Genomic DNA, 82,627 nt, shown 5'->3' with positions numbered 1-82,627 from the left:
CGTTATAAAAATTATATCACTAATGCCATTGAATTGCCTTATTCTAACGCTAAATTAGAAGCCACTAACAAACTCATCAAAGACATCAAACGCAATGCCTTTGGCTATCGGAACTTTGACAACTTTAAAAAACGGATTTATCTCGCTTTAAACCTAACAAAAAAGAAGACCAAGCCGGTCCTCTCTCGTTGTTCATGATAAGTCACCCACTACAGTTGACAAAGAGCCTTTATAATTCAACTTTTTGGGGCCGCACATTATTTTCTGGTGGGGAACCAAAGTAATTTAGTTCCGTTTTCACATTTTACAACACTTAGAAATGCTGTTAGACCAACCATTTCACTTCACTTTAATTTAGTCACCTATTCCCACTCCACAGTTGCAGGTGGTTTGCTGGTGATATCATAGACGATGCGGTTGACGTGATCGACTTCGTTGACGATGCGCCTTGAGATTTTTTGCAAGACCTCCCAAGGCAGTTGGGCGAAGTCTGCTGTCATGCCATCGATAGAAGTAATAGCGCGGATGGCAATTGTGTAATCGTAGGTGCGGCCGTCTCCCATAACGCCAACCGAGCGCACACCAGTATTGACAGTGAAATACTGCCAAACATCGCGTTCCAAGCCGGCTTGGGCAATTTCTTCACGTAGGATGGCATCGGATTCACGGACGGTTTCGAGCTTCTCAGGGGTAATATCTCCCATGATGCGGATAGCCAGACCTGGACCAGGAAATGGCTGGCGCCAGACGATTTCATCGGGCATTCCTAGGGCCGTCCCCAGAGCTCGGACCTCATCCTTGAAAAGGGTATTGAGAGGCTCAATTAGTTCAAACTGTAGATCTTCAGGCAGGCCGCCAACATTGTGGTGTGACTTGATAGTTTGGGCTGTCTCAGTACCAGATTCGATAATATCGGTATAGAGTGTCCCCTGGGCTAAAAAGTCTACCCCTTTGAGTTTGCTGGCTTCGTCATCAAAGACATAGACAAACTCGTTGCCGATGATTTTGCGTTTCCTTTCAGGGTCATCAACACCGGCCAGCAAGTCTAAGAAGCGCTTGGAGGCGTCCACACGGATGATGTTAAGTCCGAATTTGCCGCCCAGCATGTTCATGACCTGATCGCCTTCTCCCTTACGCAGAAGACCGTGATCGACAAAGATGCAGGTTAGTTGGTCGCCAATTGCCTTTTGCAGCAGCACGCCGACGACTGATGAATCAACTCCGCCCGAGAGTCCCAGTAAAACCTTGCGCTCGCCAACGGTCTCACGGATCTTAGCAATTTCCATTTCAATAAAGTTATTCATTGACCAATCTGCCTTAGCACCACAGATAGTCACAGCAAAATTACGCAGGATATCATTGCCGTAGACTGAGTGCCGAACTTCTGGGTGGAACTGGATACCGTAAATCTTGCGCTCTGGATTTTCGATGGCAGCATAAGGACAGTCGGCAGATTCTCCGATAAGCTGGAAGTCAGCCGGGATTTCAGTCACAGCATCGCCATGACTCATCAGGACGACCTGTTCCTTTGGCGTGTCGGCAAATAGGGCTGATTGTTGCTGCAGCTGGAGTGTCGACTGGCCATACTCGCTGTTGCCGGTCTGGTCAGCAGGGACAACCTTGCCGCCCAAACGGTCGGTCAGAAGCTGCATGCCATAACAAATACCTAGAATCGGAATACCAAGCTCAAAGATCTCTTCATCTATACCAAAGGAATCATCGGCATAAACCGAGTTAGGTCCGCCGGATAGGACGATTCCGATAGGATTGAGCTCCTTGATTTCGGCTGCAGTAATCTTATGGCTTTTAAGTTCTGAAAAGACCCCGAATTCGCGGATACGGCGGGCGATCAGCTGGTTATACTGGCTGCCGTAATCCAAGACGATGATCTTTTCAAGGTTGGTAAATTCAGTCATCTTAACCCTTTCTAGTTTGTCAGTCTGCCTGACAGAATGATTACGTCTATTGTAGCACACTTTATGCCCGAGCGCAGTAGAAATTTCGGGTAAATCCCCCCTATTCTCGCTAGGCAAACTATGTTATAATAAACTCTATGCGAGAAAAAATTCCCCCTACTCATAAAGAAAGAGAAAGTCATACCAGTCCCTTACTGAGGGAAAATAGACAAAGACAGCGAGGCAAAGGCCTGTTTCGCGTGCAGGAACTGATTGTGCTAGGAGTATTGGTCGTTGCCGCTATCATTCTTTTGGCGGTCACCGACAGTTTTAAGGTCCTCAAGAAGGATGTTCTTAATGTTACCAGCAATATCCAGATTGGCTCGGAGAATTTAAAACCTAAATACGCTGAAAATAATACTGTGCAGATTACTGCTGAAGCACAAACTTCCATCGGTGGTAAAAATTTAGAAAGGTACCGCCAGTGGATCGGCAAGATTGATTCTGAGAATCAAGTTGATACCAAGGACGGGGATTCCGTCATGACTTACACGATCAAGTTTGAGAATGGTGATAAGGTCAGAGGTGTCACTGAAACAGATATTACGGAAGCGCCTGATGCTAAATTCGGCAAGGATGCTACGATTCAGATTAGTCATACCGCTGAGACTGATTTAGATGGTTACGATTTAAGCAGCTATCAAGGAGATGCAGCAGAAGTGACTAATATCAGTTATAATTATTCATCTGGTGGCGGTTATAAGTACGATGTTAAACTGGATGACGGTACAGATATTTCTAATATCGCCGAAGCCAGTGTCAACGATATTTACCATGTTCCTTTAAAGCAAGAGAATTCTGCTGCAGACAATAATCAGGTCTTAAAAGATGCCTTTAATTATGCCAAGGATAATCCTGGGACCATTCTAGGCCTTCCCAGCGGAGATTTCACTATTGGGACACAGACCCCGGAAACAGACTATATTACCCTAGCTTCGGATACGCAGATTCGCGGCGATCGCACCAAACTCATTGTCGATGGTGCCCAGTATTGGTTTGGATTTGCGACAGGAACTGGTGCAACAGATGGTGTACAAAATTTCACCATGAGAGATATCACTGTCGAAGCTAAGGATTTAGAAAAAGGAAACCAGTTCATGATTATGGTTAATCATGGCAGCAACTGGACTATCGAAAACAATACTTTTACTATGGTTCATAAAATGGGAAGTCACGTCTTTGACCTTGGTGGTTTGCAAAATTCAAGTTTTGACGGCAATACCTTTGAAGGTTACGCACCTGAGCTGACTGATAAAACTGATTTATCGGAAGTCAGCAAAGACCATGATATTTACGCCGAAGCTATCCAGTTCGATACATCGGACAATCGGGGGGAATGGGATGGCAATTTCTTAAAAAATATCGACTCTAACTATGGCAATTACAACCAAACAAAAGCTATGACCAGTAATATCAGTGTGACCAATAATTCGTTCATTCCTTATAAGGATAAGTCGGGCAAAATTATTGCCTACGGTGCTAGTATTGGTCAGCACTCTGGAGATGTCAGCAATATTACGGTATCTGGCAATACGCTTACCGATACTTTGACCAGCCGTTTCCATCAAGATAACAACTGGATGTTTAAACCCATTCATTTTACACCGAGTTCATCGATGTCTGTCTATGGCAACACAACTGACTAACTAGAAGTTGTCTTATGTGTGCTAAAGACAATAAATGTTTCAGCAGAAGCGCTTCACGCTATTTTTCTCAAATTGCGAAAAAAGCCAGTAGCCTTCTGCTTTTTTGTGCTACAATACTGGTATAGACTAATCAGGAGGATGCCATGCTACCAGCTTATATTCGGATTCATGATGCCATTAAAAACGAGATTGATCGAGGTGTTTGGAAAATCGGCAGCCGCCTGCCCAGCGAGCGCGACCTATCTGATCAATTTGAGGTCAGCCGTATGACCTTGCGGCAGGCGATTACACTTTTGGTAGATGAAGGAATATTGGAGCGCCGAGTTGGTAGCGGTACCTATGTCGCTAGTCAGCGAGTTCAGGAAAAAATGCGGGGAACAACCAGCTTTACTGAAATTATTAAATCTCAAGGAAAAGACCCCTCCAGCAAACTGATTTCATATGAGCGTACCTATCCAAATGAGCAGGAGATCCGTCATCTTTCGGTTAGGCCAAAATCCTATATTATACGCATGGAGCGGGTTCGCTATGCAGATAATCTTCCAGTCGCTTATGAAGTAACCAGTATTCCCGAGCGATTGATTCGCCATTTTAAACAGGAAGAGGTCACTAATCACTTTTTCCAGACGCTGACAGATCACGGTTATATTATCGGTAAAAGTCAGCAGATTATCTCTGCTGATGTTGCTAATGGAGACAAAGCAGATGCTCTGGAGGTTAAGCGAGGGCATGCTCTATTGACTCGGAAACAAACCTCCTACCTAGATGATGGAACCCCTTTTGAATTTGTTCGCAGTCAGTATGTAGCTGGAAGATTTGAGTTTTATTTGGAAAGTAGTAATTAACCCATTAAAAAGGTAAAATGAGGTTGAGACAAAAGTTCTCAACCTTATTTATTTATTCAATTTTATTTGCTAGGCGCAGTGGTTGGGAGAAAAAACTGGTTGGCTCTGCCAAGAAGTCTTTCCCCAGCACAGTTCATTAGGTGCTTTAGCATCAATGAACTGTGCTGGGTGGATATCCAATTCTATGAATGTTAGTTTATCTTATTTCCAACCTCCAAAGGTCCGGGGGACCTTTGGAGCTGTGCGGAGGTGGGATAGAAATTATCCAGTGGAGTTTGGCAGTCTGGGGATAGACTGCCAAAGCCTGCCACCTAAAAACAGGAAAGTGGCAGAGGGCTGGGCCTTAAAATAGGAGAGCGAGGAAAATCAAATTCTCCGAATTATTGATTTCTGTCCCAGTTTCATCATTTTAATTTCTGGCATTATCTTTTCTAGGAGCGCCAGAGAAAATCCATGAAAAGTGCCACCTGTTTGGCCCAATCAGCTTCGCTATGCCGCCCACCTTCTTGACAAAAGATATAGGTTTTTGCTCCATGCTTTTGAAATGCTGCCTCAATAGTCAGATTAGCTCTAGCTGCAGGACTGTCCCAGATGGTGTACCTATCCTGCCAGCCTGAGCTTTCTTGGCTTCCCCAAGATAGATAAGCGCGTGTGTCTTCATCAATCTGACTAGCCTTGATATCAGCCTCTATATCTCCCACGATTGCCGAAGATAGGCAGGCTGCTTTGGAGAAAATAGAGTTATACTTAGCCAGAGCATAGATAGACATTAAACCTCCCATTGAGGAACCGGCAATAGCTGTGGCTTCGCGAAAACTATAGGTGCGATAAGTCGCGTCAATATAGGGTTTAACCTCTTGAACAATCCAGTCCATGGTCAGCTGTCCCAGCCCCTTGATAGGGCCGCCAAAAAAATCTGAGTTGATATCGTAGGGACTGTATTCTGACAGGCGCTCATTACCCTCGTGGCCACATTCTAAGCCGACCACAATCATTTTCTTAGACCAGTTTTGTAAAAAATCATAGAGTCCCCATGATGTACCATAGGTCGCTTGATCGTTAAAAAATAGATTTTGACCATCAAAAAAGTAGGTGACAGGGTAGCGCTCATCGCTATCCTTATAATCATCGGGTAAATAAATATGGAGCCGTCTAAACTTGTTAACGGCTGAAAAAAGCATATCGTGATAGATAATCATTGCAGAGCCTCCCGGATATTAGTTTTGATATTCGTTGAAAAATTTGCATTAGCTGCGTTTGTTTGACCTCTATTATAAAGTAAATCAATTTCCCAAGCAAGTCGTTAGACAAGGCGGAATCTTGCGCATTTCGGCTATAAATTAGATAATTTTTTTGGTATAATAAAGCTTATGGAAATTGAAAAAACCAATCGCATGAATGCGCTTTTTGAGTTCTATGCCCCCTTATTAACGGATAAGCAGATGAACTATATTGAGCTCTATTATGCGGATGACTATAGTCTGGCTGAAATTGCTGATGAATTTGGTGTCAGCCGTCAGGCGGTTTACGATAATATCAAGCGGACCGAGAAAATTTTAGAAGACTATGAGATGAAACTTCATATGTATTCTGACTACATTGTCCGCAGTGAGATTTTTGATGCTATTATGGAGAAGTATCCTGATGATGCGTATCTGCAGGAAAATATTTCTCTCTTAACTAGTATCGATAATCGTGAATAGTTAAAAAGAAGAAAGGAAAAAGGCAGCTGCTTCTGATAGGCTAGAAAAATACTCTTCTGCTGGTAAACTCTGTTTGATGGTAAGTCGGATCGGGTAGTCCAAAATGACAAATACCGGTGTTTGAGGGCAGTTGCTTCTGATATGTATTAATTATGGCTTTTGAAAGTTTAACAGAACGCTTACAAGGCGTTTTCAAAAATATTCGCGGAAAGAAGAAGCTTTCTGAAAAAGATGTCCAAGAGGTCACTAAGGAAATTCGTTTAGCCTTGTTGGAGGCTGACGTCGCGTTACCAGTTGTTAAAGATTTTATCAAGCGTGTGCGTGAGCGTGCTGTTGGTCATGAAATCATTGATACGCTGGATCCTACCCAACAGATTATCAAGATCGTTAATGAAGAACTAACGGAGATTTTGGGGTCGGAGACAGCTGAGATTGAGAGAGCCCCCAAAATCCCAACTATTATCATGATGATCGGTCTTCAGGGGGCTGGTAAAACAACCTTTGCCGGCAAGTTGGCTAATAAATTAGTCAAAGAAGACAATGCTCGTCCTTTGATGATCGCAGCTGATATTTACCGTCCAGCGGCTATCGACCAGCTCAAGACCTTGGGGCAGCAAATCAACGTGCCAGTTTTTGATATGGGAACCGATGTTCCTGCGACTGAAATCGTAAAAAATGGTCTAGCTCAGGCTCGTGAAAATCATAACGACTATGTCTTGATCGATACAGCTGGTCGTCTGCAGATTGATGAGACTCTGATGCAGGAACTGCGGGATGTTAAAGACTTGGCCCAGCCAAATGAAATTCTCTTGGTCGTTGATTCTATGATTGGTCAAGAGGCAGCCAATGTTGCCCGTGAGTTCAACCAGAAACTGGATATCACAGGTGTCGTCCTCACCAAGATTGATGGGGATACACGCGGCGGTGCAGCCTTGTCTGTCCGCCAAATTACTGGTCGTCCGATTAAATTTACCGGTACTGGTGAAAAGATTACCGATATCGAAACCTTCCACCCAGATCGAATGTCTAGTCGTATTTTAGGCATGGGAGACCTACTGACACTGATCGAAAAGGCCAGTCAGGAATACGATGAACAACGTTCAGCAGAGATTGCTGAAAAAATGCGTGAAAACACCTTTGATTTCAATGATTTCATCGAGCAGCTAGATCAAGTACAAAGCATGGGACCAATGGAAGATCTTCTTAAAATGCTTCCAGGTATGGCTGGAAATCCTGCTCTTAGCAATCTAAAGGTTGATGAGCGTGATATTGCTCGCAAGCGTGCTATTGTTTCATCTATGACACCAGAAGAACGTGAGAATCCCGACTTACTCAATCCTAGTCGCCGTCGCCGAATCGCAGCAGGATCTGGAAATAGTTTTGTTGATGTCAATAAATTTATCAAGGACTTTAATCAGGCCAAGTCTATGATGCAGGGGGTCATGAGCGGTGATATGAACAAGGCCATGAAACAGATGGGCTTAGATCCTAATCAATTGCCGAAAAATGGCTCTGGTATGGATATGTCAGCCCTCGAGGGAATGATGGGACAAGGTGGTATGCCCGATATGTCTGCCTTAGCCGGTGCTAATGGTATGCCTGATATGAGCCAAATGCTCGGTGGCGGCTTGAAGGGGAAAATCGGTCAATTCGCTGTTAATCAAGCCATGAAACGTCAGGCCAATAAACTTAAGAAAGCCAAGAAAAAGCGCGGCAAGAAGAAGTAGTAGCTGGAAATAAGTTTACGCACTACGTCTTGCTAAAAAAACTACAAAAAATAAAAGAGGCTGGGACTATTGTCTCAGCCTCATAACAGGAAAACAATGACGAGTAATATAATACAACAACCCCAGCCAAATAATCACAGCCCTAGTCCAAGACAAGGGGATAAGGCTTTAGATATCCTGAGAAAATTATGGCTTATTTTAAAAGGGATCTGTCGGAAGTCAATCAAGTATCTTAAATACTGGGCTCCTAATCCGCTAAAGGTGCTTTTAGCAGCGCTATTAGTCAGTTTGATTTATATCATTCCCCTGATGATGAGCAACGGTGCCTTGTACGGTGACGATCTGCACTTTCATCTTAATCGGGTTCTCAGCCTAGCCAGTATCCATGAAAGTCCGGTTAATTTCAAGTCTTTTTACAAGATTGGACAAGGGGTTAATTTTTTCTACCCTTATCTAACCTATTATCCCTATTATTTACTTTATAAATTGACCGGTAGTCTCTATAACGGTTGGATTCTGTATAGTTATGCCTTGACAGTAGTGACCTATTTGATTGCCTATTATTCAAGTAAAGGAATCACTCATAATCGTTTTAACTCACACCTTTTTGCGATATTTTATGTGTTTTCAGCCTATCGCCTTGGCAATATCGTGATTCGCTTTGCGACTGGTGAGGTCATCGCGATGAGTTTTCTGCCTTTAGTTTTTTATGGGCTTTATAATATCCTTAGAGGTAATTATCATAGATGGTATCCTCTGACTTTTGGTATGGCGCTGCTGATTTACAGTCATATTTTAACAGCTTTTATGGCCTCAGTCGTCGTTGGTCTGATTTTTATTACAGCAATTGCTTTTCAGCAAGATAGGCTTCAGCGCTGTTGGAATTTCTTTATTGCCGTGATGGCTAGTCTAGCTTTGAGTGCTTTTCAGTTTTTTACCATGCTGGAGCAGTTTCGATACAGTCGTATTGACAATCCTGGTGGGATATCACTGAACAATTCTACCAGAACACTCAGTGATATTTTTCGCTTTAGCCTCAATAATGCCATAAAGGAGCTAGTGCCTGGAATTCTTGTCATTGTCTGTCTCGCTTTGATTTTATTTCAATTTCGAAAATTAAGAATTGAAGACTACTACCTTATCGGCTGGATTGTCCTATTTATCTTTCTGGAGAGCAAGGCAGTAAAATGGCCTGATAGCCCTAATAGCAGTGTCAGCGTTATTCAGTTTGCTTGGCGGGTTAATAGTTTTCTCACACTATTTGCTACCTTCTTAGCCTCTAAGTTTTTTCTTTTTAAAAAGCCACCAATGGGCAGGCGACGATTTTTCTATTCTGCGATTGTGATTATAGCGGTCTTAGTTACCTTATCTGCTGTCAACATCAGCAGCTCGACAGCGATATTCAAAACCCTGTCCAGTCATAAGCCGGTCATTTTTAGCGAATTATCTCATCGCAACAGTCAAAAGAAAGTTCTCAATTCTATAGCTCTCAGGGATTATGCAAATAGGTCGACCAAAGAAAAAAATGAAACAGCAGATACTGGTAAAAAGCTGGGGCATCAGGTTATAGTTAAAGACAGTGATATCCTTTTAGAATCTCAATTTCGTTTCAGAGATAGCTATGCGACAGGGGAGATTACGAACAATACGGGCAGTGAACAGCGGATCGAACTCCCTTTTTATCGCTATAAGGGGCAGATCGTCACTGTTGATGGTCAAGAAGTACCGACGACCCTCAGTAAAGCCGGTGCTACGACCATTCATTTTCCTGAGGGAACTCATAAAGTCAAGATAACTTACCACTATACTCAGTTGGCTCGTGTTTCCTGGGCTGCTTCATTAATCAGTTGCCTGTCCATCCTTCTCTATGCTCTTGTCTACGGACTAGCTAATAGAGGAGTTCTTATCTTCCGTAAAGACGGCTTGGTCATTTACCACCCTAGGTGGGACTCAGCTGCGACTGAGTGATAAAGGAAATTAGGAAAAAATAAAAATGTCTATTTTTATGGACATTTTTATTTTTGTCTGTTATAATGGACAAAAATAAAAGGAGAAGACCATGACCTACCTTGCTCTTATTGGCGATATTATCAATTCTAAAGGACTCAAAGACCGCGCTCGGGTGCAGGAGGAGCTGCTGAATTTGATGCAGGTCATTAATAAGGACTATGCTTCTGTAATCGTCTCACCCTTTACAGTGACAACGGGTGATGAATTTCAGGCTTTATTACAACCTAGTGATAATATTTTCCAGATTATTGATAGCATACAGATGGAGCTGTTTCCTATTCAGGTTCGTTTTGGATTAGGATTAGGAGAGATGTTGACTCCGATTAATGAGAAACAAAGTATCGGTTCGGACGGTCCAGCCTTTTGGCGGGCTCGTGAAGCTATCAACCATGTTCACGATAAGACTGATTATGGGGTTGCCCGTATCGCTCTGTCCTGTGATGACCAGTTGCTTCAAGAAAGCGTCAATAGTCTGCTATCCTCTGGAGATTTTATCAAATCGAAGTGGACAGCAAACCAGCAAGCGATCTTAAGAGCCTTGTTGAAACAGCGGATTTATCAAGAACAATTTGAGCATCAAATCATTGCTGATGCTTTAGGGATCAAGCCCAGCGGCTTTAGTAAACGCCTGAAAGCGAGCGGACTAAAACATTATTTACGAAATCGCAAAACCGCAGCACATTTGATCATTGCAGAAAGCAAAAGCGATCATCAACAACAGAGTCGCAAGGAGGAGAACCATGCTTGAATCTTTGACTTTCTCGGATTACCTCATAAAGAATCCTTTGCTAACCTTGACCTTATTGGCTCATTTCCTAGCAGATTTTCAGTGGCAAAGTCAGAGGATAGCCGATCAGAAATCTTACAGCATCCAAGCCTTAGCGCAGCATCTTATTATTGTCGCCATGCCTCTCTTGCTCTGTTTTATTTTGGATCCACAAGCAGGAGACTATTTTTTGCTGGTATGGCTGAGCCATGTTATCATTGATAGTGCTAAATTTTATTTCCTACCGAACATGCGCAAACCATCTTGGCAGCAAGCTGTTTTTGTCGGTGATCAGATCTTGCACTATCTGGCTATCTTTTTGATCTACCTCTGGCTCAAGCCAGAGGCAACCTTACTCATCAGTCAAAACAGTGAACTGATTCGTTTAGGACTATTTTTAACCTTGATTACTAAGCCGATCAACATCGTGTTTAAACTCTTTTTCAGCAAGTACCAAGTTCCTGAAAGAGCGGATGAACAAACCGTAGCTGGAGCTGGCGCTCTTATTGGGTTATTGGAGCGCCTAATTATGGGGATTTTCTTATTGTTTGGACAATTTGCAGCCGTAGGGCTGGTATTTACGGCTAAGTCTATTGCTCGCTACGATAAAATCTCTAAAAGCCAAGCTTTTGCAGAATATTATCTGATTGGGTCCCTATTCAGCATCATCAGTGTTTTGTTAGTCTATGGTATCTTATTAGTGTGATAGTTTAGTTAATGCATTTCAATTCCATATAAAAAGACCTAGCGCATCTTTATTTCAATTGGTATCTCTAAAAACAGTTCACTTCAATGTGAGCTGTTTTTAAATAGGTTCATCTACAAATAGTACTTTTACGATGATATCAGCCATATCAGCTGTACTTTTGTCGGCTCCTTGATTGATCCAATAGGTAATGAGGCTTTCACTACTGGCTAGGTAAACTTCTAAGGCATAGTCTTCCGGAATATCGTAATGCTGGGCGATAGTCTTTTTCCAGTTAGGGTAGCTGATAATAAGCTGAAAAACAAAATCTTTGATGATTTGGGAGAAATTAACATAAGAAGTTTTTGCAATCACAGAGACAAAGTCAAAATCCCTGACAAGATAGTCAAGCACCTCTTTTATCACAGGTCTAGGATCCTCATCTAAATCTTCCTGCAGTAAGATATTAAAGAGCTGAGTCAGCATTTCCTCTTTCATCTGATTGACCATATCATATTTATCCAAGTAATGGAGATAGAAGGTCCCGCGGTTAATCCCCGCTGTCTTGGTCAAATCCGAGATAGTAATCGTTTCAAAATCCTTTTCCGATAGTAGGCGGATTAGAGCCTTCTTGAGATAGTTTTTGGTTTCAGTCTGTCGTTTTTGAGCCATATGCTTTCCTTAAATCAACACTTTGTTTATTTTTGTTCTTGTTAAATCAACAGACTGATTATATAATATTTCCTGTTATAAATCAACAATGTGTCCAATTAAGGAGGAAAGAGATGGCTTATATCGAAGTTAAACATTCTACTAAGCGTTATCATATGGGGGATACCACTATCTCAGCTAATGATGATGTCAATTTCGAGATTGAAAAAGGAGAGTTAGTGATTATTCTGGGATCATCAGGGGCAGGGAAATCAACCCTGCTCAATATTCTGGGAGGAATGGATACCAATGATGAAGGGCAGGTCATTATTGATGGCACAGATATTGCTCAGCTCAATTCGCACCAGCGGACCAATTACCGCCGCGATGATGTGGGCTTTGTTTTTCAATTTTACAATCTGGTAGCCAATCTGACGGCCAAGGAAAATGTCGAATTAGCCTCAGAAATTGTCAAAGATGCTATGGATCCTGTAACGATTCTAAAAGAAGTCGGACTTGAGAAACGGATCAACAATTTTCCAGCGCAATTATCTGGCGGGGAGCAGCAGCGTGTTTCCATTGCACGCGCCGTAGCTAAAAGGCCAAAGATTCTGCTGTGTGATGAACCGACCGGTGCCCTTGATTATCAAACTGGTAAACAGGTGCTGCAAATCCTGCAGGATATGTCTCGTCAGCAAGGCGCAACGGTCATCATCGTAACCCATAATTCAGCTCTAGCACCTATTGCCGATCGTGTGATTCATATGCGGGATGCTACCGTAAAATCTATCAAAACTAATAATCATCCGCAAGATATTGCAGGCCTGGAATACTAGGAGGGAGCTATGTCTAAAAAAATCTATTGGAAAGATATGCGCAAGGCTATTACAGGATCCAAGGGACGCTTTATTTCAATTGTGCTCTTATTGATGCTGGGATCCTTTGCTCTAGTCGGCCTCAAGTCGACCACACCCGATATGCAAACAACTGCCAGTGACTACTTATCCAAGTATCACACGATGGATCTAAGCGTTATGGCCGATTATGGACTGAGTAAGGACGACCAAAAGGAACTGTCTACTATCAAAGAGGCAAAGGTAGAGTACGGCTATCTGGATGATGTCACGATCAAAGATCATTCTGATGCTGTCCGTATTTTCTCCTACGATAATGCCGTTAATGATATCTCTCGCTATGAACTCATATCAGGAAGGTTTCCTAAAAAGGCCAAGGAAATTGCCCTCTCCAAGGCTTACCGTAAGGATTATAAAATTGGTGACCACATTACTTTTAAAAGGGGCAATAAAACTTCATTAAAATATGATACCTACACGATCACGGGCTTTGTCAACTCAACAGAGATCCTCTCTAAAACAAGCTTGGGCAGCTCAACAGCTGGTGACGGCAGTCTATCAGGGTATGCTGTTACTTTACCAAAAGCCTTCGACAGTGATGTCTACAGTATCGCTCGTATTCGCTATAATGATCTGGCTGGACTTAATCCCTTTAAAAACACCTATGAGAAAAGACTAGCCGACCACCAAAAAGACCTGGATGACTTGCTAAAGGATAATGGTGCCAAGCGTTTGGCTGACCTCAAAGCTGATGCTCAGGAAAAAATTGATAAGAAGCAAGTTCAGGTAGATAAGGCCAAGGAACAATTAGCACAAGCAGGTACTCAAGCTCAATTACCACCTCAGCAAGCAGCAGAGATCAGCAAGCAAATAAGTCAGGCGCAAGCAAAGATTGCTGCCGCCCAAAAAGAAAAGAACCGGTTAACAGAACCAACCTACACCAGCTATACACGCTCTACGCTTCCAGGTGGCGATGGCTATACCTCTTTTTCGGCAACAACTGATAGTATCTCAATCGTCGCCGATCTTTTCCCCATTGTTTTGTATCTAGTTGCTGCCATGGTCACCTTTACGACCATGACGCGCTTTGTCGATGAGGAACGACAAAATTCAGGGCTCTTCAAGGCTCTTGGTTACTCCAATCGAGATATCATCCGTAAATTTGTGGTTTATGGCGCTACAGCTGGTATCGTCGGAACAATCCTAGGAGTGATAGCAGGTACCTATTACCTCCCTGTCAATATCGGTAATATCGCTATGAGCGATCTGACCCTAAATAAGATGAAATTGTCTCCTCATGCTTCTTACATTCTCTTAGCATTGGGCCTAGCCATTCTCTCCAGTATTCTACCAGCTTTCTGGGTGGCCTATCGTGAACTGCGCGATAAACCAGCCCAGCTCTTGCTGCCCAAACCGCCAGCAGCAGGTTCTAAAATTTTCTTAGAGCGGTTGACTTTTTTTTGGAATCGTCTCAGCTTCACCCACAAGGTAACCGCACGCAATATCTTTCGTTATAAACAGCGCATGCTGATGACCATCTTTGGGGTGGCTGGCTCAGTTGCTTTATTATTTGCTGGATTGGGCATCCAGTCGTCCATTTCCGGAGTTGCCGACAAGCAGTTTGGACAGATTTTCTCCTATGACATGATTGCCGTTCGCAACAAACAAGCCTCATCGCAGGAGAAAGCAGCTGTCAAAAAAGCCATTGCTTCCAAAGACTTCGGTAAAAACTTAGACATCTACTATGAAAAGAGCGAGCAGAGCATGAAAAATGTTACGGAAGAGCAGACGGTGACAAGCTTAGTAACATCAGGTAAAGATTTTTCTGGCATGATTAATCTATCATCATCCAAAGGCCAAAGGCTCAAACTATCAGATGATGGGGTTATTCTATCTGAAAAACTTGCCCAACTCTATCAGGTAAAGGTTGGTGATCACTTTGATTATATCGATAAGGATGGCCATAAAGTCTCCTTGAAAGTGTCTGGCATTGCTCAGATCTATACAGGCCATTTTATCTTTATGACACAGAATTACTACCAAAAAGCCTTTAAGACTGATCTATCAACCAACGCCTATCTCTTACAGGTTAAAAATAGTTCAGACAGCAAGGTAAAAAAACTGTCGACTGATTTGTTGGATGTTAAAGGAGTAGAAGCTGTTTCACAGAATATTGCCATGGTCAATTCTCTGGAAAAAGTAGTGGACTCTCTCAACAGCGTCATGCTGATTTTGATTATCGTTTCGATTTTACTGGCCCTTGTGATTTTATACAATCTCACCACCATCAATGTTGCCGAACGTATTCGTGAACTCTCAACCATCAAGGTGCTTGGTTTCCACAGTAAAGAGGTCACCATGTATATCTATCGTGAGACCATCGCCCTGTCGCTAATCGGTATTCTGGTAGGGCTTATTGGTGGATTTGGACTCCACAGACTTTTGATCAGCCAGATGGGTGGAAATGATTTCAGCTTTAATGACTCGTTAACTTGGTCTGTCTATCTCATTCCAGTGGTAGCCATTATCGTGATTCTAAGTGCATTAGGCTGGCTGGTCAATCACAGACTAAAGAAGGTTGACATGTTAGAAGCACTCAAAAGCGTTGACTGATAAGATGTGGCTAATATATACCAACCCCCTACAACAAATCAGTAAAAATTTGTCGGTAATGCCAAATCAGAAAGCTATCGAACAGGTTTATAAAAAGCACAGTCGAAAAGAAGTGGACTGTGCTTTTTTGGTATAATTATAATATAGTTGTTTAGCTAACAAATTGGTTCTTAGGCCAGTTATCAAGGTTACATTATTGTGAACTGAATTTTGCTTGGACTGACCCACTCTATTTTGATTCTCGTTCCTGGCTGTACGTTCATTTGCTGAAACCAATCAGAGAAAGCTTTTAGATCTCCAGCTCCAGATAGGTTTTTAGCATAGCGACTTCCAGTGCGACGGCATCCTGATGCCTTAACCTTTCCAGTAAAATAGCCATCTGAAGATACAGCGTTAAAGATATTGTATCCTAATATATCTTCACCATTCGTATAATTTGAATTATATACTCCAATATTACGTGCATCTGAACTTGGTACCGGAATGTAGCACTCTCCAGAGATGGTCGGTCTTGTATTTGTATATCGATGGATTCCCCATCTCACATTTGTTTCTTTTAGGGTAACTGTGTAGCAATCGCCAGCTTTAGCCATAATTTCTCCTTTGTAATATTATCATTAATTAATTTTAACATATTACAATAGGTTATAAACTTAAAAACTTATTTATCATTTATTTTAGTAAGGAAGTGGAACATATGGATAATCATACGCCTGAACAACGCAGAAAAAACATGCAGGCAATAAAAAGCAATGGCTCAAAGATAGAAACTGCTTTAAGAAAAGAACTTTGGTCTCGTGGTTTACGTTACCAAAAAAATGTAAAAACCATTTTTGGAAAGCCAGATATAGTTTTTAAAGGTAAAAAGGTTGCCGTTTTCTGTGACGGAGAATTTTGGCATGGTTTTGACTGGGAGAACCGTAAAAAGCAAATTAAAAGCAGACGAGATTATTGGTTACCTAAAATTGAAAGAAATATAGCTAAGAGATGCGGAAGTTACAGCGAAATTAGAAGATGATGGCTGGACAGTATTACGATTCTGGGAAAAAGACATCAGAACAGATGTTGTTTCCTGTGCGGATTTAATCGAAAGAATTCTTGAAAAGAAAAAGGATATATAATAAAGTGGCTGCAATTTTGCTGATTTAATGTTATACTGTATGGGTTAAACTAATTTTGAAAGAGGTGCTTACATGACAAATTCTGTAAGTTCTGCGAAGGATAGAAAGTATAATATTGCTGCTTTCTTTTCAGGAGTCGGCGGAATTGAGTTGGGTTTTGAACAAACCAACGAGTTCAGAGTGGTGTTTGCAAATGAATTTGATAAATATGCCAGGGTGACTTATGCATTGAATTATCCCGATATCCCTCTGGATTCACGTGATATTCATGCCGTATCCGCTGATGATATCAGAGATGAGGTTGATGTGATTGTAGGGGGATTCCCTTGTCAGGCTTTTTCTATAGCTGGCTATCGCAAAGGCTTTGAAGATGATCGCGGCGACTTATTTTTTGAACTGCTTCGTATGATAGAGGCAAGGAAACCAAAAGCTATTTTTATTGAAAATGTAAAAAATATGGTTGGTCACGATCATGGCAATACTTTTAAAGTTATCAGAGAAGCTTTGACGGATAACAATTACTTTATAAAGTGGAAAGTTCTGAACGGTAAGGATTATGGAAATGTGCCACAAAATCGTGAGCGCATTTATATTGTTGGATTTGACAGCAAAGAAGCATATGATTTATTTGAGTTTCCAGATGAAATGGTATTAACTAGGACGCTCAAAGATATTATTGATTTTTCGAGTAAGAAAGATGATATTTATTATTACCGTGAAGGGCGTCAAAATTTTTATGATCAGCTGAGAAATAGTATAACCAGTCAAGATACAGTTTATCAATGGCGCCGTCAGTATGTTAGAGAGAATAAAACCGGCGTAGTTCCTACGCTGACTGCTAATATGGGAACAGGCGGACACAATGTCCCTTTGATTTTAACGGATAGCGGTGAAATTCGTAAATTAACACCAAAAGAGACTTTTAATGCACAGGGCTATCCTAAAGAGTTTAGAATTCCGGAAGAAGTTTCCAACGGCCAGCTTTACAAGCAGGCTGGAAACAGTGTTGTTGTCCCAGTTATTAAGCGAATTGCGGAAAAGATCGCTTACGCTTTAAATCATTCTGAGGGGGTGTCACAATTTGATAGAACGGGAAAAGTTGGCTTAATTTATACACAAATGAATGGGCCTTTTGACGGTCAGTCTTATCTAGTTAATTATTTTGTAAACGAGGAAGAGGCTGAGAATTATGTTTACAGTTTAGAAGAACAGTTACCGATTCTTACAGCTGAGGATTATTTAACTTTTGTTAAGAAGAAAAAAAATGGTGCTTTTTATAGCTTAATTACGAATAATTAGAAGAAGTAAGTGGAAAACTTGCTTCTTTTTGGTATACTGAGATTAACAAAATAAAGGGGTTAAATCATGTGGCAGGATTTACGTCGGTCAGATAAGGAACGTTATCAAACATTAATTACTAATTTTGCAAGTTTAAGTGAAGCTTTTTCACAAAAAGCTGATAGTGATACTGGCAAAGTTGCGCAGGAATATGTAGCTCCAATTGTCAACTCTAAATTTCAAGAAACGGTTTTTCAGAAAGCATTTAATGCAGTTGCTGAAGACATAGCTAATACATCATACGATGCCTCTTTGATGCTAGATAATAAGCGTAAGTATTTGGTTGGAATTAAATCTTTTGGTATTAATTCTGGCGATCAGAAAGTGGCACAGTTTAAGAAAGACTCTCAAAATTGGACAAACATTTTAAATGCTATCAAGAAATACGCTGATAGTTCTGAAACTAAGCAGGAAGCGGACGAAGTAAATAAGGAGTACTACGAAGCATTAGCTTATGAAATTGCTCGTTTGAGAAATCAGCGTATTGAATCTTCTAAATCTCAGATAAAAGGCTTTCAATCAGATGATGTATCGGTAGAATCTGTTTATCACGTATTAATGCCAACAACGAAAGGACAGCGCCCTAAGATTTTTGTCGGTGAAACATCATATCTTCCGATTAATATTGATACTATTGAGATTTTAGGTTCAACAAATAAAAATAATCCCACTAATTTTAGATTTACTGATGGGAATCATACCTACAAGTATACAGCCGCAGACAGTCAGCTTCATATGACCTTTAACAATAAGAAAATTATTGTTGATACATGGAATGTTTCTTATATAGAAGATCCTTTTTATCTTTTTGAGCATTTACATGAATTATCACAAATTACACCGACAGAGGATAAGATTGAACAAACTGTTTCTTGGATGATTCCAAATGCTAAGAATGAAGTTGAGGAAAGTTCTGGTTATAATGCTTTTGATGGCGGAAGTAAGTTATCTAAGGGTACCCGTCAGAAACGTATTAATAGTTTGAAGGATAAATTCACTGATAGTTTGCCAGAACCCCAATTATCAACAGTAATTTCTTACCTAGAAAAAATTTTATTGGATAAAACCATTGATATGAAATCTGTTAGAAATGAGCTTATGGCTTATCTTGTGGAAAAAATTAAAAATCAGGAGTTAACAAAAGAAGTAGAGCATATGGTTTACCGTCCTGTTAGTGAACTCTATATCCCTATTCCAGATTCAAGAAATTTTCATAAAGAAAATCCAGATTTTTTCGGAAAAGACATCGGTACCTTTATAAAAGGATCTAACAAACTTGCTTTAAATAAAGAAAAACGCAAATTTATCTTGAAATTTTTACCATCTGGCGACGAAGTGGAAGCTTATATCAATCAAGATAACGGCAAAGCAATCCAGTCAACACAAAAGCAAGGTATATTAGGCGAGTGGATTTTAAAGGGAGTTTTTCAGTTAAACGATAGGGAACGTTTAACTTATGAACGATTGGTTGAATTAGAAATCAACGCAGTGCGCTTAACAAAATATAAAAATAATTCAACGATTGGCATTGAATTTATTTGGATCGATGAAGAGAATCCACCAAAAGATGCCATTGGATGGGTTAGCAAAAATAAGCAAAGCTAAAGAAAAACTTTTAGTCAGATGAATCAGATAAAACTACTGAATATAAACTAAAAAAGTACTGCATGAACCATTCCTAAAAAATCTCTGCCTGCGCAGGGATTTTTTATCAGTTACTAGCATTAAATACCTTAGTTGATCGTTCCTATAGGGCTGCAGAACGTATTTTCTTGATAACAGGCTATATTTAGGTTTGACAGATATACAAAGGAATGTTATGCTGTATTTGAGGGATCGACCGGCGGTCGATTGGAGACAAAGGAGGAAGCATGAGAGTTGTCAAAGGGTACGATGAGCGCCGAAGTGAGATTCTCACAGCTGCTACCCAATTATTTCAAGAAAAAGGGTTCGAAAAGGCAAGTGTCAGCGATATTTTAAAGGTCGTTGGGATTGCCAAGGGGACATTTTATTACTATTTTAAATCTAAGGAAGAAGTACTGGAAGCTGTTGTAGATGAAGCGACTGCCGTTCTAAAATCAAGAGTAGCAGCCGTTATCAATAAGCCAAACAAGGATCCAAAGGACAAGCTGGTAGAGGCTTTCCAAAGTATGAATATTACAGATATCTATGGCGGAAGGCTGCTGGAAGATATGCACAAACCCAAAAATGCTCTCCTCCATCAGAAATCCTTACAAGCTATCCTGCACGAAGTGACGCCTCTGCTAACAGGCATTATTGAAGAAGGGGTGCAAGCTGGCCAATTTGACTGTCCCTATCCTAAACAACTGGTGCAAATCGTACTTGCTGCTGTAGCAACACTCTTTGATGACGGAATTTTTCAGCTGGATAAGAAGGAGCAGCAGCAATTGCTTGAGGCTTTTCAATTCTTCCTCTTCAAGCAACTTGGTATTGAGAATTGAGTTATTCACTAAGATAAAATTGCCCTTGCTGCAATTTTATTTTTGACCGCAACCGACCGTTGGTCGACATATAAAGATATTATTTAAAGGAGAGCAAAATTGAAAAAATTTTTAACCCTATGGTTTGGGGAATTGATTTCCAGTATTGGCGGAGGGATGTCTGCCTTTGCTATGACCATTTACGCTTTAAAAGTTACCAACAGTGTGACAGCAGTTTCTCTCATAACCTTACTGGCATTTTTGCCCACCGTTTTATTAGCGCCAGTCGGAGGTTATCTAGCAGATCGTTATGACCGGAGACTCTTGATGATGATTGGCGATAGCTTCTCAGTCCTAGGCTTGCTTTATATCGTGCTGAATTTGAATATCGGCTCAGCCAATTTAAGCCCCATCTATATCGGTGTAACCATTAGTGCTGTCTTTTCATCACTGGTTGAGCCAGCCTATCGTGCAACAGTGAGCGATTTATTGACCAAAGATGAGTATGCCAAGGCAAGCGGCATGATTCAACTGGCAGCTAGTTCACGTTATTTAATTTCTCCTGCCTTAGCTGGATTCTTTCTAGCCTACTTTGATATTCGCTTTATTCTTTGGCTGGATATCCTATCTTTCCTAGTAGCTGTCCTCTTGATTTTCTGTGTTAAAAAAGGAATAAAAATTTCAAAACAAAAAGACAAAGAGAGGATTTCATTTGGAGAAACTTGGAAGCTTAGCCGGAGCTATAAGGGGTTGCAATCCTTAATTGCTATGATGACCTTGGTTTGTTTCTTTATCGGACTAGTTCAAATTTTAGTTGAACCTCTGGTATTGAATATGGCTGATACGCAAACTGTTGGAATCATGGAAGCTCTTTGCACAGTAGGACTCTTAGTCGGCAGTCTCTGGATTGGGATCAAAGGCATTCATCGGCAGCATGCAGTCATTTTAGCACGGACTGGATTATTAGCAGGTCTTTTCATTGGATTATCCGGTTTTGTCATGAATATATGGTGGGTCGGTATCACAATTTTCCTCTTCTTTATGACTTTGGCCTTTGTCAATACCTGTGCCGATGTGCTGGTCAGAGTAACCATTCCTAATGAATTACAGGGCAGAATCTGGGGAATGATTAGTTTTATCACCCAATTCGGTACCATTATTGCCTATCTGTGTGCAGGTTTTCTGGCAGACCATCTATTTGAACCCCTGATGGCCAAACAAGGTGCCTTAGCAGGAACCATTGGACAACTGATTGGAAGCGGAGCAGGCAGGGGAATCGGGCTTATGTTGATTATTTCAGGAATTGGCCTGATCCTTAGTTCACTGTTGATCGGCAGCAATCGCTCAATCAAGCAAATGAAAGTAGAGTAAGGAGGTGTCACATGTTCTACAAACTCCTAAAAAGCGATCTCAAGCAGCATCCTATCAAAAATTTGTTGTTAATTGGTCTGACTAGCCTGTCTCTCTTTATCGTTTGTAGCGTTTTCTTTCTCATAAAACAGACGGTATCCAGCATTTCTGACATGTACCAAGTAGCCCAGCCGCCTCATTTCATCCAAATGCATCGCGGTCAGCTAAACCAAGAAGAGATTGATCAATTTAATCAATCATACTCAGGTGTCAAAGCTTGGCAGACTGTGCAGCTATTAAATGTCGAAGGAAAGCAGCTGACCGTTTATCACCAAAACAAAAAGCGCGATGCCTTAGCGGATTCACAGCTGGATATTAGCTTTGTCAAACAGAATAAAACCTACGATCTGCTCTTAAATGCACAGCATGAAAAAATAGCGTTAAAATCGGGAGAAGTAGCCGTTCCAAAACTTTTGCGGGATCAATTTTCTATGAAAATCGGTGATCGGCTTCGTATTCAAGAAGGCGCATTTAGCAAAAACTTTACTATTACAGAGGTTGCTCACGATGCACAGATGAATTCAACCTTGGCTTCCTCTACACGATTTTTAGTGAGCGATGCTGACTTTGCAGAGTTAACAAAAAATCTTTCTCAAGAAGAAGTCATCATCGAAACTTACTTTAACGATACAGGTCAAGCAGACAGCTATCAATCGGCCTATAAGAAAGCAAGTTTACCACAAAACGGGCCATCCTTGACTTATCGCATACTCTTTTTTCTCAGTGCTTTAACAGATTTGGCCACTGCAGCCATCTACTTTCTAGCGGGAGGTTTGCTGCTTGTTATTACACTGATTTGCCTTCGCTTTATCTTACTGGCAGAGATTGAGGCTGAAAGCGGCGAGATCGGACTTTTAAAGGCTATTGGTTTGCCCAACAAGACTATCAAACAGCTCTATCTACAAAAGATAGTCTTGACGACTGGCTTAGGCAGTTTAATAGGCTATTCTCTGGCTCTTGTTTTTCTACCTGTAACGACGCAAAGAATCAGGGAAACCTTTGGCCAGACAGCTCTCTCATTAGTCGATGGCATGTTAGGCTTTGTGATTGCAATCTTACTTTTCTTTGTCATCACTTTCTATTCCTGGATAATTTTGAATCGTATTAAAAAAGCAAGTGTTGTGGATCTCCTTGTTCAGGAAAATGGGTTTGTCTCGCGTAGGAGAAAAAGAAAATTTCCTCCTGTCCGCCATCTGTCTGCCAACCTCTTAATAACAAAAAGAAAGCTCAAAAACGGTTATGCTTTTCCGTTTTGGCTCTGTCTTTTCATAAGTCTAACTATCCTCCTGCCTTCTCGTCTTATTCATACCATGAATGCGCCAGAATTTATTACCTACATGGGGAGCGCCAAATACGATATTTCTTTGGAAGTAACAGAAGGAGAAGGGGTCGACGCAAGAGCAAAAACTGCGAGACAGACCCTACAAAAGCTCTCGCAGAGCCACTCTGTATCTCTCTCTGAAATCAGGAGAACACAACTGCAAGCCACCTCATCACAAGGAGATACAGTTAGCCTCCCAGTAGATATGGGGCAGGATGCAGGAGAAGAACTGCATTATATCCAAGGACACGTAGCCAGAAATAATCAGGAAATTGCTCTGTCTCTTTTGGCAGCCGAGGAATTAGGGAAGGGTCTAGGAGACAAGCTCACTCTTACAGTGAATGGGCAATCCATTTCTCCAAAAATCGTCGGACTCTATCAGGATATTACGAATGGCGGAAAAACAGCGAAATTGCCCAGTGATTTCGGTCAGGCACATTCGCAAAAATACATTTTCTACCTCCGGCTGACCAACCACCATCAGAAGGAAAAAATACTGCAACTATTGATATCAAAGCTTGGTAAGAAAGGCTACCGCATTAACGATACCAAAGGAATTGTTCAGCAAACCCTAGGCGGAATGATTCAAGAGCTGCAAAAGGCTTCAAATACCACTTTAGGAATAAGTTTGCTGATTTTTAGCAGCCTTCTATTCTTATTCTTAAGTTTACATGTCAAACGCAACCTCAAAGAATTCGTATTTAAGCGCACGTTGGGATTATCCTTTAGCTCTGTCTATTTACAGGAACTTTATCCGCTAGCCATCAGCTCCTTGCTTGGTGCTTTCAGCGGAATCTTATTGGTACAGTATCTAGGAGAACCCTTTATTAGTAGTCTGTTTGGTCTGCTAAATTCTGGTATTCAGCAATTATCATTTGTCGCCATGAGCTGGACCGAACTCGCCGTTTATTTTTGCGTTTTGTTCCTTATTATTGCCATCCTCACTTATATGGCACTCATTCCTGTTAAAAAGCAGTCATTCTTAGCCTATAGAAACGGATAACTCGGTCATCAGAAAGGAAAAAGGTCCATACCATGTTAAGCATTCAGCATTTATCTAAATTTTTCGGAAAGAACCAAGTTTTAACCGATATCAATGTAACCGTTCATAAAGATGATTTTGTGACCATCATGGGACCATCAGGCTGTGGAAAAACAACCTTTCTTTACCAAATCAGCGGTTTAGACAGAATCGAGCACGGAGATGTCTCCCTTAATAATCAGTCACTCAGCCAGTTATCTGACAACCAATTAAGTCAATTGCGTCTAGAAAATATGGGATTTATTTTTCAGAAAAGTCAATTTCTCAGTAACTTGTCGATTATTGACAATATCGTTTTGCCAGCTCTCCAGCTAAAAAAGCAAGCCAAAAAAGAGATTTACCAACGTGCCTATGACTTACTTGAAAAGATGGCAATAGCAGATTTGGCAAATGCGGATATTCGTCAGGTATCGGGCGGTCAGCTCCAGCGTGCCAGTATCTGTCGGGCGCTTATTAATCAGCCTAGCATCATATTTGCGGACGAACCAACAGGAGCCCTCAATTCCCAAATGAGCCAAGAGGTTATGGGCATTTTCCAACAACTAAACCAAGAAGGAAGGACCATCATCCTCATCACCCATGACAGCCATGTAGCCTCCTATGGAAAACGCTGCCTGTTCATGAAAGACGGCCAGATCATTTCTAAAATCATAAAGGAGGAAACAGAAGATTTCCTACTAGATATTGAGCAAGAAGCGAAAAAATTAGGGATATAAGACCAGCCTTTAATAAGACCCAGCTGCCTGAATGTCTTTTATGTGGCTGGGTTTAGTTGTGACTGAAAAACGTAGGTATTAATCGTTTCGGGTATTTGTTATAACTTCTTTCCGAAAAACTGTAATTTTCTTGAAAAACATATACAGGCGTGATATACTACTATCTGGATAAAAACGATTAAAAAACAAAGGAAAATGAACTTATGAAACGTCAACGCTTATTAGAAAAAATCGAGGAATTAAAGGCTCTTATGCCATGGTATGTTCTGGAATACTATCAATCCAAATTAGCTGTTCCTTACAGTCTGACGACTTTATATGAATATCTCAAGGAATACCGTCGTTTTTTCGAATGGCTGATTGATGCTGACATTGTTCAGACTGATAAGCTTGCTGACATTCCGCTAGAGATTCTAGAGAAATTAACTAAAAAAGACATGGAATCCTTTATCCTTTACTTGCGCGAACGTCCGTCACTCAATACCTATTCGACCAAAAACGGGGTGTCACAGACCACTATCAACCGTACTTTATCGGCCCTCTCCAGTCTCTATAAATATCTGACTGAGGAGGTTGAAAATGATCAGGGTGAGCCTTATTTCTACCGCAATGTTATGAAAAAAGTCTCCACTAAAAAGAAAAAAGAAACACTTGCTGCCAGGGCGGAAAATATCAAACAGAAGCTCTTCCTAGGTGATGAAACCATGGAATTTTTGGATTATGTCGACAAAGATTATGAAGGCAAGCTTTCCAATCGGGCCAAATCATCTTTCCGAAAAAATAAGGAACGTGATCTAGCCATTATCGCCCTGCTGCTGGCTTCTGGTGTGCGTTTGTCAGAAGCTGTCAATCTTGATCTGAAAGATATCAACCTCAATATGATGGTTATTGAAGTCACTCGTAAGGGTGGTAAGCGAGATTCCGTCAATGTTGCTGGCTTTGCCAAATCTTATTTAGAGGATTATCTAAGAATCCGAAAAAATCGTTACAAGGCCGAAAAACAAGATGTTGCCCTCTTTCTTTCTGAATATCGTGGGGTTCCTAACCGTATTGATGCCTCCAGTATCGAAAAGATGGTGGCTAAGTATTCCGAAGATTTCAAAGTTCGTGTGACTCCCCACAAGCTCCGTCACACGCTAGCTACTCGTCTCTATGATGCTACCAAATCCCAAGTACTCGTCAGTCACCAACTCGGTCATGCTTCGACTCAGGTTACCGACCTTTATACCCATATCGTCAATGATGAGCAAAAAAATGCTCTAGATAATCTATAAAACTTACGTATTATTAATTATGTAAAAATAATAGAATTTAACCAAGCACCTAATTTACCTCACCTATAATTTACTAAGAGGGTGAGGTTTTTATGTCTTTCTGATTAACTAGAAAACTAAGCATGTTTTCAGTGATAGAAATTCTTTATCGCAGAGATTGAAAATTAGAATAACCGAATCTGTTGAATTTATAAGATAGGCGAACTATAATTTACTCATTCATTGAAAACATCTATGTCATTGTTAAAAGCTGTTTAGCAATGACTTTGCCTATTATTATAAAGGAGGTCACTATGACAGAAAATGCTTTAGCAGGGTTGATCGTGGGGCTTGGTGTCATCGTTTTAGCCGTCTTGGCTTATTTGCATCGTAGAAAGACAGGATTTACAGCACTTGTTTTCACTGCCTTGATTGCCGGAACAATTTTTGGACTACTACTGCAGCTAAGTCTGGGTTCTGATCATCCGGCCCTTTCAACAGCACTCGATTGGTTAGGTATCGTGGGCAATGGTTATGTCAGTCTCTTAAAGATGCTGATTATCCCTTTGGTTTTCATCTCTCTCGTCAGCGCTTTTACCCAATTAGAAATCGCGCAAAATATTAAAAAAATTGCGGGAACAACCTTAACTGTTTTGTTAGGGACGACTGCTGTTGCCTCTTTGATTGGCTACCTTTCGACCATCTCATTTAGGTTACAGGGGGCTAATTTTTCAGGGGTTGCCGATAAAGCGACTTTGGCCAATATTCAGGAACATCAAGATGAACTCACAGGCCTGACACTGCCTCAGCAAATTGTAAATTTCCTACCAAGCAATATCTTTGCTGATTTTTCGGAAACACGTGCAACAAGTACTATTGCTGTTGTTATCTTTGCTATTTTTGTAGGTGTCGCCTATCTAGCTGTCAGAAAATCAGATCCAGAGAGTGCTGGGGTTTTTGCTAAACTCATCAAAAGTCTGCAATTGATTATTAATCGCATCGTTAAGCTTGTCCTTTCGCTAACACCGTATGGTATTTTTGCACTTATTACAAATGCAAGTGCAGTTAATTCTATAAAAACAATTGGACGGCTGGGTATCTTTATTGTTGCAGTCTACGTCGCTTTAGTTGTCGTACTCTTGGTTCATACCATTTTATTGCTAGTCCATGGTATCAACCCTATTGTGTATTACAAAAAAGCTTGGCCTGCTTTAATATTTGCCTTTAGCTCGCGAACCAGTGCAGGTACACTTCCTTTAAATGTTAAAATCCAAACAGAGTCTCTCGGAGTTGACTCGACCATCGCAAACTTCGCTGCTAGTTTCGGATTAACCATCGGTCAAAATGGTTGTGCTGGTGTTTATCCTTCGATGGTGGCGACGATTATCGCACCAGCTATTGGAATTAATGTCTTTTCATGGCAGTTTATCCTGACTCTTATTTTAATCGATGTGATTGCTTCCTTTGGTGTCGCAGGGGTCGGCGGCGGAGCTTTGTTTACAACCTTGATTGTTCTTGGAACCTTAAACTTACCGGTAGCAACTTTAGGGATTTTGATTGCCATTGATCCAATTGTTGATATGGGTCGCACTCTAGTAAATGTCAATGACAGTATCTTGGCAGGTGTCATCACAGCCAAACGTACAGATCAACTGAATGAAACTCTGCTAAGAGACATTAATATTACTGTCTCCAGTGCTTTATAACTTTCGGCCACACAGGAATAAGGTGATTTTTCATTTAATTGACTTGGAAATGAAGCCATTAAATCAATAGCCAGCTAGAGAATCCTTGCTCTAGCTGGCTATTTCTATGTATCTTGGTTATCTATTATCAATCGTTTCTGGATACAGATCGTGATTCATGAGACGGTAATTAGCCATTTCTTCATACTTGGTATCTGGCCGCCCATAGTTAAAATATGGGTCAATGGAAATACCACCGCGCGGGGTGAATTTCCCCCAAACTTCAAGATAACGCGGTTTGAGGAGATTAATCAAGTCTTTACCAATAGTATTGATACAATTTTCATGGAAGTCACCATGGTTGCGATAAGAAAATAGGTAGAGTTTCAGTGATTTAGACTCTACACAGAGTTCATCTGGAATATAAGACAGATAAATAGTTGCAAAATCAGGCTGCCCAGTAATGGGACAAAGTGAAGTGAACTCTGGGCAGTTAAACTTGATAAAGTAGTCATTTTCTTGATGACGATTTTGGAAGGATTCCAGAATACTTGGGTCATAATCAAAAACATAAGGAATCTGCTGATTGCCCAGCAGAGTTAGGTCTTTGGTTTCTTCGGATTTCTTTGTCATGCTGCTGCTTCTTTCTGTTTGATATTTTGTTAATTAATGATGATGGTACCTGGCCGTTCTACTTCTCAGCTATTAGGCTGGTTTGAAAGGCAAACTCCAAGAGCTTCTAAACCCCTCTTTGGTTGTCATAGACTAGGGTGTGGAGTTGGGGCAGAACTCGGACGTTTCCCCAACTATCATCCTTGGCCACCTTGTCCCAAAGAGCGTGCAGGCGATCCAATTGATGGCGGACAATATCTCCCTCGGCCTTGGGTTCAGGATTGCCAACTGATAGATAAAGGACATCAGGCTGGTAGCGGGCTTGGATTTTTTTGGCGAAAGCTAAATCTTCATCGTTAAAGATGGGAATCTTGTAGGTTACTTTTTCAGGATCCAGCCTCCCCACAATAAAGTCCAAGGTTTCCATATTAACGTCCATCTTGCTGGAAGGCGGTTTGGGACTGATAGTAACTTGGTCAATATCTAGGAGCCAATCCTGCCAGCGAGATCCTTGGGTTTCGACAGCTAGAGTAATCCCACGATCTTTGAGCTTAGTAACTAATTCGGCCATATTAGCTGCCTGAAGGCAGGGATTGCCTCCCGAAAGGGTGACATAGTCATAGGTTCCCAGCTTGTCTAGCTCGGCGATGACTTGGTCGCTGGTCATACGGGTAGGCTTCTCTGAACCGTCCCAAGTAAAGGCAGAATCACACCAATCACAATGGTAGTCACAGCCGCCTGTCCGAACAAACATGGTCTTTTGGCCGATAGCCCGTCCTTCTCCTTGGAAGGTTGGACCAAAAATTTCTAAGATGGGGAGCTTGAGATTGCGTTTTTTTCTCATGCTAGGTCCCATTCCTTTCTAAACTCAGCATAAGAGCTAGGGGTTTCATAGAGCCGAACGGATTCTATCTGGAGGCCACGCTGGTCAGGGAGGTGAGTTTCTACTGTCTTATAAATCCAATAGACCATATTTTCTGCCGTCGTATTCATATAAGGCAGACTTTCGTTGAGATAGCGGTGATCCAGTTGAGGTTCTAAATGCTCCTTGTAGATAGCCTTGAGGTCACCGAAATCATAGACCATGCCCCGCTCGTCTAGCGTTCCACTGACAGCGATTTGTAAACGGTAGGTGTGACCGTGGAGGGATTTACACTTGCCTTCATACTGAAAGAGATGGTGGGCAGCATCGAAGGTAAAGGATTTTGAAACTAAAATACGCTTGGGCGCATAAACCAATGACTCACCCGTTTCTTCTTTAATTTCCTTGGGTGCTGAAAACATTACTGCACCTCCTTTTGTGTTTGTACCAAATAGGTATCTAGCCCATGCTGACGGAGCTTGCAGGCTGGGCATTCTCCACAGCCTGCACCGATAATGCCCTGATAGCAAGTCAGCGTTCTTTCTCGAATATAGTCAAAAGCACCTAAGTCATCAGCTAATGCCCAAGTTTCCGCCTTATCTAGCCACATGAGTGGTGTCTGAATAACAAAGTCATAATCCATAGCTAGATTAAGAGTGACATTGAGCGATTTGACAAAGACATCACGGCAGTCCGGATAACCAGAAAAGTCTGTTTCACAAACACCTGTTACAATATCTGTGATTCCTTTTTGCTTAGCTAGAACAGCCGCAAAGGAAAGGAAGAGGTGATTGCGTCCATCCACAAAAGTATTGGGAACTTCGCCTTCTTTTGATTCGATGGTCATATCTGTTGTGAGAGCGTTAGTTGTAATTTGCCCAAGCAGGGACATATCAAGAATATGATGATCGATTCCTTGCTCCTTAGCAATGCCCTTTGCAACCTCTACTTCTTCTTCATGACGTTGACCGTAGGCGAAGGTCACGGCTTCAACATGCTGGTAGTGTTTCATGGCCCAGAACAGACAGGTTGTTGAATCTTGGCCGCCGCTAAAGACAACCAAGGCAGATTGGCGTTTCATATATGAATTCCTCATTTCTCAACTGGTGCACATAAGAAAAAGCCTCTACCCAAGGGTAAAAGCCTGAATTTGCTTGTGTCGTAAAGCAGGTTTTTTTTAATGATGGCTTTTCCCAAACATCAGTTATTTGATTAATGCTTTATTATCTTAGCACGTTGAGAGTGGAAAATCAAGCTTTGAACCATAATAAAAGGAAGGCAACTGACTAGCTTGCTGCTTCCTTTTGTGACTTGACTATTTTTAACGACGATCACGGCGTGAGCGGCGCCCCACTGGCCTTGGAATTTCCAATTCTTCAGTGTCAGCTGAGTAACGCTCAGAGCGGCGACCTTGCCGATAATTTGCTGCTTCCTCTTCTTCTGCTAATAGACTTTCTGCTTCCTCTTCTTCTGCTAATAGACTTTCTGCTTCCTCTGCTTCGCTATCGATAACCGTCTCTCTTGCTTGGGAACTGATTTCTTCACGAGTATTTTCGCTTTCTGAAAAAGCGTCATCCACTTCTTCATTTTCATCCTCATCTTCGTAGGCCTGTCTGCGATGGCGAGGAGTTTCGCGTTCTCGGGACGGAGCATCATCAACGCGTCTAGAGCCAGATACGTCTTCATTTTTTGTCGCCTTAAAGAAATGAATCAAAAGACCGAGGAAAAAGAGTAGCTGCAGGACAATCCAGGCAGATACCCACCAGACGAACTGCTGAACGGAATCGTCCAGCTGGACGAGCTTGCCTTTACTAGCTGTAAAGTGAAAACCAATCCTTGTCGCAACCTGTTGAATGTGCCAAACATTCATGACAATAAAAGCAAATAATACAATAGAAGCTAGTAAGGTCAAGATGACAATAACACGTTGAAAAATATTTTTTGAACTTTGTGACATAATCAATCGTCCAACTTTCTTAAAAATCTGCTATCATTATAGCACGATTAAGCCTATTAAGCTAGGGGTTATAAAGTGTTTTCACCGCTATCAAGGGCTGTTTCAGCTGCCGTTTTAGCGTGAACATTATTTCTAATGAGCTTATAGACCGTTGCTGCAGTCGGGACAGCTAACAGCATCCCCAGAATTCCCCAGAGAGATGCCCCAACAGTAATGGCTAGAAGAACCCACATAGGAGGAAGACCAATGGAGCCACCAACGACACGCGGATAGATTAGATTGCCTTCAAATTGCTGAAGGACAACTAGATAGATAATAAAGAAGAACGCTTGTGGGACAGACTGGGTCATAATTAAAACCGCACCGATTGATAAGCCTATATAGGCACCGACAACTGGAATTAAAGCTGTAAAACCTACCAGTACTCCAATTGTCGCAGCATAAGGGATCTTGAAAACAATCATCCCCAAAGAACAAAGGCTCCCTAGAATAATGGCCTCAATCGTCTGTCCTCTAAAGAAACCATGAAAACTTTCGTGGGCAATTTGACGTACATAGTGAAACTGTTTTTCAATTTTAGGTAAATAAGCATGGACCAGCATATTACCCTGACGGCCTAATTTTTCCTTACCAGCTAAGACATAAATAGAAAAGACAAAACTAACAAAAACAGATATGAGACCGGAGGCAAAGCTTGTCACAGAAGTCAAAAGACCCGTTAGGATTCCGATCAGGGTTGCTGAAATCTGCTTATTGTAATTGGCCAAGAGATTGTTAGTAGTTTTGCTTAGGTCAATGTCAAAATAAGCTAAGAATCTTCTAATAGAAGGACTTTTTTGCACATCATCTAAATATTTTCCAATCCCCTTGATATCAATATTGGAGAGGGACCTTAAACTAGTCAATAAATCTGGCAAGACAATATAGAAAATCAGGAAAATAGCAACCGCAAAAGTCATATAGGACAGAACGAGACTGATAGCGCGTTTGCCTGGAATATCGCGGCCAAAAGCCAAGTACATAAGCTTTTCATAGCCACTCAGGACTATGTTAATGATATAAGCCAATCCTGCCCCTGTTAAAAATGGGAGGCTGGCCCGATAACAAGTCAATAAAATATCCTGCCCTACTGACCAATACGTCACGGTAGCGTAAATAAGAGCGATAACTAAAAAAAGATAACCAAAGTGTCGTTTTGTTAATTTCATAGGCTTATTATAACTCAAAAAACTTGCTGGCTCAACAGCTCTTTCAAATAAGGTATAAATGCATTAAAAACTTTATAAAAAATGAGTTTGGCGTAAAGTCAATATTCCATAAAATAGACAAACTCTTCTTTCTTGCTATTGCTGTTTTGATTTCTAGACAGAAGCAGCACCTGCCCTGATTTGATGAGCTTCGTAGAATCATTAAAAAACAAGCCTACCCTAAGAGGGAACTAAAGCTTGTCTTTTACTTTTCTATAATGTAATTTTTTCGAGATCCGCCAAGGCGCGCTCCGCAATTTTTTCGTAGCGCTCCTTCTTATCACGGATACGCGGACCTTCCAATTCCTTGATAATCCCAAAGTTAACATTCATGGGTTGGAAATGCTTGCTGTCGGTGTGGGTCACATAATGAGGGAGACTTCCGATAGCTGTCGTCTCAGGAAATACGAGGGGGTCTTGCCCTTTAAACAGCCGAGCCGCATTGATACCCGCAACCAGTCCAGAAGCTGCTGACTCAACATAGCCTTCAACCCCAGTCATCTGACCGGCAAAGAAGAGATTAGGATTTTTACGAGACTGGAAAGTCTGTGTCAGTAGATTAGGCGAATCCATGTAAGAATTACGGTGCATAACCCCGTAGCGGACAAACTCAGCATTTTCAAGACCTGGGATCATGCGAAAGACTCGCTTTTGTTCCCCCCACTTGAGATGGGTCTGGAAACCGACCATATTATAGAGACTGCCTGCAGCATTGTCCTGACGGAGCTGAACAACGGCATAAGGGGTCTTGAAGTCTCCATCCCGAGGGCCCTTGTAGTCATCAGGGTATTCTAGTCCAACTGGCTTCATTGGACCATAGAGCATGGTCTTGATACCACGCTTAGCCATGACTTCAATCGGCATACAGCCTTCAAAGTACTTTTCCTTCTCAAACTCATTGAGTGGAGCTTCTTCGGCATTGATGAGAGCGTCATGAAAAGACATGAACTCTTCTTTAGTCATCGGACAATTTAGATAAGCAGCTTCTCCCTTATCATAACGTGATTTGAGATAGACCTTGTTCCTGTCAACAGTGCTGATGTCGACGATTGGAGCCGCCGCATCGTAGAAATAAAAGCCTTCCCCACCATTGAGGGCATGGATTTTCTCAGCAAGTGCATCTGATGTCAAAGGGCCAGTCGCCACGACTGTGATGGCATCCTCTGGAAGTTCAGTGATTTCTCCGCGGATAACCTCAATGAGGGGATGCTTGCTGATTTCATCAGTAACCGCTTGGGCATAGCCCTCGCGGTCCACTGCCATAGCACCACCCGCTGGAACACGGTGATCTTCACCATTACGCATAATAATGGAATCCAAGCGTCGCATTTCTTCTTTGAGCAGACCGACGGCATTGGTCAAGCTATCTCCACGAAAAGAATTCGAACAAACTAACTCCGCAAAGTTAGAGGTTTTATGCTGAGGAGTGGCTTTAACCCCACGCATTTCATAGAGTTTAACCGGAATGCCGCGCTTAGCAATCTGGTAGGCTGCTTCCGAACCTGCCAAGCCCGCTCCGATAACATTGATGTAAGATTGAGACAAAACTAATACCTCTTTGCTAGGAATCCCTAGCTCAAATCTTTCTATACATTTTCGTCAGTAGACTAGGCTATTATAGCATAAAATCATTGAAATAAAGGGAACACGATGTTCTGGCACAAAAATCTAATATTGAAATCCAAAATAAAAAGTTGCAAAATTGCAACTTTAATAGTTAAGACCACAAATATTTCAACACCTTTAACTGAGTTGTCGATAAATTATCCAGTTTTGGAACCATTCGAAACAACACAGCTCTAAAACACAAGACATTCAAACGGCTATCCGTGCCCTGTTTTGGAACCATTCGAAACAACACAGCAAGTTAAAATAAGGCAGTGATTTTTTAATCCAGTCCGTAATCAACTTGAAAAAGTGGCACCCGAATCGGGTGTTTTTATTATACTGTCTGTATCTTAAAATATTTAAAACTGTTTATAAATATGAAAAGACGATTGCTAGAGAGCGTCTTTTCATATTCTTTTGTTCTGATAATTATGGGGCTAAGTATTCTCTTTAAATTTCCAAACCAATATGTATGCGTTTTCACAAAAATATGATATGATTCCACTGTGACAATAAATATTTTTTAAGGAGACTTCATATGAGTCAAGGTAAAATTACTGCCTCAGCGGCCATGCTCAATGTTTTAAAAACATGGGGAGTTGATACCATCTATGGGATTCCTTCGGGAACTCTGAGTTCTTTGATGGACGCCTTAGCTGAGGATAAAGATATAGATTTCTTACAAGTGCGGCACGAAGAAACCGGTGCTTTAGCAGCCGTCATGCAAGCTAAGTTTGGCGGGTCTATCGGTGTTGCTGTTGGATCTGGCGGCCCTGGTGCTACTCACCTTATCAATGGTGTTTACGACGCTGCCATGGATAATACACCATTCTTGGCTATTCTAGGATCTCGTCCTGTTAATGAATTAAACATGGATGCTTTTCAAGAACTCAATCAAAATCCAATGTATAATGGTATTGCCATTTACAACAAACGGGTAGCCTATGCCGAACAATTACCAAAAGTTATCGACGAAGCCTGCCGTGCTGCCGTTTCTAAAAAAGGACCCGCCGTTGTTGAAATTCCTGTTAATTTCGGTTTCCAAGAAATCGATGAAGATTCTTACTACGGTTCCGGGTCTTACGAACGTACCTTCCTAGCGCCTGCTCTGAATGAGACTGAAATCAATAAAGCTGTCGAAATCCTCAATCAAGCAGAGCGCCCAATTATTTATGCTGGCTTCGGCGGTGTTGGGGCAGGAGATGTCATCACTGAATTATCTCGTAAAATCAAAGCCCCAATTATTACGACTGGTAAAAACTTTGAGGCTTTTGAATGGAACTATGAGGGTTTGACAGGTTCAGCCTACCGCGTTGGGTGGAAACCCGCTAACGAAGTTGTTTTCGAAGCTGACACTGTGCTGTTTCTAGGATCTAATTTCCCATTTTCAGAAGTCTACCAAGCCTTCAAAAATACAGAAAAATTCATTCAAGTAGATATCGACCCCTACAAGCTCGGGAAACGTCATGCTCTTGATGCTTCTATCCTAGGCGATGCTGGTCGGGCAGCTCAAGCGCTTTTAGAACGAGTAAAGGCTGTCGAATCAACACCTTGGTGGCGTGCTGCTATCAAGAACAATCAAAACTGGCGTGATTATCTTACTAAACTGGAAACAAAAACTCAAGGAGAACTCCAGCTCTTCCAAGTCTACAATGCTGTTAATAAATACGCTGATGAGGACGCCATCTACTCCATTGATGTTGGAAATACAACGCAAACCTCTATCCGTCACCTGCATATGACCCCCAAAAACATGTGGCGCACTTCTCCGCTCTTTGCCACGATGGGTATTGCTCTTCCTGGAGGTATTGCTGCTAAGAAGGACAATCCAAACCGCCAAGTATGGAACATTATGGGAGATGGGGCCTTTGGGATGAGCTATCCAGATGTCATCACTAATGTTCAGTACAATCTACCTGTCATCAACTTAGTCTTCTCCAACGCTGAGTATGCCTTCATCAAAAATAAGTATGAAGATACTAATAAACATCTCTTTGGGGTTGACTTCACTAATCCAGATTACGTCAAAATTGCCGAGGCTCAAGGAGCTGTTGGTTTGCGAGTTGACCGTATCGAGGATGTTGATACTATTATTAAGGAAGCCGTCGAGCTTAACAAGGCAGGCAAAACGGTTGTCATCGATGCTCGGATCACACAGGATCGTCCCATCCCAGTGGAAGCCCCTCAGCTGGAATTGGATCCAAAAGTTTACTCAGATGAAGCTATCGCGGCCTTCAAAGCTCGCTATGAAGCCGAAGACCTGATTCCATTCCGTCTCTTCCTTGAAGAAGAGGGTCTAGAGTCTCGAAACATTAAATAATTCGATGTTCGAACCTTTGAATTGCTCTGCGAAAACTGCTTAACAAAGACAGTCACAGTCATTTCGAATTTTAGAAAAAGCGAAGGCCAAACTCCACTGGTCTTCGCTTTTAATTTTTGGATATTTGATAAACTAAAATTTTATGTTCACCACAAAAACACTTATCATTTAACTTTAAGACACTTATCCATCAACTTGAACGACAAATTTGCCTGCAGGCGGCTCTTTTTCTAGGGCCGTTAGTGCTAATGGCAAATCCGCAAAGGTAAAGGAGCGAGCAATTGGAACTTGTAATTTTCCTTGGGCAACCAGTGACAGTACTGCTTCTGCCATTTGTCCTAAATCCTGCTTTTGCTGCATATTGCCGCTTTGATGGGCAGCTCCTACAAAAGTTAGATGAACTCCCAAGCCGCGAGAAAACAATTTATTCATAGCACTAGCACTCGGCGGAGCAACAATACAGATTAAATCCCCATTGAATGCTAGCATATCAATATCTTTGTCCGCATAACTTTGCCCCAAGGTATTAATAATCAAGTCTACACCTAACCCAGCAGTTTGTTCTCTGATGACATCGGCAATATTTTCTCTTTCATAGTCAACAGCTACATCAGCCCCCAAACTATAAACGAAATCTTTCCTATTACCGGGGACTGTCGTAAAGACTCTAAGCCCAGCAATTTTAGCCAGCTGAATGGCCATGGAGCCAACACCGCCCGATCCAGCATGAACAAGTATGGATTTTCTGTTTGCTAGGTTTGCCTTACGATGCAGTGCTTGATAGGCAGTAAGCCCTGTAGACAAGAGACCTGCAGCCTCTTCAAAAGAAACATTTTGAGGAATTCTGGCCACTGTATAGGTTGGAGCGGTCGCGAATTCTGCAAAGCAACCTTGTTGGGCTAAATCAATATGAGCAGCTACTCGCTCTCCAATATCGAAGTTTTCAACACCATCGCCAACAGCAACGATTTCTCCTGCCATATCTAAACCTAAAATATGAGGATACTCCCAAGAAGCCACCCCTTGTTGTGCCAGTTTGTAATCAGCGGGATTCAAGCCCACTGTATGAACAGCGATTAAAACTTCTTCTGATTCTGGCTGTGGTTTAGGCACTTCAACCCATTCTAAATTTGGTACACCTAATTCTGTTTGACTAGATAAAACCCAAGCCTTCATAATGTCACCTTTATTCCTTTCTTTTAAGCGCTTTCATTATAACATATTTTTTGTGAAAGACTTAAGAAGTATTTTCTTTCCTGTCTCTTTTCTTACCAGCCTTCGCTAATAATCTAAACGACTAGATTGCGCTGATAGTTATCATAGGTCACTTACTGATTGGATTTTTCATAGCTGATAGTCACTAAAGCCATAATCTCCTTATCAGTCAGTGTATCATCCATGATTATGGCGATCCAATGCTTGTTCTTTTTCTTGTAGGGATGGTAAATCCCTTTTTGATGATATTTTTCTGCATCCTGCTTAAAGTTTAAGTTCAGATATTCGACCTTTTCTTCTGAATCATCTATAAGATTACTCCTTTTCCCCAACATGACAAGGCCGATCCACTTCTTTGTTACAGGGTTGCGAAAGATTCCATTAGTGTCATTGCCATTCTTACTTCTTTCTGGCTCTACTCCGTATTTCTTCTTAATCAAATCAGCAATTCTGTTTGTTTGAGCGAAAAAGAAATCGTCTTTTTTAAAGCACTTGTCCCTGATATCAAGAAGCACCTTTTGGCATTCTCCTTTCAAGGTAGCCAGAAAACTGCCAGTAGCGTCAGTATTTATCAAGATGTATTCTTCACCAAACTCCACTTCTATCAGTCTCGCATCAATTTTCTGATTTTCAACTAGGATGTGAAGGTCAAATTCATTATTGTGAATCAGCTTATTGTAGAAATATGAATTCCCTCTTTTTTGAAATCCATAGGGCAAGAGAGCTTCCTCTATTAACCCATATTTTGTAAATAATTCATCTGTTAGCTTCATACTTCATAGCCTAGCCTTTCTCTCGCATTTCATAGTATATTTGAGCTTTGGCGTTTCAAATACTTCATCAATTCTGAATCCAAGTTTGTCATAAAGTTTCTTGGCATTTTGATTGAAATCAAAAACAGTTAAGGTGATACTTTTTATATTTGCATCCTCAAAAATGAGATCCATAAATCTGCTCAGTGCTTCTTTCCCAAGCCCCATCCCTGTTTTTTGGGGGTCTAATACGAATCTCCCTATGTGTATATTTTTGTTTTTAACCTCTACTTTTTGTATCACACCTATAAATTCATCATCATTGAAGATTGAAAATATATTTGCTAATTCTTTTATCTTGTCATCATTCAATGGATAGGAAATCTGCGGTCCCATCCACTGCTCTTGGAAGTCCTTTCCCTCCTTATTAGACCATTCACATAACAGCAAAGCATGGTCTTTAGTTATCCCTTCTTCAAATCTGATAGCCATCTTACACCCCCACACAAATTCAAATTTGTTTGTTTCTGTTATACCAACTCTGTAGCGCTCTCACACGAACTTTTACAATCTTTTACTCACAGCATCTTCTGTTAAGCTCTGCTTTACCTGCCCTGCAGCTGAAAACATTCACTGTCAAGCATTTATCTGTTAGTCGGATTTTCTCGAACATTTTCGAGAAAAATAAAAGGCCCAAACAGCGGTTAGTTTTACTTATAGGGTACCATAATTGAAGGATAAAAACCTTTCTTTAGTGCGCTCAAAAACAACCTAAACTAAAAAACTATTCCAATTTATGTCGAAAAATCAACACTTTGGAATAGTTTCTTTTACTTTAGCACCTTAGCTGACTGATATTGTAAAATACCGCTACTTTTTGATTCCCCTATCTATAATTGTTCCAAAAACATTACTGATTATTTTCTGGAGGTGTTCCGTTTCCAGGGAAGGCCGGATGATGGCCATTTGGTAAAAGCGGAACAGTATCTTTAGGAATATGACGACGGGTTTCTGGATGAGGGGTTGTTTCTTTGGTTGCCCTTACCTTTGCCGGATGACCATCAGCTGTTGTAATGGTGTAAGTTTTTCCTTCCTTGAGATCTTTACTCGAGTAAACAACATTATCAAAATCAACACCAGCCTTGGTTTCGGCCACCACACGTCCCTTCTCATCTGTAATAGTAATAGTGTCACCAGCTAAGCCTGAGACGATACCGATAATATAGGCTTGCTTGGTTCCTGTTGAAAAGCCTTGAGCAAAGCCCATATGGCCGATTCCCCAGATGGTTCCACCCGAAGCCAGGCCGATACCATCATAATCTAAGGCTGAGCTGTAGTCAGTTTTAGACTGAATTTTGATATTGCCGCCAGTAACAGTCAGATTGCCGTTAGAATCAACACCATCATCATAGCCAATTCCTTCTATATTGGCACCAGAGAGGATGATAGCAACCTCATTTTTTATATCAGATGGACTGTTAGTCAGCTGGGAAAGATCTGCATCGTCCTTGGCAGTCCACTCAGTAGCATTAATCACATCATCGCCAGAATCAATGGTGATATTTCCTTTTTTCAGCTCAATATGACGGCCCTCAATTCCTTCGGAATCAGACTTAATGGTCATGGTCGTAGAGCCTTTAACCGTTACTTCGTCATTAGCTGTGATGCCTTTACTTGCGGCTGTGATGTTCACGGTTGAATCTTTGATTTTGAGATCACCAGCATTAACATCAGTATCATCGCCGACCTGAATACCATCATCACCAGCTGTGATAGTGATATTGGACTCTTTGATACTCACCTCTGTTTGGGCATTAATACCATCTTTAGCAGCTGAATTGAGATTTAGATTAACTTCCTTAGCCTCGAGTCCTTTCGCTTTAATAGCATGTGACTCGGTACTGGTCAATGTCAGAGTACTTTTTTTCTTACCAGTAATGAAGAGTGCTCCACCCGCTTCAATCGTTGCTTCAGACGATGACAGGGAGCTATCCGCTGAAACCTTGATAGCCAAATCTCCTGCAGAAGAAATAGTCGATTCCGTCAAATTGACAGCGTTGAGTTTTAGTTTGACCTTGCCCCTTGTACCGTCAGCGACTGCAATATGGTAGCCATTGGCAGAACCCGTCAAGGTGTATGTACCAGCTGCAGAAATAGTGACATTTTGACCATCAATAGTGACACGTGATGATGACGAGGTCGCACCAGCATCGCTAAAGGTGATAATCGACTTTTTCTCATCATCCTCATCTTCTTCGTCCTCGTTCTCCTCAGGTTCTCGGTTGTCGGCGATATTTTCAGATGATTCGATTTCCGTATCTTCGTCCTCCTCATCTTCCTCTTCGTCCTCATCCTCATCATCGTCTTCTTCATCGTAAGAAGCTGTTTGAATGGATTCAGACGGGACCTCTTGTTCTACAACATCTGCAGGTTGCTCATTAGCTTGAGCAGCCTCGTCAATTTGGTCAGTCTCATTATCCACATTCACCTCAGACGCAGTCTGCTGTTCTTCTGTGCCTGTGCTTTGGTCTGTATCAAGATTGGCTGTCGCTGCAGCTTTGTCTTCAGCCGCAGAAACTTGGTCGGCTGAAACTGTTTGACCAGCTCCTAAAACAAGGAGAGCTCCTGCTAAGACAATTCCTGCCACTAGGCCTTTGGACGATTTACGTTTGCTGTCATGTCCCTTGGCTTTTGCAAAAGCTTGGCGGTTAAATAAATAATTTTTGTTCATAATAACTTTTAATCCTCCTAAATATTGAACTATTATACCAAAATTTATAAACTTGACAAATTTTAAAAGTAATCAATCATCTAAATAGGTCATTTTAAGATTAGTGTCTGGTTATTTTCCCCAACGAATAAGATAATGATTAATGGAATGGCGCACGGACTCAACTATCCAAACAACAAGAAAGCCAGACTAACTAAAAAGAACTTAAATCCCCTGCTATGAGACCTCAATTCTTCTTATAACATCAGTCAACTAGATAATTTCCCTGCAGTTTATAATTCCTATATTTTTCTCCTTGCAAAGTTAAAAATAGGATGAAAGGTCTGTTCCAGTATCGGTACTCATACCCCTTGGCGGTAAGTAAGTTTTAAAAATTTTCTTGCTCTTTCTAAATCTCTATCATAAAGAGCGATATGTCCTCACTTGATCGCAAAACTCTCTCGCTGACCAATCCAATCTAGATCAAAATTCTACAGGATTTCCTAAAATTATAAAAATCAGTAGGCATAATTATTAGCCCTTCAAAAAAGCTTCAATAACTTGAAAAACGCCATTATCATCATGGTGAGGGGCTTCATGCTTAGCTACTGCTTTAACATTGGCAGGGGCGTTGAGCATGGCATAGCTTTCACCACTAATGGCCAGCATTTCCAAATCGTTATCACTATCACCAAAACTCATGACCTGCTCAGGGGTTAGTTTAAAGTGCTCAAGTACACGCTCTAAACCAGTAGCTTTATTGCAGCCGTCAACCACGATATCAACACCTCCGTAGCCACTGGTGACAGCCTTGAGGAGCCCCTTAAAAATCCGATTGAAATCAGTTACAACAGAATAAGCCTCTGCTTCATTAGTGGCCAGATTCATCTTGAAAATAGGGCCTGCTATTTCTCTCCACGAACTTAAATGATGGACATGACTACGCATAGCTTCCAACTGCTCAGGCTCAATCCCATCAAAATCAGGAATTGAGCTACCTCTAAGCATGTAAGTACAGACATCGCTCGTCAAACTCAAACTGTAGTCTCTCTCCTTACCTTCAAAAAACTGCAGAGCCTCCTCTACCAAGCCTTCTGCAATCGTGGTCTTAGATAAGGTCTGTCCCTCGATCATGATATGAGCGCCATTCTCCGCTACAAAATCCATTCGGTCAGTCAGCTCGTCAAATAGCATCTCTAAGCGTTTCATACTATTTCCTGTCGCAACAACAAACTGAATTCCTCTGGTTTCAAGAGCATCCAAAATCTTGATGAACCTCTCCTTATCATAAGAGCCTTTGGAATCCAGAAAAGTTCCATCCATATCTGCCGCAATTAACCGAATACTCATAATATTTTCCTTTCCAAAAAAAGCAGCAGGCCTTATCCTGCCATACTGCTTTTCCTTACTTTAATTAAAGAGCACTTCTCCATTGCTGGCGATAACTTCTTTATACCAGTCAAATGATTTCTTCTTGTAACGTGCTAAACTACCGCTGCCATCGTCGTTGCGGTCCACATAGATAAAGCCATAACGCTTGCTGAGCTGGGCTGTCGATGCTGAAACCAAATCGATTGGTCCCCAAGTCGTGTAGCCAAGAAGTTCGACACCGTCCTTGATGGCTTCGCCAACTTGAACTAAATGCTTTTGCAAATAATCAATGCGGTAGTCATCCTCGACAGTTGGTCCGTTAGGGCCATCCACTAAGACATCCTTAGCCCCTAGACCGTTTTCAACGATGAAGAGCGGCAACTGATAGCGGTCGTAGAAATGATTGAGAACTAGGCGTAAACCAACCGGGTCGATCTGCCAGCCCCATTCGGAAGCTTCCAAGTAAGGGTTAGTGATGCCACCCATAATATTGCCGCGGCCTGAGTTGTAGTTTTCAGGGTCGTGTGCTTGAGCCACACTCATGTAATAAGAGAAGGAAATAAAGTCCACAGTGTTCTTAAGGATATCTTCATCACCTGGTGCAAACTGGATCTCAATATCATTTTCTTCAAAGAAGCGCTTAATATAATTTGGATATTTTCCACGTGCATGAATATCTGAGAAGAGATAATTTTGATTTTCAAAATCACGAACAGCCAACTGATCCAAAGGATTTGACGTCATAGGATAGGCCGGCATAGCCAGTACCATACAGCCAATCTTGAAGTCTGGATTGATTTCATGGCCAACCTTGGTAGCTAAAGCTGACGCTACTAATTCATGGTGGACAGCTTGATAGAGGTCCTGTTTACTGAGCTCTTCGACTGGTGTGGCAATGCCGCCTGACATAAACGGCGCGTGAAGGACTGAATTGACTTCATTGAAAGTCAGCCAGTACTTGACCTTATCTTTGTAACGAGTGAAGACCGTGCGGACGTAGCGCTCATAGAAACCGATCAAATCACGGTTAGCCCAGCCATTGTACTGACGTGCTAAGTGCAAAGGCGTTTCATAGTGAGAGAGGGTTACCAAGGGCTCAATACCGTACTTGGCCAACTCATCAAAAACATCGTCGTAAAACTGCAGACCAGCTTCATTTGGCTCAGTCTCATCGCCATTTGGGAAAATCCGTGACCAAGCGATAGATAAACGAAAGGTTTTAAAACCCATCTCTGCGAAGAGAGCGATATCTTCTTTGTAACGATGGTAAAAGTCGATGCCTTCTAGTTTAAGGTTGTTCTCGGTTGGCTGATCAGTGATCAAAGGATTAAGGTCACCTTCTTTAGCAGGAATCCCACCTTGAGGGGTCACATCTTGGACAGACAAACCCTTGCCATCAACATCATAGGCCCCTTCAAACTGGTTAGCCGCTGTGGCACCACCCCAAAGGAATCCTTCTGGAAATACTGATTTTGTCATAATATTACTCCTTACTACTCTTCTATTAATTTACAAATAATAGTATAGAATTAATTGCACGGTTTTTCCGACATTATCCTTGGTAAAAATGATACTATCCTCTGAAAATATGCTAAACTAGAAGAAAGAATTTACGGGAGAAAATCCATGAAACAAACAGAACTACAGGATCTCAAAGAAGAGATCCAATTCAACCATCATCTCCTCCCCTACAACTACTATCATACTATCATCGAGAACGGCCGACCGGATACTCTCTTTCATTGGCATCCTGAAATGGAGCTTAGCTATATCTATGAGGGACACGCCCAGTATCATATCGACTACGATTATTTTGATACTCAGCCTGGTGACATCGTTCTTATCCGGCCTAATGGCATGCACTCCATTCATCCTATTGGTAATGAGCGCCAAGTTAGCGATACCTTTCAGTTCCATCTGGATATAGTCGGATACTCCATCGTTGACCAAGTCAGCCTGCACTATCTGCAGCCCTTGCAAAATAGTGATTACAAGTTTATTCCCATTATCAAGCCGAACATGGCGGGTTACGAAGAACTGCAGAGCTGCCTTTTTGCCATCTTTAAACTTGTCAAAGAAGAGCACCGCCACTTTGAACTTTTGCTCAAAGCTAAAATCAATGAATTTCTCTATCTGCTCTTTCATTATCGCTACGTCATTCGTAAAGTTACTGACGATGCCTATCGCAAGAATGAAAAAATTCGTGAGCTCGTTGACTATATCAATCAGCACTATGAACAGCCCATGTCTATCGAATTTTTAGCGGATATGATCGGCTACAGCAAGACCCACTTCATGGCCGTTTTCAAGAAGCACACTGGGACATCCTGCACCGAATTTATCATTCAGGTTCGCCTCAGCAAGGCTTGCTACGAGCTGATCAATTCCAGCCAATCTGTTCTTGAAATTGCAACCAAGGTCGGTTTTAACAACCTTTCCAACTTTAACCGCCAGTTCAAACATTACTACCAGATGACCCCCAGCCAATACCGTAAGCAGCAAAAGCACCAACAAAGTGGAGCGGCCATGGTCAATCCTGCAAAAAATAGCTAGCCTCTTTGAAAATCTCATGGCAAATTGTTGGTACTTAGGATGTGAGAATGAGATCAACTTAGATAATTGCTGTGCAATCGTTAGCCTGCCCCTCTCTTTCTGATTTCTCTAACTAGTACAAAATAATAGACTTAAATTGTCAAATTAAGTTGGACAGTTTCACCTGACTCAGAAAAACATGATAAGGGGTTTGATAATTTAGAGATTTTCTAGGAATTCTATTTCTCTTATCAGCTATAGCTGATAAGGTGTTTTGTGAAACACCTTTAAAATCCATTTGCTTAGGTAGTCCATATCTCCTTAAAAGACCGTTAGAATGCTCATTAAGGCCTCGTTGCCCAGGGCAACCAGGATCCGCAAAGAAGATATCAATATCATGTTGATTTGAAATGGATTTCCAGTTAGAAAGTTCTTTTCCACAGTCAAATGTGATGGACTTGAACAGATGTTTGGGAAATCGGGAGAGCCAGCGATTGATTGAGTATTCAATATCACTAGCCTTTCTCCCTGCGGTTTGAAGCGTGATAATAGCTTTGGATTGTTTCTCAACTAGAGTAATCACCGCACTCTTGTGATTCTTACCAACGATGGTATCACCTTCAAGATGACCAAACTCAGTGTCAAAGTCTGGATAAACTGTCGACCTTTCACGGATGTCTCTACGAAAGGCTTGCTTCCCTCGTGTTTCTTTTTTCCCATTGGGTTTGCGTTTTCCCTTCCAAGGGAGCTCTTGTTTGTCAAAGATCCCTCGGTCAGCTAAACGATAGAGAGTCCGCATCGAACAAGCAATAACATCAGCGTAAACGCCCTTGATGACATCTAAGCTCCAATCCCGTTTCAGATGATCATCAATGAGCTTTTTCTCAGGCTTTGATAATTGTGTTTGTCGACGGCCACAGCGCTTTTTATTCGTTTTGTACTGGTCATAGTAATCATAGGCTGAGTGATCTTCTTTTAGAAAGTGGATGACCTTGTAAATGGTTTGCTTAGATCTCCCTAGAGATTTTGCAATATCGCCAACTTTCTTGTTTTCTTGGTAGTAAGCCTCTATCATTACGAGTTCATTTGTGGTAAGATGGGTGTAGGTCATTTATGGTAGTTCCTCTCAGACAAATGTGGTGTTTATCTGAGCCTAACATAAATGGCTTTTTTCTGTCTAGCTTAATTTTACAAATTGGGAGATAAAAAAAGCTTGAGTTCTAGATGTTAATAAGAACTCAAGCTTTTTAGCATGATTATCCAGCTACAACACTTTGCTATTTCATTATTTTTGACCTCAGTCTACGGTAAGAATGATTCTTTTGTAGGCTTTTAGATTATGCTCCCCATCATCCTGTACCTCAGCGATGATATGAAAGGTATCACCTGATTTAGCATTTTTAGGAATGGTAAATGAGACAGTCTTAGTATGATTTCCAGAAAGTTCAATTGGATCAACAACGTCTCCATCATCTAAAGGTCGAACCAAGTCTAATTGTAAACCATCAGCTTCGACCTTTTTGACCTTGCTTTTTCCGCTGGATTCTTGATAGCTATCGGCTTCAAAATATCGCCACCAATTATAAGTTAGTTTATCCTTATCAGGATCTGTACCTTTTGCAGTTAAAGTTACTTTTTCTCCAGCTTTTACATTTTTATCATAGTTCTTGATAGCAATTCTGGGAGCGTGGTTGGCATCTGAATAATTCGAAGCAGTTCCCCAATCGACACGGGCAGCAAAATCATTTTCAATATCATCAATCCAGCGAGTCAGGGTATAGGAAGCTTCAAATTGTTTTGAATAGGGATTATAGTCAAGAACTGTATTTTGGTAAAGCGACTTATTTTTCTTTGAAAATCTACCGCCCCATCCCCCGTATTCTGGATGTGCAACATCTCCTAAGCCGTTATTAAATAAATAGAAGTATGAAGGTGAGTCGCCCTCTGAAATAAAATCATACGGTTTATAATTAGGATTATTCACGAGGTAATCTTTCGAACCGCGCTGTTCTTCAGCCAGTTCACCGTCTATCATTTTGCCATCCCCCATCGAAGCATATAAATCCATTAGCGGACCGTGGTTTTGAAGGAGATTTTCTTTTTGCCAATCACCATGCAAAGTTTTATTCAATTCTTCACTATGGGACTGCCAAGCATAGGCGAAATGCCAAAAATTAGAGCTGTCATTTATGACCATCAATTTTGGCCAATGTTTGGCAATATACTCCTTATAGGTCTCATCTTGATCAAGGATGATATACAAAACTAATTTGTTATAGACTTTTTGCTGAATATTTTTCCAATCCCTTGAATCCTTATAGGTCTCTTCAATGGATTTGAGGGCTCGAGCCGTTGTGTTAGTTCCTCCCCACGTTTGTACATAAATCGGTTTTTTAGAATTATCTAGGAATAGTTTTTCAAGAAAGCGCGAACCTTCAGTCTCCTCCTTCATGTCGCCTTTGTTTTTTATATTGCCAATCTTAGTTATTTTCTTTAATTCAGACGCTTTTGGATAGCCCTTAGCGTGTTTTCTAAGATTTGGCTGTATCTCATCATAAGCATTCAACATGTCATTAATCCAGTCCGTACCTGTCCATCGATATGCTTCAATCCCTTTTTCTTTGTCTCCTGCATAATGGTAAGTTGAACTTGTTAAAACAATTCCAGAAAGGTCTAACTCATTTGAATAATATAAATAACGAATCATTGAGTTCATATCGTCGACCTCACCATCAGTTGTAATGACGGTTCGGTAATTGGAAGCTTTGAGTGGATTAATGGCTTTTATAGCGCTAGAGTTCTTCAATTGACTACAAGCGACTAAGGCTAAACCAATGATCGCAAGCGCAGTAAATTTTAAAAATTTCATACTTATCACCCCAAAAAACAATACGAATTATTTTTATAATACCTATAGCCAATCAGGCTTATTAAAAGCCAATGTGCTAAATGATATATTAATGTTGGCAAGTGTTTATTAAAGTCATTTGAGCTTGGCTTTCCGCTCCGTTGAGCCACTGCCTATTTGTTTTACAAGATATTATTCGCCTATCTTTCGTCAATCGGTTGGCTGAACCAGCGGCCATTGAGGACATTGTGGTTAAGGTAATCTTTTGACTCTTGAGAAATGCTAGTGTCAGCATCCATTTGATTCAGCACATCTTGGGCGGTTTGGGTATCTCTTGTCGCCTTAATATCAGCCTTATCTTTTGTTGCGTCAATCGTGAGAACTTCTCCATCGGAAGTCCATGGTTTCCATGAAACCAGCCCTTTTTGGTTAGGATTTCCATCAGCTAAGAAGGCTTTGAGGTAGGTCTTGAAAGCTTGAGACATATCCCTGCCCCCTTGGGTTTGGAAATAGTCACCGATATAGTCTTGATAATTAGACGGTTTTTGCAGCATGGGCTCAAAGATACCATGGAAGGAACCCAGTGTCTTGGTCAAGTCTGGTGTCACCTCAGCATTATCACCATAATAGATCTGACCGACATAAATATTTGACTGATACTTGCCCTCCATTTGTCGCGTACTATCAATGGTATTAGACATGCGGTAGAGCTGACCGCCGTACTTTTTAGCATAAGTAAATTCGGCTGTCTTTTCAGAATTTTTGAAAAGGTTGCCACTCTTAAAGTCTTCTTGGAAGTAAGGATCACTGGCTGCAAACATCGAGAACTCGTCTGTACCGCTTATCAACATCAATGGCACATCATTGTAAGTTTTAGTAGCAAATCCTTCCTTAGGGATAACAGTACCGTCCTTATAAAGATGGGGGAAAACAGACATCCGAATACCGGCATTTCCCATCAGTTTTGCTAAGCGTTTAGCATCAACTTTGTAGAGGTAATTGCGTACATCATGACTATCAGTCTGAAGCCAACTTTGTGCCTCTTCTTCGCTGGTCTTTACTCCATCTTCAACAACCAATGGTGCAATTGCTTTGGCAAAGGTTACCTGACTAGGGGCCGTATCCGCCAAAGTCATACCGCCACTAAAGGAAATGGCCTTATCATACTTATTTTTAAAGAGAGGGGAGATAAGAGTCGCCATGACATCGCGGCCACCAGCAGAAAAGCCCGCCAGAGTGATGTTATTTTTATCGCCACCAAAGGTTTCAACATTTTCCTTGACCCAATCCAAGGCCGCTGCAATATCAAGTAAGCTATAGTTACCGGAATTTTCCTCAGCCGTGCCTGTTTTCAGAGCCTGCAAGGGATTGAAACCGAGAGCTCCAAGGCGATAATTGACAGAGACATAGACAGCGTCAATATCTTTAACAAAACTATTTCCTTTTATTTCTTGAGCAGAGCCAGTCTGATTATTTCCGCCGTGGATAAAAACAATGACTGGAAGCTTCTTTTTATTATTATCTGGTCGTACGACATCCAAATTTAGGGCATCTTCCGAACCTGTAACTTTACCATTTGAAAATTGGATACTTTGTTTACCAGCTTTAGTAGCATCTCTGGTTCCCTTCCAGTCTTCAACCTTTTGTGGCGCCTTCCATCGAAGTTTTTTAACGGGGGCCTTAGCGTAAGGAATCCCCAGCCATTCGATGGCCTTATTCTTGGCATCTTTATGTCCCTTTAATTTTCCAGAAGCAACAGTCTTTTCAACCTTATTATCAAAATGATTCTTGCTGCTATTGACCGATTGGCAAGCAGCCAATGTCACTAAAGCAAGTCCAATCATAAGATATTTTAAATATTTCTTCATAGTCGTTTCCTCCGCTAGTTTATCAACTAGTTTCTTTTAAAACTTGGATCGTCCACCCTTGTCAGCGCTTACATTTTTCCTTAAAAATATGATGCTAGAGGAACTCCCTAACATCATATCTGTACTTATTTGACCGCTGTCAAGAGGTAGTCTCCTGCATTAACGCGGCTTTCCTGTGTAAGCAAAACATCGTCGAATTCTGCTGAATTTGTGACAATGACAGGTGAAATAACTGGCAGACCAGCATCACGAACAACTGCCAAATCGAATTCAAGAAGTTTTTGACCAGCTTCAACTTTTTGGCCAGCTTCAACTAGGCTCTTGAATCCTTTACCAGCTAGAGAAACGGTGTCCATACCAATATGGATGAGAATCTCCGCACCGTTTTCAGTCTTCATGCCGATAGCATGACCCGTTGGGAAAACGAGGGTGATTTCACCATTAGCAGGGGCAACAACTGTCCCATCAGTAGGATCAATTGCGATACCTTTACCCATAGCTCCTGAGGCAAAGACCTGATCAGGAACATCTTCTAACTTGACCACGTTACCAATCATTGGTGAGGCAACAATTTCTTGTTTAAGTTCCTTTAGTGGTTGGGCTTCTACCTCTGCTTCTGCTTTAGTTTCAGCTGCTGCAGAAGGTCCACCGTAGAGGTAAGGAATTTTAACGAATTGTGTCAATACGAAACCAAGGATGAAACTCATTGCAATGGCAATCAGATAGTAGGTCAAGTTCATTGGACTTTTACCTGAAATGAACGATGGAATAGTAAAGAGTCCAAGACCACCCATAACAAACATTTTGACATTCATCAAACCAAGGAAGGCACCTTGGATAGCACCGGCGATACAAGTCATGATAAATGGCGTGCGCATAGGCAATGTAATACCGTAAATTGCTGGCTCAGTAACTCCAAAGAAGGCTGAAATCATCGCTGGAACAGCTAATTCACGTACTTTTTCTTCCTTGGTTCGTATCATAATGTTGATGAGCGAACCTGCTTGTGAGAAGCAGATAGCTGTCGTTGCTACAAGGATAAAGCCTGATGGGTTAGACTGTAATTCAAGGATAGCCAAAGGAACAAGACCCCAGTGAAGTCCAAACATAACCATAACTTGCCATAAAGCACCAAGGATAAGACCGTAGAGAATTGGGCTAATGCTATAGATATTAGTAAAGATTAGACCAACTAAGTCACTAGCATAATTCATAACAGGACCGATTGCCAAGTAAGCTAACGGTACTGTTATTAAAAGAACAAAGAAGGGAACAAGGAAAACCTTGACGACATCTGGAATAACCTTCTTCAAGAAATGTTCAATTTTGGAGCCCACCCATACTGTCAGAATGATAGGCAAAACTGTTTGCAGATAACTTGACGTTGGGAAAATGACAGGAATCCCTAAAAAGGTGACACCACCTTTTGCAAAGCTTGCTGCAATATCTGGGTAAACTAAAGAAAAACCGAGAGCAATAGCTGTAAATTGATCCATCTTAAAGCGCTTAGCTGCAGTTAGAGCCAAGATCAAGGGCAAGAATTGGAAAAATCCGTCACCTGCTGCATTCAAGACAATATAGAGACCATCAGTTTCCTTAACCCCTACTGCTGCTAGGATAGCAACCAAACCTTTGAGCATACCAGCTGCAGATAGAGCGCCGAGCATAGGTTGGAACAAACCAGAGACCAAGGCGATAAAGCGATCGAACAAGTTTCCTTTAGGGACATCGCCCTCGTCGACATCGATGCCGCCGTCACCGGAGATACCGGCTACTTTAAGAACCGCATCATAAACATCAGGTACGTGGTTGCCGATAACAACTTGGAATTGGCCGCCTGCTTTAACGACAGTAACAACGCCATCACGCTGTTTGAGATAGTCCTCATCTGCCTTGCCTTCGTCTTTGAGGGTAAAACGCAGACGCGTAACACAGTGGACAAGCTTCACAATATTGTCTTTACCACCGACGTGGTCCACAATATCCTGAGCTAATTCAGTATAATCTTTAGCCATACTTTGGCTCCTTTCATAAGATGCTAAGCCGTGAATGACACACAGGAAAATAGGAACCACAACGCAGATGCTTGCACCTAGGAAGTGGTTATCTTTTTCCAAAGAGTCATAGGCGTGCTCAATTAAAATAAGATGCTAAGCCGTGAATGACTCGTTTATCTAAACCACCCCAGCCAGCTAGCATATATTTTCAGAAGTGTCGCTAGTTTGGCAAACAAAAAACCTAAACAAATACTAAACAGCTATCTGCACTTCCAGTGCAAACTATTTCGCATTTATTTAGGTTTTGCCTGCCTACCAGTAACAATCCCCTTCAATAATTATTATATTAGCAAATTTTTCTTATAATTGCAAGGGTTTTCATAAAAAAATTTAAAATATTTACCCAGGCTTTTCAGGGTTCAGGCGAACTAGTTCTCATTTTGACGTTGGATATGAATGGTTAAGTACACTTGCTCATCTTTACTCATCTCAAACTGGTAATGGCTCTGGATGTAATCCTTAATCTTTTGGGTACAAGCAAAGGCTTCTTTATAGTTAATTTGGACTTGCTCAAAAAGGAAGTCGTCATTATTTCCCTGCACGGTTCCACTGACAACCCTTTGCGCAAAATATTGTAAATGGGTCACAAAACGATTGTAGCTAACAGAATCTTCTGCTGCCAGCCGTCCAAAATGCAAGCGAACAATCTCTAAACAATTGACAACAATTTGTGTAATCTGATGATTGGTTTCAACTAAGCTGCCATCCTTTTGAGCATTAATAAAATGCAGAGCGATGGAAGCCGCTTCACTCTCTTCCATACGGAGGTGAATCCTCTCATCAATCAGCTCCAGTGCTTTTTGACCGATTTTATACTCATTGGGATAAAATTTTCGAATTTCCCAGGCCAAAGGATTTTGCAGGCTGATTCCCTCTTTGGTCCGCTGTATAGCATACTGGAGGTGGTCTGCCAAAGCGATATAGAGGGAGATTTCAAAAATCTGCTTCAGGCTTTCTTGTCCATACTCGATAATGGAGAGGACAAGCTGAAGTTCCTCGCTACTTAAGTCCAGATATACACGAGCCAGCTCACTCATCATATCAGAGGCTGGGACATCATCACTCTGCTGCAGGACAAACCGTTTTTCAATTTTTTCTGGATCAATGCTGTCGCCCGATTTTTTCTGGAAGCCCAGTCCTTTGCCCATCAAAATAGCTTCCTGTCCATTTTCATTGACCTGAACAACATTATTATTATAGACGCGCTCTATTTTCATACTACTCTCTTTTTTCTGCCTTTCTACTTTATTTTAACAAAAAAAGTTTAAAATTAGTACCTTAATTGAATACAGCCTAAATTTGGAATAACAGAGGAATAATAAGTATTTTTAGGGATCTTCACTTGTAAAAATAATGGAACCCCCATTATTGCAGCTTTGTCTCCTTAAAATCGTAATCCCAAAGATTACGTATAAAAGGATGAGGGAAAAGCTATTTTTCCTCATCCTTTTACTTAATGACGGTACATTTTAAATTGAAGATAAAGATCATTGTAGATCCCTAACCATTTTTGACCGAGATTGTCGTAGACTTCCAGTCGGCTGATAACTTTATCTGAAGGATAAAAAGCTTTATCGGCTGTAAGCTCCTTTGGCAGAAGCGCTTCTGCTTTTTTATTGGGTGTTGCGTAACCAATATACTCCGCATTCTGGGCGGCGTTTTGTGGTTCAAGCATGAAATTAATAAAACGATAGGCCGCTTTTTTATTTTGAACCGTTTTAGGAATGACAATATTATCAAACCATAAGTTGGAACCTTCACTAGGCAAGACATAATGGAGGTGGGGATTGCTGTCAGTCATTTCGCGGGCTTCACCAGAAAAAGTGACGCCGATGGCAGCATCTCCATTTTTCAGGTATCCCTTCATTTCATCCCCAACAATGGCTTTAATATTGGGAGTAAGACCGTTGAGCTTATCTGCTGCCTGCTGAAGATGCTGTCTATCTTTACTGTTCAGGCTGTACCCCAGCGCATTGAGGCCTAATCCCATGACTTCACGGGCACCGTCGACAAGCATGATACTATCGTGATAATCTGTCCGCCATAAATCTGACCAGTGCTGAGGTGGGGTGGCCACCATAGTATCATTATAGACAATACCAACGGTTCCCCAAAAATAAGGAACAGAGTAGTCATTATGCGGATCAAAACCCTTTCCCAAAAATTCTCCGCCGATGTGGTCGAACCCCTTGATTCTAGATTTATCCAGCTTAACGAGCAATTCTTCTTGTTTCATTTTGTCAATCATATAATCGCTAGGGATAGCAATGTCATAACGGGTTCCCCCCTGCTCTATTTTGGTATACATAGCTTCATTGGAATCAAAGGTTTCGTACTGAATATCGATACCTGTCTCTTTTTCAAATCGACTAAGAAGCTCAGGGTCAATATAGTCACCCCAGTTATAAACAACGAGGCTATCAGCCTTAGAAGTAGAGGAATTCTGCTTTTCTGCTGCTGCCATAGCTAGGGATAACAACAATACTATTATCACCAGACCGCCAAAAAATGAATACAACCTACGCATCCTGTCCCCCTTCTTCTTTGCTGATAAAATAGTAACCGATAACTAAAAGGATACTAAAGAGAAATATGATAGTAGACAGAGCATTGATTTCTAAGGAAATTCCGCGGCGGGCGCGTGAGTATATCTCAACAGCTAGAGTCGAAAAGCCATTACCTGTGACGAAAAATGTAACAGCAAAGTCATCCAAGGAATAAGTGAATGCCATAAAATAACCCGCGATAATACTGGGGGTCAGATAAGGCAACATAACTTCTTTTAACATCTGGAGTCGGTTGGCTCCTAAATCATAAGCAGCATTAATCATATCCTGATTCATCGCCTTGAGTCTGGGCAGGACCATCAGCACGACAATGGGAATAGAGAAGGCAATATGACTAAGCAGAACCGACCACATTCCTAGGTGAAACCCAATAAGCGTAAATAGAATCAAAAAACTTGCTCCTGTCATAACATCAGGTGACACCATGAGAACATTGTTGAGGGCAAGAATGGTATTTTGACTCCTCTGCTTAGATTGATGGATAAAAATCGCCCCAAATGTACCAATAACCGTAGCTAAGAGTGCACTGAGAAAGGCCAGAAAAAAAGTCTGAGTAAGAATCAGCATCAAACGACTGTCAGAAAAAACTTGCCTGTAATGTTCCCAAGTGAAAGCTGTAAAATGGTTCATGTCTCCGCCACGATTAAAAGAATACACAATCAAATAAAAAATTGGCAGGTAGAGCAGGATAAAAATGATCCCTAAATATAGTACTGACAGTTTCCTCATTCCTGCCTCCTTTCTTTGGTCAACTTCATAATCACCAACATGGTTAAAATTAAGATGACGCCGATGGTAGCTCCCATGCCCCAATTCTGGGTGATAAGAAAATGCTCTTCAATCGCTGTTCCCAGTGTAATGACACGATTGCCTCCGATCAATCTCGTTAGCATAAAAAGGCTGAGACTGGGGATAAAGACCGACTGTACACCAGCTCTAACACCGTTGAGTGATAACGGCAGGGTTATTTGAGCAAAGGTCTGCCAATCGTTAGCACCCAAATCCTTACTAGCATAAATAAGATTGCGATCAATATCATCCAAGGCGTTGAAAATAGGAAGAATCATAAAGGGCAGTTCGATATAAGAAGCCACAAAAATAAAGGAAAAATCAGTAAAGAGCCACTGTTTTGGCCCAATACCAAAAAAGGCTAAAAAGGTATTGAGACCACCTTCGTGTCCAAAAATTCCCATGAAGGCGTAAGCCTTGAGTAAAAGATTAATCCAAGTTGGCAGGATCACCAGCATTAGCCAGAGCTGTTTGCGTTTAAGCTGAGTTAGAAAAAGAGCCGTTGGATAACTGAGCAGCAAAGTTACTAGTGTAATCAAACCAGCATAAAAGACCGAATTAAAACCCATTTGTAGATAAGTCCAAGAACTAAAAAAGGTCTGATAATTACCCAAGGTAAGCTGCCCCTGGGAGTTAAAAAAGGACTGATAAACAATCAAGGTCACAGGCATTAAAACAAAAAGCAAAAGCCAGAGCAGATAGGGAAGGGCAAAGAGATTAGCGTTCGTCTTCATGTCGCCCCTCCTCAATAGCATTTAGCAAGCCTTCCTCGTGTTCCTCAATTTCCACATATTCCTCAATTCGTGCGTCAAACTCTGCCTCAGTTTCATTAAGACGCATGATATGAATATCTTCGGGAGTGAAGTTTAAGCCAATCACTTCTCCTTCAATGGCTTTACGGGTGGAATGAATCAGCCACTCGTTTCCTAAGTCATCGTGTGCAATGATTTCGTAGTGAACTCCGCGGAAAAGCTGGGTATCTACCGTGACTCGCAGCTTGCCCTCTTCCGGCAGGGTGAGCTGTAAGTCTTCCGGTCGGATTACTACTTCAACGGGCTCATTAGGCCGCATCCCACCATCAACAGCCTCAAAACGCTTGCCGTTGAACTCAACTAAGTAATCCTCGATCATTGTACCGTTGAGGATATTTGATTCCCCAATAAAGGTCGCAACAAAGTGATTGATCGGTTCATCATAAATATCAACTGGGCTGCCAGACTGAACAATTTCCCCGTTGTTCATAACAAAGATCCAATCAGACATGGCCAAGGCTTCCTCCTGGTCATGAGTGACAAAGACGAAGGTAATTCCTAAGCGCTGCTGGAGCTCGCGCAGCTCATACTGCATTTCAGTGCGCAGTTTCAAGTCTAGAGCTGATAAAGGTTCATCTAGGAGGACAACTTTGGGTTGATTGATGATAGCACGTGCAATAGCAACGCGTTGGCGCTGGCCACCTGAAAGCTTTTGGATGGAGCGCTTTTCATATTCCTCTAATCGCACCAATCTCAAAGTTTCTCTGACCCGCTTCTCCACTTCTTTCTTATCAGTTTTTTTAAGCTTTAGCGGAAAGGCCACATTTTCAAATACGGACATGTGCGGAAAAAGAGCATAGTTCTGAAAAACTGTATGAACATCCCGTTTGTTTATCGGAACGTCATTAATACGCTTACCATCCAGATAAACATCGCCTGTGCTAGCATCCAACAGACCGGCGATAATGTTAAGAATGGTAGATTTTCCAGAACCAGAGGCTCCAAGGAGAGTATAAAATTTTCCTTCTTCTAATTCGAAGTTAATATTTTTAAGGACTTGTGCTCCACTGTCCTCAAACGTTTTTGTCACATTGTTAAAGGCAATAATCGGATTGGTCAAAAGGCATCTATCCTCCTAATCATCTTTGCACTCTTGGAAAATCTCATGCTACGCCGCTGACTTAGGACTTGGCATAAAAAATCCAGCATTAGTGGATTTTCTTAAGTCCTTATCCAGTCTGATGAGTTTTCTTTGGGCATTAAGACCTATAATCTCCAATAATACGAACTTCAGGCTCTAAGCGGATACCTGAGTGCTGCTCTACTTTATTGATAACATCAGCAATCAGATTTTCGTAATCCTCTGCTGTCCCCTGATTGACATTGACCATGAAACCAGCATGCTTCTTACTAACCTCAACTCCGCCAATTCGATGTCCCATTAGGCCAGCTTCCATAATCAGCTGGCCAGCAAAATGATCAACAGGACGCTTGAAAACAGAGCCGCAGGATGGGTATTCTAAAGGTTGCTTGAGTTGACGCAGATGATTGAGCCGCTGCATTTCATTTTTTATCTGATTGTAATCACCCGGCTTGAGGGCGAATTTAGCAGAAATAACGACTTCACCAGTTTCTTGAATGGCTGAGCGACGATAACCAAAAGCCATATCTCGTGCTTCAATCACTCGGACCTCACCGGTCTTGGTTAAAACCTGGACTGAAACCAAAATATGCGAGATTTCTCCGCCATAAGCACCAGCATTCATGAAGACTGCCCCACCAATGCTGCCCGGAATACCAGCTGCAAATTCAAATCCAGTCAGACTATGAAACTGAGCCACTTTCGTTGTTTCAATCAAGTTAGCCCCTGCTTCGGCTTCGATAGTATATCCATTGACAGTTACAGTGCTAAGTTTATCAAACATGATAACAAATCCACGAATACCACCTTCGCGGACAATGAGATTGCTAGCATTTCCCAAAACCATCCAAGGAATGCCATTTCCATTAGCAAATTTTACGATATGAGCTAATTCATACCGATTGCGGGGGAAAGCCAAATAGTCTGCTGGTCCGCCGACTTTGGTATAGGTGTAATGTCTCAAAGGTTCATTGGTACGGATATCAATTCCTTCGAGCGCTGTTTTCATTTTTTCTAACATTATGAGTCCTAAATCCTGTACTATTACTCAAACAAAATCACTCTGAAAGCGACAGCTCCCGGCCGATTAAACGCAGACGAAAAGCGACAAAGAAAGTTGGAGCCACTTGTTCCCTTGTGAATGCAGACATTCTGAAGTGAGGGTGAGATAAACAGCCCATAGCTTTCTATTATCTGCAAAACAAGATATCGTTTTGATTTTCAATGAGTACAAAAAATCGGCACAAGGCCGATAATATTATACCAAAAACTAAAGATTTTTGCGATAGGCTTCAAGAGTTTAATCTGATACCAGAACAATCTAACTCTGTCAGGTAACTGGCGTAGGAAAGGCCAGTCGGAGGTTCAGTCAGCTCTGCTTCGATTTCTAAAAGCGGCACTAGCACAAAGGCTCGCTGGGTCATATAGGGATGAGGTAGCTGGAGCTCAAGATTGTCCATAGTTACTTGACCGTAGAGCAGGATGTCGATGTCCAGTGTCCGCGGCCCCCAATGCTGGTGGCGTACACGCCCCAAATCTCTCTCAATACTCTGACAGAAATGGAGCAAGGCTAAAGGAGGTAGCTGGGTTTCCAGTTTGCAAGCAAGATTGAGAAAATCAGCTTGATTTGTCACCCCCCAAGCCTGACTTTCGTAAATAGACGATAGACTTTTCAATTGCGTTTGAGGCAAGGCCGATAAGCGTGCTAACGCCTGTTTCAAATAAGTCTGGCGATCTCCCATATTGGAACCTAAACTGAGATAGACCTCGGTCATCGGCAGCGCTCCAATTCGATACCCACCCGATTATAGTGTCCCTTAATGGGTGGATTCTCCTTAGTAATTTTAATTTTTATTGTCTGAATGGGCAAAAACTGTTCAAAAATATCTTGGCAGATAGCCCCTGCTAGGCCTTCCAACAGTTGATAAGTCTGGTTTTCAACCTCATGTCTGATGGTTTCAAAAATCAGTCCATAGTGAACAGTATCGGCTAGCTCATCTGTCTGGGAAGCTGAACCTAGGTCAAGACCTAATTCAACGTCAACAATAAAAACTTGACCGAGGGCGTTCTCTTCAGGCATAGCTCCATGATAAGCATAAAAGCGACACCCCTCTAGAATTATTTTATCCATTGCTACCTCACACTAGCTGACTGATGACCTTAACAATATCGCGATTAGCCCCGACATTGTGGACGCGTACAATTTGGCAGCCCTTCTCAATGGCATAGGCTGATAGGGCGGCGGTCCCCATGTCGCGTTCTACCGCTTGGGTATTACCTCCAAGTAAATAATCGACCACGCGCTTGCGGGAAATCCCAAAGAGAACGGGATAGCCCAACCCAGCGATACGATCTAGTCCCTTGAGCAGGTCTAAATTCTGCTGGGCATTTTTAGCGAATCCAAAGCCTGGATCAATCCAGATATTTTCCTTGGGCACTCCGGCTTCGAGGGCAGCTTGAGCACGTTGGGTCAGAAAATCAGCTACGTCCTGTGTAATATCCTTATAAATTTCATCTTTTTGATTATGCATGAGAATGATGGGAATCTGATTTGAGGCTGCCAGTGCAAGCATTTCCCCATCGTACAAACCAGCCCAGACATCGTTTAAAATATCGGCACCAGCTATTAGAGCTGCCTTAGCTGTCCTTGTTTTATAAGTATCAACGCTAACAAGAATATCATAGTTAGCCTTAATAGCCTTAATAATAGGAACAATGCGAGCGATTTCTTCCTCTTGGCTTACAAAATTAGCACCGGGCCGTGTCGATTCTCCCCCTACATCAATAATGGCCACACCTGCTGCAATCATTTCTTCAACCTGCTTAAGGGCTGCGTCAACTGTCAGGTAAGAGCCACCGTCAGAAAAAGAATCGGGGGTGACATTGAGCACTCCCATGATACAGGCCTTTCCTGCTATATCAAACTGTCCAATTTTCATCTTATCATCCTCTGATTAAGTTAAGAATTTCTTGCCGCTCATTAAAATCATCTTTAAATAAGCCGCGAGCAACAGTCGTAACAGTTTTACTACCCGGTTTTTTGATTCCTCGCATGGTCATGCACATATGCTCTGCTTCTACCATGACAAAGACGCCACGAGGGGAGAGGGCCTCCTCCAAGGCGGTCGCTACTTGCTCAGTCAGCCGCTCTTGCAGCTGAGGACGCTTACTGGCTACCTCCACAGCTCGAGCTAACTTGCTAAGACCGGTGACCTTTCCTTGACTTGGAAGATAAGCGACATGAGCAACACCATAAAAAGGTACCAAGTGGTGCTCGCACATGGAATAAAAAGGAATATCCTTGACTAAGACAACCTCGTCATGCTCTTCGGAAAAGACAGCGGTAAATTGTTCCTTGGGATCTTGATGCAAGTCTGAAAACATTTCAGCGTACATTTTTGCAACACGCTTAGGAGTTTCTAGCAATCCTTCGCGCTCAGGGTTCTCTCCCAAGGCTTCCAGCAGTTGGTAGATGGCCTCTTCTGCTTTTTTATGATCTATCATAATTTCCTCTTACTAATCATTAATATGCCTTTTATTATACCCTAATTAAACTGACTTTTCAAAAGCCACTGGCGTACCTGTGCAATAAAGTAAAGAGAGCCTGTAACCACATAGAAGTCCCCTGATTCCCTTTGGTAGATCGTATGAAACCATGCAGAAAAATCCTTAATCTGGGGGTACTGTTTAGGATATTTACTCAAAGGAAGGCTGTTAGGATAAGGAAAGGTTGTGACAGTTACCTGACCGATATCTGCCAATTGCTTTAGCATAGCAGCAATTGGTTTACTATCAATAGCGGCAAACAGGAAGTGCAATTTTCTATCGGCGTAGTCGCTTTGCAGCAACTCTACCAGAGCTGCTATGCTTTCACTATTGTGAGCACCATCAATCATAAGATTATCAGCCATAAGCTCCGTTCGCCCCAGCCATTTAGCGTTAGCCAGTCCCTGTCGAATAGCTCGTTCATTAATCCTAGGATAGCTAGACTTGACTTGCAGGGCTGTCTGAACGGCCAAGGCAGCATTTATCAATTGATGCTGCCCCGGCATAGCAAGGGTCAGGGCAGTTAATGTCTCCCCTGCTGCTCGAAAGGTTAGACCATCCTCCGCTCTTTCAAGGGTAAAATCCTTACCGAATTCAAAGACTGGCGAACTAACTGTTTTAGCACGTTTTAAGAAAGCTTGTCGAGCTTCTTGTTGAGTTAAAGCTATAATAAGCGGCTCCCCACCCTTTAGTACTGCAGCCTTATTGGCTGCGATTTCCGCATGAGTCTGCCCCAAGACAGCCTGATGATCAAGGCCAATAGATGGGCATACAACAGCCAGAGCCTTAAAGAGATTGGTTGAGTCGTCACGCCCTCCCATACCAGCCTCTATCACAGCGATATCAACAGGGTGCAAGCGACCAAAATAGGTGAACATTATTAGGGTAATAACTTCAAACTCAGTAGCTGAGTCGAGTTCTGTTTCCAAATCCAGTCGCTCAACAACAGGTTTGACGACATCGACACAGCTAATGAGATCTTCTTGGGACATCATCTGACCATTGAGTGAAATACGTTCGCGAAAATCCATAATATATGGTGAGGTAAAGCTCCCCACTTCATAGCCTGCTTCGGAAAAGATATGCTGGAGATAATTGACAACAGAGCCCTTGCCGTTGGTACCAACCACATGAATAGCACGCAGCTTCTTTTGCGGATTATCTAATTCATTGAGCATCCAAGCCATGCGTTTCAAGCCAGGCTTAATCCCAAATTTTAATCTATCATGAATCCAATCTAGGGCTTCTTGGTAATTCATAAGTTCCTCTTATTTTTTATTGATCCTATTAGCTCAGAAATTACCTTATTACGAAAAAACCAAGAGCTGTTCACTCAAGGTTTTGATTCCTAGAGAGCAATATCTGACCATCTACAAAGATGATAATGACCGTCTGGAATGTCCACTACAGTCCAATACAAAAGGTGTTATACATGAATTCACACCTGAGCAAAATTCCATCAGATAGCAAAGAAAGTCTGTAGGAGATAGGAGAGACACCTGAGCAAAATTCCATCAGATAGCAAAGAAAGTCTGTAGAAGATAGGAGAGACACCTAAGCAGCAATCCTTTTTGAATTTTAGCTAAGATGAACCCCTCTTTGATCCACACTCAAAACAGCTAGCTCTCCATCTAGGTCAAGTGCAGTAATTTGCTGAACAATTGCTTGACTGCTCTCTTTAGGAGCGATGGTCATAATGGTTGGACCGGCACCGGATAGATAGGTGGCATAAGCTCCGTTTTCTTGGGAAACAGCCTTGATAGGAGAAAATTCCTTGACCAATTGTTGGCGGTAGCGTTCATGGAATTTATCGCTTTGTATGGCATGTCCAGCTGTATCTAACTGCCCCTTCAGCAAGGCCGCAACAGCTATGTTAGCAATTGATGAAGCCGCAACAGCTTCCTTATAAGCGAGAGTTTCTGGCAAAACATCCCGACTGTCGCTCGTTTTTAATTCATAGTTGGGAATAAAGGCAATAAAATCACAATCAGGAAAATCAGCCACAATATGATCCGTACGCCCGTCAACATAGCTAGCGACAACTAAATTACCGAAGATAGCAGGGGCTACATTGTCAGGGTGGCCCTCAATCTCCACGGCTATCTTAAGCTTGTCCTGAGCGGAAAGTTGTAAATCAGCTATTTGATTTGCCAACTCAATACCCGCCACAATAACAGAACTTGATGACCCCAAGCCGCGTGCTAAAGGAATATCAGAAACCATCCTGATGCGCTGAGGCGCAAGGCTTGGCTCAACTTTCAGGGCTGTTTTTACCAGCAGGTTCTCTTCATCCGTTGGAACATTATCGCCTAAATCATGGCTGATTTCCCAACGTTTCGCTGCTCCTAGGACTTCAATCGTCAGATACTTCGAGAGGGCAACGCCGACCGAATCAAAACCTGGGCCGATATTAGCTGATGTAGCTGGAACCGTAATTTTCATATCCGTTTAGTCTCCTAGTACCTTGAAGCTATTAACCAAGGTAAAATCATTCTCAGCCTGCAGTTTAGCCTTAACATTTTCTAACTGGGTTAGGCTAAGAGCGTGGGTGATAATCACGATATGAGCCCTCTCACCATCCCCTCGTTGCTGTAAGACTTGAGAGAAGGAAATATCTTCGCCGTTAAAGATTTGCGCCAGACGCAGAATCTGTCCCTTTTTATCCGGAACAGTCAACGAGAAATAATAACCACTCTTGACATCATCAGAATGAGCCAGCTGAGTCGGACGTTTGAATTCATTAAAGGATTTCCCGACATTGCCATCCGTTACACGGCGGCCGATACGGATGATATCAGCAACAACTGAAGTTGCTGTAGGCTTTTGTCCTGCGCCTGGTCCGTAGTACATGGACTCGCCAATACCGATCGATTCAACAAAGACGGCGTTCATGACACCATTGACACTGGCCAGCGGATGTTCCTTGGGCAAGAAGGTTGGAGATACTTCCGCTGAAATCCCTGATGACGTCTCGCGAACGTCACCGACCAACTTAATAACATAACCCAGCTCTTGCGCGACTGCAACATCGTCAGGTGTAATGGTGGAAATTCCTTGGTGGCTAACCTGATCAAAATCAATCGTCATCCCAAATCCAAATTGACTGAGAATAACCGCTTTATAGGCTGCATCAATCCCTTCAACATCGTTGGTAGGGTCACTTTCGGCATAGCCCAGTTCTTGGGCTGTCTTGAGAGCCTGCTCATAGGTCCAGCCTTCATCGACCATTTTAGTCATCATGAAGTTGGACGTACCATTAAGTACTCCAAGAATGCGCGTCACCTTATCAGAGGTCAAAGAATTGGCCAGAGTACGTAAGATTGGAATACCGCCCGCTACTGCTGCTTCGTAGTAGAAAGCTAGACCCTTGTCTTGTGCCAGTGCAATCAAGTCTTTGCCATGGGTTGCAATCAGGTCTTTGTTAGCTGAAACGACATGTTTACCAGATTCTAAGGCCTTGGTGATAAAGGTCTTGGCAGGTTCAATACGTCCCATCAATTCCACAACAATCTGAATATCAGAATCGTTGACAATATCATCTATAGTCGTCACGAAATTATACTGGTGACCTGCTGCCAGCAAACGATTTTTTTCTTCGTCATCCTTGACCAATACTTTAGCAATTTCAAATTCTGCGCGAGCCGCTGCTGAGATTTTATCGCCATTTTCTTGAAGTAAAAAAGGAATCCCGCTGGCAACCGTTCCAAAACCAAGCAAACCAATTTTTATTGTCATTTTGTTCTCCTCATTTATAAGAAATCTATTCCAGCTCATTATACCAGAAACCTCTTGGAAGTTACAGAAAATATTCATTTATGCTATAATTCTACTTGCAAAATACGAATATTTGAAAGGGATAATATGGTTTCTTGGAGAGGTTTTTCAAAAAAAAGTCCTGCTGAGCGTTGGGAATATCTGAAAGAAAGCCAACTGCTATCTCATTGCGCATTGGATAGCTTGACTCAGGGAGAGCTACTGCCACTAGCTAGAGCCGATCAGATAGCAGAGAATGTCATCGGACGTTTAGCGCTGCCTATGAGCTTGGCTCCTGATTTTCTGATTGATGGCAAGACTTACCATCTCCCTATGGTGACCGAGGAACCTTCTGTTGTTGCTGCAGCCAGTTACGCAGCTAGGTTGATTAGGCGCTCGGGAGGTTTTACCACCAAGGTCCACCAAAGACGGATGATTGGCCAAATCACCTTGACTGATGTTCCAGATCAAGAGGTCGCCGGTCAAACTATCTTAGCCCACACAAAAACCTTGATTTCTCGGGCCAATACAGCCCATCCTTCAATTCTTAAGCGCGGCGGCGGTGCCCGTGAACTTTGGATAGAGCACAAGGATAGTTTTCTTATTGTGTATATAAGTGTCGACACCAAAGAAGCAATGGGAGCTAATATCGTCAATACCATGATGGAAGCCCTATCTCCTACCCTAGAGAAGCTTTCTGAGGGGCGCTGTTTAATGGCAATTTTGTCCAACTATGCGACTGAAAGTTTGGTCACAGCTGAGTGTCGGCTTGATTGGCGCTTCCTCAGCCGCAAAAAAGCAGAGGCCAGAGAACTCGCATATAAGATAGACTTGGCTTCTCGCTTAGCCCAAGTCGACTCCTACCGAGCAGCAACGCATAATAAGGGAATCTTCAACGGTATTGATGCCCTAGTCTTAGCCACTGGGAATGACTGGCGAGCCATCGAGGCCGGCTGTCACGCCTATGCTAGTGCTTCGGGCAGCTACCGTGGTCTCTCTCAATGGACAGTTGATCTAGATGCTAAGCAAATTATTGGACGGATGACCTTACCTATGCCAATCGCAACTAAGGGGGGGTCTATCGGTTTAAACCCTAGTGTTCAGACCGCTTTTGAATTATTGGGAAATCCTGATGCTAAAACCTTGGCAGGCTTGATCGTCTCACTCGGGCTGGCGCAAAACTTCGCAGCCCTTAAGGCTCTTGTCAGCACCGGTATTCAAGCGGGACACATGAAGCTTCAGGCAAAATCCTTGGCCCTGCAGGCAGGAGCGACAGACAAACAGGTTACTCAAGTTGTTGATCAGCTATTGCAAGCTGAGCACATGAATCTGGAAACTGCCCAAGCCATAGTAAAAGAACTGGATTGACAAGATCCAGTTCTTTTTTTTGCAACATCCTTCAAGGTAAGAGCTACTCCTTAGACAGAGTGTCAGCGATTATTTTAGTGTAGGCAATAGCTCCTTGGTCATTAGGATGGGTCATATCTTCAGTTAGAAGTTGACCTTCTTTATCATGGGACAGGCCATACCAATCAATGATATGCAGATTGTCGTATTTTTGATCAGCTTCATTAAGGGCTTGGTTGACATCGTTGGTCCAATAATACTGTGACTTTTCAAGATTGATATTGATCCAATAAACCTGACGATCCCCTGCTGCTGCCATGACCTGATCAATCTGGCTGGTTTGAAGTGTCGCACCATTTTCATCACGATTTATACCAATACCGATGACTAGGGTATCGAGATCCGGATGGTTAGCTACCGCCTCCTGTACAGTTTCTAAGGCATGCTCAGGTTTACGGCCAGTCGCCCCGTCAAAGAAAGCATTGGGGAAAACTTCTAATAGATCATCGTAAGTCATGGCAATCATAGAATCACCCAAAATACCGACTTTCTTCTGATTAACAGCATCGTATTCCTCTTGGCTTATACCATACTTATTGAGGATAGCAGGGTCAGCCGGCGTTCCAGCTGGTTGCGGATTTTGCTGCTGGTGAGTCATTTTCGCTTCGTTTTGTTTTAGCTGATCGGTTATCTTGTTCTGGGCAGCTGTTTTGTCGGGTGCAGTAAAAACAAGGGTAAGTGCAGCAATTACAGCTAGCCCTGTCATCAGCGTTAAAGGCCACTTGAACGGGAAGGGATGACCTTTTCGAGCATAAAATTCACGAATTTGCCGCCAAGTAATCCGCCGCAAAGGGACTTCTACCAATCGATAGGTTATCTCTGTTAAAACAACTACGAGAGCTAAAGCAATCAGAACCGATAAGGGGGATTTGGGATTAGGCAGCTTTAACTCTGCGAAAGTTAGAATAGGAATCTGCCAGAGGTACATGCCGTAAGAACGAGTCCCTAAATAAGCCGTTATAGGGTTGGACAGCCATCTATTAACACGCAATTGGGGATGGACTATGGTAGCGATGAGGATACATGACAAGAAGCTAAAGAGCCACATTCCCCCTCTGTAGGTGAACCACTCTTGGTCAGGCAAAAAGAAAAAACAAATGCCCAGGACAAGCATGCTGGTCAGAGCAATACCGTTGAACACCCGCCGATCCAGTTGAGATAGACGAATATTTGCCGCCTTATCACTAGGATAGACAAAAGCCAGTGCAGCTCCCATTAAAATGCTGAAAAGCCTAGTATCTGTTCCGTAGTATATCCTTGTCGGATCGACATGCATGCGATAGAGAAAAGACATTTCCAAGAAGGATAAAAGTAGGATAACATCCAATACGTTAAAAATCAGGGTACGCCTATTTTTAAAGACCTTCATCAGCAGGATAATAATCAATGGCCAGAACAGATAAAACTGCCCTTCGATTGATAGGCTGTAGTAATGCTGAAAGGGCGCCTCTGCTATCAGCTTGGCAAAATAGGACCCTCCTTTAGCAATCTGCCACCAATTATTGACCGAAAAAATACTGGAGACAAAGACCATGCGTATACCATTCAGGAGATTCCTTTGGAAAAAATACATATAAACGGTACTTAGGAGTATTACTGCTACCATATTGGGATAGAGCCGCTTGAAGCGTCTGAGCAGGAAGGATTTAATATCAATTCCACCAGTCGCCTCATACTCTTTCAATAGGAGGTCTGTGATTAAATAGCCAGATAGCACAAAGAAGAGGGCAACCCCGAGGTAGCCACCCCTAAATATTGACGGATAGATATGATAGAGAATAACAGCTAGAAGACCAATTGTTCTTAAGCCGTCGAATCCTGTAATATAGCGTTTTTTCATGTTTAATTCCTTTTTGCGCCAGAGGCGTTTAATGTTCAAAATATACCATAAAATACCAGGCTTAGCAAGGTGGGGCGCGTAATTTAAGCACCTTACAAAGTGAAAAAAGGAAAATGCTCTAAAGTTTAGCCAAGGATAAAACAGTGCTGGTTTGTACTGACCCCAATTGTTAGATTTTCTGTCTAACTTTTGGGGTGCAGGTTAGTTTTATCTTAACCGTTTTTTCTTGACTTCCGTTTTTTATAAATGTATAATCTAGTTATTGAAACTAGATGAAAGGAGGATAGTAATCTTATGACAACCGCTTATCCCAAATGGGAAGAACTTCCCAATATTGATTTATATTTAGACCAAGTTTTGCTTTATGTCAACCAGCTAGCAGCACCTGCTACCGTTCCTAATGATAAAGGCTTGACCTCTTCGATGATTAATAATTATGTTAAGCATGGTCTGGTTGAAAAACCAGTCAAAAAGAAATACAGTCGCAAACAACTTGCCCGCTTGATCGCTATCACTACTTTCAAACCGGTATTTTCCATTCAGGAATTAGGCCAAGTTTTAGAAGCTTTGACGGCTGATAACCAGTCACAAAGGTATTATGATGCCTTTGTGTCCTGCATGAATGGCGAACAGGATCGAGATATCCCCGAGATTATCGTATCAGCCTGCCAAACATTAAAACTTTATCATCATACGCACAAACTCGCCCTCAACCTTCAAGGAGGTCAAAAATGAATGCAGCACAAACTCTAAAACTTAGCAAGCGCCTTTCTTTTGGTGAAGAGGTTGCAAATAGTGTTACCCATGCTGTCGGTTCGGTAGCGATGCTTGTCTTGCTTCCCATTACAGCGTCTTACAGCCACCAAGTCTACGGAATCAAAGCAGCTGTCGGTATGTCTATTTTTGTTATCAGTTTATTTTTAATGTTCCTCTCCTCTACAATTTATCACGCCATGCAGTATGACTCTCCTCAAAAGTATGTTCTGCGCATTATTGATCACAGCATGATCTATATCGCTATTGCTGGTTCTTACACACCAGTAGCTCTATCCTTGGTTGGTGGCTGGCTTGGTTATCTCATCATCGTTCTACAGTGGGGGACAACTATCTACGGGATTCTTTACAAAATTTTTGCCAAACGAATCAATGAAAAATTTAGCCTGCTTCTTTATCTTTTGATGGGATGGCTGATTATCTTTATTATTCCTGCCGTTATTGCCAAGACAGATCCCACCTTTTGGGTATTGATGCTGGCAGGAGGGTTATCATACACTGTCGGAGCCTTTTTCTACTCCAGAAAACAGCCTTACGACCATATGATCTGGCACCTCTTTATTCTCTTAGCATCAACTTTACAATATATTGCCATTGCGTACTGCATGCTATAAAGTGCTTTCGCGTTCGCGAATAAATGGAAGTTTAAAGCCTTGTTAGAGTCATCAGCTTAGCTGGTGGTTTTCTTTATTTTTCTCAAAGAGAAAAGCTAAAAACTAGGGTATGAAACCATAAAAAAATAAGAGTCTGAAACAAAATTTCAGACTCTTTAGCATTATCTAGATTTACCAGATCGACGCAGTGGTTGATTGGCGGTCCTTATCATGGGGCGCTTCCTTATCTTTAGGCGACCCCTTAAACAATCCAGTAGCTAAAAAGCAACAACAGTTGCTCTCGAGCACTGGCATTTGCATTTCACTACTTTATTTACGCTTCAAAAGGAGCCCAATCAAAATTTACAAATGTCTTAAATAGCTCCCCAAAAGTTCCATGAAAGCCAAGGTCTTTTCCATGATAGGTCAGGCTGGTTACAGGGTAATACTCCGGAACAGTTGAACAGCCCATAAGAGCTCTGATAAAGTCATTAGGGTTCTCAAATTTTTGATGGCGTTCAATTTGATAAGCATCTGTATAAGTCATTTCAATCATAATATTCCCTCTCTTTCTTCTTTAGTTTATGCTCTTAGTTAAGAAAGGTCAATTATTTTGACCGAAAATTAGCGATTGGCCTCACTTAGTTTTCCATAAAGTAAGTAGTCAACCTGCCTTAGTTCACGTAAATTTTGACAGTTGAGAGCACACATAATCAGACGAAGATCCTCTTTCCAACCGTTGATTATCTCAACAACTTTCCCAACAGGATAGCACTCAACCAACTCCAATATCGTACGCGAAAGCCCTACTGCTTTTGCACCGAGAACAAATGCCTTGACCATATCAAGTGGATTTCTAACTCCACCGCTGGCTAAAATTTCAGCTTGGCTCGTTAGAGCCTGCAGATTAAGCAGGGTTTGAACGGTTGACTGCCCCCAGTTATTAAGGTAAGAACGATTCCCCCCGCGCTCATTTTCGATATAGGCAAAACTCGTTCCTCCACGTCCAGAAATATCAAATGTTTGGATACCTGACTCCAACCCATATTCTACTGTTTTTATATCCATACCAAAACCGACTTCTTTTAGGATAAGAGGCACAGAAATTTGGCTGACATAATCAGTTAAATGTGACCGCCAAGTCTTAAAGGTTCGCTCCCCTTCAGGCATAAGAAGTTCCTGCATGAGGTTGAGATGAACCTGTAACAGTAAGGGCCGCATTGCTGCTACAGTCTGCAATCCTAACTCAGCTGGTTTATCCAAGCCAATATTTGTTCCCAAAAGCACTTCAGGTGCAATCTTTCTAACATCATAAGAATCATCGTTAGAATTTTTCAGGGCTGCGCTATAAGAGCCCGTAACAAACAGCAAATCACAGCTTTCGGCAACTTGGGCTAATTTTTGATTAATGCTCCTGGCCCTGCTTGACCCTCCAGTCATGGCATTGATATAAAAGGGAAACTCCCAATCACGTCCAGCGAAGTGTGTGCTGAGATCAATGTCCGACAAGTCATATTGAGGGAGAGATGAATGAATCAGCTCCATATCATCAAAGCTATTATAAGGTGCTTTGTAGTTAAGGGCATACTTAATGTGGTCATCTTTACGGTTGCTCATATATTTCCTCAATTCAAAAAATAGTCTGCCTTTCTGTACCTATCTCACCAGCCAAACAATCCGATAAATCGGCTGCATTTAGTAAATTCACTGTGCGAACTGGCACAAACGCTCTATCTATAATTTTAAAGCGTTGGATCAGCTGGAATTGTGCCAGCTACAGCAATTTTCTACCAGACAAATTATCGGCGGTTCTATTGGCAACAAACTATAAAAAGTAGATCGCCAAGGATTCAAGAAGCTAGGTCACCAACTCACCATTTCTCTTTATGTAGTATTTCAATACCTTTTTCCCGCCACTGTTTTTTCAGAATGCAACTATGAACCTCGTCAAAAGACAGAGCGATACCACAGTCGCCACCACCTGCACCTGAGGATTTAGCAACAGCATCTAAATTTTCTGCAGCTGCCTCTAAATTCAATAGATCCTGAGTATAAATGGCTGGGTGGAGATCTTTCAACAATTGGCTAACCCTTTGTAACTGCTCCTTAATGGCTGCCTTGTTCCCAACTTTTAGACCCTCTGCTGCAGCCATAACAGCTGCCTGCGTCTGCTCTAAAAAACGAGGGGTAATGGCTGCCTTTACTTGATTAATCATGTTCGCAGAAATGGCAGGCTTCTTGGTCCATCCCACCAAAAAATCACAATTGATAGCAGTTTTAATTGGTTCAATACGATAGCCCCAGTCTCTCTTTAAAACATCTCCTAAATCAGCAGTCTCAATCCAGCTGCGTATTTGGGAGCGGTCAAAAGAGGTAAAAAGAATTAAATTCTCGTAGGCAATGCAGGCCAAGTCACCCATAGAACCATTATCTCCTCGCTTGAGCAAGGTATAGGCTGCCAATTTAAAAAGGAGTTCCTCCGACCAATCTTGATGGTATAAAGCTGCCATTGCCTTCAAAACCAGCAGCGTTACACTACCACTAGAGCCTATCCCAATTTTTTTACCCTCCTTCTCCATTTTGCCACTGATAGTAAGAGCAAAGGGGTGAGACCTCAGCCCCTGACTGACTAGGAAGGAATTAGCAACAGTTATCGTTTCCTGGATCAAGGCATAGCTACTGTCTGACGTCATATCGGCAGTGTAGCCGAACATATCTGAGCTCAGCTGGTAGCAAGATGCTGACTCAATCTCTGCACTCATATAAATTGGGATATGCTTGATAAGAGCCACTTGTCCTGGCGTCAAAATAGCATATTCACCTGCGATATAGAGCTTACCGCCAGTCTGTACGCTATATTTAGTCATGAGCAGGATCCTTTGTTTTTGATACTATCGTACGATAGTGTTCCTGAAAAATCGGGACGAGTTGATCTAGGTCCTCCTGACGGCAGAGAACTTTAACGTTTGGCCCTGCATCCATAGTAAAATAGCAACTATACCCCTGCTGGCGTAATGATTTAACAAACTCCATAGCTTTGTAAGATTCCTGCGTTAAGTATGAAAATGGAGGCTGAGCTGCACTCGTTGTTGCATGCATCAGCAAGGCATTGGATTCTGCTAACTGGCCGACCTTATGAAAATCATTTCTAGCTAGGTAGGCCAACATATCCTGATAATCAATTTCAGACTGCCGGACCCATTGTTCAAAATTGCTAGACGTTTCTGTACAGCGTTTCATTCCTTCACGACTAGAAATGGTTTTGGGCTGATCATTTAAAACTAGCATAATCATTGCCAATTCTAAATCGGTTTTCACCTGATAAATCTCACCTGTATCCTTATCCCAAGCTGAAAGTGGTCCAAAGAATGAACGGGCAGATGATCCTGAGGCAAACTTGGCATATTGAGCCAGCTGGGTCTGATTAAGACCAAAATCAAACAGTTGGTTGCAAGCCTTTACCAAGGCTGATAAACCGCTGGAACTGGAGGAAAGTCCTGCTGCAGTTGGCATATTATTAACGGTATCAATACAGACACGATCTTTTCGATCCTTGCGGAAAAAATCAACGATTTTCGTCATCTTGTCATGCTCAGCTTGACTTTGCAAAACTCCATCAATGTAAAATTGGTCTGCTTCAGCAGTTTCTGGTAAGAAAGACAGACTAGTCTCTGTATACATATTTTCCAAAGTTAGCGAAATGCTGCTAGTAGCTGGAATCATCTTTCGTGTGTTAGCCTTCCCCCAGTATTTGACAATAGCAATATTGGCATAGGATTTTACATTTACAGACTTTCTATCCACGTATTGGCCGCTCCTTCTTTTTTTAGCATGTGAGACATATCCTGTGCTTCTTTTTCATTTCGGCAAAGTACAATAATACAGCCACCTAAGCCTCCCCCACTCATTTTTGCACCAATTGCCCCTTTAGCTTGGGCAACTTGGACTAAGTGATTGGCTTCTGGACTCGAAACACCTAAGAGATCCAATTCCTGATGGGCTTGACTCATGGCCTGCCCAATCACAGACAAATCCTTGGCCAATATTCCTACTTCAATAAGATTTGCCAAGTCACCCAGACGGTGTAAATAGGGTAGGGCTTTTTCTTCCAAATTACGTACCTTTTGAACCGCCTCGCGTGTATGCCCATGGATACCTGTATCAGCAATCACTAGGTAAGCCTCCAAATCAATAGGCATCTCTGAAAATCCTAAATTTCGGATAAATTTGATAGCAGTGTCGCTCAAGCATGTCTTTGCATCCAAGCCACTAGGATTTTCATGAGCAATAATTTCTGCCTGATTGGCTAGCATTTCCAGAACGGGACCTGATAAGGACCTGTCGAAATAATCAAACACTGCTCGAATAGCTGCGATAGCTACTGCCGCTGATGACCCCATCCCTCGTTTTTCAGGAACATTAGATTCAATCACAATTGATAGCTTTTCATCTGCCTTCTCTAGGTATTCCAAAGCAGCAAAAACCGCAGTTGACAAAGGATCAGCAATATCAATCTCCATGGGCTTCTGGGCTTCCTGCACACGGCAAACGACTTCAATATTTTTCAAAGGCAGGGCTATGGCTGAATACCCATAAACCACTGAGTGCTCACCAATTAGGATAATTTTGCTGTGGGCACGTCCAAGTCCAATTTTTTGCGTCATTTTCTATTTTCTCTCGTTATATTCCTCATAATATTTTAGCTTAAAAAAGTAAAAAAAGCGACCATAAACACAAAAAAAGCTTTTATCGTCATATTAAACTTTCAGAAATTGAGGGCGCAGAAATATTATAGCTGCTATTATTTTACATAATTAATATTACGTATCATATGCTTGTATTATCCTTACTATAAAAAGGAAAAAGCGCAAAAAGTATGAAAAAGGGAGTGGGGAAAGAACCCAAAAATTGAAAATTTTGGTTCTCACCACTCCCTAATTTCTAGGCGGTGACCTGAAACGGTCTCTGTCTCTCCCCAGACCTTTTAATCGGGAAATAAGATGAACGCTGTTCATCACATTTGTTTAGATTTTCTGCCTTGGCTTTGTGACAAAAAGAAAGCTAGCCAACCACTGGGCCAAAGACTTATACCAAAACAAGAATACTGGACAAGTTTTTGCCCTTCTCTTTACAGACACTCTAAAATAGTATCCCAAGCCTGATCATACCCTTGACGAGTCTGGGAAGAAAAGACAATAAAATAGTCATCCTGCTCAAAATTGAAAGCTTTCTTAATAAGAGATTCCTGCTTATTCCATTTACCCCGAGGAATTTTATCAGCTTTAGTTGCCACCATAATAACAGGAATTTCATAGTATTTAAGAAATTCATACATCTGAATATCATCCGCTGTCGGTGCGTGACGCATATCTACTAAACTAACAACTACACGCAAATTATCGCGTGTCACTAGATACTCTTCAATCATTTTGCCCCATTTAGCTCGCTCAGACTTAGATACTTTGGCATAACCGTATCCCGGAACATCTACGAAACGCAGCTTATCATCAATATTATAAAAATTGAGCAACTGTGTCTTTCCAGGCTTACTGGAGGTACGCGCCAGATTTTTACGCCCCAACAGTGTATTGATGAAACTGGACTTCCCGACATTAGAACGGCCTGCCAAGGCAACTTCCGGCAGGTCATCCTTAGGATAATGAGATTTATTAGCAGCGCTGAGTAAAATTGAAGCGTTATGGGTATTTAAAAATTGCTCGTCCGTCATCGTCTATCTTCTTTTTCTAGGCTGTTTTTAAAATCGGTTTATCAGTGCCGTCGACAGCAGCTTTTGTGACACGCACGCTAGCTACCTCTTCCTGACTCGGAATCTCAAACATGATATCCATCATTGTCTCTTCAATAATAGAGCGCAGTCCACGGGCACCGGTCTTACGATCAATGGCCTTGGCGGCAATAGCTTCCAAAGCTTCCTTGTCAAACTCTAAGTCAACACCATCATAAGAAAGCAAGGTTTTATATTGTTTAACCAGAGCATTTTTAGGCTCAGTCAGAATACGAACAAGGTCTTCCACAGTTAGCTGTTCCAAGGCTGCTAAAACAGGTAAGCGACCAATAAACTCAGGGATCAAACCAAATTTTTGAATATCCTCTGAGATAATCTGCTGCATGTAAGAAGCATCGTCATCTAAGTTTATATTATTTTGACCAAAACCAATGACTTTCTCACCGAGACGCTGTTTAACAATTTCTTCAATACCATCGAAAGCTCCGCCCACAATGAAGAGAATATTTTTAGTATCAATTTGGATCATCTCTTGATTAGGGTGCTTGCGTCCTCCCTGAGGTGGAACACTTGCAACAGTTCCTTCAATGATTTTGAGGAGAGCCTGTTGAACCCCTTCTCCAGATACATCGCGGGTAATCGAAACATTTTCTCCCTTTTTGGCAATCTTATCAATTTCATCCACGTAAATAATGCCGCGCTCAGCTCGTTCAATATTAAAATCCGCAGCTTGAATCAACTTAAGAAGGATATTCTCAACGTCCTCACCGACATAACCAGCTTCAGTAAGTGCTGTTGCATCGGCAATAGCAAAAGGAACATTGAGGCTTCTTGCTAAAGTTTGAGCTAAAAAGGTCTTCCCAGATCCTGTAGGTCCAATCATGAGAATATTTGATTTTTGCAAATCGACATCATTGTCCTGACTGCTTTCTGAAAAACTAATACGCTTGTAATGATTATAAACAGCTACAGCCAGAGCTCGTTTGGCCCGATCTTGGCCAATAACATAGTCGTCTAAAATTTGCAGGAGCTCTTTTGGTTTTGGTACTTCCGCTAAATCAGCCAGAACTTCTTCAGCCAATTCTTCCTTGATGATTTCCTGCGAAAGCGCTACGCATTCATTGCAAATAAAGACACCGTTGCCAGCGATGATCTTCCTCACTTCTGTTTGATTTTTGCCACAAAATGAGCAATAAACCATTGTATCATTCGTTGTTGTGTTGTCTGCCATAATAGTCCAATCTTCCTACTTTAAAAAAGTGTGCCATAAAAGGCATGGATGGTATTGATAAGATTTGTCAAAGCGTTCAGGAGAAACAGTGCTCCTAGGCCATAACGATTTTTACGAAATGCCGGAAGCGCACAAAGCACACAAATAATGGCTAGTAGCGCTGTAAATACTCCAAAGATACTTCTTTGCATGAATTATTAATTCCTTATTCTATTTTAATTTTCTTAATACCGAGACAGTAAAATCAAAAGGATTCTTATCATCCTTTTGATAAACTTCCTCCGAAATCAGCTGGTAATTGTCTTGCTGGATATCAGGAAAATAAGTATCCCCTTTAAACTTAGCTTGGATACTGGTTTTTATTAAAACGTCGAAATATCTCTCAAAGGCCTTATAAACCCCAGCTCCACCTGCAATATAGAGGTCTTTTTCCTGCTGTTCAAACCATGAAAGTACTTCCTCTATACTAGATACAGTTTGAACCCCATCAACTTGATACCCCTTATCATGGGTTAAAATCAACAGTTCACGTCCAGGCAAAGCCCTTCTTCCCATGCCATCAAAAGTTTTGCGCCCCATGAGAACTGCTGCTTCCATGGTCGTTCGCTTAAAATGCGCTAACTCAGCAGGTAAATGCCAGGGCATCGTCTGATTAGCACCGATGAGATGATTTTGATCCTCAGCCCAGATCGCAATAATTTTCTTTTTTAAATGCTCGCTCATATTACGTTTATTCTATCAGAATTCGAGGGAAAATGCATTTGAAAAAATTCAAACAAATTTCTGCTATACCCTTTTTTATCAGTCTTTAACAAGCAGATGATTAAATGGCTAAATCAAATTTCAGTTGGGGTTTTACCGGCTCATAATCGATCAGCTCGAAATCCTCTGGCTTGATGTCGAAAAAATTCGTTCCATCTGGAACATTCAAAACTAGGCAGGGCTGACAGGCAGTTGGCTGACGACGCAGCAGTTCTTTTGCCTGTTCAAACTGATTATCATAGATATGGAGGTTGTTGACAAAATAGAAAAACTTACCTATTTTCCAGCCAAAATGTTTCGCAATCATCATCTGCAGGGCCACATACTGCATAGCATTAATATGATGAGCAACCAACATATCATTGGAACGCTGAGTCAGGGTGGCATCCAAGTAGATTTCACCATCTACCCGCCGAACATCAAACATGGTTTGAAAAGCACAAGGAAGAAGGCCTTCTGATTCCTCGAAAGCTTCATAATCCCAAAGACTGATGACATTGCGGCGGTTCCAAGGGTTTTCTTCGAGCTGCTTGAGAATTTTAGTTATAATATCGTGCTTTTTGACAATAGCACCGTAGCGCTCACCGATAGTACCCGTATCTCCGATTTCCCAATCATTCCAGTATTTAACGTGATACTTATCGTTTAATATGGTAAGGTCATTGCTCTGCTCTTGGTAAATCCAAAAAATTTCTTTGATAGCTGATTTTATTGGAATTGGCCTCAAGGTTGTAATTGGAAATTCTCCCCTAGCTAAATCATATTCAGCAAAGGAGCCCGTAATATATTTTGAATTAGCGGTTCGTCCATCCTTGTATTTGGGACGGGCTTGCTCCGAAAGCACCCCTTGTGTCATAATTTTTTGAATATTGTCCTTAAAAATATCATCTGCTTTTGTCATGGTATATCCTTAAAATAATTATTACTTCATATTCTAGCGAATTTTAAGCAAAAAAGCCAATAGCTGCTACCTAGCTAGTTAAAAACCTATGTTTAGGAGTGATTTGAAGAGGCTTTAAGTTTTTCCTTCAGAGCTTTCATGTCATTTATGTTACAATAGAATCATATTAAACTTGCAAATAGAAGGTAGATGTATGACCATTGGAATTGATAAGATTGGTTTTGCGACAGCCAGATATCAGCTTTCTATGGCTGATTTAGCCTCAGCTCGCAACACCGATCCTAATAAATATTCGATTGGATTAATGCTGGATTGTTTAAGTATTGCTCCTATTACAGAGGATATTGTCACTCTAGGCGCCGCTGCTGCTGAAAAAATCCTGACGGATGAAGACAAGGCAACCATTGATATGGTCATTGTCGCCAGTGAATCCAGTATTGATCAGAGTAAGGCTGCTGCAGTCTTTGTACACGGCTTATTAGGTATTCAGCCCTTTGCCCGAAGCATTGAGATGAAGGAAGCTTGTTATAGTGCGACAGCAGGGCTTAACTATGCTAAGCTGCATGTCTCAGCTAATCCACAGTCTAAGGTGCTCGTTATTGCTAGTGATATTGCCAAGTATGGCATCAAAACATCAGGAGAACCGACCCAAGGCGCCGGTGCCCTTGCTATGCTGGTAACGGCACAACCTAGAATTATCGCTTTCAATGACGATAATATTGCTCAAACTCGCGATGTTATGGACTTTTGGCGTCCCAATTATTCTGTAACCCCCTTTGTTCAAGGCATGTTTTCGACTAAACAATACCTAGACAGTTTAAAGACAGTCTGGACCGAATACCAAAAACGGCAGAATCTCAGTCTAGAGGACTTTGCAGCCTTTTGCTTTCACATTCCATATCCTAAACTGGCTAACAAGGGACTTAATAAATTGATGGACAAAACCCTTGATGATAGGGTACGGGCGCAATTGCAAGAGCATTTTGACAGTTCCATTCATTATAGCAGACAGGTGGGAAATATCTATACTGGCTCGCTCTATCTTAGCTTCCTATCACTATTGGAAAATGCTCAGTCTTTACAAGCTGGTGATCGCATCGGCTTCTTCAGCTACGGTTCCGGTGCGGTTTCAGAGATTTTTAGCGGAAATCTTGTTGATGGTTTTAAAAACATGCTGGGGGACAGCCAGCAAAAAGAGCTTGATCAACGTAAACTTATCAGCGTCCCTGAGTACGAAATGATGTTCTTTGAGGAGGCTGAGCTTGATCAGGATGGCAATGCTTCATTTATAGATTATGATACCCATACCTTTGTTCTTGATAGTATTGTCGAACATCAACGTCGCTATAAGAGGAGATAAGCAAAAAATGACTGCTAAAAATCGTCATAATCACACTAGCCGCAACTTGCTAGCTATTATCTGCCTTGTTTTTATTCTTGGGGCTGTGGCCTTTATGGTAAAGAATCACAGCTCCAAACCCAGTCAGTTGTTAAAAACGGAAAAAACACAGAGTCAGCAAACAGCTAAGACTCCTAAACAGATTAGTGAAGCAAGAAAGTCTAACAGGACCAAGGTCAATTGGGAAAAGCAAGATGAAGCTATCAAAGTTCCTATTTTGATGTACCATGCCATCCATGTTATGGACTCTTCTGAAGCAGGCAGTGCCAATCTCATTGTTGATCCTTCAACCTTCGAAAGTCATATTAAAGCACTATCGGAGGCTGGTTATTACTTTTTGACTCCTGAAGAAGCCTACAAAGCGCTATCAGAAAACGTTTTACCTAATGGCAACAAAAAAATTGTCTGGCTAACTTTTGACGATGGAGATGCGGATTTTGTAAATGCCTACAATATTATGAAACAGTATGGGGCCCACGGCACCGATAATATCATTACCAGTTATATTGATAAGGAAGGTTTTTTAACTACTGACCAGATTAAGGAAATGAAATCAGACGGCATGTCCTTTCAAAGTCACACTGTGAACCATCCCGATTTATCAGCAACGGCCGAGGATACTCAAGACACAGAACTCAGTGAATCCAAAAGATGGCTGGACCAAACTCTAGATCAAGAAACGGTCGCACTCGCCTATCCTTCTGGACGTTACAATGACACTACTCAGTCATTAGCTGAACAAGATGGATATAAAATGGCGGTAACAACCAATGAAGGGTTAGCCAGTGCCGATAACGGTTTTTATACTCTTAATCGCGTTCGTATCCTGCCGACAACAACGGCCGAGGAGCTGTTATCCACAATTTCATGGTAAAGACTTAGGGTACAGGTACTCTTTCCTTTATTATAAACGGAGAAATCATTACTGATTTACTTAACAAAACTAGGATAAACAGATGGACAGTACCGCTATCTTGTTTATCCTAGTTTTTTTCAGCTTGTTGTCCCAACTATTTCTGATAAATCGCGCTTGTTTAAGATCATAAAAAACACTCCAGTGCGAACCACTCTCCAAAGTGGATTGCTAGTCTACTTTGAAAGGGGACAATAGAGCGTTTTTCATCTATATAAAAATGGGCAGGTGCTGCCTCAGGGCTTTATCTAGTCATAAAACAGTAGGCAGCTCGATAAATTATTTAAGATATAAAGAGCCAATTTGCTTGGCGAAAATTCCCGGCAGAGAAGTAGAGTCGAATGACACCGTATGCTTGATATACAAGTACTCCTTTACCCTCAGGTTCAGACGCTTAAGCCAATTTGGTGAAATCGAGAACTTTGCGGCCTTGAATTTTACCAGCTTCCATTTCATCGAAAACGTCAGGTGCTGTATCTACCTCAACTGTTTCAACGACTGGTACCACTAGACCGCGTGCACCAAAATCAAAAGCCTCTTCCAAATCTTTGCGTGTTCCCACGAGTGAACCAACAACACGGATCCCATCAAGAACTGTCTTAACAATAGAAAGTTCCATATATTCTGATGGGAGACCTACAGCAACTACTGTACCGCCCGCACGAACGCTGTCGATAGCTTGATTAAAGGCAACCTTTGAAACAGCTGTTACAACAACACCATGACAGCCGCCAGTTTTTTCTTGAATATAAGCAGCAACATCGCCAACTTCTTTACCATTGACAATAATGTCTGCTCCAGATTCTTTAGCGAGATCGAGCTTATCTTGGTTAATATCCACAGCAACAACCTGTGCATTGAAAACCTTTTTAGCATATTGAACAGCTAGATTACCAAGGCCACCAGCACCAAAGATACAAATCCATTGGCCAGGGGCTGCGCCCGCTTCTTTAATAGCTTTGTAAGTAGTCACACCTGCGCAGGTAATCGATGAAGCTTGAGCAGGATCTAAACCTTCTGGAACTTTGACAGCGTAATCAGCTGTAACAACTGCATATTCACTCATGCCTCCATCAACGCTGTATCCAGCATTTTTAACAGAGCGACAGAGCGTCTCGCGTCCTGTTGTACAATACTCACAGTGACCGCATCCTTCGAAAAACCAAGCGATAGAGACACGATCGCCAACCTTTAACGATTCGACACCTTCTCCAATCTCTTGGACGATACCGATACCTTCATGACCCAGAATACGTCCGGGCACTTGTCCAAAATCTCCGTGAGCGACATGCAAGTCTGTATGGCAAACTCCACAATACTCAACTTTTACCAGTGCTTCACCATGTCCAATTGTTGGTAAAGCATGATCTACAACCTCAACACCATTTGATGCTTGGTTAACAACAACTGCTTTCATCTCGCTTCCTCCTATGTGCGATTAATTTTTTTGAAATCGATTACAAGAATATTGTACATTATTGCACAATCTTGTCAAGTATTTTCTGCAAACCAAGCGGGAGCTACCAAAATTCTGCTAAGACAAGAGGCCCAGACGCTCAAATCCCTTATAAAGACCATCTTCTTCAACATCCTCAGTCACCATATCAGCCATCGCTAAAATCTCAGGTCCACCATTGGCCATAGCAACCCCAATTTCACAATAGTTTAACATAGGAATATCTACCTTGGCATCTCCAAAAGCAATGGTATCTTCCTTAGTCAGCTGCAGGTGATTCAAAAGGACATCGATCGTATGGGCCTTATCAATATTAGCTACTCCTAAATCGCCAAAAAGGGCTGTCTCGCCCCTGCCTCCCCAGGTACCTGCTTTTAATTTCGGAAAGGCTGCCTTGGAATCTAAATGATCTTGATAGGAAGACAAAATAAAACTAATTTTATTAACATCATTGCGATAAAGTCGATCACCATAAATTAGGCCGTGGAGGGCATCTTCAGCCTCCAAGTTAGCAACATCTTGCTCCCTTGCCCCCTTGCGTTTAGCATAGGCTCTTATCACCGGTCTTGCTACCTCTTTAAAATTTTCACTAGCAAATAAACCGTTATTACTTTCAAGGTAAAACTCTAAACCACGCTCGTGTAGCCAATCGACAATAGCATGCGTGTCTTGTTCAGAAATTAGTTGGTGCATTAAAACATGTCCCTGATGTTCTAGGTAGGAACCATTACCACCAATCATACCGTCTAAGCCGATATCCCACAGTTCAGGCTGCACCTCAGCTCTGCTACGTCCCGTACACATATAAACCAAGTGTCCCTGAGCTCTTGCTTGGCGAATAGCCACTATGGCAGACTTAGGAATGCGATTCTCATAGTCTACTAAGGTTCCATCCACATCTAAAAAAATGACCTTTTGCTTCATAAACATGCTCCTCCATTAAGATTTAAGATACCAAAGGCTTTAAAAATTCGACTGAGAAAATATGAACTTGGACGAAAACCTTGGATTGCGAAGTCTGTTAACTTTTTCAAAGATTTAGGCTAAGTTCAATTCTGCTCCACCACACCTATTATAATGGAGATCCAGCAGCAAAGATAGGCTCTTTCTTTTAAAAACTGATACTATCCTATGATCCTTAGACTTCTCTTTCCAAACAAGTCAAAAATCCATTAAATACGATACTACATTTCCCAATTTGTAAAATTAAGCTAGACAGAAAAAAGCCATTTATGTTAGGCTCAGATAAACACCACATTTGTCTGAGAGGAACTACCATAAATGACCTACACCCATCTTACCACAAACGAACTCGT

Annotated in this window: 72 protein-coding genes and 1 pseudogene; 27 read left to right on the top strand and 46 right to left on the bottom strand. The window is 41.7% G+C overall.

Annotated features, from left to right (window positions below; genetic code table 11):
* Nucleotides 1-198 (top strand): transposase (locus AC4HAL_RS05420; RefSeq protein ID WP_491093331.1); only part of this gene is annotated, 198 nt, incomplete at its 5' end.
* Between the two features lie 164 nt (nt 199-362).
* Here AC4HAL_RS05420 and guaA read toward each other — a convergent pair.
* Complete coding sequence (gene guaA, locus AC4HAL_RS05415; protein WP_491093330.1) at nt 363-1,916, bottom strand: glutamine-hydrolyzing GMP synthase; 1,554 nt, start codon at nt 1,914-1,916, stop codon at nt 363-365.
* 137 nt (nt 1,917-2,053) lie between these two features.
* Between guaA and AC4HAL_RS05410 the strand changes: the two genes are divergently transcribed.
* Nucleotides 2,054-3,601, top strand: a complete 1,548-nt coding sequence (locus AC4HAL_RS05410) for an HlyD family secretion protein (RefSeq protein WP_491093329.1) — start codon at nt 2,054-2,056, stop codon at nt 3,599-3,601.
* Nucleotides 3,602-3,744: 143 nt separating this feature from the next.
* Nucleotides 3,745-4,446, top strand: coding sequence for a GntR family transcriptional regulator (locus tag AC4HAL_RS05405; protein ID WP_491093328.1), 702 nt, complete (start codon nt 3,745-3,747; stop codon nt 4,444-4,446).
* A gap of 431 nt (nt 4,447-4,877) precedes the next feature.
* Here the strand turns inward: AC4HAL_RS05405 and AC4HAL_RS05400 are convergent, their stop codons facing one another.
* Nucleotides 4,878-5,645, bottom strand: coding sequence for an alpha/beta hydrolase (locus tag AC4HAL_RS05400; RefSeq protein WP_491093327.1), 768 nt, complete (start codon nt 5,643-5,645; stop codon nt 4,878-4,880).
* A gap of 171 nt (nt 5,646-5,816) precedes the next feature.
* On the opposite strand from AC4HAL_RS05400, the gene AC4HAL_RS05395 reads away from it, so the two are divergent.
* The 5 genes from AC4HAL_RS05395 (at nt 5,817) to AC4HAL_RS05375 (ending at nt 11,358) form a co-directional block, all read left to right on the top strand.
* Nucleotides 5,817-6,149, top strand: coding sequence for a putative DNA-binding protein (locus AC4HAL_RS05395; protein ID WP_447451369.1), 333 nt, complete (start codon nt 5,817-5,819; stop codon nt 6,147-6,149).
* A 152-nt stretch (nt 6,150-6,301) separates the two neighbouring features.
* A complete protein-coding gene (gene ffh, locus AC4HAL_RS05390) occupies nt 6,302-7,876 on the top strand; it encodes a signal recognition particle protein (protein WP_491093326.1) in 1,575 nt (524 codons plus the stop codon).
* A 96-nt stretch (nt 7,877-7,972) separates the two neighbouring features.
* Nucleotides 7,973-9,844, top strand: a complete 1,872-nt coding sequence (locus AC4HAL_RS05385) for a hypothetical protein (protein ID WP_491093325.1) — start codon at nt 7,973-7,975, stop codon at nt 9,842-9,844.
* A gap of 91 nt (nt 9,845-9,935) precedes the next feature.
* Nucleotides 9,936-10,634, top strand: coding sequence for a SatD family protein (locus AC4HAL_RS05380; RefSeq protein WP_491093324.1), 699 nt, complete (start codon nt 9,936-9,938; stop codon nt 10,632-10,634).
* A complete protein-coding gene (locus tag AC4HAL_RS05375) occupies nt 10,627-11,358 on the top strand; it encodes a DUF3307 domain-containing protein (protein ID WP_491093323.1) in 732 nt (243 codons plus the stop codon). The genes AC4HAL_RS05380 and AC4HAL_RS05375 overlap by 8 nt, the downstream gene beginning before the upstream one ends.
* A gap of 99 nt (nt 11,359-11,457) precedes the next feature.
* Here the strand turns inward: AC4HAL_RS05375 and AC4HAL_RS05370 are convergent, their stop codons facing one another.
* Nucleotides 11,458-12,009 carry a TetR/AcrR family transcriptional regulator gene (locus AC4HAL_RS05370; RefSeq protein ID WP_165211072.1) on the bottom strand — a complete coding sequence of 184 codons (552 nt, stop codon included), beginning with the start codon at nt 12,007-12,009 and terminating at the stop codon, nt 11,458-11,460.
* A 113-nt stretch (nt 12,010-12,122) separates the two neighbouring features.
* On the opposite strand from AC4HAL_RS05370, the gene AC4HAL_RS05365 reads away from it, so the two are divergent.
* Together AC4HAL_RS05365 and AC4HAL_RS05360 are read left to right on the top strand one after the other, a co-directional pair.
* Complete coding sequence (locus AC4HAL_RS05365) at nt 12,123-12,824, top strand: ABC transporter ATP-binding protein (RefSeq protein ID WP_491093322.1); 702 nt, start codon at nt 12,123-12,125, stop codon at nt 12,822-12,824.
* Between the two features lie 9 nt (nt 12,825-12,833).
* On the top strand, nt 12,834-15,455 hold the full coding sequence (locus tag AC4HAL_RS05360; protein ID WP_491093321.1) for an ABC transporter permease: 2,622 nt from the start codon (nt 12,834-12,836) through the stop codon (nt 15,453-15,455).
* Nucleotides 15,456-15,643: 188 nt separating this feature from the next.
* Here the strand turns inward: AC4HAL_RS05360 and AC4HAL_RS05355 are convergent, their stop codons facing one another.
* Nucleotides 15,644-16,048 carry a hypothetical protein gene (locus AC4HAL_RS05355; RefSeq protein ID WP_491093320.1) on the bottom strand — a complete coding sequence of 135 codons (405 nt, stop codon included), beginning with the start codon at nt 16,046-16,048 and terminating at the stop codon, nt 15,644-15,646.
* A 104-nt stretch (nt 16,049-16,152) separates the two neighbouring features.
* On the opposite strand from AC4HAL_RS05355, the gene AC4HAL_RS05350 reads away from it, so the two are divergent.
* The 10 genes and pseudogenes from AC4HAL_RS05350 to AC4HAL_RS05305 all read left to right on the top strand — a co-directional run bounded on the left by AC4HAL_RS05350 (nt 16,153) and on the right by AC4HAL_RS05305 (nt 27,803).
* Entirely contained in the window at nt 16,153-16,473 is a 321-nt protein-coding gene (locus AC4HAL_RS05350) for a very short patch repair endonuclease (RefSeq protein WP_491093319.1), read from the top strand.
* A 19-nt stretch (nt 16,474-16,492) separates the two neighbouring features.
* Nucleotides 16,493-16,576: pseudogene (locus AC4HAL_RS05345) on the top strand (very short patch repair endonuclease); the annotation flags it as partial.
* Nucleotides 16,577-16,648: 72 nt separating this feature from the next.
* Nucleotides 16,649-17,875, top strand: a complete 1,227-nt coding sequence (locus tag AC4HAL_RS05340; protein WP_491093318.1) for a DNA cytosine methyltransferase — start codon at nt 16,649-16,651, stop codon at nt 17,873-17,875.
* A gap of 66 nt (nt 17,876-17,941) precedes the next feature.
* Entirely contained in the window at nt 17,942-19,519 is a 1,578-nt protein-coding gene (locus AC4HAL_RS05335) for a hypothetical protein (RefSeq protein ID WP_491093317.1), read from the top strand.
* Nucleotides 19,520-19,785: 266 nt separating this feature from the next.
* Complete coding sequence (locus AC4HAL_RS05330) at nt 19,786-20,376, top strand: TetR/AcrR family transcriptional regulator (protein ID WP_491093316.1); 591 nt, start codon at nt 19,786-19,788, stop codon at nt 20,374-20,376.
* A gap of 99 nt (nt 20,377-20,475) precedes the next feature.
* Nucleotides 20,476-21,726, top strand: a complete 1,251-nt coding sequence (locus AC4HAL_RS05325; RefSeq protein ID WP_491093315.1) for an MFS transporter — start codon at nt 20,476-20,478, stop codon at nt 21,724-21,726.
* Nucleotides 21,727-21,737: 11 nt separating this feature from the next.
* A complete protein-coding gene (locus AC4HAL_RS05320) occupies nt 21,738-24,089 on the top strand; it encodes an ABC transporter permease (RefSeq protein WP_491093314.1) in 2,352 nt (783 codons plus the stop codon).
* Between the two features lie 32 nt (nt 24,090-24,121).
* The gene (locus tag AC4HAL_RS05315; RefSeq protein WP_491093313.1) at nt 24,122-24,844 is read left to right on the top strand and encodes an ABC transporter ATP-binding protein; all 723 of its coding nucleotides are present in this window, start codon (nt 24,122-24,124) and stop codon (nt 24,842-24,844) included.
* 203 nt (nt 24,845-25,047) lie between these two features.
* Nucleotides 25,048-26,118: a tyrosine recombinase XerS gene (xerS, locus tag AC4HAL_RS05310; protein ID WP_165211051.1), complete on the top strand. Its 1,071-nt coding sequence runs from the start codon at nt 25,048-25,050 to the stop codon at nt 26,116-26,118.
* A 293-nt stretch (nt 26,119-26,411) separates the two neighbouring features.
* Complete coding sequence (locus AC4HAL_RS05305) at nt 26,412-27,803, top strand: cation:dicarboxylate symporter family transporter (RefSeq protein WP_491093312.1); 1,392 nt, start codon at nt 26,412-26,414, stop codon at nt 27,801-27,803.
* Between the two features lie 117 nt (nt 27,804-27,920).
* Here the strand turns inward: AC4HAL_RS05305 and queF are convergent, their stop codons facing one another.
* The 7 genes from queF to trmFO all read right to left on the bottom strand — a co-directional run bounded on the left by queF (nt 27,921) and on the right by trmFO (nt 34,005).
* Nucleotides 27,921-28,415: a preQ(1) synthase gene (gene queF / locus AC4HAL_RS05300; RefSeq protein ID WP_165211045.1), complete on the bottom strand. Its 495-nt coding sequence runs from the start codon at nt 28,413-28,415 to the stop codon at nt 27,921-27,923.
* Nucleotides 28,416-28,521: 106 nt separating this feature from the next.
* On the bottom strand, nt 28,522-29,238 hold the full coding sequence (gene queE / locus AC4HAL_RS05295) for a 7-carboxy-7-deazaguanine synthase QueE (protein ID WP_491093311.1): 717 nt from the start codon (nt 29,236-29,238) through the stop codon (nt 28,522-28,524).
* Nucleotides 29,235-29,678, bottom strand: a complete 444-nt coding sequence (queD, locus tag AC4HAL_RS05290) for a 6-carboxytetrahydropterin synthase QueD (protein ID WP_491093310.1) — start codon at nt 29,676-29,678, stop codon at nt 29,235-29,237. Before queD ends, queE begins: the two co-directional genes overlap by 4 nt.
* Complete coding sequence (gene queC, locus AC4HAL_RS05285) at nt 29,678-30,337, bottom strand: 7-cyano-7-deazaguanine synthase QueC (protein WP_491093309.1); 660 nt, start codon at nt 30,335-30,337, stop codon at nt 29,678-29,680. Before queC ends, queD begins: the two co-directional genes overlap by 1 nt.
* A 240-nt stretch (nt 30,338-30,577) precedes the next feature.
* A complete protein-coding gene (locus AC4HAL_RS05280; RefSeq protein WP_491093308.1) occupies nt 30,578-31,213 on the bottom strand; it encodes a hypothetical protein in 636 nt (211 codons plus the stop codon).
* A gap of 68 nt (nt 31,214-31,281) precedes the next feature.
* Nucleotides 31,282-32,421 carry an AI-2E family transporter gene (locus AC4HAL_RS05275; RefSeq protein ID WP_491093307.1) on the bottom strand — a complete coding sequence of 380 codons (1,140 nt, stop codon included), beginning with the start codon at nt 32,419-32,421 and terminating at the stop codon, nt 31,282-31,284.
* Between the two features lie 252 nt (nt 32,422-32,673).
* On the bottom strand, nt 32,674-34,005 hold the full coding sequence (gene trmFO, locus AC4HAL_RS05270) for a methylenetetrahydrofolate--tRNA-(uracil(54)-C(5))-methyltransferase (FADH(2)-oxidizing) TrmFO (protein ID WP_491093306.1): 1,332 nt from the start codon (nt 34,003-34,005) through the stop codon (nt 32,674-32,676).
* Nucleotides 34,006-34,606: 601 nt separating this feature from the next.
* On the opposite strand from trmFO, the gene spxB reads away from it, so the two are divergent.
* A complete protein-coding gene (gene spxB / locus AC4HAL_RS05265) occupies nt 34,607-36,388 on the top strand; it encodes a pyruvate oxidase (RefSeq protein ID WP_491093305.1) in 1,782 nt (593 codons plus the stop codon).
* A 183-nt stretch (nt 36,389-36,571) separates the two neighbouring features.
* Here the strand turns inward: spxB and AC4HAL_RS05260 are convergent, their stop codons facing one another.
* The 6 genes from AC4HAL_RS05260 to AC4HAL_RS05235 all read right to left on the bottom strand — a co-directional run bounded on the left by AC4HAL_RS05260 (nt 36,572) and on the right by AC4HAL_RS05235 (nt 43,915).
* A complete protein-coding gene (locus AC4HAL_RS05260) occupies nt 36,572-37,564 on the bottom strand; it encodes a zinc-binding dehydrogenase (protein WP_491093304.1) in 993 nt (330 codons plus the stop codon).
* 152 nt (nt 37,565-37,716) lie between these two features.
* Complete coding sequence (locus AC4HAL_RS05255) at nt 37,717-38,376, bottom strand: MmcQ/YjbR family DNA-binding protein (RefSeq protein WP_491093303.1); 660 nt, start codon at nt 38,374-38,376, stop codon at nt 37,717-37,719.
* Between the two features lie 3 nt (nt 38,377-38,379).
* Nucleotides 38,380-38,847, bottom strand: coding sequence for a GNAT family N-acetyltransferase (locus AC4HAL_RS05250; protein ID WP_491093302.1), 468 nt, complete (start codon nt 38,845-38,847; stop codon nt 38,380-38,382).
* Between the two features lie 418 nt (nt 38,848-39,265).
* The gene (locus tag AC4HAL_RS05245) at nt 39,266-41,086 is read right to left on the bottom strand and encodes a carbohydrate-binding domain-containing protein (protein ID WP_491093301.1); all 1,821 of its coding nucleotides are present in this window, start codon (nt 41,084-41,086) and stop codon (nt 39,266-39,268) included.
* Between the two features lie 513 nt (nt 41,087-41,599).
* Entirely contained in the window at nt 41,600-42,415 is an 816-nt protein-coding gene (locus tag AC4HAL_RS05240; protein WP_491093300.1) for a Cof-type HAD-IIB family hydrolase, read from the bottom strand.
* 60 nt (nt 42,416-42,475) lie between these two features.
* Entirely contained in the window at nt 42,476-43,915 is a 1,440-nt protein-coding gene (locus tag AC4HAL_RS05235; protein WP_491093299.1) for a glycoside hydrolase family 1 protein, read from the bottom strand.
* A 147-nt stretch (nt 43,916-44,062) separates the two neighbouring features.
* Between AC4HAL_RS05235 and AC4HAL_RS05230 the strand changes: the two genes are divergently transcribed.
* Nucleotides 44,063-44,989 carry a helix-turn-helix domain-containing protein gene (locus AC4HAL_RS05230; protein ID WP_491093298.1) on the top strand — a complete coding sequence of 309 codons (927 nt, stop codon included), beginning with the start codon at nt 44,063-44,065 and terminating at the stop codon, nt 44,987-44,989.
* Nucleotides 44,990-45,128: 139 nt separating this feature from the next.
* Here AC4HAL_RS05230 and AC4HAL_RS05225 read toward each other — a convergent pair whose 3' ends face one another.
* From AC4HAL_RS05225 to AC4HAL_RS05145, 17 genes are all read right to left on the bottom strand, one after another.
* The gene (locus AC4HAL_RS05225) at nt 45,129-46,079 is read right to left on the bottom strand and encodes an IS30 family transposase (RefSeq protein WP_491093297.1); all 951 of its coding nucleotides are present in this window, start codon (nt 46,077-46,079) and stop codon (nt 45,129-45,131) included.
* Nucleotides 46,080-46,265: 186 nt separating this feature from the next.
* A complete protein-coding gene (locus AC4HAL_RS05220) occupies nt 46,266-47,837 on the bottom strand; it encodes a DUF1593 domain-containing protein (protein ID WP_491093296.1) in 1,572 nt (523 codons plus the stop codon).
* 179 nt (nt 47,838-48,016) lie between these two features.
* Entirely contained in the window at nt 48,017-49,684 is a 1,668-nt protein-coding gene (locus AC4HAL_RS05215) for a carboxylesterase family protein (protein ID WP_491093295.1), read from the bottom strand.
* A gap of 125 nt (nt 49,685-49,809) precedes the next feature.
* A complete protein-coding gene (locus AC4HAL_RS05210; protein ID WP_491093294.1) occupies nt 49,810-51,699 on the bottom strand; it encodes a beta-glucoside-specific PTS transporter subunit IIABC in 1,890 nt (629 codons plus the stop codon).
* 410 nt (nt 51,700-52,109) lie between these two features.
* Complete coding sequence (gene licT, locus AC4HAL_RS05205; RefSeq protein WP_491093293.1) at nt 52,110-52,958, bottom strand: BglG family transcription antiterminator LicT; 849 nt, start codon at nt 52,956-52,958, stop codon at nt 52,110-52,112.
* Nucleotides 52,959-53,194: 236 nt separating this feature from the next.
* Nucleotides 53,195-54,268 carry an ABC transporter substrate-binding protein gene (locus AC4HAL_RS05200; protein WP_491093292.1) on the bottom strand — a complete coding sequence of 358 codons (1,074 nt, stop codon included), beginning with the start codon at nt 54,266-54,268 and terminating at the stop codon, nt 53,195-53,197.
* Entirely contained in the window at nt 54,261-55,037 is a 777-nt protein-coding gene (locus AC4HAL_RS05195) for an ABC transporter permease (protein WP_491093291.1), read from the bottom strand. The genes AC4HAL_RS05200 and AC4HAL_RS05195 overlap by 8 nt, the downstream gene beginning before the upstream one ends.
* Nucleotides 55,034-55,831 carry an ABC transporter permease gene (locus AC4HAL_RS05190; RefSeq protein WP_491093290.1) on the bottom strand — a complete coding sequence of 266 codons (798 nt, stop codon included), beginning with the start codon at nt 55,829-55,831 and terminating at the stop codon, nt 55,034-55,036. Before AC4HAL_RS05190 ends, AC4HAL_RS05195 begins: the two co-directional genes overlap by 4 nt.
* Nucleotides 55,815-56,969 carry an ABC transporter ATP-binding protein gene (locus tag AC4HAL_RS05185; RefSeq protein ID WP_491093289.1) on the bottom strand — a complete coding sequence of 385 codons (1,155 nt, stop codon included), beginning with the start codon at nt 56,967-56,969 and terminating at the stop codon, nt 55,815-55,817. The genes AC4HAL_RS05190 and AC4HAL_RS05185 overlap by 17 nt, the downstream gene beginning before the upstream one ends.
* A gap of 139 nt (nt 56,970-57,108) precedes the next feature.
* Nucleotides 57,109-58,011, bottom strand: a complete 903-nt coding sequence (gene murB, locus AC4HAL_RS05180) for a UDP-N-acetylmuramate dehydrogenase (protein ID WP_491093288.1) — start codon at nt 58,009-58,011, stop codon at nt 57,109-57,111.
* Nucleotides 58,012-58,282: 271 nt separating this feature from the next.
* Nucleotides 58,283-58,765, bottom strand: a complete 483-nt coding sequence (folK, locus tag AC4HAL_RS05175; protein ID WP_491093287.1) for a 2-amino-4-hydroxy-6-hydroxymethyldihydropteridine diphosphokinase — start codon at nt 58,763-58,765, stop codon at nt 58,283-58,285.
* Nucleotides 58,762-59,121 (bottom strand): dihydroneopterin aldolase, encoded by a 360-nt coding sequence (gene folB / locus AC4HAL_RS05170; protein WP_491093286.1) that lies wholly within the window; start codon nt 59,119-59,121, stop codon nt 58,762-58,764. The genes folK and folB overlap by 4 nt, the downstream gene beginning before the upstream one ends.
* Nucleotides 59,122-59,128: 7 nt before the next feature.
* Nucleotides 59,129-59,929, bottom strand: a complete 801-nt coding sequence (folP, locus tag AC4HAL_RS05165; RefSeq protein WP_491093285.1) for a dihydropteroate synthase — start codon at nt 59,927-59,929, stop codon at nt 59,129-59,131.
* A 4-nt stretch (nt 59,930-59,933) separates the two neighbouring features.
* Nucleotides 59,934-60,494 carry a GTP cyclohydrolase I FolE gene (folE, locus tag AC4HAL_RS05160; RefSeq protein WP_491093284.1) on the bottom strand — a complete coding sequence of 187 codons (561 nt, stop codon included), beginning with the start codon at nt 60,492-60,494 and terminating at the stop codon, nt 59,934-59,936.
* Between the two features lie 41 nt (nt 60,495-60,535).
* Nucleotides 60,536-61,795, bottom strand: coding sequence for a bifunctional folylpolyglutamate synthase/dihydrofolate synthase (locus AC4HAL_RS05155; RefSeq protein ID WP_491093283.1), 1,260 nt, complete (start codon nt 61,793-61,795; stop codon nt 60,536-60,538).
* 319 nt (nt 61,796-62,114) lie between these two features.
* Nucleotides 62,115-62,978: a homoserine kinase gene (thrB, locus tag AC4HAL_RS05150; RefSeq protein WP_491093282.1), complete on the bottom strand. Its 864-nt coding sequence runs from the start codon at nt 62,976-62,978 to the stop codon at nt 62,115-62,117.
* Nucleotides 62,979-62,984: 6 nt separating this feature from the next.
* Entirely contained in the window at nt 62,985-64,271 is a 1,287-nt protein-coding gene (locus AC4HAL_RS05145) for a homoserine dehydrogenase (RefSeq protein WP_491093281.1), read from the bottom strand.
* Between the two features lie 126 nt (nt 64,272-64,397).
* Between AC4HAL_RS05145 and AC4HAL_RS05140 the strand changes: the two genes are divergently transcribed.
* Nucleotides 64,398-65,657 carry a hydroxymethylglutaryl-CoA reductase, degradative gene (locus AC4HAL_RS05140; protein ID WP_491093280.1) on the top strand — a complete coding sequence of 420 codons (1,260 nt, stop codon included), beginning with the start codon at nt 64,398-64,400 and terminating at the stop codon, nt 65,655-65,657.
* A gap of 43 nt (nt 65,658-65,700) precedes the next feature.
* On the opposite strand, the gene AC4HAL_RS05135 is transcribed toward AC4HAL_RS05140, so the two are convergent.
* A complete protein-coding gene (locus AC4HAL_RS05135; protein ID WP_491093279.1) occupies nt 65,701-67,536 on the bottom strand; it encodes an acyltransferase family protein in 1,836 nt (611 codons plus the stop codon).
* A gap of 294 nt (nt 67,537-67,830) precedes the next feature.
* Here AC4HAL_RS05135 and AC4HAL_RS05130 point away from each other — a divergent pair, with 294 nt between their 5' ends.
* Together AC4HAL_RS05130 and trhA are read left to right on the top strand one after the other, a co-directional pair.
* Nucleotides 67,831-68,271: a DUF1836 domain-containing protein gene (locus AC4HAL_RS05130; protein WP_491093278.1), complete on the top strand. Its 441-nt coding sequence runs from the start codon at nt 67,831-67,833 to the stop codon at nt 68,269-68,271.
* Nucleotides 68,268-68,924, top strand: coding sequence for a PAQR family membrane homeostasis protein TrhA (gene trhA / locus AC4HAL_RS05125; RefSeq protein ID WP_491093277.1), 657 nt, complete (start codon nt 68,268-68,270; stop codon nt 68,922-68,924). The genes AC4HAL_RS05130 and trhA overlap by 4 nt, the downstream gene beginning before the upstream one ends.
* A 313-nt stretch (nt 68,925-69,237) precedes the next feature.
* Here trhA and AC4HAL_RS05120 read toward each other — a convergent pair whose 3' ends face one another.
* The 9 genes from AC4HAL_RS05120 to AC4HAL_RS05080 all read right to left on the bottom strand — a co-directional run bounded on the left by AC4HAL_RS05120 (nt 69,238) and on the right by AC4HAL_RS05080 (nt 77,543).
* The gene (locus AC4HAL_RS05120; RefSeq protein ID WP_447451415.1) at nt 69,238-69,459 is read right to left on the bottom strand and encodes a DUF4649 family protein; all 222 of its coding nucleotides are present in this window, start codon (nt 69,457-69,459) and stop codon (nt 69,238-69,240) included.
* 68 nt (nt 69,460-69,527) lie between these two features.
* Nucleotides 69,528-70,520, bottom strand: coding sequence for a type 2 isopentenyl-diphosphate Delta-isomerase (fni, locus tag AC4HAL_RS05115; protein WP_491093276.1), 993 nt, complete (start codon nt 70,518-70,520; stop codon nt 69,528-69,530).
* 254 nt (nt 70,521-70,774) lie between these two features.
* Nucleotides 70,775-71,770 (bottom strand): phosphomevalonate kinase, encoded by a 996-nt coding sequence (locus AC4HAL_RS05110; RefSeq protein WP_491093275.1) that lies wholly within the window; start codon nt 71,768-71,770, stop codon nt 70,775-70,777.
* On the bottom strand, nt 71,763-72,707 hold the full coding sequence (mvaD, locus tag AC4HAL_RS05105) for a diphosphomevalonate decarboxylase (RefSeq protein WP_491093274.1): 945 nt from the start codon (nt 72,705-72,707) through the stop codon (nt 71,763-71,765). Before mvaD ends, AC4HAL_RS05110 begins: the two co-directional genes overlap by 8 nt.
* Nucleotides 72,689-73,567, bottom strand: a complete 879-nt coding sequence (mvk, locus tag AC4HAL_RS05100) for a mevalonate kinase (RefSeq protein ID WP_491093273.1) — start codon at nt 73,565-73,567, stop codon at nt 72,689-72,691. Before mvk ends, mvaD begins: the two co-directional genes overlap by 19 nt.
* Nucleotides 73,568-74,031: 464 nt before the next feature.
* Complete coding sequence (yihA, locus tag AC4HAL_RS05095) at nt 74,032-74,631, bottom strand: ribosome biogenesis GTP-binding protein YihA/YsxC (protein WP_491093272.1); 600 nt, start codon at nt 74,629-74,631, stop codon at nt 74,032-74,034.
* Nucleotides 74,632-74,647: 16 nt separating this feature from the next.
* Nucleotides 74,648-75,880 carry an ATP-dependent Clp protease ATP-binding subunit ClpX gene (clpX, locus tag AC4HAL_RS05090; protein ID WP_491093271.1) on the bottom strand — a complete coding sequence of 411 codons (1,233 nt, stop codon included), beginning with the start codon at nt 75,878-75,880 and terminating at the stop codon, nt 74,648-74,650.
* A 210-nt stretch (nt 75,881-76,090) separates the two neighbouring features.
* A complete protein-coding gene (locus AC4HAL_RS05085; protein ID WP_491093270.1) occupies nt 76,091-76,603 on the bottom strand; it encodes a dihydrofolate reductase in 513 nt (170 codons plus the stop codon).
* Between the two features lie 100 nt (nt 76,604-76,703).
* The gene (locus tag AC4HAL_RS05080; RefSeq protein ID WP_491093269.1) at nt 76,704-77,543 is read right to left on the bottom strand and encodes a thymidylate synthase; all 840 of its coding nucleotides are present in this window, start codon (nt 77,541-77,543) and stop codon (nt 76,704-76,706) included.
* 193 nt (nt 77,544-77,736) lie between these two features.
* Between AC4HAL_RS05080 and AC4HAL_RS05075 the strand changes: the two genes are divergently transcribed.
* Together AC4HAL_RS05075 and AC4HAL_RS05070 are read left to right on the top strand one after the other, a co-directional pair.
* Entirely contained in the window at nt 77,737-78,903 is a 1,167-nt protein-coding gene (locus AC4HAL_RS05075) for a hydroxymethylglutaryl-CoA synthase (RefSeq protein WP_491093268.1), read from the top strand.
* Between the two features lie 7 nt (nt 78,904-78,910).
* Nucleotides 78,911-79,816 (top strand): polysaccharide deacetylase family protein, encoded by a 906-nt coding sequence (locus AC4HAL_RS05070; protein ID WP_491093267.1) that lies wholly within the window; start codon nt 78,911-78,913, stop codon nt 79,814-79,816.
* 433 nt (nt 79,817-80,249) lie between these two features.
* Here the strand turns inward: AC4HAL_RS05070 and adhP are convergent, their stop codons facing one another.
* Nucleotides 80,250-81,272, bottom strand: coding sequence for an alcohol dehydrogenase AdhP (gene adhP, locus AC4HAL_RS05065; RefSeq protein WP_491093266.1), 1,023 nt, complete (start codon nt 81,270-81,272; stop codon nt 80,250-80,252).
* A gap of 117 nt (nt 81,273-81,389) precedes the next feature.
* The gene (locus tag AC4HAL_RS05060; protein WP_491093265.1) at nt 81,390-82,235 is read right to left on the bottom strand and encodes an HAD family hydrolase; all 846 of its coding nucleotides are present in this window, start codon (nt 82,233-82,235) and stop codon (nt 81,390-81,392) included.
* Between the last annotated feature and the right edge of the window lie 392 nt (nt 82,236-82,627).

Source organism: Streptococcus sp. ELY_125 (assembly GCF_058314535.1).
This window is presented reverse-complemented; position numbering and strand designations above follow the sequence as displayed.

Bases quoted from the DNA above. Each gene is read 5' to 3' on its own strand.
- guaA (WP_491093330.1), bottom strand. From the start codon at position 1,916: ATGACTGAATTTACCAACCTTGAAAAGATCATCGTCTTGGATTACGGC.
- AC4HAL_RS05410 (WP_491093329.1), top strand. From the start codon at position 2,054: ATGCGAGAAAAAATTCCCCCTACTCATAAAGAAAGAGAAAGTCATACC.
- AC4HAL_RS05405 (WP_491093328.1), top strand. From the start codon at position 3,745: ATGCTACCAGCTTATATTCGGATTCATGATGCCATTAAAAACGAGATT.
- AC4HAL_RS05400 (WP_491093327.1), bottom strand. From the start codon at position 5,645: ATGATTATCTATCACGATATGCTTTTTTCAGCCGTTAACAAGTTTAGA.
- AC4HAL_RS05395 (WP_447451369.1), top strand. From the start codon at position 5,817: ATGGAAATTGAAAAAACCAATCGCATGAATGCGCTTTTTGAGTTCTAT.
- ffh (WP_491093326.1), top strand. From the start codon at position 6,302: ATGGCTTTTGAAAGTTTAACAGAACGCTTACAAGGCGTTTTCAAAAAT.
- AC4HAL_RS05385 (WP_491093325.1), top strand. From the start codon at position 7,973: ATGACGAGTAATATAATACAACAACCCCAGCCAAATAATCACAGCCCT.
- AC4HAL_RS05380 (WP_491093324.1), top strand. From the start codon at position 9,936: ATGACCTACCTTGCTCTTATTGGCGATATTATCAATTCTAAAGGACTC.
- AC4HAL_RS05375 (WP_491093323.1), top strand. From the start codon at position 10,627: ATGCTTGAATCTTTGACTTTCTCGGATTACCTCATAAAGAATCCTTTG.
- AC4HAL_RS05370 (WP_165211072.1), bottom strand. From the start codon at position 12,009: ATGGCTCAAAAACGACAGACTGAAACCAAAAACTATCTCAAGAAGGCT.
- AC4HAL_RS05365 (WP_491093322.1), top strand. From the start codon at position 12,123: ATGGCTTATATCGAAGTTAAACATTCTACTAAGCGTTATCATATGGGG.
- AC4HAL_RS05360 (WP_491093321.1), top strand. From the start codon at position 12,834: ATGTCTAAAAAAATCTATTGGAAAGATATGCGCAAGGCTATTACAGGA.
- AC4HAL_RS05355 (WP_491093320.1), bottom strand. From the start codon at position 16,048: ATGGCTAAAGCTGGCGATTGCTACACAGTTACCCTAAAAGAAACAAAT.
- AC4HAL_RS05350 (WP_491093319.1), top strand. From the start codon at position 16,153: ATGGATAATCATACGCCTGAACAACGCAGAAAAAACATGCAGGCAATA.
- AC4HAL_RS05340 (WP_491093318.1), top strand. From the start codon at position 16,649: ATGACAAATTCTGTAAGTTCTGCGAAGGATAGAAAGTATAATATTGCT.
- AC4HAL_RS05335 (WP_491093317.1), top strand. From the start codon at position 17,942: ATGTGGCAGGATTTACGTCGGTCAGATAAGGAACGTTATCAAACATTA.
- AC4HAL_RS05330 (WP_491093316.1), top strand. From the start codon at position 19,786: ATGAGAGTTGTCAAAGGGTACGATGAGCGCCGAAGTGAGATTCTCACA.
- AC4HAL_RS05320 (WP_491093314.1), top strand. From the start codon at position 21,738: ATGTTCTACAAACTCCTAAAAAGCGATCTCAAGCAGCATCCTATCAAA.
- AC4HAL_RS05315 (WP_491093313.1), top strand. From the start codon at position 24,122: ATGTTAAGCATTCAGCATTTATCTAAATTTTTCGGAAAGAACCAAGTT.
- xerS (WP_165211051.1), top strand. From the start codon at position 25,048: ATGAAACGTCAACGCTTATTAGAAAAAATCGAGGAATTAAAGGCTCTT.
- AC4HAL_RS05305 (WP_491093312.1), top strand. From the start codon at position 26,412: ATGACAGAAAATGCTTTAGCAGGGTTGATCGTGGGGCTTGGTGTCATC.
- queF (WP_165211045.1), bottom strand. From the start codon at position 28,415: ATGACAAAGAAATCCGAAGAAACCAAAGACCTAACTCTGCTGGGCAAT.
- queE (WP_491093311.1), bottom strand. From the start codon at position 29,238: ATGAGAAAAAAACGCAATCTCAAGCTCCCCATCTTAGAAATTTTTGGT.
- queD (WP_491093310.1), bottom strand. From the start codon at position 29,678: ATGTTTTCAGCACCCAAGGAAATTAAAGAAGAAACGGGTGAGTCATTG.
- queC (WP_491093309.1), bottom strand. From the start codon at position 30,337: ATGAAACGCCAATCTGCCTTGGTTGTCTTTAGCGGCGGCCAAGATTCA.
- AC4HAL_RS05280 (WP_491093308.1), bottom strand. From the start codon at position 31,213: ATGTCACAAAGTTCAAAAAATATTTTTCAACGTGTTATTGTCATCTTG.
- AC4HAL_RS05275 (WP_491093307.1), bottom strand. From the start codon at position 32,421: ATGAAATTAACAAAACGACACTTTGGTTATCTTTTTTTAGTTATCGCT.
- spxB (WP_491093305.1), top strand. From the start codon at position 34,607: ATGAGTCAAGGTAAAATTACTGCCTCAGCGGCCATGCTCAATGTTTTA.
- AC4HAL_RS05260 (WP_491093304.1), bottom strand. From the start codon at position 37,564: ATGAAGGCTTGGGTTTTATCTAGTCAAACAGAATTAGGTGTACCAAAT.
- AC4HAL_RS05255 (WP_491093303.1), bottom strand. From the start codon at position 38,376: ATGAAGCTAACAGATGAATTATTTACAAAATATGGGTTAATAGAGGAA.
- AC4HAL_RS05250 (WP_491093302.1), bottom strand. From the start codon at position 38,847: ATGGCTATCAGATTTGAAGAAGGGATAACTAAAGACCATGCTTTGCTG.
- AC4HAL_RS05245 (WP_491093301.1), bottom strand. From the start codon at position 41,086: ATGAACAAAAATTATTTATTTAACCGCCAAGCTTTTGCAAAAGCCAAG.
- AC4HAL_RS05240 (WP_491093300.1), bottom strand. From the start codon at position 42,415: ATGAGTATTCGGTTAATTGCGGCAGATATGGATGGAACTTTTCTGGAT.
- AC4HAL_RS05235 (WP_491093299.1), bottom strand. From the start codon at position 43,915: ATGACAAAATCAGTATTTCCAGAAGGATTCCTTTGGGGTGGTGCCACA.
- AC4HAL_RS05230 (WP_491093298.1), top strand. From the start codon at position 44,063: ATGAAACAAACAGAACTACAGGATCTCAAAGAAGAGATCCAATTCAAC.
- AC4HAL_RS05225 (WP_491093297.1), bottom strand. From the start codon at position 46,079: ATGACCTACACCCATCTTACCACAAATGAACTCGTAATGATAGAGGCT.
- AC4HAL_RS05220 (WP_491093296.1), bottom strand. From the start codon at position 47,837: ATGAAATTTTTAAAATTTACTGCGCTTGCGATCATTGGTTTAGCCTTA.
- AC4HAL_RS05215 (WP_491093295.1), bottom strand. From the start codon at position 49,684: ATGAAGAAATATTTAAAATATCTTATGATTGGACTTGCTTTAGTGACA.
- AC4HAL_RS05210 (WP_491093294.1), bottom strand. From the start codon at position 51,699: ATGGCTAAAGATTATACTGAATTAGCTCAGGATATTGTGGACCACGTC.
- licT (WP_491093293.1), bottom strand. From the start codon at position 52,958: ATGAAAATAGAGCGCGTCTATAATAATAATGTTGTTCAGGTCAATGAA.
- AC4HAL_RS05200 (WP_491093292.1), bottom strand. From the start codon at position 54,268: ATGCGTAGGTTGTATTCATTTTTTGGCGGTCTGGTGATAATAGTATTG.
- AC4HAL_RS05195 (WP_491093291.1), bottom strand. From the start codon at position 55,037: ATGAGGAAACTGTCAGTACTATATTTAGGGATCATTTTTATCCTGCTC.
- AC4HAL_RS05190 (WP_491093290.1), bottom strand. From the start codon at position 55,831: ATGAAGACGAACGCTAATCTCTTTGCCCTTCCCTATCTGCTCTGGCTT.
- murB (WP_491093288.1), bottom strand. From the start codon at position 58,011: ATGTTAGAAAAAATGAAAACAGCGCTCGAAGGAATTGATATCCGTACC.
- folK (WP_491093287.1), bottom strand. From the start codon at position 58,765: ATGACCGAGGTCTATCTCAGTTTAGGTTCCAATATGGGAGATCGCCAG.
- folB (WP_491093286.1), bottom strand. From the start codon at position 59,121: ATGGATAAAATAATTCTAGAGGGGTGTCGCTTTTATGCTTATCATGGA.
- folP (WP_491093285.1), bottom strand. From the start codon at position 59,929: ATGAAAATTGGACAGTTTGATATAGCAGGAAAGGCCTGTATCATGGGA.
- folE (WP_491093284.1), bottom strand. From the start codon at position 60,494: ATGATAGATCATAAAAAAGCAGAAGAGGCCATCTACCAACTGCTGGAA.
- AC4HAL_RS05155 (WP_491093283.1), bottom strand. From the start codon at position 61,795: ATGAATTACCAAGAAGCCCTAGATTGGATTCATGATAGATTAAAATTT.
- thrB (WP_491093282.1), bottom strand. From the start codon at position 62,978: ATGAAAATTACGGTTCCAGCTACATCAGCTAATATCGGCCCAGGTTTT.
- AC4HAL_RS05145 (WP_491093281.1), bottom strand. From the start codon at position 64,271: ATGACAATAAAAATTGGTTTGCTTGGTTTTGGAACGGTTGCCAGCGGG.
- AC4HAL_RS05140 (WP_491093280.1), top strand. From the start codon at position 64,398: ATGGTTTCTTGGAGAGGTTTTTCAAAAAAAAGTCCTGCTGAGCGTTGG.
- AC4HAL_RS05135 (WP_491093279.1), bottom strand. From the start codon at position 67,536: ATGAAAAAACGCTATATTACAGGATTCGACGGCTTAAGAACAATTGGT.
- AC4HAL_RS05130 (WP_491093278.1), top strand. From the start codon at position 67,831: ATGACAACCGCTTATCCCAAATGGGAAGAACTTCCCAATATTGATTTA.
- trhA (WP_491093277.1), top strand. From the start codon at position 68,268: ATGAATGCAGCACAAACTCTAAAACTTAGCAAGCGCCTTTCTTTTGGT.
- AC4HAL_RS05120 (WP_447451415.1), bottom strand. From the start codon at position 69,459: ATGATTGAAATGACTTATACAGATGCTTATCAAATTGAACGCCATCAA.
- fni (WP_491093276.1), bottom strand. From the start codon at position 70,520: ATGAGCAACCGTAAAGATGACCACATTAAGTATGCCCTTAACTACAAA.
- AC4HAL_RS05110 (WP_491093275.1), bottom strand. From the start codon at position 71,770: ATGACTAAATATAGCGTACAGACTGGCGGTAAGCTCTATATCGCAGGT.
- mvk (WP_491093273.1), bottom strand. From the start codon at position 73,567: ATGACGCAAAAAATTGGACTTGGACGTGCCCACAGCAAAATTATCCTA.
- yihA (WP_491093272.1), bottom strand. From the start codon at position 74,631: ATGACGGACGAGCAATTTTTAAATACCCATAACGCTTCAATTTTACTC.
- clpX (WP_491093271.1), bottom strand. From the start codon at position 75,880: ATGGCAGACAACACAACAACGAATGATACAATGGTTTATTGCTCATTT.
- AC4HAL_RS05085 (WP_491093270.1), bottom strand. From the start codon at position 76,603: ATGAGCGAGCATTTAAAAAAGAAAATTATTGCGATCTGGGCTGAGGAT.
- AC4HAL_RS05080 (WP_491093269.1), bottom strand. From the start codon at position 77,543: ATGACAAAAGCAGATGATATTTTTAAGGACAATATTCAAAAAATTATG.
- AC4HAL_RS05075 (WP_491093268.1), top strand. From the start codon at position 77,737: ATGACCATTGGAATTGATAAGATTGGTTTTGCGACAGCCAGATATCAG.
- AC4HAL_RS05070 (WP_491093267.1), top strand. From the start codon at position 78,911: ATGACTGCTAAAAATCGTCATAATCACACTAGCCGCAACTTGCTAGCT.
- adhP (WP_491093266.1), bottom strand. From the start codon at position 81,272: ATGAAAGCAGTTGTTGTTAACCAAGCATCAAATGGTGTTGAGGTTGTA.
- AC4HAL_RS05060 (WP_491093265.1), bottom strand. From the start codon at position 82,235: ATGAAGCAAAAGGTCATTTTTTTAGATGTGGATGGAACCTTAGTAGAC.